This is a genomic window from Streptomyces solitudinis (assembly GCF_036323765.1).
GTDB lineage: Bacteria > Actinomycetota > Actinomycetes > Streptomycetales > Streptomycetaceae > Streptomyces.
In genome coordinates this window covers 1-115,343 of record NZ_JAZDCW010000004.1, presented here as the reverse complement: position 1 = coordinate 115,343, position 115,343 = coordinate 1, and the positions used below count along the sequence as shown (strand labels likewise).

The following is a 115,343-nucleotide window of genomic DNA, read 5'->3' as shown; positions in this document are numbered from 1 at the left end:
GCAAGCTGCTCATCGCCCGTATCAGCCGCCCGGCCACCGAACCGGTGCCCACCGTGACCACGGCCGTCGGACCCTGGGCGCCCACACCCCAGGCGTACCGGTCCAGCTACGACATGCCCGGAAAGCACGTCGTCAACGGCCACAGCTCCGGCACCGCCGTGATCAGCATCGGCGGAGACATCACCGGCGGTACTTTTTCGGTGCGCTACCACGACTACAGCGACGACGGCGTCTACTTCCTCAACGGCACACAGAGCGTCACCGGCAGCGTGACCACCGCGGTGGCGATCGACGACGACCTGACCGCGACCGACGCGCGGGGTGACAAGGCCGGTCATCTCAAGGCCACGCTGCGGTACCGGCAGATCCTGCCCACGCCACGGAACGGAGACCCGGGCGTGGAGAAGAGCGGCACGGTCTCCTCTACGTGGCTCGGCAAACACGCCAGTGGACTGCCCACGGTCGGCGCCTGCCCCGACAGCATGCCACGGCCGTCGCAGCTCGCCCTGACGGCGACAGCGCGCCCGGCCCCGGGCCACCTGACGGTCACCGCCCGGGTGACCGCCGACATCCACGGGGACGAACGGCCCGTCCAGGGAGCCACCGTCCGCATCGGCGCCCACACAGCGCTGACCGGCCCCGACGGCACCGCCACCCTCACCGTCCCCTGCGGCACGACGCCCGACCGGCGAGCGACGGCCGAGGTCACCGCGACCGCCGGAGACACCTTCCTGCCAGCCAGCACGACCATCACACCGCCGGCCGCATGACCGGGCGATGCCGGCCGGGGCGCCGACGTCGCCGAGCGATGCACTTCGGAGCACGACGGACGGCGGTGCCCTCAGGAGCGGGCGGTGAGACGGACTGGCAGTCGGGCGGGGCCGTGCAGGACGCGTGACGGTCGGGGCGTGATGGCCCCTGCAAGTGTCGCTTCGGGGTAGTACTCGAAGAAGCGGCTCAGTACCGTCCGGGCTTCGGCGCGGGCGAGGGACACGCCGAGGCAGTAGTGGATACCGGCTCCGAAGGTGAGGTGTCGGCCTGCCCCCGGTCGGTGGACGTTGAACTCGTCGGGGTGTTCGAAGACGGAGGGGTCCCTGTTGGCGCCGGCGAGGAGGACGACCACCGGCGTTCCCGCGGTCACCCTGTGTCCCTGCACGTCAGTGGTGCGACGCGCTCGGCGTACCACGTACTGCACGGGTGAGGAGTGACGCAGGGTCTCCTCCACGATGGCCGACCAGTCCCCGGCGGAGCGTTCCTTCTGGTGAGGGTCCAGCAGGAGGGCGCACAGGGCGTTGCCGATGAGGTTGACGGTGGTGACGAATCCGGCTAGCAGCATCATGCCGCAGGTGGCGATGACGTCTCGCTCGCTCAGCCGGGTGGGACAATGCGCGGCCAGGCCGGTCATGAGCCCTTCGGCGTTGTCCCGCTCCGCCCAGGCGTGCCGACGGAAGTACCGCGTCATCTCCGTGTAGACCCGGCGAGTGCGGCGGAAGTCCCTGGGACTTCTCGGCCCGTCGAGGGTGGCCGCGACGTCCCTGCCCCATCGGGTGAAAAGAGGCACGTCCTGTCTCGGCACCCCCAGCAGACGGCAGACGGTGGTGATGGGCACGGGCTCGGCGAGTGTGCCGACGAGGTCGACGCCGTCCTGGCCGGCGAGGGGCCGCAAGCAGTCGTCGACATCCTCCTCCATGTGTTCGATGAGTTTCTTCAGCCGGTCCGGTGAGAACCAGGGTGTGACGGCGGCGCGCAGCCGGGTGTGCCGCGGCGGGTCGAGGGAGAAGAACGCCTCGTCGAGCGGGTGGACGAAGTCCTCGTCCATCCGACCGCCCTTCTGGCCGGAGACCATGGTCGGGACGGCTCCGAAGTCGCCGCTGCGCAGGATGGCGTTCGCCGTCGACCACGTGGCCGTGAAGAGCAGACCGCGTCGGCTGCGAACCAGCGGGCCCCGGGAGCGGATGGCCGAGTAGGCCCCGTAGCCGTCGGCACCAGGGCGCAGCCGCAGGATGTGGGCCCCGGGGTCGCCCCGCAGATGATCCTGGAACAGGCGGAGCCGGTCTGTGAGGAGGGCCAGTCGGGTTTCACTCGGCATCGGCCACCGCCTCCGCCTGCGTACGGTGCGCTGTGAGTCGGTAGGGGGACCAGTAGTACTGGCGGTAGAAGTTCTCCGCCATCTCCACCCACGTGCGCAGCTGTTCCGTGTCCTCTAGGAAGCGGTGCATGTTGACCAGCATCCAGCTCCACATCGCCTGGCTGTCCCGGCAGCCGCCGCAGTTGCCCGAGGTGCAGCAGAACTGGACGGTGTGGTCGGCCCGGTAGGTGTTGAAGCCCCGCAGCACCGGATTGCCGTTGGCGAGCCGTTCGGCGTGCGCCTCATGGCTGACGCTGATGCTGGGGCAGGTGTCGTACCCGAAAGCCCCCCAGTGGCTGCGGCCCCGGACCAGGGCGTCGAAGTAGTAAGGGTGGCCGATGACTGTCTCCCGGTATGCCTCCCATACGCGGTTCATTTCGTTGATGAGGAGATCGCCCTCCTGCAAACCCGTGGGGTCGTCGGTTCCATAGTCGCTGTAGAAACCGAACACGACCTGGTTGCCGTTGTCCCGGATGGCACGGACGGTCGGTTCGAGGTGGGGGAGGCCCGGCTCACTCACGGTGTAGACCCAGACCACCCGCGGGTCGTGCTGGTAGGTCCTCAACCCGAGGTCGAACAGGCCGGTGACTCGTCGACCGTTGGGCCGGCGCCCGCGCAGTTCGTCGTCGATCGGGCCGCCGCCCCACAGAGAGACGAAGACCTGGACGTTCTCGAATCCTTTGTACGGCACCGGCCTGGTTCCGTTGCTGACCACCGACACGTACGGGAAGGTCTCGGTGAAGACGGCGATGCGGTCCGGCACCAGTGCCGGTTCTCCGCCGATGAGCAGGACGTTGGTCGTTCCATCGGAGCGCAGCTGCCGGGCGAACCTCCGGAGTTCCTCCGGGTCGCGGACCTCCTCGGCGGCTTTGTCCAGGTCGTGCTCGAAGAACCAGCACCCCTTGCACCGCAGGTTGCAGGCGTTCGTGATGAAGACCTCTGCGCTGCGGACTCGCGCGGAGAAGCTCTTGACCGCCTGGAGACGGTCGCGCAGTCCGTGATCGGAGCGGGTCAGTTCGTCTACGCGTTCCAGCACGCGGTGTCGGCTGGGACGGATATCGATGTCGAGAGCTCGTTCCATGGTGCTCTCCTTTCGGTGATGTGGTCAGGCGGAGGCGAGACGGAGGACGTCCTGGACGTTCCGGCGCAGCAGCTCTGCGAAGGCGGGCAGGTCGGTCACCGCTGCCGGGTCCAGGTGGACGTTGAGAGAGCACATTGCGTTGTGGGACATGAGGGAGGAGATGCAGCCGCTGTTGCCGCGTGGCCCGAAAGCGAGGCAGGAGACGATCTCAGCGCCGGCGACGTAGGCCGGCCGCAGGACACCGGGCATGCTGCTGGGCACGACGTCGATACCGGCGGCAAGCCGACGTACGACCGCGGTGAGTAGAGGTGGCGGGACGAAAGGCAGCAGTTCCGCCAGCGTCGGGAGGACGTGCACCATGCTCGATGAGCGCGACTCCTGCAGGAACCGGTGTGCCTCGCGGATACGGGCGCCGAGGTTGGCAGCAGTCAGAGGAACGGAAAGGAAGGCCGTCCCCACCATGTTGTTGCCGACGTGCCCCCCACTGTGCCTGAGATCGACCGGGACGGCTACCGACAGGGTTTCCTGGCTGATCCCGCGGTGACGGTGGTAGTCGGCGTACGTGGCGAGCAGGACCGCGATGTACGTGGACGTCACTGAGGCGCCGACGCTCTTCCCCGCTGCCTTGAACTGCCCGAGTGGCATCTCGACCGACTCGTAGCGGCGGCCCAGTGAGCGGTCGGCCAGCAGCGGTGACGGGGAGGGCACCTCGATGCGGTGCAGCTCACACAAACCTGCCCGGAGGGCGTCGGGGGCCTGAGAAGGGTGTGCTCCCACACGCCCCAGCGCAGCAGCGACACGTGCCAGGGCCGTGCTCGTCTGGCGGGACAGCGAACGCGAACCGTGCAGGAGAGCCTGAGCTTGCCGCATCCATGTCTCCGCCGGACCGGGCCGCCGCCGCAGCGGTACTACGGGCGCCGGGGCGGCTTCCCGCGGCGCGCTGCGGGATGTGGGAAGCACGGCGAGCATGGCCTCGCGCAGTCCTCCGCCGTCGGTGATGCAGTGGTGCACCTTGACCACCAGAGCCGCCTGATCCTCCTCCAGCTCCTCCACCAGTACGGCCTGCCAGGGCGGACGGGCGGGGTCAAGGGCAGCTGCGCCTACCCGTTCTGCCAGATCGAGTAGCTCCCTGCGCCCGCCAGGTGAAGGCAACCGGAGGCGCTGCAGGTGGTGGTGGACGTCGAACGCCGGGTCCTCCTGCCAGGCGTCCCAACCCCATTTCCAGGGCGCGTCGACTACTCTCGCTCTCAGCCGGGGAAGCATGCGGGTGGCCCGGTCGAAGCAGGCGAGAAGTCTGTCCCAGCGTGGTGTTCGGTCCAGCACCCAGACCAGCATCGCGTTCGATCGCAGAGCCGGGTCTGTGTCGAGACGCCAGAACACGGTTTCCAGTCCGTTCAACGCGGCCGTCGCCTCCCAGCCCGGGAGGTCCTCAGTGTGAGCGTCGGCAGGCATGTCTCCCTTTCCGCGCGGTGGAACCGTTGACTTGTCGATCGACCGTCAGCCGAACGGCGTGATCTCGGCGCTGGTGGCGACCGGTGCGGACGGCGTGCCCGCTTCGGCGCCGGCAGCCTGGATGGCCCAGTGCAGGAGCAGGCGCGGTAGTGCGTGAAAGGTCGCGCCGCCGAGTTCTCGTTCGAATGCTTCGCTCTGCGTCGGTTGCACAGCGGCCCGGATCTCGTCGACGGTCGAGGGCACATCGACCAACTCACCATCACTGAGCGCTCTCAGCGGCGGGTTCACTTGACACCCCGTGGTCCGGTGCACTCCACGGGCGGTTTCAGCCTGTCCGTACCAGTAGTGACGTGGCTGTTGTCGTTCAGGAACGAACGGACGACCCTGACGAAGTCGCCCGCTACATCCAGCTGGGGGCAGTGGCCAGCCGGGAGCAGGTTGCAGTCGCCCCGCGGCAGGAGAGAGGCGGAAGCGGCCTGCCACACGGGTGCGAGACGATCGCCGACTCCCCAGACCACCAGGGTCGGCATATCGAGGTGCGGCAACTCAGGCCTCAGGTCGTAACGCTGACCGAACGGGGTCAGGACGTCCGCGAGCACGGCAAGGGATGTACGCACGAATTGTGGGTCTCTTGCCCGCTGGACCCGGTCCTTGTACCACAGAGGGGGGATCTTCCACGGCTGGTATGTCGTGCTCAGCGCGCTCCCGATCGTGTTGATCAGCGGAGCGCCGGGGAGCTGGCTCATTGCGAGGACGATGCGGCGCATCACAGGAAGGCTCGTCAGGATCTGGAGAGGATTCGCCGCGCGCCCCAGGCCGCCGGAAGACACCAGAACCAGGCGCTCGACGTTCCGGTGCACCGAGCGGGCCACGTGGATGGCTACCATCCCCCCGAAGGAGTTGCCGACGAGGACGTAGTCCTTGAGGCCGATGCTGGCGGTAAAGGACTCGACGAAGGCGGCGTACCGTTGAGGGGAGTAGGCATCAAGAGGCGGTGTCTTGCCGGAACCGGGCATATCGAGGGCGAATACGTGGTGGGTGTCGGCAAGCTGCCGCATCACCGCGATCCAGTCGAAGGAGCTGCCTCCGGCCCCGTGCAGCAAGAGCAGATCTGGGCCGGAGCCGGACTCCAGATAGACAGTGAGGAGTCCGTCGACCACGGTTCGACGCTCGTGGATGCCAAGGGGTGGAGGAACGTGTGTGGACACGGTTCTCTTCTTCCGGCAGAAGGGAAGGGACTGGCTCTCATGGCCCGAGTGCGGAGTGTGGTTGCCTTCGGGGCCATACGGGGGGCCGCGCAGCAGTCGGTGGCCGGGGAGGTACACGCCGATGGCTGGGCGTGTCGTTAACAGCCAGCGGATACGGGGACGGACGCCCGGAGGGGGCGAAGCACGGCAACGGGCGTCAGCGCGCTGCTGCGTCGGCATAGGACGGGTACATCACCGTGGCGGCGGCACTTTCTCAGGGGTCGGCCTGATCGCTTGCCGAGTGGAGGTCGCCGTGAAGGTGCTCATCGTCTGCCTCAGGGCAGGGGAGCCTCGTCTGGTGAAACAAAAGCCGTGTGGGAGGGGGGTTGAAGGCGAGGATGCCCTGAACCAGTGCTCCGACCGTTGGCGCGCTCTCCAGCGAGGGATCTGGAGTCGGCAAACCCAGGTTGTCGGCCGCATTGCACAGAATCTCGACACGGTCGACGGAGTCAGCTTCCAGTTCCTCCCAACTGCTGGACAGGGTGATCTGCGTGGCGTCGGCCGTGGGCAGGACCGCGGTAATGGCTTCGTGGACGGCACGTGTGACTTGCGCCGGAGTGAGTGGCGGCATGGCACTGGATTCCTTCGTACGGCTGGACGAGTCGGCGGTGGCAGTGGCTGTGTCAGGTGGGTGGTGGCAGCAGACGGACCGAGGAGACCGCCATCAGGTGGCCGGTGGCCGCGTCAGTCAAGGAGACGTCCGCGGTCTCCTGCTGACTGGTCTCGTGGCGCCAGAGACGGACGTCGAGCTTGAGACGGTCGCCCGGGTCGGCGTTGGAGAAGTAGCCGATGCGGTGATCGAGTAGATGCCGACGGAGGAAGTCGTGGTCGCTGCGACCGAGCTCATGCCACAACCGCAGCAGGGCGGTGTCGATGATGGCGAAGTAGGACGCGAAGTAGAGCAGGTCGGCACCGTTGAGGTCGCGGGCGGCGTCAACGGTGTAAGAGGTCTGGAAGCCGGTGACGGCCAGGCGGTGATCGGTGATTCCACCGGGGTGGAAGGTGCCGTGATGACGGGCGTGGCCGCAGTCGTTCCTCGGGGAGTGACGGGCTGGCAGGGTGGGCAGGCCGGCGTCCTGGAAACCGGTCGGCACGCGGGAGAGCAGCTTGTGGTTGGTGCCCGTGGCGCTGCGCGAGACCCACCGGTTGAAGGTCTCGATGTAGATGCAGTCTTCGCGGGGCCGCACGTGGAACTCGCCGGGGTGCAGAGCGGACAGGTCGCTGTCGGGCGGGGCTAGACGGTGGAGCGTGACGACGGACTGGCTGCCTGCCTGGTAGACGCGGCTTTCCAGGTCGAACTCATCGCCGAACGCGATGCCGTAGGGGTGGACTAGCGCGCTGGCGCGCACCCGGAAGTAGGAGAAGGCGAGGTAAGAGGGGCGCCCGTCGGGTGTACGCGCTCGAAAGGTGTTCAGGGAGCACGCGGCGCCCACCGCCTGCCATGTCCAGTCCCCGGCCTGCCCGAAGAACAGGGGGCCGGGGCCGCACATGGCAGGGGTGGCGACGACTCGGTGGCTGAGCGCGGGCAAGGATGCAGTACGGGACATGGTGCGGCGAGCCTCCGCGTGTCGAGAGCCGCCCAGGTGTGCAGGCGACCGCTGCTGCGAGCGTTCATGACCGAGTAAGTGGTGTGATCGCACGACGCGCCAGCCGTGTGGTGTGGAGGAGCACGGCGCTGGTGCGCCCGAGCAATGGGCGAGCGGCGGTCAAGCCGCCGGCGAAGGGCCTGTCGGGCGGAGGAGGGTCTTGATGAATGTCTGACCGAATGCACCGGGGCGGTGATCTCCTCCCCGTCACCTACGTGCATTCCCTATAGCCACGTCGCCTACCCGGCGCATGGGAGGAAACCGACCGCGTACCCGGAAGACAGTGAGAACTCGCACGATCCGCGCGCCCTCACTCTGCCCTGCGCCCCACACTCGTACGCCCGGGCACACAGCACGGCGGAGCTCAGAGCGTTGCTGCAGGTCGTGCAGGGACGGCGTGCGGAGGAAAGCCAGTGATACCGATGTGTTCCTTCCGCCCCCGGATGACGTCTTGCTGGCTGGGGGAGAACAGCGGAGGCTTTGCATGGAATTCCTTCTGTCGTAGCCGCGACGGTGGGCACGAGCACACGGGCGTCACGGGCCTGACCGTTGCCCAGGGTTCGGCATCCGGGCGGGCGAGCCCTTTTCCACGCACCTGGGAGAAGCGAAGGAAACTTCGCTGAAGCCCGGGAAGATGCCCGCACCGGATGGCGCCTGGAGTGTCGGAGCGGCCGTTGGCATAGGCCCCCGATCACCCGGATTGCTACTACTTCGATAGGACGACAGTTTGGTGATCTCCTGCGGCCGGGGAACGACCGCCGCACACGCCAGGACAGTAGTCGACCTCTTGCAGGAGCAGGCCGCAAGGCAGCCCGACGAGATCGCTTACGTCTTCCTCCGCAACGGAGAGGACCAAGCCGAGTCGGTCACCTACCGGCAGCTTGAGGCCGCAGCGCGCATCCGCGCGGCCGCCCTGCGCTCCAGCGGGCTGACGGGCGGACGGGTGCTGCTGATGTACCCCGCCGGTCTGGAGTTTGTCCGCGCCCTACTGGGCTGTATGCGCGGCCAGGTCGTCGCAGCCCCCGTACAGGTACCCGCCCGGCGCGAACACCTCCGTAAGATTCGGCGGATCTCCGAGGACGCCGGCACCTCCGTCGTGCTGACCACCACGGGCGTCAAGGCGGATGTGGAGGGGCGTTTCACCGGCGCGCCCGAAATGGCGGGACTGACCCTCGTACCGACCGATGACGCGCAGCCGTCCGGGATCGCGGCCGAACCCGGCACGGCACCGGTAGCGGGTGATATCGCACTGCTGCAGTACACCTCGGGATCGACGGGGGAGCCCAAGGGTGTCATGATCCGCCACGCGAACTTCCTGTCCAACGCTGTGCAGACTGAGCAGCAGCGCCCACTGGGGAGCGGGGGCCGAATGGTCAGCTGGCTGCCGAACTTCCACGATATGGGCATGATGTTCGGAGTCGTGCTGCCACTATACGCAGGCGTACCGTCGTACTTGATGGCTCCAGCGGCGTTCATCCGCCGCCCGGCCCGATGGCTGGAGGCCATCGCCCGCTTCGGTGCCACCCACAGCGTGGCACCCAGTTTCGCCTACGAGATGTGCGCACAGGCCGCACGCCGGGGTGACATGACGGAAGTGGGCGACCTGTCGCGGTGGCGCTTCGCCGGCAACGGTGCCGAACCGGTGCGCCACACGGCGATCGAAGCGTTCTGTGCAGCCTTCGAGCCTCACGGATTCGGCCGGCACGCCATGTGCCCGGGATACGGACTGGCCGAGAACACTCTGACCGCGACCGCTACCCCGGACGGGCACCGGCCCACCATCGCGTGGCTGTCCGCTCAGGCACTGCGCGCCGGCCGCGTCGAACCGGCGGTTCCCCGTTCTCCCGGCGCCAGTGCAGTCGTCAGCTGCGGAACCCCTGTGCCCGGCACGAGCGTGATGATCGCTGACCCGGTCACCCGGCAGCCTGTCGGTGAGGGCCGGGTAGGGGAGATCTGGCTGGCCGGACCGTCGGTGGCCGCCGGCTACTGGCGCCGACCGCACGACAGCGAAAGAGTCTTCCACGCCCGGCCGGCACACGACCAGGACTCCCACGTCCCCCCGCAGACCCACCACCAGCCCTCTGGCTACCTGCGCACCGGTGATCTGGGGTACTTCATGGCGGGAGAGCTCTACGTCACCGGACGCCTCAAAGACGTCATCGTCCGGCAGGGACAGAACCACTACCCGCAGGACATCGAGTTCTCAGCCGAGCGGGCGGTGTCCGGACTGCATCCGAACTGCGCGGCGGCCTTCTCCCTGGACGACGGGTGGCACGAGCGCCTGATCGTGGTGGTCGAGGCCGACGGCCGGGTGCTCCGGGAGACCGGCCCCAGCGGTGTGTGCGACAAGGTCCGCCGCATAGTCCACGCAGCACACCGACTGCCGGTCCACGAGGTGGTCGTCGTACGACGCGGAGCGCTCCCGAAGACCTCCAGCGGCAAGATCCAACGGCAGGCGTGCAGACAGGCCTACCTGGACGGCCACCTGCACTCACTGGTCCCCCGCCCCGATAACATGACTCCGCACTCCTCTCCACAAGAGGCGGAAGGGTGACGCTCCGCACCCGCCGCCCACACGCCGGAGCCAGGATCGCCGCAGTCGGCGCCTACCGGCCCTCCCTCGAGGTGGGCAACGACGAGATCGGCGCGCGCCTCGGTGTCAGCCCGCAGTGGATCCAGCGACGTTCCGGGATCACGACACGGCGTTTCGCGGGAGAGCACGAGTCCGTCATCGCCATGGCGGTCGAAGCGGGCCGCAAGGCACTGGCCCAGTGCGGCACCGACCCCGCCGACCTGAGCCTGGTCATCCTGGCGACCACCTCCTTCACCGAACAGGTTCCGGCGGCGGCTCCGCGCATCGCTCGGAGACTGGGAGCGTCCACCGCGGGCGCCGTCGACCTCAATGCGGCTTGTGCCGGCTTCGGGTACGCGCTGGCTCAGGCCGACGCCCTCGTGCGGTCCGGTGAAGCCCACAGCATCCTGATTATCGGCTCGGAGAGAATGAGCGACCTGGTCGATCCGTGCGATCCGGACACCGCGTTCCTGTTCGCGGACGGCGCCGGGGCCGCTGTGGTCGCTGCCAGCAACGCTCCCGGCATCGGCCCCGTGGTGTGGGGAGCCGAAGGCGACCGGCATCAGCTCGTCACCTGCGGCCCCCAGCCGCCGAACCGCGCACCTGATGCGTCCCGGCCCGCGCTGCGCATGGCCGGACTCGAGCTGTACCGATGGGCGACGACCCACCTGCCGGACATCGCCCGTCAGGCTGTCGAAGCCGCAGGACTGCGCCTCGAGGACATAGCGGCCTTCATCCCGCACCAGGCGAACGCACGCATCATCGACACCCTCGCCTCCGCCCTGGCCCTCCGGCCCGACACCGTCGTCGCCAGGGACATCAGCGAGGCCGGCAACACCTCAGCCGCCTCCGTCCCCCTGGCCATGGACGACCTGCTGACCAGGAACGCCGTCGCCAGTGGTGACCGGGCCCTGCTTCTGGGCTTCGGCGCCGGACTCGCCTACGCAGCACAGGTCGTCACACTGCCGTGAGCCCCAACGACGGCGAGTCCTCCCAGAGCTCCTCGCGCAATCGTGGTGGAGGGCGAGGACGGCTTGGCTGCAGGAACTCCTGGACGAGTGGAATATCGCCCACTGGCAGAACCGGCCGCACGACGGCCTGCGCGACCCCGCCCACCCGGGCCGGCTGTTCACCCCGAACCAGAAGCGCGCGGCGCTAGTCGAGGCCTGCGGTTACGTCCCCGTTGCGCTCACCGGTGAGGACTACGTCGAGCTGCTGCCCTCGGACTGGCGGGCGGTCAACGACTACGGAATCCGGGTCAAGAACCGGATCTACGACAGCCCCGGCCTGACACCGATACGGCGCAGACTCCGGAATCCGTGCCAAGCGCGGGCTCTGGGAAGTCCGCCGCGACCCCTGCGACGTGTCCCCCAAGGAGCACGTGTGGTGCTGGTCACGGAAAACCATCCTGGTCAAGGCGTTTCTAGGGCACAGAAGACACCGATCGGTGCTGAACGTCAGACAGCGGACAAGGGGTCCTTTCCGACGGTGGCTCCGGCCCGTGCGCAGATCCGCGTGCGGGCCGGACGACCGCCGACCCGGCCGCGTATGGCCGGAGAAACCCGAGGACGCGATGACCACCGCACCCGACCCGCACGCCCCGCCGGCCCCGGCGGCCACCGCTGCGACGGCGGGCCCTGCGGCGGGCCCTGCGACAGGCCCCGCTCCCAGCCCCGCAGCTCCCAGCCGCTGTCTGACGGTTGTTGCTGACCAGGTCCCCGATTCGCCTGCCCCGGCCGGTTGCAACTCCTCTACTCCCAGTACTGACGTACCTGGAGAAGCGTCCCGGGCCCGGATGGCCGCGGCGACGAAGGCCGGTGCGGACCTCCGCGGCGAGGTCCTGCTCACCCTCGCCCAGCTGCGCCTGGCCACACCCCGCCAGCTCAAGGCGCTGCTGCTGCCCCACCAGCAGGACACCGACCACGTCCGCCGCGCGCTGCGCAACCTGCTCGCCGAATCCCCGGCCCTGGTCGGCCGGACTCACCGCGCCCCGCAGAGCTACTGGTACTGCACCCCGGCGGGCCTCGCCGAAGCAGCCGCCTCCGGTGAGCTCGCGCCCACAGCCGGCCGGACGACGGGCAAGCGCATCGCGGCCAGCAAGACGGGCCTGCGCGAGCACGGCCTCGCCCTGGTCGACACCGTCATCGCCTCCCACCAGGCGCAGGTCGCCGACCACGCCGACTGGCAGGTCGAAGTCGCCCACCCCACCCCGGCCCGGAACCTCGTGCCCGACGCCGTGGCGCTCCTGGCAGGCGGCTCCCACGTGTTCGTGGAGATCGACCGCACCATGTCCTACGCCCGCCTGCTCGCCAAGCTGGAGCGCTACGACACCTACCGCAACGCACCGCCCACCGGGCGCGGGAACGCCGCCCGCACTCCGCGCTCCCACTGGCAGGAGACCTACGCCGGGCCGTCCCTGGAGCGGCCCTTCCCGCCGCTGCTGTTCGTCTTCACCCCGGCCCCGCGCCGTGCGGCCCCGGAGACGAGGGAGGCCGCCTTCCACGACCGCGTCCGCCGTCTGTCGAACGTGAACTACCGGATGACCGTGGCGACGACGACCCTGCACCAGCTCACCCATGAGGGGGCCGACCGGCCGGTGTGGCAGGTCGTCGGCCACGGTGAGGACCGGCGGGCGCTGACCGCGCCGCCCAAGCCGCGGTGAGCACAGCGGGCCCGGCCTCCACCCAGGCCGGGCCCGCCGGGCCTGGGTGGAGGCCGGGCCCGCTGTTCGTGGTCCGTCATCGGTCCTTCTTCCCGTCCAGGAGCTGTGGGACAACCGGGAGACGGCGCTCGCCGCGCTGGAGCCCGGCGGGAACGGTGCGGCCTCCGTCCTCACCGTGGACAGCGTTGCGTACATGGTGCTCACCCGCGAGCGCCGGGAGCCGATGCGCGAGTGGGTGGGTCCGCTGCACGATGCACTTCACCAGCCGCTCGGGCTGGCGGAGCAGACCGTCCCGCGCCGCGGAACACCATCAACAGACCATGCAGCTTGTCTAACAATCCATCTGGTCTGTTAGATTGTTCGGGTGACCGATTTGAACCTGACGCCGCGGCTTGCCGGCCCCCGCGAATGGGCCGCCCTCGTCGTGCTCGTGCTTGTCGTGATGCTGCTGGCTATCGACGGCACGGTGCTGTATCTCGCCGTTCCGTCGCTGACCGCGGACTTGTCCCCGACGGCCACCGAGGTGCTGTGGATCGGTGACATCTACGCGTTCGTGCTTGCGGGGCTGCTGATCACGATGGGCAATGTCGCTGACCGGATCGGCCGCAAACGCCTTCTGCTGACGGGGAGCGCGGCGTTCGGTGCGGCGTCCGTGCTCGCGGCGTTCGCGCCCAACGCGGAGGCCCTGATCGCGGCCCGGGCCCTGCTCGGTGTGGCCGGGGCCACGCTGATGCCCTCGACCTTGTCGATCGTGCGGTCCATGTTCCTCGACCCCGTGCAACGGACCCGCGCGATCGCGCTCTGGTCGGTCGGTGCCACCGCGGGGGCCGCTCTGGGGCCATTGGTGGGCGGCGTCCTGCTGGAGAACTTCTGGTGGGGCTCGGTGTTCCTGATCAACGTGCCGATCATGATGCTGGCGCTGGTCGGTGGATGGTTCCTGCTGCCGGAGTCCCGCGGCACCGTCGGCCACCGGATCGACCTGACCTCCGCGGCGCTGTCGATCCTGGCCATCGTGCCCCTGGTCTATGCCGTCAAGCGCTGGATCGGCACCGGACCCGACACGCTCATGCTCCTGGCCGCCGCCGTGGGACTGTTGGCCGGCTGGGCCTTCCTGCGCCGACAGTCACGCCTGGCCGTTCCGTTGCTGGACGTCTCGCTGTTCCGGCTCCCCGCCTTCGCCGGCGCCGTCGGTGCGAACGCGCTGGCCATCTTCGCCTTCCTCGGCCTGCTCTTCTTCTTCTCCCAGTACCTGCAGATGGTGCGTGGCTACGGGCCCTTGCAGGCCGGCCTCGCAGAGCTGCCCGGGACCATCGCCTCCATCGCAGTCATCGCCGTCATCGGCTTCCTGGTCCTCCGGATGGGCGCCGGGCGCTCCATCGGCTTCGGCCTCGGCCTGGGGGCGCTCGGTCTCGCCGGGATCGGCGCGACCGCGCCCTGGGAGTCCTACTGGGGACTGGGAGCCTCACTGGCCGTCCTGGGCCTCGGGATCGGGATCGGGATGACGCTGTCGACCGACTCGGTGGTCAGCGCGGTGCCCAAGGAGCGGTCGGGCGCTGCGGCCGCCATCGCGGAGACCGGCTACGAACTCGGCGGTGCCCTCGGCATCGCGGTCCTGGGCTCACTGCAGACGGCGATATACCGCTCCCGGCTGGAGCTGCCGCAGAACCTGGACGCGGCGGAGCGTGCCACCGTCAACGAGTCGCTGGCGTCGACGCTGGCCACGGTCGATGACAGTGCGGTCCTCGCTGCCGCACGGGACGCGTTCGCCTCGGCGATGCAGATGACATCATTCATCGCGGCCGCCCTGCTGCTGGTGGCGGCTGTGATCGCTTGGCGGGTCATCCCGTCGACTCGTGTGGGGAAGGTGCACCATGACGCTGCCTGAACGAGAGCTGGTGCGCGACCGTGAGCGCACACGCCGCGCGGTCCTGGAAGCGGCGGAGCAGGCGTTCGAACAGCGGGGGGCCAAGGCCACCCTCGCGGAGATCGCGGCGCTCGCCGGAGTCACCAAGAGCGGACTGATGCACCACTTCAGGACCCGCGAGGAGCTGATCAGCCAGGTGATCGAGCACACCATCAGCCGGTCCTGGGAAGAGGTCCGTGCCCACATCGATCTCGCCGAGAACCGCCCCGGCAAGTTCACCCGCGGATACGTACGCGCCTTCACCGGCGGGAGCGAATACCTCACCCGCGTCTTCAGCCCCAGCGGCCTGCTCGCCGCACTGGGCACCCTGGAAGTCGCGGAGTCCGCCGAAGCCCTCCAGCAGGCCGACGCCCGCGCCTGGAACGAGGCGTTCGACGCCGACGGCCTGCCACCAGGACGAACACTGGCCATCCGCTACGCCGCGGAAGGACTGATCGCCGCCGTGAACACCCCGTACCTGACCTCCGACCAGCTCGCCCAAGCCCGCGCGGAACTGCTGATGCTCACCGAACCGGGGCAGGCGTGAAGCCCGCGATCTGAGACCTAGGTGGCGAGCCGGGCGAGTCGCTTGTCACAGCAGAGGACGGCGGCGAGTTTGAGAACGGCCAGGCAGGCGCAGTGGTGGTGTCCGTAGCCGTGGTAGGCCGCCGGGGGGACGCCCGCGATCCCGGTCCGCCCGGCGTAGGGCTCCTGGGCCCGGGTCCGTCATCCCTGCCCAGCCCGGCCTCTACGCTGCCGTCATGACGCTGAACGCCGACGAGTATGAGCTCCTCCGCCTGATCGCCCAGTCACCAGAGCCCGTGGCCGCCTCCGACTTCTTTCACACCATCCACCCTGCGGACTTCGAGCGAAGCGCCCCCGAGGAAGACCCTCGGCGTGTGGAATGGCAGGAGAAGCAGTTCGGGCTCTACAAGGCGATGCTCGACCTGCACGACGGCGGTCTCATCCGGATCGTCCACCCGGCGAACGGAGAGCGGCCAGACCTGACGGAGGCCACCGAGGCCGGCCACGCTGCCCTGAGCTGAGGGCCTCGCCCGGCGGGCCCGGTCGGGCCCGCCACGATGTCACGCGAGCCAGCCCTGCGTGGCCGTGATGCGAGTCCCGTCGAAGTGCTGCCAGTGGGCCACTTCAGAGCATGGTGAGCTGTTCGTGCTCGGGCAGGTCGAGGTAGACGATCCGGTCCTGGGGAAGGACGACGGCGAGTTCGCGTGCCTCGTGGGCGCTGCGGACCAAGACCAGCTCCTCCGCGAGATTGGGGCACGCGGCGACCAGGCCGGGGCAAGGCCGCGGGCATCACGGCCGTGGACTACCACCAGGCGGTGCCTGTGGTCGTCACCGAACTCGAGCGGATCACCGCCGACCCGGCAGGGGCCGCCGGGGAGGTGTGGCGCAGGCTCGGACGCGCACGGTGGCAGACCCTGACCGAGGCGCTGGACAACCCGGACGGCGACCGGCTGCACGCCCTCCAGCGGGAGCGGGCCCGCCGCCGTGAGGCGGAGCGTGAGGCCGCCGAGCGGGAGGCACAGCGGCCGGTGTGCACCGGCTGCGGGCAGAGGTTCACCGACACCCGCTGGCAGGAGGTGCTCGGGCGGGGCCGGCCCTGGGGCAGCGGGAGCACCGGTATGTGCGAGCCGTGCGCGAAAGAGCACTTCGACCGCGCGGAGGCTGAGCGCGCCGCCCGGCACCGAGCGGAGGAAGCCGCCCCGGCAGCAGGCGGCCGAAGCGGAGGCGCGGAAGGCGCGCGGCCTGTTCGACCACCGCCGATAGCCGCCCCCTGCCCCCGGCCGAAGACCAGCGCCAGCACCGCACCCGGCGGGTGACGCCCGCGCCCAGCAGGTCGTTGCTCCCTTGAGGAAGGGCGCCCGTGCGACGCCACCACCGTCCTTGGGTCAGCCGAGGATGCCGAGGGCGGTGTCGGGGCGGCAGCAGGGGCACGGCGGAACCTGCGCTACCTGTACGAGCGTATCGAGAGGGAGTTGCAGACGGCCGGTGAGCGGGCGGTCGTCATTGCCGACGTTCCCGGCGGTGGCAGCAAGGGCCACGCGAAAAGGCTGGCGGACTCGCTGGACCTCACCACGGTCGGCACCGACTACATAAGGCCGGGCCGTGTAGTGATGCCCATCGTGACCGCCCCTCCGATCACGTCCCGCACCTGCAGCCCGCCGACCTCGTGACGGCGGCGACCACCGCCGCCGTCACCGGTCTGCCCAGCGGCCTGGAGCCTGTCGAACTGCTCAAGCCGCTCGCCCGGCGCAACGCCTACGGAGGCATCGGAGGGGCTGGTCTCGCGCTTGTGCCGCGCGACCCCCTCATCGGTCTCTGCTTCTGGGCGCCCGGCGAGAACAACCACTACAAGAACGGCGCCGCCTACCGGCTGCAGAACCCCGTCGAGCTGGTACAGGGGGGTTCCGACCAGGTCATCGCCTCCGTCGACCTGTGCCCGGTTCAGGCCGGCAGGCGTTAGGAGCTGCGGCGGGACCGTCCACCGGCCCGGAGCGGGGTCGGCGTCCGGTGTCCACGCCGCCGAAACCGCCCTCGTCCTGCCCGTCATCGGCGCCGCACCACTCGCACGGTCCGCCGCTCGGCAACACCGGAGCCGCACCTTCCTGAGACCTCGGTCCAAGCAGCCCAGCGTGCCCGAGAGCAGGTCTGAGCGGCCTTCACCTCTTCGGGGCCCTCTGCGCGGCGGTGCCCACGGCGGTGCCCAGGGTGATGAGCGCGATACTGATGAGAATCTCGTAGCCGTCGACGTACAGGTGCTTCATGAAGCCCATGAGCGGGATCCACGTGCCGAAGGTCTCGTGGACGACGCCCTGCAGTCCGCCGACGATGAGCGTGAAGCTGATGAAACCGAGTATGCCCCTCATGGCCTCGACCGTAGGAGCCGCAGGCCAGGGCCCGTATCGGTCATGGGTACACGGGGCTGGCGGTCTTGTGGTCCGAAGGTATCGGGCCGTGGCACGCAGGAGCCGGACGGCTGTGCCGCAGGCGTAGGTTCGGCGGTATGCGCAGCCGCCGCGACTGGTTCGCCGACATCGCTCTCTTTCTTTTCGCCGTGGTCTTCGCCGTGGTCACAGCAGACTCGGTGCACCGGGACGAGAGCATGTCGGGCGGCGAGCGGACGGCTGACCAGGTGGTCGGCGGGCTGGCCTGCGCGTTGGTGTTCCTGTGGCGGCGGTGGGCGGTGCAGCTGTCCGTGGCGCTGATGCTGGCCGGGACGTACTTCCACCATCTGACCGGAGTCACGCTGGTGGCGCTGTTCACCGTGGCGGTGCATCGAGAACGGCGGGTCACCGTCCGGGTGGCGGCGGTCGCGCTGGTGCAGTTCCTCGTGTTCCTGGTGCAGGGTCCGGACGCCGGGGCCGAGGCGGCCGGTTCGGCCCTCACCTACTTCGCGCTGGTGGCGGGTGCCATCGGCTGGGGGCTGTACGTGCGCTCCCGGCGGGCGCTGATCGCGTCGCTGGAGGAACGGGCGGCTCGGGCCGCCGAGGAGGCCCGACGGCAGGTACGGGAGGAGATGGCCCGGGAGATGCACGACGTCCTCGCCCACCGGCTGTCGCTGCTGAGCGTGCATGCGGGGGCGCTGCAGTTCAACCCGGGCGCCCCCGCGGCGGACATCCGGCGCGCGGCCGAGGTGATCCGCGACAGCTCGCACCAGGCACTGCAGGACCTGCGTGAAGTGATCAGTGTCCTGCGGGCGCCGACGGCGGGCCCGGACGGGGCCGGGGGACAGCCGCAGCCGACGCTGGCGGACGTGGGGCGGCTGGTCGTGGAGTCCCGCGAGGCCGGGATGCGCGTCGCGTACCACCAGGAGGCCGGGGACGCGGACACGCTCCCCGCCGCCACCGGCCGCACCGCGTACCGCATCGTGCAGGAGGGCCTGACCAACGCCCGCAAGCACGCGCCCGACACCGGGGTCACGGTCACCGTGTCGGGCCAGCCCGGGGAAGGACTGACGGTGGTTGTGGCGAACCCGCTCCCGGGCGGCCCGGGGACAGCGATCCCGGGAGCGGGGCAGGGTCTGATCGGGCTCGGAGAACGCGCCGGGCTGGCCGGCGGGCGGCTGGAGCACGGCCCTAGGGACGGCGCGTTCGTGCTGTGTGCCTGGCTGCCCTGGGGCGGCACCAAGGCAGTGGGCCGCTAACGTGACCGTCATGATCCGAGTCCTTCTGGTCGACGACGACCCGCTCGTCCGCTCCGGGCTGCGCCTGATGCTCGGGGGCGCGCCGGATGTGGAGGTGGTCGCCGAAGCCGCAGACGGGGCTGACGTGGCGGCGCTGGTGGCCGGACACCGTCCCGACATCGTGCTCATGGACATCCGGATGCCTGGTATGGACGGGCTCGCCGCTACCGAGGCGTTGCGCGCCGGCCATGCCCGGAGCTTCCCCGGAAGCTCCGCACAGGACAGGACCCGTCCCCCCGAGGTGCTGGTGCTGACCACGTTCAACACCGACGAGCACGTGCTGCGGGCCTTGCGCGCGGGCGCAGCCGGCTTCCTCCTGAAGGACACACCGCCGCAGGAGATCGTGGCGGCGGTGCGGCGGGTCGTGGCGGGTGAGCCGGTGCTCTCGCCCGCGGTGACGCAGCAGTTGATCGCGCAGGTGTCGGAGGGTACGGGCGAACGCGAGGCCCGGGCCGGGCGGGCCAGGGAGCAACTGGCGCTGCTCGGCGACCGGGAACGGGAAGTGGCGGTCGCGGTGGGACGGGGCAGGACCAACGCGGAGATCGCGGTGGAGCTCTACATGTCGGTACCGACCGTCAAGACGCACGTCTCACGCGTCCTGGCCAAGCTGGGCCTCAACAACCGTGTGCAGATCGCTCTCGCGGTGTATGACGCGGGTGCGGCGGACTGAACGCGGCCCTTCGGGACGCAGCGCGTGCCGACGGGGGACCCGACATCACCGACGACACCGAGCCGAACGGACGGGTCCTGGCGTGCTCGTGCCCGGACCACCTCCAGCGCCGGCGGCGGTTGCTTCGTCATACCGACGGCCCTGGTAGGCCGGGAGGTACCCCGCAGGATCACACGCACCGGCCGCCGCCTGGTCCGGCACGATCCGCGCGCACGGTGCCAGCAGTGATGCGCCCGGTCCACCGCCGACCGCGCCTCTGGATGGTCCGGCGCCTGCAGCACGCACTCGGCGAACAACGCCTCCAGCGCGCCCCGCCGCCGCGCGTACGACCACCCCGCCAGCCCCACATCCCCGCGTCGCAGGAGGTCGAAGGCCGAAGCGCGCGAGTTCGCAGAATCTCTTACGCCTATGGAGCAGAACCCGCGCGCTGGCTCTCACTTGGTAGCGGATCGACGCTGAGTTCCCAGTGGAGTGGCATCGCCACTCGCCACGAGAAGACCGCGACCATCTACCTGACCCGAACTCCGCCTCGCGGGCATCCTCTCTAGGCCGCCCGATGATCCGAACGACGTCATCGTCGGCGAAGAACAGTGTCCGTTGCGGTGAGACTCTCGGCGTTCTCTCACACAACGCTCACGGTGCTGCCAGGCGGCCCGCTTAGCGTGCGGCGCATGTTCTTCACCTATCTGCGCCGTGAGCTGCGCCGCCGGAGAAAGCCGGCGCTCGTCGTCGCTTCCGGACTGGCTCTCGGTATTGCTCTTGTCATCGTGGTCAACGCCGTCTCCACCGGCATGGGGAAGGCCCAGGAACAAGTCCTGGAATCCCTCTACGGGCTCGGTACCGACATGACCGTCACCAAGGCCCCGGAGCCGCCGTCGGAGACCGGTGGCGAGCGGCCACGGTTCCGCTTCGACGCAGGTGGCGAGGGGGAGGATGGTGAGCGGCAGAGCAGTGACCGGGTCATGGTGCAGGGCCTGCAGACTCTGGACGCCGCTACGGTCTCGTCCGTGGCGAAGGCGGACGGTGTGGCGGACGCCGTGGGCGGGCTCAGCCTCAATGTGGTGAAGGTCGACGGTGAGTTCAGTCGCGGCCAGTTCCAGCAGCGGCCGGGCGCTGGGCGGGGCGGCGGCCCGGACGGTGAGGTGACGGGCGGTGGCGCCGACTTCTCCATCGACAGTTTCACCGTGTACGGCACCGACGTCGCGCATCCGGGGATGGGCCCGCTGTCCTCCTCGGAGATCACCGACGGGCGCAGCTTCGAGACGTCGGAGACGTCGGCGAAGGTGGCTGTGGTGGACAACGCCTACGCCAAGGAGAAGAAGCTCACCACCGGTGACACGGTGACGGTGAGCGACACGAAGTTCGAGATCGTCGGCGTGGCCACCGCGACCAGCGGGGACGCTGCCGCCGACGTCTACCTGCCGCTCGCCCAGGCGCAGGCCCTGGCCGATGCCAAGGACAAGATCACCACCGTCTACGTGCAGGCCAATGACACGCAGCAGCTCGGTGCGGTGGAGTCCGCGGTGCTCAAGGCGGTTCCGGACGCCACTGTGACCACGTCCGAGGACCTGGCGGACACCGTCTCCGGGTCCCTGTCCACCGCCTCCGGCCTCGCCGAGACGGTCGGCCGCTGGCTGTCCGTGGTGGTCCTGGCCGCGGCGTTCCTGGTAGCCGGCCTGCTCACCTCGTCCGCCGTCGCCCGGCGCGTGAGGGAGTTCGGCACCCTCAAGGCGCTGGGCTGGCGCTCGCGCCGGGTCACCGGGCAGGTCGTCGGTGAGGCCGTCGTGACGGGCCTGGTCGGTGGCGCCATCGGCATCGGGCTGGGCCTGGCCGGCGCCTGGGCGGTCACCGCCTTCGGGCCCTCGCTCTCCGCAGAGCTGGGCGCTTCCGGCGGCGGCGTGAGCGGCCCCGGAGGGGGTGGCGGCAGGGGCGGTCCTGGGGGCGGCATGGGCGGCGGCCCCGGCGGCGCACGCGAAACCGCCGCACAGACGCTCGACGTAGTCCTCTCCGCACCGGTCAGCCTCTCCGTGATCGTCCTGGCTGTCGGCCTCGCCGTCGCGGGCGGCCTCGTCGCCGGGGCCTTCGGCGGGTGGCGTGCCTCCCGGCTCCGCCCCGCCGACGCCCTCTCCCGCGTCGCCTGACCCGTTCTCGTCCCTCTCCGCAGGAGCAACCACCATGTACGAACTCACCGGCGTCACCCGGCGCTACACCCGCGGCAAGGGCGTCGTCCACGCGCTCGCCGGAGTGGACCTCACCATCACCGCAGGCGACTACCTGGTCATCAAGGGCCCCACCGGCGGCGGCAAGTCGACCCTCCTCCAGATGCTCGGCGGCCTGGACCGGCCGACCTCCGGCAGCGTGCTGCTCGACGGCGTCGACCTGGCGACGCTGCCCGAGGCCCGTCTGACCCGCCTGCGCAGCGAGAAGATCGGCTTCGTCTTCCAGAGCTTCAACCTCATCCCCACACTGACCGCCCAGGAGAACGTCGAAACGGCCCTCGTACCGCTGGGCATCAAGGCGAAGGAGCGGCGCGAGCTGGCCGCCGAGGCCCTCACCTCGGTGGGGCTGGGAGAGCGGCTGGGCCACGTGCCGGGCGAGCTGTCCGGCGGCCAGCAGCAGCGGGTGGCCATCGCCCGGGCGCTGGTCAAGAGGCCGCAGGTACTGCTCGCGGACGAGCCGACGGGCAACCTCGACGAGTCCACCCGTGACGAGATCATGGACGTCCTGCAGACCCGCTGCAAGGAGGACGGACTCACCTTCGTCATGGTCACGCACGACTCCCACCTGGCCAAGCACGCGCCCCGGGCGGTCACGCTCCGCAAGGGCACCCTGTCGTCGTCCTGACACGACCTGCTTTGCTCCCGCACCGGGCCCGGCGCGCCCCTCACGCCAACGGCGCGCCGGACCCGGTGCGGGATAGCCTCCAGGCGGGGACGGAGTGCCGGGAGCGTGGTGAGAGAACGGATCGTAGTGCCGATATGACCGAGCGGACCGAAGAGAAGCGGCAGCATCGGCTTCTCGTCGTCGAGGACGAGCCCAGCATCCGCACGCTGCTCGAATCGACGCTGAGTCTCACCGGCTACCACGTCAGGAGCGCCGACACGGGGGCCGCCGCGCTGGCCGAGGCCGCGCGCCTGCAGCCCGACCTGATCCTGCTGGACATCATGCTGCCCGACCTCGACGGCTACGAGGTGACCCGCCGGCTGCGCGCGGCCGGCAACCTGGTACCCGTTCTGCTCCTCACCGCCCGCACCGGTGTGGACGACCGCATCAAAGGGCTGAGCATCGGCGCCGACGACTACGTCACCAAGCCCTTCAACATCGAAGAAGTGCTGCTCCGTATCCAGGCCATCCTGCGGCGAACCCTGGGTTCAGGGGCTCTGCTGCCGGACACCGTCGTGCGCTACGCCGACCTCGAGCTCGACGAGAGGGCACACGAGGTGCACCGGGCCGGCGAGTACGTACAGCTCTCCCCGACCGAGTTCAAGCTGCTGTCGTACCTCATGGACAACGCCGGCCGGGTCGTGAGCAAAGCCCAGATCCTCGACCATGTGTGGCAGTACGACTTCGCGGGCGACACCCGCGTGGTCGAGACCTACATCAAGTACCTGCGGAAGAAGATCGATCGCTTCGACCCGCCGCTCATCCACACCGTCCGCGGCGTGGGCTACAGCCTGCGGACACCGCGCGCGAGCCACGGGACAGCAGACCGTTGACCGGCCTCCGCGCGCCCCGCTCACTGCGCCGGCGTCTCGTCCTCGGAGTCACCGTGCTGGCCACCCTGGCCGTGCTGGCCGCCGAGCTGATCGGCTTCCTCGTCCTGCGGTCCTGGCTCCTCGACGGCGTCGACCAGCGGCTCGCCGACTTCCGGCCCATGCCCGCCTCCGCCTTCCTCGACACGCGCCGCCCCGGCAAGCCGGAACCCGAGGCGCTGCCCTCGGACTTCCGCGTCTACTTCTACGACGCCCGCGGCAACCGCCTCCCTCAGAAACTCGGCACGGACGACAAGCCCGGCCCCCAGCTCCCCGACAGCATCGACCGCCTGCCGACCGAAGGCAGCCCGACCTCGGTGGCGGCCGACACCGGAGACGGAAACTGGCGCGTCCTGCGCCGGGACGGACCACGGGACCTGACCGTGGTCATCGCGCTGCCGCTCGACACCGTGGACGGGGCGACATCGAGGATCCTCTGGCTGAACGGCCTGCTCCTCATCGTCACCGTGGCAGCCCTGTGGGTGCTGGGCCGTGAGGTGGTCCGGATCAGCCTGCTGCCGCTGACCCGCATGGAGCGCACCGCCGAGGCCATCACCGCCGGGCAGCTCGACCTGCGGCTGCCCGACACCGACCCGCAAACCGAGATCGGACGTCTCGGCACCGTCCTGAACACCATGCTCGACCGGCTGCAGCAGGCACTGCGGGAGCGTGAGGCGTCGGAGGGGCGGCTGCGCCGGTTCGTCGCCGACGCCGGACACGAACTGCGTACCCCGCTGACCGCCATCCAGGGGTTCGCCCAGCTCGCGCTGCGCTCCGACCGCCGCACCGCGCGGGAGCGGCGGGAAGCCGACCGGCACGTCGCGCAGAACGCCGAGCGGATGAGCCTGCTCGTCGACGACCTCCAACTACTCGCCCAACTGGACCGGCACCCCGACTACCAGCAAGAACACGTAGACCTGCTGTCCCTGGCGGCAGACGCGGTGAGCTCAGCAGCCATGCAGCGACCGGGCCACCCCGTGCGCCTGTCCCCCCTGTCCGACAATCCCGCCGACACCGACACCGACACCGACACCGACACCGACACCGACACCGACACCGGGGAAGTGGAGGGGGAACTGGATGTGGTGGAAGTTGTAGGAGACCCCCACCGTCTCCGGCAGATCGTCGAGAACCTTCTCTCCAACGCCCACACCCACACCCCACCCGGCACGAGGATCCAGGTGCGCGTGGGGGCGGGCCGGGCCGGCGCCCGTACCGGTGGCGTCAACGTGCCGGGACGCGTCAGCATGGCACCGCCTTTCCCGGCCGGCACCCGGGTCGCCGTCATCGAGGTCGAGGACGACGGCCCCGGACTGACGGCCGCCGACGCGCAGCGCGTGTTCGAGCGCTTCTACCGGGCGGACCCCGCACGCACCCGGGCACGAGGGGGCTCCGGACTGGGCCTGGCCATCGCCACCGCCATCGCCGAGGGCCACAGCGGCCGACTTGAACTCGACCCGGGCCAGGGCCGCGGCGTCACTTTCCGCCTCGTCCTGCCACTCCCCTCAGCGAACTGACCACGCGGCCCGAGCGATGCGACCGACTGAACGCTCCTTCCCGAACTGAAGCTTCGCTGAGCGGGCTTGGAACGGCTCCCGTACGGCGGCCAGGTCCGTTTGCTCGCCACCGCAAGAAGACCGCGGCCACGTAGCGGCAGGGCTCCCCGCGCAGGCGACTGGTCCACCCCATGATCCGAACGAAACCGCCTAGTGCAGGCGGGTGCGACCAGCAAGGGGAGGAGGCCACCACGCGCCGGACGGCCTGGAGCGCCGGGGACCTGTCGGTGTGCCGGCATCTGCCACGCCGACGTCCCCCGCGAGGAAGCCGCCGCCGAAGCCGCCCGCCTCCAGGCCGCCACGCCACCGGAGCCGGAGCACGACCAGGAGGCGGGCAAGGTCCGCGGGCTCTTCCGCCGCCGCGGCTGACGCCACACGTCGACGCCGTCCCTCCCACCGGACACGGGACAGAGGGGGCATCGACGAGCAGCGGCCCGGAACAGCCCGGGGCGGCCTCCTTAGCCGACGCGGCGAGCGGGAAGCGCCGGCCTTCTCCACCGCCCGCAGCTGCTCCCAGTCGACCTCCGGGTGTGCGGGACGACCGCGTCGACGGAGGTTCGCGCTCCGGTCGGCCAGCAGCTGCGGTCGGCGAACCGCCGGGCCGCGAAGGCCGTCACGTTTCGCCTGTCCGTGATCACTGCGCTCAGTTGCGGCTGTTTCCGCGAAGTTCGTCGTCGGTTCGGGTGGGCTGGGGCATGTCGGTACTGTGTGGGGGCGCTGACTGTCTGGTCGGCGTCTTCCTGGGGGGATGAGCGAGACGAGGGTTATGCCGGAGCAAGCGAGCCCGCCTGCGATAGCACTGCACGATCCTCCGGCCACAGCGGTCGAGGCGGCGCGGATAGCAGCGGTGCGCCGTTACGACATTCTCGACACCCCGCCGGACGGCGCCTACGACCGGGTCGCGGCGCTGGCCGCGCGCCTGTTCGAGGTTTCGGTGGCGACGGTGACCATCGTGGACGAGGACCGGATCTGGTTCAAGGCCACGCACGGGCTGGAAGGCGTCACCGAGATCGGCCGCGATCCGGGCCTGTGCGCCTCGGCGGTGCTCACCGATGACACCACCGTCATCCCCGACACCCTGCTCGACCCGGTCGCCTGCTCCAATCCGCTGGTCGCCGGCCCGATGGGGGTGCGGTTCTACGCCGCCGCTCCGATCATCACGGCCGACGGGTACCGGCTGGGCACGGTCAACGTCCTCGACACCCACCCCCGCGAGATCAGCGAGGCGGATTCGGCCACGCTGGCGGACTTGGCGACAATGGTGCGTGACCAGCTGGAGCTGCGACTGTCGGCGCTGCACGTGGTGCGCGCCGAGCAGGAGCGCCGCCGGGTCGAGCAGGAAAAGCGCCAGGCCGAGGAAGAGGCCCGGCAGCGCGCGGAGCGGGACAAGGCGGCCATCGCCGCGTTCGCCTCCACGCTGCAGCGCACCCTGGTGCCTCCCGTACTGCCCGCGGTGCCCGGGCTGGAGCTCGCCTGCCACTACAAGACCGCCTCCCCGCAGGAAGTGGGCGGCGACTTCTACGACGTCTTCCCCATCGGCGCAGACCGGTGGGCGTTCTTCCTGGGCGATGTGTGCGGCAAGGGCGCCGAAGCCGCCTCGGTCACCTCACTGACCCGCTACACGCTGCGGGCCGCGGCCCTCGTCGACGCGGACTCGACGGCCGCGCTGAATGCCCTGAACACGGCGCTGCTGCTGGACGCGGCGGTCGGAACCCGCTTCTGCACCGCCATCTTCGGCCTGCTCGATCCTGCCCCTGACGGCGGTTTCACAGTCACGCTGGCCACCGGCGGCCACCCGCCCGCCTACCACCTCACCCCTGCCGAGGAAGGCGGTGTACGGGTGGAGGCGGTCCGAGCCAAGGGCGGCATGCTGGTCGGCGCATTCGCCGAAGCCGCCTTCGCCTCACGCACCCTGCACCTGGCACCCGGCCAGGGCTTGCTGCTGTATACCGACGGGCTGACCGAGGCCCGCACCGCCGGTGGCCACATGCTCGCCGACACGGGCCTGACCGACTTCCTCGCCCGGCGGCCAACGCCGGTCAGGGCCGGCCGCCTGATCGACGACACCGTCGCGCTCCTGGACACCCTCCCCGACACCGAACGCGATGACGTGGCCCTGCTGGCCCTGTCCGTCCCCACCCCCGATGCCGCTCCCGCGGGCATCACCACCACCGTTCACAGCGCCGCCGTCCCGACCGCCGACGTCTCCGTCGGGCAGGAGATCCGACGCCCATGACCGCCGCACTCCACATCAACGTCCCGCACACCGACGGCACCCTGGCCGTGATCGCACTGTCCGGCGAATTCGACATCACGACCGCGCCCGCCGTGCGGGCCCGCGCCCTGGACCTCATCGCGGCCGGGCACCCCGACCTGGTCGCCGACCTGGCGGGCGTCACCTTCTGCGACTCCTCAGGGCTGGGCGCCCTCGTCGGCATCTGGCGCTGCGCCAAGGACGCCGACGGCTCCCTGACCCTGGCGGCCATCCCCGACCGGCTGAGCCGCCTGCTCAGCGTCACCGGGATGGACACCTTCCTGCCCGCCCATCCCACCGCCGACGCCGCGCTTGCCGCACGCCAAGGCAACCGCACCACCGCCTGAAACCTCTCGCTCACCAGGGCGGCACCAACAGCTGGCCAGCATCTGGCTAGCACTGCAACGGTTTTTTGCGTGCTGGTGGGGCAGTTTCTGGTGGTGTGTGGCCTCGTCGTCTGTAGTGGCTGGTGCGGGCTCGGTGTTGTCGTCTGCGTCGCCAGTGTGACCAGTGCAGGACGTGGTCGATGGAATGCTGGGCGGCGCGAGGGAGGTGGTGGATCAGACGCCTGAGTTCGGGCAGGGTGAGAGGGATGAGCTGGGAGGATCCGTTTCTGCTTTCCCGGTGTCCAGCTCGCGGGCCCGCAGGACGGTGAGGCAGGCGTGGGCGGCCATGGCCAGGGTGATGTGCCGGTGCCAGCCGTCGTAGCAGCGGACCTGGTAGTCGTCCAGACCGCATTCCTGCTTGGCGGTCTGGACGCACTCCTCGATCGCCCAGCGACTCCCGGCGATGTGGATCAGCTCGTCGAGTGTGGTGCCGGCGGGGCAGATCCTGGAACAGGTCGTGGACGGGGTGGTCGATGGCCCAGCGGGTGACGACGGTGTCGTGCCGGGTGGTGGCCATGACGTGAAAGATGCCGGCCTGCTCGAGTTCGTGCCGCCAGCCCTTGCTGTAGCCGTAGGCGGCGTCCGCGGTCACCCAACACCTGCGTTGCCTGGCGCAATCACCCCGCGCTTCCCGCCGGTCTACGCGACGCGCTGGCCACCGCAGAACCGCTGTAGTCCCGTCGGGTTGAACAGCAGAGGAGCCCGGCGGCGACATGACCGTCGCGGCCCTCTGTGTCGTGCCGCTCCTCGGCGGTCAGGCTGTGGTGCCGGCGGCTTCGTGGAGGGTCTGCCGGAGCTGGTCGAGACCGGGCGCCCCGCCCGAGCCGTCGGGGGGCGCGGTAGATCCGGCAGGCGAGCGAGGGTGTGGTGCTGGGCTCGGCGAACGGGTCGCGGCTGTCGGTCAGGATCGTCGGGGACCCGGTGAAGGCGGACCGCTCGGCTTCGGCTGGTCGGCGACCACCCGGATGGTGAAGCCGGTGGTGTCCAGCCCGGCGTCGTTCAGGGCCTGCCGCAGCTGCTCCTCCGCGAGCTGCTGGTGAGGGCAGTCCGGCACGGCCAGGACCTCGATGTCCATGTCTCCGGGATCACGCATGCCGGGGCCGTACGGGCCGAAGGGCCCGACCTGTCCGGGCAGCGCTCCAAGAAGCGGGGGGTCGCCCTTCATCCGGTGCAGGGAGGGATCACTGGACGGTTCCCGGCATCTGCGGTACCTCGTTCGTACCGCTTGGCCCGGATACCTCCCCGGCCTTCAGGGCGGCGAAGTCGGAGTGGGCCTGTTCGACGGCTTCCGGGTACGCCTCGCGCTCGTCCTGACCGACGAGGACATGCGGGCCCTGACCCCGCCAGCTCTACGGCGAGGTACGGCTGAACATGGGCAGCCGCATGAAGCTCGCCACCCCCGCGGCGGGACTCGGACACCCCGAGCCGGAGCCCGCCGGGAGGTCCGGGTCCATCGGCGCCGGCGGCGGGGTGCCCGGCCGCCACGGCCGCCCCTGGCCCCGGTCGGCCGGGGTCGCGGCATAGGTGAAGTCAGCGACCCACCGCTCGTTCGGACGAGATGCGGTGAAGTCACGTCCCAGCAGGTCACAGGCCCGCTCTCGGCCGTCGTCACGGATGGTGGTGCGGATCTTCTTCCCGCGTCGGGCACCCTCAAGGCCGAGATCACGTATCAGCCGGGCGACCGTGCAGCAGGCCACGGGTATGCCCTCGCGGTGCATCTGCCGCCAGACCTTCCGCACTCCATAGACGCCGAAGTTGTCGGCGTTGACGCGGCTGATCTGCGTCTTCAGCTCCGCGTCGCGGACCGACCGGGCACTGGGAGTGCGGTTCTTGGCGGCGTAGCAGGTGCTCGTGGCGATCTTCAGTCCGTGGCTGGTCAGGACTTTGCAGATCGGCTCGACCCCGAACACCTGCCGGTGGGCTTCGATGAACGCTACGAGCGCTTCGACGGCCGGTCGAGCTCGGCCGCGAAGAAGGCCGAGGCCGCCTTGAGGATCTCGTTCGCCCGGCGCAACTCGGCGTTCTCGGCCCGCAGCCGCATAATCTCCGCGGCCTCCTCCAAGGTCACCCCGCGGGACGCCGGCCTGTGTCGACCTCGGCCTTGCGGACCCACGTCCGCACCGTCTCGGCGGAACCGATGCCCAGCTTCGCGGCGACCGCCTTCATGGCGGCCCACTCAGTTGGGTAATGGGAGCGGACCTCCGTGACCATGCGCACCGCACGCTCACGAAGATCGGCAGGGTAAGGGGACGGACGGGCCATGACTCGATCGACTCAGGGAATCGAGCCTCCACCAGACCCGGAGCGGTTCACTCGCGCATGCGGCGCCGACGACGGTGGCCTGAGCGGGCAGGCTTGCCGCTCGGCCCCACGGGAGCACCGGTCCCGCGGCCCGGTATGTGCCAGCCTGCCCGCGGCCGTCCCCCGGCACTTGCCGACGGTCCGGGACGGTTCACGCCAGGTTGTGGGCGAGCGTACGGCCGGCGACCCGGCCGGAGAAGATGCACCCGCCGAGGAAGGTCCCTTCCAAGGCGTTGTACCCGTGCACTCCTCCGCCGCCGAATCCGGCTGCTTCTCCCGCCGCGTACAGACCGTCGAAAGTCGTCCCGTCCGGCCGCACGACCTGTGAGCCGAGGGTGGTCTGCACTCCGCCCAGTGTCTTTCGGGTGAGCAGACGCAGTCGTACGGCGACCAGTGGACCGTGGGCCGGGTCGAGCAGGCGGTGTGGAGCGGCGATCCGGACCGCTTTCTCCGGCAGGTACGCCCGTGCATTGCGCACGGCCATCAGTTGTATGTCCTTGCCGTAGTCGTTGGCCACCTGACGGTCGCGGGCTACCACCTCCCGCTCCACGCGCGCGTAGTCGAGCAGCGGTCCGGGCGTGAGGGCGTTCATGCCCTCCACCAACTCGGGGAGCGTACGGCTCACCAGGATGTCCTCGCCGTTCTCGATGAACGCGCGTATCGGCGCCATCGTGCTCTTCTTCAGCCGTTGGAGCAGGAGCAGGCAGTTCTTGCCTGTCAGGTCGGGGTTCTGATCGGATCCCGACAGCGCGAATTCCTTGTCCACCATCGAGTGGGTCATGAGGAACCACGAATGGTCGTGACCGGTCGACCTGAGGTGCCGCAGCGTCGCCAGGGACGCGTGGCTGGGGAACAGCGGCGGGGGCAGCCGCTGTCCTGTCGCGTCGAGCCACAGGGGTGACGGGCCGGGCAGGAGGCGCACGCCGTGGCCGGGCCACACGGGAGCCCAGTTCTTTATGCCCTCGTTGTAGAACCACATGCGGTCGAGGTTGACCACCGAGCCGCCGGCGCGCTCAGTGATCTGCAGCATGCGTCCGTCGACGTGCGCCGGCACACCGGTGAGCATCGTCGCCGGCGCCGGGCCGAGACGTTCGGCCGGCCAGTGGGCGCGCACGAGGTCGTGGTTGGCGCCCATGCCGCCGGAGGCGATGAGCACCGCCTGCGCACGTATCTCGAACCTCCCGGTCTCCTTCCGAGAGGAGGGCACGCCGCGCGGCTCCCGCGAGGGCTCCAGCACCGCTCCCCGCACGCCGACCGCGGCCCCGCCCTCGATGACGAGTTCGTCCACCCGGTGCCGATACTTGAAGGTGACCAGCCCGCGCGTGGCGGCGGCGGACACCGGTTTGCGGAACGTCCGTACTACTTCCGGTCCGCTTCCCCAGGTGTAGTGGAGCCGGGGGACGGAGTTGCCGTGACCGGTCGCGGTTCCCTCTCCCCGCTCGATCCATCCGACGAGGGGCAGCAGGCGCAGCCCGAGCCGGTACACGTAGTCGCGCTTTTCCCCGGCGGCGAAGTCCACATAGGCCTCGGCCCACCTGCGGGCCCACCGGTCCTCACTGTCGCGGTCGTGCCCGGCCGAGGCCAGCCAGTCGGACAGGGCCAGTTCACGGGAGTCCTTGATGCCCAGCCGGCGCTGCTCGGGACTGTCGACCAGGAACAGGCTGCCCTCAGCCCAGAAGGCCTGGCCACCGAGGTTGTTCTGGTTCTCCTGGTCGACGATGACCACGCGTCGTCCGGCGCGCGTCAACTCGTATGTCGCGACCAGACCGGCCAGGCCCGATCCCACCACGATCACATCGGCTTCGGTGCTCACCGTCGCAGTCCTCCTTCAGCCGCCACCCCGGAGGAGTGAGCGAGGAAGGGGCGGACGGCTTTCAGCAGTTCACCGGCGGCCTCCGCCGGCACCAGGTGGCCGGCGCAGGGAACCAGCTTCAGACGCCCGTTGCGCAGGCGGCGCCGAGTGGCGATCCCTTGCCAGAAGGGTACGAAGAGGTCCTGGACGCCCCAGACCACCAGGGTCGGCATCGGCAGTTCGGGCAACCGCCCGACGAGAAGGTTCTTCTGTCCCAGCGGCCCCACCGAGGAGCGCTGCGAACGCAGGGTGGTAGGCAGGGCTTCAGATGAGGAAACGGCCTTGGTCTGACTGGACCACCAAGGGCGCGGGATGTTCCAGGGGCGACAGGCCGCCATCACCGCCACCGAGACCACGAGCAGGCGCGGTCCGAAAGGCAAGCGAGGGATCAGCCACTTCGTCAGGTCACCCAGGGGTGTGACGGCCAGCACCACCATGGCCGGGTTGATGGCGCGCCCCATGCCGGCGGAGTCCACCAGGACGAGAGACGGCACGTGGTCCGGTCGTTGCAGGGCCATGTGGACGGCCACGGCGCCTCCGAAGGAGTGCCCCATGACCGCGGGCCGTTCCGCACCGACCACTTGGGCGAACCTCCACAGGAAGGAGGCCATCGCTTCGGGACCGGCGCTCCGGATCGGTTCGCTGTGGCCGTATCCCGGCAGGTCCACGGCGATGATCCGGTGGCTGCCGGCAAGGCCCTGGAGAACGCTGTACCACTGTTCGGAGACGCTGCCTTCGCCGTGTATCAGCAGCACCGGTTCTCCCTGCCCGGCTTCGAGGTACCGGACGGCTGTCCCTCCTACGTTGGTCCAGTACTCCGTCACTGTTCCCCTTGGTGCGGCGGCGGGTTTGTTCATTACGGTGTCCCGTCTCGTGTCGTGCGCGTGGGCGTGGCACGTTCCAGCGTGATCGAATGCCGTACCGCCAGAGGAAACGATGGGCTTTCTTCGAAGCCGGGCCACGGCGGACTGGTTGATGATCGGCGGACTGCGAGTGAAAGGGTGCCGCGCTCGGACCTAAGCGGGCGTTTTCCCGTACGGAAGCGGAATGGAAGTCGTGCGGCGAGACCTGAAACTACATCCCCGCGGCTCACCTTGGCGTCCTTTTCCGACGGGCCGGGCGTGCGGGTACAACGGCACCCTAGTTTCGGATTTCCGGCGCCGGCAGGCGCACGGGGCGGGACCCGAAGCGGTCCCTCCCCGCGGCGTGCACGCCTGCGCGTGCCGCGGCATCCGCGCGCGCACCGCCAGTGCACCGCGGTGGCGGTACCGGGCGCGACCCGGTCGGCGACGCGCACGCCGCACCCGGTTGCGCAGGGCGCGGCCCCGGTGCACAGGCGCCTTCCGCTGCCACGCCACCGCACGGCTCTCCCGGCCCGGGCGTCCAGCGGACCGGTCCTCACAAGGCGTGCACGAGGCGGACGCCGTACTTGCGAGGCGGGGCCGAAGCCCGGCGTATGCCGCACGGCGGGCGGCGCGGCAGTCTGCGCACGTGCGTACGGCTACCCGGTCCCTGTCACCGGTGACTCCTGGAGTGACTCGTGGGACACGTCGCGAGGGGGTACGCGTCCCGAAGTGCATACGGGCGAGTACTACTCACTTAACATGTGCGCCAAAGGATGCCGGTAGCCTTCTGTGCGCCCCTGCAGCAGGGTTGCCCCGAACGCACGTCTATCGTTCACTAGTGCCAATGGCTAATCATGTGTCCCAGCTCGTCACCATTGTCGACCGAGTCGTGGTGGGGCGGGTGGGAACCGTGTTCCGGGCGAGGAGGGGTCGCTGGACCCAAAAAACTGTTCCATCCACCTTTTACGCCACCGGGCAGCGCAAGGAGCATCCTCGTTTCATCGGCTGGCAGGGCAAGCGAGGCATATTGCTTCCTGGGCCTGGCCGGGGCCGGCAGTGGATACCGGTGGCGAGGAAGGCCCGAGCGGTGCGTGTGTACCGCGGCTGCGGGCGGACCGGGAGAGGTGCCGCTCAGTGTGCCGGGATGACGTCGCGGGTTCTTCGCTCCCGAATTCCGGGCCTGCGGCCGCAGGGCCTGTGAACCACAGACGTCGCGGCGGATGAGTCGCCACCTTGCGTCCCGCCCGTCCCGCCGCAGGAAAGGGCATCGCGCCCCGTCGCACCGTTCCGGCGTTGCTGACGGCGGGTGAACCCGGGGACCGTGCGGCGCCTTCGCGGCACGAAGTGTGTCCACTTCCCTGAAGGCCAATGGCCTGGAAAAGAACGGATGGGAATCCAGAACGCGACCGCTGGATGGATGCGGATGCGGGCGGCACGCATCTTCGATGTGAAGTGATATGGCGGTACGTCCATCGATCAAATCGAGTCGGATTACCTCTTGCGCCCTGGACGGCCGACCTGCCGAAGTCCATGTCTGCTTGCCGTTGGATGCGCCCGGAATCGGCCATCCGAAATTGGCCAAAATCCCCCGGGCTGTTGCGGCTCGGCGGCGGGTACCTATCCCGATGCAGGTCCTGAGAAGGAGACGTGAATATGGCCGTAGCACCGCGTGCTGGCCGTGAGGCCAACGAACGGCTGAGGGCCGTGATGGAAGAAGCGGGGTGTTCGAATACGGGACTTGCCCGCCGGGTCAATACCTGCGGTGCCGAGCACGGACTTGATCTGCGCTACGACAAGACGTCGGTGGCGCGGTGGCTTAGGGGCCAGCAACCTCGTGGTCGCGCCCCAGCCATCATCGCCGAGGCGCTGGAGCGCAAGCTGGGCCGTACGGTGACCGTCGACGACATAGGGATGAGCACGGGCCCGGGGCTGGCCCCCAGCGTGGGACTGCGGTTCGAGCCGACGGTGGCGGGCGCCCTCCAACAGGCGTGCGCTCTGTGGCGCAGCGACACCAAGTACAGCGGTCCGGTGACCAGGGAGCGGCTGGGCACCTCCGTGCTCGTCCAGGCCAGCCGCGATTGGCTGATCGCCGAGCCGGATCCCAGTGTCGCGGTCAGCGGCGTCCCCGCGGTCGGTCTGGCGGACATCGAGGTGGTGCGGGCGACCACCGCCGCCCTGACCGACCTCGACCACAGCTTCGGCAGCGGGCACATACGCCCGGTCGCCGTGCGCTACCTGGACAGCGTCGTCTCCGGGCTGCTCGCGGGCCCGTACCGGGAGTCGACCGGGCGGCTCCTGCTCGGCGCCGTCGCGCGGCTGACGGAGCTCACCGCCTACATGACGGTCGACACCGGGCAGCTCGGGCTCGCCCAGCGCTATTACATACAGGCGTTGCGTCTGGCGCAGGCGGCGGACGACCGCGTCTTCGGAGGTTACGTGCTTGCGTCGGGGATGGGGCACGTGGCCCTGCTGCTCGACAACCCCGGTGAAACCGTTCAGCTCGCGAAGGTGGCTCGGGAAGGAACGCAACGCCGGATCACTCCGACTGCTCGGGCGGTCTTCTACGCCGCCGAAGCCCGCGGCCACGCCCTTCTTGGGGACGCGGGTGCCTGCGAGAAGGCCGTCGACCAGGTACTCGAAGTGCTGAACGGTGACGGTCCCGACGCGCACGAACGCCAGGAAGGGATTCCCCACGTCGACCGGGCGTACCTGGCGCAGGAGCTGGCGCACTGCTACCAGGACCTGGGCCGGCCCGAAGCCGCCGTCCGGTGGGCGCAGGAGGCACTGCGGGAAGGCGCGCCGAACGCCCGGCGCCGCGCTCTCAGGTTGCTGCTCCTGGCATCGGTGGAGCTGCAGCTCGGGGAGGTGGAGCGGAGCTACGGCTCCGCGGCACAAGGCGTGGAGGTGCTGGGCGGGGTGCGCTCTGTGCAGTGCGCCAGAGGCCTGGAAGCCTTCCGCGGTCGCCTGGAGGCGTTGGGGCGGCATGAGGAAGCCCACCGGCTCCACCCGGCGGAGGAGCACTGACCCACGGCCGCCTCCCACCCGTGACCACACGGTCACGGCAGCCGAGGGATTGCCGTCACCCGGCCGGCCACCAGGTCGTCATCGACGCCGGCACCCGCCTGGACGTCACGGCCGGCTGGCCGCTGCCGGGCAACCGCGACGGCTGCGGGGCATGGGCGCTGCCCGGTGCGAAGGGCGTCGTCGGCCAGGCCACGGTGATCGCGGACGGCGGTCGTCGGGCACCGGTCCGGTCGCCCCCGCCCTTGCGAACGCGGCCAGGCAGGACCACCGGCCCGGAAGGAGGGATGCCACGCCTCCCTCACGAGGTCCGCACCGCGTCAGGCACGCCTCCGCGCGGATGAGCACCTCGAAGATCATCCGGGGCGGCCGCCTCAGGGGCGACGGGTGCGCTCGGCATTGCCCGCCTGCACGACCTCACCCCGCCACGCGCCGTGGAACCGGCACACCAGCGGCGTATGACGCCGGCTTCGCCCGTACGCGGGTCCACTTCGTGCGCGTCCACGGGTCTCACCGTGTTCCCGAACGGGAACCCTGCGGCAAGACCTGACGGAGCCCTCTTGAGCGGAGCCCCCGTACCGGGGGTACCGCGCTGTGAGCCCATCGAGTGACCGAGGTTCGGCAGTCCTTCCGGTGGAGGGAGCCCCGTCGTCCTGCCGCGTTCCACAGGTGCGGCCGGAGCGGAGGCCGCCCCGGCGGCCAGGCCGGAGGAGGAGCCCGCCCGCAGTCGAGCGGGTTGCGGTGCCCGACCGCGGGCGCGAACCCGTCAGGCGACCCACCGGGCCCTGTCCGGCCTGTTGAGAGCCAGGCGCTTCAGCGCCGGCGGGACGTCGTACCGGCCGGTCGCCGCTTCGATCAGGACGAGGCGGTGGGGGGTGGCCGCGGCCCGGGCGAGCGCGCGGTCCAGCGCGGCCGGGGAGCGGACCTTCAGTACCAGGGGGTGGGAGACGCCGAGGGCGGCCGGTACCTTGCCCCAGCGCCACCGGGCGACGTCGTTGTACTCGGCGCGGAGGCCGTGGGTGATCCGCTCGATGGTGTAGCCATGGTTGTTGACCAGAATCACGATTGGCTTGAGGCGGTAGCGGCTGATGGTGCCCAGTTCCGGGGCGGTGAGCTGAGCCGCACCGTCGCCGATGATCAGCACTCCGCGGCGGGAGGGGTCGGCGAGCTGCGCTCCCAGCAGCGCGGGCAGGCTGTAACCGATGGACGCCCACATCGGTTGTGCGATGAACCGGGCTCCGCGGGGGAAGCGGCGGTCGGCGATGCCGAACAGGGAAGTGCCGTCGTCGGTGACGACCGTGTGGCCGGGACGGATGGCGTTGCCCACCGCCTCCCACAGGGAGGACTGGGTGAGCGGGCGCAGGGAGCGGTACAGCCTCGGCCCGTGGGCGAGGACCCTCCCGGGGGCCGTGGCCGGGAGGGCGGGGACCCGGTGTACCGGCGCGGCCGGCTCGCGGCGTCGGGCGCCGGCGGGGGCCATGGCGAGGTCACTGACCAGGTCCGTCAACACGCCCAGTGCCGCGGCCAGCGGCACGTCCGGGAAAGTGGCGCCCTCCACCGTGGCGGTCGTGGGCCCGAGATCGATGCCCGCAGCGGGATCGAAACGGTGCGTGAACTTACCGGTGGTCATGTCGGCGAGCAGCACCCCGGCACGGATCAGCAGGTCGGCCTTGTCGACGGCGAGACGGACCCGCTTCTCGCTCATCGCTCCCGCGTACAGGCCGAGGAAGCCGGGAGCGCTCTCGTCGACGACGGTCTTCCCGGTGGCCAGGACCGCGTGGGAGAAGGCTCCTGCCCGCAGCAGACCGGCCAGTTCGGAACGGGCCTTGAACCGGTCCACGAGGAAGTCGGCAAGCACCACGACGGTGTCCGCGGCGGCGAGCCGGGCTCGGGCCGCAGCACGGAAGGCTTCGAGACTGCCCGGGTCGGCGGCCCACTCGCGGGGGAGCGGTGGCGGGCGGTGTGACCGGACGGTGGCCAGGGCGACATCACGGGGCACCCGGAGGTAGCCGGGGCGGCTCTCGTTCAGACAGGCCGCCAGCACGCGGTCGATCTCGGCGAGGGCGTTGCCGGGCCGCAGGACGGCATCGGCACAGACCACCTGCCGGTGCGCGCGGGCGAACCGGTCGAAGTCCGCGTCCCCCATGGTGTGGTGGACCACCAGCCCGGCGCGTTCGGAGGCCTGCGTCGGTCCGACGACGATGTGGAGCAGCGGGACACGCTCGGCGTAACTGCCGGCCACCCCGTTGATCGCGCTCAGTTCACCCACGCCGGACGTGGTGAGGAGCGCTCCGAACCCCCGCGTGCGACCGTAGCCGTCGGCCGCGTAGGCGGCGCCGAGCTCGCTCGCGGTGCCGATCCACTTCACTTTCGGGTGAGCGAGCACACGGTCCAGGACAGGGAGGTTGTAGTCACCGGCGACGCCGAACAGGTGGTTCACCCCCAAACCGCTCAAGCGGTACAGGAGGTGGTCGATGACCGTCTCGCCGGTTTTGGACGACCGGGGTTTCATGGGCGCCTTCCTTTCCTCGGGTGGCCGGCCGCGCCGCACGCGCCGACGGTGAGCGGCGCGCCGTGAGCCGGTTCAGGTGCGGTGTTGCGGAGTGATCGAGGTGGACCGTGGCGGTCCCCCCGCCGCCCTGCCGTCATCGCCGGGCGCTGCGCTCGCCGGGCCGTCACCGTGGACGGGGTTCGGCTTTCGCCGGCAGGCGTACGGGGCGGTGGCGGGATGCGCCGGACCACTCGTTCCCCGTGCCCCGGGGGTGGCGCGCGGGCGTGCGAACGGGGGCGGGAAGGACTTCGGGGGCCCTCCGCGGTGACACGTCTCACCCCGCGGAGGGCACGGGGAGTCTGGGGAGATCGGGCCGGGTTCGCGGCAGGACATCGCCGGGAGGGGCCGGTGGAATCGTTGCCGCGGACACCGGGCACCACATGAGACGGCCCTGTCCGGCTGTGCGGTCCCGGCCGAGCACCATGATGTCGGCCATGGGAGAGACGTTGGCACGGCGTTTGGTGTCCGATCGGATGTGGGAGCTGATCGCACCGCTGATCCCCGAGTTCGCCTCGCGGAGCCAGGGAGGCGGCACGGGCCCGCTGGACAGCCGCGACGTCTTCACGGCCGTGGTGTTCGTCCTGACCAGCGAGTGCGCCTGGCGCCGCCTGCCCGCTTCGTTCGAGGTCTCCCCGGCGACGGCGCACCGTCGCTTCGCCTCGTGGTCGAGGGCCGGGCTGTGGGAGCGGCTGCGGCAGGCGGTGCTGGAGTACGAGGGGATCGACTGCGACCGGGAGTGGGTGATGGCGGTCGTGGAAGCCGCGATGTCCCGGTGAGGTCCGTCGCCGCTGCGGAACCCCGTCGCCGCGGGCGGTGAGGAGAGGTCATCACCTCACCTGTCGGCATGCTCCGCCGGCCTGGCGGCGGGCTCGCCACCGGGCCGCCTGCCGAGACTGACGACGTCGAGCCCGCCCTGCTCGTACTGGACCTGGATGCGGCGCTTGTCGTACTTGCCCACCGAGGTCTTCGGTATCTCCCCGACGACCGCCCACCGTTCGGGCATCATCCAGGAGTCGATGCGGCGGGCCAGGAAGTCACGCAGCTCCTCCGGACTGGCGCCGGTGTCCTGACGCAGCGACACGACTGCCAGGGGCCGCTCGCCCCAGCGCTCGTCGGGCACCGCGACCACCGCCGCTTCGGACACCGCAGGGTATTCCATCAGCGTGTTCTGGAGGTGCACGCTGGAGATGAACTCACCACCCGACTTGATGACGTCCTTGACGCGGTCGGTGAGGGTCAGGAACCCGTCCGGGGTTATCCTTCCGACATCGCCGGTCCTCAGCCAGCCGTCCGGGGTGAAGTTCTCCTCCGTCCGTACCGGAGGGGCACCCACGCCGCCGTGGTAGGCCGTGGTGATGTCGGGACCGCACAGTTGCAGCTCGCCCATGGACACGCCGTCGTGCGGCATGAGGGCACCGTCCGAGTCGACGAGCCGGAACCGGACCGATACCGGAAACCGCCCCTGGCTGACGCGGCGGGCCCACTCCTCGTCGGCATCCCCCCCTCCCGGAGGCACGGCCGCGCTCACCACCCCGAGGGTCTCGGTCATTCCCCACCCGTGCAGGAAGTCGATGGAGTGCCGGTCCCGGTAGGCGGCCATCAGGGCGGGAGGGCACGCGGATCCCCCCACGAACACCCGGCGCAGGCTGCCGGTGTCGTACGCGTGAGTGTCCAGCTCCTCCAGCAGGGAGGCCCAGACAGTCGGCACGGCGGCGCTGAAGGTCGGCCGCCCTTGTTCGATCATGCGGGCGAGCGATGCGGTCCGGGAGTACCGGTCCGCCAGCAACAGGTCGGCGCCGGTGAGGAACGCGACGTGGGGGATGCTCCAGCCGTTCACGTGGAACATGGGCGCGATGGGGAAGAGGACGTCACGCTGGCTGACGTTGTAGTGGCTCGGGGCCATCATCTGAAAGCAGTGCAGGTACATCGACCGGTGGCTGTAGACCACCCCTTTGGGACGGCCGGTGGTGCCGGACGTGTAGCACATCGCTGCGGCGGTGTGCTCGTCGAGTCGCTCCTGCCAGGGGTAGTCGAGGGGACGGTCGGCGATCAGCTCCTCGTACCGGTGCACTTCACCGGCGAGCCCGGCGAGCGCCGCGCGTTCGCCGGAACCGGCGACGACGACGTGCCGCACCGCGCGGGGCAGGAGGCGCAGCACGGAGGCGAGCGTCTCGGCCAGGTCGGCATCCACGACGATGATCTCGTCGCCCGCGTCCTTGAGGGTGTGGGCCAACTGCTCGGCCGGCATGCGCGGGTTGAGCGTGTGAAGGACGGCCCCCATCGCCGGAACTGCGAGGAACAGTTCCAGGTGGCGGGCGTTGTTCCACATGAAAGTACCGATGACGCTCTGCTCGCCCGACGGCCCGGTACTGGTGCGCACGCCCAGCTGATCGCGGAGGGCGTGCGCCAGACGAGCGGCACGCTCACCCGTCTCCGCGTAGGTCCTGCGGTCGAACCCGTTTCCGTTCCACGTGGACACGGTGGAAGTGCCGTGGACCGTGGAGCCGTACTGCAGGAGACGGGCGATGGTGAGCGGAGTGTCCGGCATGGTGCTGCGCATGGTGATCCTCCGGAATCGGGTCTCGTACCACATGGAACGGATCGTCGGGCCCTCGTGAATCCGTAACGGCAAGGTATTTCCCCTCCACTTCGCCTGTCGCCCTCCCCGCCGGTCTCGCGTGGTCGCCGAACACCGGACGCAGGACACGACCGCCGCATGCCGTTGTGGTCGGTTTTTCCGCTGTTTCGCGCCCTGGCCGACGGATCTCCCCGGGGCGTCCTCCGCGAGGCCCGGAGGTACGGAAAAGCAGGTATTCACGCCAGCGTTCCGCACGTGGCCGCGATTTCCGCGCAGTGCCCCACATGAGACACACGCCTGTTGTCGCACTGGTGGTGCGGGGGCGGATCGGAACCGGCACGCGCCCTGCTGTGCGCTGACTGCCCCCTTTGGGCGGCGAGCCGTTCCCCGGGCCACGAACACGCCTGCCGGCGGATCCGGTGCGCCTCTACATTCCTTTCCCAGGGGACGGGCGAACCGAATTCCCCGCCCGCCGACCCCCATGAGACCTGCCCGTCACAGGAACAGGCCCGCCCCCCTGGGAAATCGAGTGCCGGTGCGACCGCCGGCCCGGCAAGGAGACACCCTGATGAGTCCGTGCGGCAGCGAACCCTATGCCTACGATGACGTGGGGCCGGCCTCGGGAAGCCGGCGCACGAAAGTGCTCCGGCGTCTGCGCCGGGGGCGGCCGCGTCAGATGTCCCCAGCGGCCCCGTGGAGCTTGGAACCCGATGACCGGCGTTTCAGCGACCCGGCCTGGAGTTCTGACCCGAAGTACCAACGTCTTCTGCAGTACTACCTGACATGGTCCCGATTGACCCTGGCCGCAGCCGAGGCTCCCTACCTGCCGGCGCGGCGCCGGCAGCAGCTGCAGTTCCTCGCCCAAGTCGTCACCGAGGCCCTGGCCCCCGTGAACGTCCTTCCGGGGAACCCTGCCGCACTGCGCCGCGCCGCGGACACCCGGGGCGTGAGCCTGGTCCGCGGTGCGGGCAACCTCCTGCACGACGTGGTGCACCGCCGGGGGCGGCCGGCCAAGATGCCGCCCGGTGCCTACCGGCTGGGAGAGGACTTGGCCGCCACCCCGGGCCGCGTCGTGTACCGCAACGAACTGATGGAGCTGATCCAGTACGAGCCCCAGACCGCAGAGGTGCACCAGGTGCCGCTGCTGTTCGTCCCCGCCTGGGTGAACAAGTTCTACATATACGACCTGGCCCCCGACCGCAGTCTCGTCGAGTGGGCGGTCCGCGAGGGCTTCACGGTGTTCGTCATCAGCCTGCGTGACCCCGAACCCGACCAGGCAGGGCTCGGACTGGACGAATACCTGCCGCAGGCCCCACTGCGCGCCCTGGATGTCGTACGGGAGATCACCGGGTCCCCCCGGGCCCATCTGGTGGGAGTGTGCGCCGGGGGGATGTTCGCGGCATCCGCGGCCGCCTGGCTGGCGGCGGGCGGCGAGGCGGGGGTGGCATCGCTGACCCTGTTGATGTCGGCACTCGACTACGCGGGTCCGGACGGCCGTGAGAAGTCGTCGGAGGCGGAGATAGACACCCTGACCCGCCTCCTCTCCAACAAGCGCGGCCTCGTCGACGGCAAGAAGGTCAGCCTTCTTTTCGACCTGCTCAGGCCCAGGGAAACCATCTGGCAACCGCTCGTGTCCGGCTGGTTGATGGGCGACAGGCCACAACCTTTCGACATCTGGGCGTGGAGCGAGGACGGAATAGACGTGCCCGGCACACTCTTCAAGCAGACCCTGCAGATCGCGGCGGACAACTCCCTGGCCCAGTGTCGATTGCGGATCGATGACAGGACCATCGATCTTTCCGCCGTCACACAGGACGCGTTCGTGGTGGCCGGCTCCCGCGACCACATCATCCCCTGGGAAACGGTGTACCGGAGCGCCCGGCTGCTCGGTGGCGACATCGCCTTCCACCTGGTGCCCTCGGGACACGTGGGAGGCATCATCAACCCGCCACGCCCCAAGGCCGACTACCTCCTCGGCGGGGAGGGGCTTCCCCCGAGGCCCCAGGACTGGCTGGCCCGCGCCGCTTCGCAGCACGAGTCCTGGTGGACGGCCTGGTCGCGGTGGCTCGGCCCCCGGTCGGGCCCGCGCGTCCCGAGCCGCACGACGGGCAGCGCGCGGTATCCGGCCCGCACCCCCGCACCCGGGCGTTACGTGCTGCCCGGTGACCGCGGGACCGCCGGCGGCCCGGCCCGCGCGGTGTCCCCCCGCCGCCGCGTCCGCGGTCGCCGGGCCCGGCCCGCCCCGTCGTTCCCGTCCGCCGCCACCGGCACGACCGCCCGCGGGTGGACGAATGCCCGCTGGAAGAACGCACCCGACCTCGAACGGCCGTCTGCGACGGCTTGACCCGCCCACGGAACCACGCAGGAAGACCCGTCTCTCCGGAGGAGAAGCACCATGCATTCCGTCGACCTCAAGGCACTCCTCACCGCTCTCGGCGCGGACCCCTTCGACCACGAACGAGTCGCCCTGTTCCAGGATCCCGCCTCGGGTCTGAAAGCCATCGTGGCCCTTCACTCCACGGCCCTGGGCCCGGCGCTGGGGGGCACCCGCTTCCACGCGTACGACAGCGATGAGAAGGCTCTCGCCGACGTGCTGAAGCTTTCGCGCGGCATGTCCTACAAGAACGCCATGGCCGGACTCGACTTCGGCGGCGGCAAGGGCGTCATCATCGGGGACCCCGAACAGATCAAGTCCGAGGAACTGCTGATGTCCTACGGCAGGTTCGTGGAGTCCCTCGGCGGCCGGTACGTGACGGCGTGCGACGTCGGTACGGACACGGCGGACATGGACACGATCGCCCGCACGTGCCGGTGGACCGCGACGCGCTCGCTGGAGAGCGGCGGCGGGGGAGACCCGTCGGTCTTCACCGCCCTCAGCGTGCTCCAGGGCATGCGGGCGGCAGTGCTCCACCGCTGGGGTACGCCCTCGCTCCAGGACCGGACGGTCGGAGTCGCAGGGGTGGGCAAAGTCGGCCGTCTCCTGGTGGAACACCTCTTCGACGAGGGCGCCCGCGTGGCCGTCACCGACGTGCGCGAAGAGCCGGTGCGCCGCCTGGCGGAAGAATTCCCCCAGGTCGTCGTCGCGGACGACACCGAAGCGCTGATCCAGCTCAAGGACATGGACATCTATGCTCCCTGCGCGCTGGGCGGGGCACTGAACGAAGCGGCCGTCGCGGTGCTCACGGCCGAGGTGGTGTGCGGCGCGGCCAACAATCAGCTGGCCCATCCCGACGTGGAGCGCCAACTCGCGGACCGGGGGATCCTCTACCTCCCGGACTACGTCGTCAACGCCGGCGGGGTGATCCAGGCCGCTGGGGATCTGCGCGCGGCCACGCCCCAGCAGAGCATGACGAAGGTGGAGCGGATCTTCGACACGACGCTGGCCGTCCTGGAACGCGCCATGGCGGAGGACATCCTGCCCGGTGCCGCCGCCGACCGGATCGCCGAACAGCGCATCATCACCGCCGCGGACGCACGGACTGCGACGGGAGGGCCGCGACCGCGGTGATCACACGGACGGAGGAGTGTGCCGGACCGGGGTGGTTCCCGACCGCCGCGCCGGCGCCGCGCCCCGTTCCTGCCGCAGCCGCAGCCGCAGCCGCAGCCCACAGGAGGAGCTCCCGCACGGCTGGTGTCGCGGCACGCTTCCCGCTCCGAGCACCGGTGGTCCCGGGGCGTGCCCGTTCACGGCGTGACACGGTGCCGCACCGAGGAGTACGGCTCCTCCACCCGGTGCCGTGAGAGCACGGTCCACGACTGACGGCGAAGGGCCGCGCGGTCCCGCCGACCGCGCCCCGCGGTTCCGGAGGGTGCGCGTCGACACGCGGACGCTCCACCGTGCCGGCACCACGGCCCGACCGGTCTTCGCGGTCCCGATCCCCCATCCCCAATTCCCAGAGGAGGACAAGATGAGTGGTCTTCAGCAGCCGCGCCGGACTTTCCCCCCGCAGTACAGGGGGGTGCAGACGTCCAGCGGAATGCCCTTCCGCAAGTACGCGCCGTACACGCCGATCGGCCTGGCCGACCGCACCTGGCCCAGCCGACGGCTGACCGAGGCACCCCTGTGGTGCAGTGTGGACCTCCGGGACGGCAACCAGGCTCTGATCGACCCGATGGACGTGGCCCGCAAACGCGAGATGTTCGATCTTCTGGTGTCCATCGGTTTCAAGGAGATCGAGGTCGGCTATCCTGCCGCGTCGCAGGACGAATACGACTTCGTACGGCATCTGATCGAGACCGACGCCATTCCTGACGACGTCGTCATCCAGGTCCTCACTCCGATCCGCGCCGAAGCCCTCGAACGCAGCGTCGCCGCGGTCCGCAGCGCCCGCAGGGCGATCGTCCAGTACATCATTCCGACGTCCACCGCCCAGCGCCGGGTGGTCTTCCGCGCCAGCCGCGAGGAGATGCTGGCCATGGCTCTCGCAGGCGCCCGGCAGGCAGTGCGCCTGCAGGAGACGACACCGGAAACCGAGATCCTGCTGTCCTTCCTGCCCGAGTCCTTCACCCAGACCGAACCCGACTTCGCCCTGGAGGTCTGCAACGCGGTGCAGGAGTACTGCGCCCCCCGTACCGACCGCACCCTACGGATCACCCTGCCCGCGACTGTCGAGGCGTACCCCCCGCACGAGTTCGCGGACCGTGTCGAGTACATGAGCCGGGAGCTGGCGTACCGCGACCGCACCATCCTCACCCTGCACCCGCACAACGACCGCGGCAGCGCGGTCGGCGCGACGGAGCTGGCACTGCTGGCCGGCGCCGACCGCGTTGAGGGCTGCCTGTTCGGCAACGGTGAGCGTACCGGCAACGTCTGCCTGCCCACCCTTGCGATGAACCTGTTCTCCCAGGGCATCGACCCCATGCTCGACCTGCATGACCTGGACGGCATACGGCGTGTGGCGGAGAAGTGCAGCCAACTCCCGGTATCCAGCCGTCACCCCTGGGTGGGCGAGTTCGTGTTCACCTCCTTCGCCGGCACACACCAGGACGCCATCGCCAAAGGCCTCAGGGCCCGTGAGAAGGAGGACGCCGATGCCTTCTGGGACGTGCCCTACCTCCCTGTCGACCCCCGCGACATCGGCCGCAGCTACCAGGCCCTGATCCGCATCAACACCCAGTCGGGCAAGGGCGGCATTGCCCACCTGCTGCGAAGCACCCAGGGCGTGGTCCTGCCCAGGAGGCTGCAGATCGACTTCGCCCACGTCATGCAGAAGCTCTGCGAGAAGCAAGGCGGTGAGGTCGGCGCGGACGAGCTCTGGCAGACCTTCGTGGACCGATATGTCACGCCGGATACGGAAGCAGGGCGGGGAGACGCGGCAGGCGGTCAGGGAGCGACCTTCGACCTCGACCGGTGCTCCGGTGACTGGCGTGAGCGGGCTCAGCACCTGCTCGCCACCGTGCCCGTACCGGCCACGGTGCGGGACCTCATCGTCGACCGGCGCGAGGGCCGCGCCGGCCACGTCGCCTTCTGCGAGGTCGTCCTGGGTAGGGACACGCGTGCCCTGTGGGGGGTGGGCATCCACACGGACGAGGTGGAAGCCGTCCGGGGCGCTGTGCTGGCGACGGTCCGGCGGGCCCGGTCCGAGGAGCCACGGGCACGGAACGCCCCGGCCGCGTCCCTGAAGGCGCCCGCCACGTGAGCGGCCCGGAGCTCCGTGCGCCCGGTAGCGCGCGTCCCCTTCGCAGGGCAGGTGGGGCCCGCACGCCGCCTCGGTCACCGGGACCCTTCCGCCTGCCACGTGCGGTGGGCCGGAAGGCCCGCCGGGACGGACCACGCGGTGGGGCCGGTGCGCGCGAGGACACTGCCGTACGAGCAGGCGCGCACGCTACGGGGCGAGCCCGCTCCCGGACCCGTCCCGTACGCCTTCCGGCGCAGACAGGCCGCGCGTTACGGTGCTGTCACCCGCCTCACCGGTCGCCGGGAGAGGGCGCCAGCGTGACCGCGGAAAACGTACGGGTTCCACCACACGGTACCCGGATCGCCTCCCGTGCGGGGAAAGCCCTGTTCCGGTCCGGGCACGCCCCCATTCACCCGCGGCCCAACTGTCGTCAGCAGGTGCGGCCCGGCATCGGGAGAACCTCCGTTCGTTTTCCTGGCGGCACCGCACCCCGCCGCACCCGGGCGTGCTGCGGCCCGCCCCGCACCGGACGAGACGGGAGACCACAATGAACAGGACCACCGATGTGCACGGGCAAACCGTCGTGGAACGCTGGATCGACGTGGGCGGGACATCGACCCGCTACCTCGAAGCCGGACGCGGAGACCCCGTACTGCTGATCCCCAGCGAGGGCTGTGCGTCCGAACAGTGGTACGGAGTCCTCAAGGGGCTCGCGGACGGCTACCGGGTCATCGCCGTGGACCTGCCGGGCTACGGCTACAGCGAACCGGCCCCAGGCGCCGATCCGGCGGCCATGGCAGCGTTCGCGTGGAAGTTCGCCCGAGCGGTCCGTGCCGAGCGTCCCGTGGTCGTCGGGCACTCCTTCGGAGGTGCCGTGGCGGTGAACATGGCGTTGCAGCAGCCAGGCAGCGTGCCGTCCCTGGTGCTCGTGAGCCCTGCCGGTATGGGACGCGCCATCAATCCGGCGAAGCTGGTGCTGGCCGTCACACCCCTGGGCGACCTGACGAAGTGGCTCGTCCCCCGTCTGCCCTTCGGGCCGCGGCTGCTCGTGACAGCGGTGGCGGCCGTGGGGTCCTGCCGCCCCTGGCGCATCCCTTCCCCCTGGTGGTCCAGCCAGGTCAAGGCCGTTTCCTCACCCGGCGCCCTGTCCATGACGCTGCGCTCGCAGCGCACCTCGGTGGGACCGCTGGGGCAGAAGAACCTCCTTCTCAGGCAACTGCCGGAACTGCCGATGCCCACGTTGGTGGCCTGGGGCCTTCAGGATGTCCTGGTGCCCTTCTGGCAGGGGATCGTCGCCCGCCGCCGCCTGCGTGACGGACGGCTGAAACTGGTCCCCCGCGCCGGGCACCTGGTACCGATGGAGGCCGCCGACGAGCTGCTCAGGGCCGTCCGTCCGTTCCTCGCTCGCTCCAGGGGCGTCACCAGCGGCGGACAGACCCCCGTGCGCACGGTGTGATGCCCGCGGAGCATGTCGTCACAGGACCCGTCCGTCCGTCGGCCACGGGACCGGGCTCGTCGCCTCGACGGTGCCCCGTTATCTTTTTCGACGGCCCTGCAAGAGGGCCGCTGGCCTCCGGGTCCGGCATGACTGTTGCCCCCGGTCGATGGGATGACCTGGGGGTGGTGTCACCGGGCCCGAGGGGTGCCGTCACAGACGCTGATGAGAGGTCCGACCACCGCCCGGAGGTGGCCGGGCGCAATGCCCGGCCACCTCCGGGCGGCAGGTCTGCATAACGTGGATGCGCGTGAACGGCTCCCGACCTTGAGGCCGGCACGCATCGACGCATGTGGGGGCACGGTGATCGACATCGGCCAGGTGGGCGTCTTCCTGGGCCTGGACGTCGGCAAGCAGACGCCTCACGGCCACGGCCTGGCCCCGGCCGAAAGGAAGGTCTTCGACAAGCAGCTGCCGAACAGCGAACCGAAGCCGCGGGCTGTCGCCGCTGGTCAGAGCCGGGTTCCTGCGTGTACTCGGCTGATGTGCCGTCAGGTTGCGGGTAGCTCGTAACCTCGGGTGCGGCGGTGGTAGAGGCTGCGTCTGGGCAGTGACCTGGTGGCGCCTGCGCCAGTGGGACCAGCTCATCGCGTGGGCGGTGCGCCGGCGGTGTGTCGGCGGGGGCGGCCAACGGCCAGGAGTCGCCGGATTTTCGCCACGGTGAGCGGTGCGAGAGCGGGCCGGAACCGTTGCTGCCGTCCCCTTTCCGGCCGCCGCTGATTCCATGGCGGCGAGAAAGGCGTGAGCGAGCATGGCCAGGGTGATGTGCCGGTACCACCCCGGATACCGGCGGACCTCGTACTGGTCGAGGCCGCGCTCGCTCTTCGCGGCCTCGGAAGGCTTTTTCGATCGCCCAGCGAGTCCTGGCGATGCGCACGAGTTCGGCGACGGCGGTGCCGTTGGGCGCGTAGGCGAGGTGGTAGGCGATCTCATCCGGGTGGGCCAGGCTGCGGCGGGCCAGGATCCAGCGCTGATGGGTGGGCTGATCGGCGTCGAAGCCGTCGATGGCGGGCAGTTGGGCCGCGGCCCAGTCGTAGACGCGCGGGCCTTTCGCGCCGTTGCCGCAGGAGTGGCCCTCCCAGGCGTCGTCGGGGGCCTGGGCGATGGCGGAGTCGATGCGGCCCAGGGCGTGGACATGCTGGGACTTCGGCACGGCCAGGACGTAGCCGACGCCAGTCTCCTCCAGCATGCGGCGCAGCCGCCATTCCTGGCCGTAGGCGGAGTCCGCGGTCACCCGCAACGGGCAGCGGCGAGGCCGGGGCACGCCTCGCCATGGCCTCGGCCAGGTCACCTTTGGTGGCAAACTCCCGCTCCTCAGGGGATCCTCGCCGCCCGGCAGCGGTCCTGGTCCGACATCCAGGACTTGGGCAGATACAGCTCCCGGTCCACCAGGGCCCGGCCCTTGGGTGAGGCATAGGCGGCGAGGACACCGATCTGGCAGTTCTCGATACACCCGGCGGTGCCGGAGTACTGGCGCCGCACGCCGGCCGAGACCGTGCCTTTCCTGAGGAACCCGGTGTCACCGAAGATCAGCACTCCAGCAGGGGCCCCGAGCCGCTCGGCGAGCGGGCTCGGCTCAGCAGATGCTGCAGCCCCGCAGGAGCCGAGTGACCGGCGTGCCCGGTCAGTTGCCAGCTGTTTTCCGCTCCACGGGACCGATCAGGCCGTATACGTAAGCCCGCATCCGCCGCCGCAGAACCACCCGGCTGAACCGGTGGCTGATCCGCACGAGCACTTCTTCCAGCTCTGCAGACCAGACATCGGGCTGCACATCATCTTGCATGGGAGCACAACGGCCCTCCCCGCCCAAGGTCACGGGCTCCCCAACCTGACGGCACTTCAGCCGAGCACACTCGGAAACCCGGCCTGACCAGCGGCGATAGCGAACTGCGAATGGAGTGCTAGACGAGGCCGACCCGACCGCCTGGACCGCCGACGTCCCTGGCGTGCTCGCCGCCCTGGTCCGGATGGAGCTCGCCGCTCTCTACCTCGCTGCCGCGAGCACCGCGCACCGCCCCGGCGCGCTGTCGGCCGGCCCGGCCCCGGCGGCACTGACCGCCCTCACGCTGTGGCCGGCCCCTCGCCCGCCCCCCGGCCGGCCAACCCGTCCCTACTGCCGCCCTGCTGGCCGCCTTTGAACCACCTGCACTGTCTTGTCCAGTCCCTCACCCGTCCCGCCGGCCTGCCGTCTCCGCCCGGCGCGGGCACCACCGCGCCCGTGGCCGATGCCGCGGGCAGACTGTGGTGGATCTCGCCCGCGCTGCCATGCCGCGGGCCGCACCCACGACCTCACCGCGGGCCGCACCCACGAGATCATCCGAATCTTCGAACGCCAGGGCGTTTCCGTCCCTGCCGACCGCGCCTATACCGGAGCCGGCCCCTCGGTGACCACATCGGTCTCAGGCGCCCGTCCCGCCGAGAACTCACACCGACCCAGCGCACGACGAACCGGGCACTGTCCGCAGCATGAGCACCGGTCGAACGGAGGTCCGCCAGGCTGAAGTCCTGGCGGACCTTCCGCAGGGCCCGGGAGCCCGCTGCAGCCCGAACCGTCTGACGACAATCACCGCTGGCCTCCTCGCCCTTGGAGCGACAGCGCTGAAAATTCACAGTGGAAACCGTGCCGCTCGGAGGGCAACCGCACGAACCCGAGAAGGCGCCCTCTCGACTTGACGCGCCGACCCGTGAGGTCCTGGGAAATTCCTTGGCAGTCTAAGGGATCCGGCTTCCCGTTCCCTGAATCCAATCCGGAATTCCTTCGAGAGCCTGTCTGTGCTCGCAGTGACCTTTTGTACCACGCCGCCTCCTCGCTCCGCACGTTACCCTCGAAGATCCGGTGACCACGACGCCCGCCGCTTTCCGGACGCGGCACGGAGAGAGAGGCGCTATTTCGTTCGCGGATTTCGATCGGAGACGGCGGGTGTCCAAGGCGAGGGAGCCGTTCCAGCGAGCATGAGGTGCCATGGGAAAAGAGCTGACGGACACACGAAGCTCCTGGAAGTCATGGGTGGTCCCGCTCGATTCCCTGACTTCCAGGAGCTCCATTCCCCGTGGCCGGGTACGCACCGACATTCCATCCGCGCGGTCGGACGGAAAACAACCTGTGGTCTACAGGGGTTCCGTCCGGCTCTTACCACTGCCGCGATATGGGACAGGGCGTACACCCGAACTGAGGTTTGGTTCCCTGTGGAGGGGGTGCTGCAGGTATCAGCATTGTGTGCTGTCCGGCCGAGCCGACGTAACCCCGCCGCTCCTTCCCCGCCCCCATCGTGCAGCGCCGTGCGCGGGAACTCCCGAGTGTTTACAGAGTCCACTCGGGACGGGTGCTGTGACCGGCGGCCGTCGCCTGGACGCCGGCTTGTGCGACCGCGACCACCTCGACCGGCTGGAACCCGTCGTTGCGCGCCTGGACGGGCGTGCCGGCAGGGAGGGTGTACACGTCCCCGGCTGAGAGGACGACAGTGTGCTGGTCCGTGGTGAGCGTCAGTTCACCGGCCAGGACCATGCAGACCTTCTCCTTGTCGAGGCTGTGGACCACGCCCTCGGCGCCGGCGGTGATCTCTACACGCCACACGGCCAGTTCAGCCGTGCCCGTCGAAGGGGTGGCCAGCTTCTCGTAGGAGAAACCGGTCTGCGTCATCGAAGTGTTCGTGACTGTCATCGGATCTTCCTTACTTCTCGGTTCTTCTGCGTGGAGCATCCGGCCTGTCCCGGATGCTTTACAACTGGGTTCCCCGCGAACCTTGCTCCACACCTTCTCCGGGGGCCGGGCGCGGATTATTTTCCTTTCACGCTGCCTCGTAAGTTGCCTTGGATACACCGCACGTGTCCATCTCTCCGTTGCGAGTCGACGATGAGGCCGTGACGACGGACAATGTCGAAAGTCGTGGAGTGGGCGCTGTCTTCTTCGGAGGTGGCAGCCGCGGACCATCCCCCGTTTCCTCATGCGGCGGGGAATCCCGCTCTGACCTGGCGGACACACAGCCGAGGCGGGCTGCTGCACCACATTTTCGCACCATGCGAAGAAGCCCCCGGTGGACGGGATCCCAGTCAGGGCCACCCGTGTCAGCTAGGGGCGTCACGTGTTTTTCCGCCTGTTGTCGATCGGTTTTCCCGCCGTATCCCGCGCTGTTCGGCAGAACGACTCCGGGCCCGGCGGTGCGAAACCGGAACGAGACCTCAGCCGGTGAGGACGATTTTCCCAGAACGGCCGGACCGGGCGTGATGGGCGTAGGCTCGGTGGACGTCGGCCAGGTCGTAGCGCGCCTCCACCGGGGTGGCCAGGGTGTGGTCGACGAGTTGGCGGGTGACGGTGGAGGTCAGTTCACGCAGAGCCCGGGCGCTGAGCTTCTCCATGTGCCGGGGCAGCCAGAACCCCTCGATGGTGACGCCGTGGAAGAGAGGAGCGTCGGTGGGGACCGGAAACGGGCGGCCGGTCATGGAGCCGTAGACGACGTGGCGGCCGCCGTCGCGCACGCACTTCAGGGCCAGAGCCCCCTGCTGTCCCCCTACGGCGTCCAGGGCGGCGGCCACGCCGGAGGACCCTGCCAGGTTCCTTACCTCGTCCGTGGCGGCGTGGTCCTGGGCGGACACGACGAGTTCGACTCCGAGCTTCTCGAGCCGGGTGGCCTGCTCGCTGTCACGTGCCAGGCATATACAGCGGATGCCCCGGTGGTGGGCCAGGCACATCAGCATCTGCCCCACGGTCGACGTGCCCGCTGTCAGGAGCAGGGTGTCTCCCGCTTCCAGCCGCAGGTCGGCCAGGAGGAGATGCGCGGTGAACGGGTTGACGGTGAACTGGCAGGCGGCGTCTAGGGGCAGGTCGTGGGGGAGGGGAACCACCGCGTCGAGGGGAGCCGTGACGTACTCCTGCCAGGTTCCGGTGACCGCGACGGCGACCCGGCTTCCCGGCTGCAGCGAAACGCCCGGGCCGACTTGGTCGACGTATCCGGCTCCCTCGAAACCGACGGGGCTGACGGGGCCACGGCTCTCGACCGGGACGAAGCGCGCTTCCCGCCCGTACTCGCCCTTGACGAACATCACGTCCGAGGGGTTGACGGGGCGGCTCAGGAGACGCACTCGTGCTGTTCCCGACGGCGTGTCGGGCAGGGGAAGCTCCGTCAGGAACAGGGTACGGGCCGGGTCGCCGTGGTGTTCGAAGACGACAGCGCGCATCTCTCTCCTTAGGTGAAGGGCGAAGCAGCCATGAGCGAACTGCGGATACGCGCGATGGAGAACTTCCCGCTGTGCACCATGGAGTTGACTAGGACGTAGGTGGCCCTGCCTTTCCTCAGGGCCTCCGTGAGGTGTTCCAGGGTGCCGCAGCCCCCGGAGGCGATGACGGGAAGACCGGACGCCTCTGCGACGGCACGAGTCAGTGCCAGGTCGTACCCTTGGCCGACGCCTTCCCGGTCGACGGCGTTGGGGAGGAGGGCACCGACCCGGAGGCGCCCGAGTTCACGGGCCAGTTCCACCGAGTCGACGGACGTCTTCCTCGTGCCGTTGTGGGTGTATGCCGCCCATCCGCCCGTTTCCCGAGGCCGGCTGTTGATGACGATGTTGAAGCGGTCGCCCCCGTAGCGGTTGACGGCCTCTTTCACCACCTCCGGAGCCTCGACCATGCTGGTGCTGGCGGAGACCACGTCGGCCCCTGCCTCCAACAGTCGTCCGATGTGGTCTGCCGAGGGGACGACGCCGTGTCCGACGGAGACCAGGAGGGACAAACCGGTGCCCCTGAGGCGGCGCAGCAACGGGGGGAGATAGTCGTCGACGCGCTCCCACGGATCGATCACGTCGACGAAGAGCTTGTTTGCTCCGTCGTCGGCATAGCTGACGGCCACTGCCACGGCATCGGAGGGGTCGGGCAGTCCTGGGATGCCCGAGGGCGTCTGAGTGCGCCCTCCAGTCACGTCCACACAAGGGATGATCAGGTCGGTGATGTGGGAGTTCCGGTCGTGGAACACCGGGGGTGTCACTTGGGTCATCTCAGGCCTCTTATCAGGATGTGGTGAGCTGGGCCAGGCGTGGGCTCGCCGGGGCGAGTTCACGAGCGACGTCGACGGCCGAGACCACGGCGTCTTCCTGCGAGTCGAGGCTTCTGGTGTAGGCGCCCGCGAAGTGGAGGCCCTCCTCGCGGTGCCGCGCCAGACGGCGCCGTGCCCGATCTGCCGCCGGCGTGGGGAGCAGCGTACGGAAAGAGGCTCGGGCCACCTGGCGCCGGGGAGTGCCGCGGTGGGTGATCTGGCTGACGAAGACCTCGGCGTGGTGGCCGGGGCCGTACCAGGTGGTCGTTTCGCTCCACCCGTCGTGGACGGTCACGTTGGTGGTCGACCAGTGCTTGCGGTCCTCCGGCATGCCGAAGGGGTCCAGGTGCGCGGCGTAGACGAGCTCCTGGTAGGTGAAGGCGTCCAGCGCCGCGCGGAGGCCGGCACAGCCTGCCAGCGACTGGAGCGCCGCTGCCGCGGCGTACGGCGGGACAGCGAGGACGACCGCGTCCACCAGGTGCCTGCGACCGGACGACTCGATCATGGCGAACCGGTCGCCGTCTGTCTCCAACCGGTGCAGCGGAGCGCGCAGGTGCACTTCGGCAGCGTCCAGCTGCCCGGTCAGCGCGCGAGCCAGTTCCTGGGTGCCACCCCGCAGGCTCTGCATCACAGGGGCCTCGGAGGTGGACGGTTGCGGGGCGGCGAAGAATCCGCCGACACCCCGTGCGGACAGACCGGCCACGTCCTCGACACCGCAGCCGAACACGGAAGCCGGCAGGGCATGGACCACGTCGTTCTCCACGTCGGTGATCGGCGTCGTCCAATCGCCCGCCTCCGCCACGGTGACTTTCCCGTCCAGGTCCTCCTCCTCCCAGCGCGAAGCCTCGCGGCCGAGACGGCCCAGGGCCTCCCACGCCGGGCCCAGGACCGCCTCACGGTCCCGGTCAGCGTCCGGGGTGTGCGGGCCGACCAGGTAGGGTCGGCTCTCGTCGGAACGCCGCAGGGTGAGGGAGGCGGGTACCGACACCAGGGGATCCGGCCCCAACCCGGCCGACCGCACCAGGCGCGACCACAGAGAGAACTGGTCGGAGACCTCGCGGACCCCCAGGTCCAGGCAGTGGGTGCTGCCCCCGGCACGGACCTGGACGGTGCGGGCGTTGCCCCCGACGTCGCCGCGCCCTTCCAATACCACCGTCTCGTGGCAGGGATCGAGCAGCCAGGCCGTCGTGAGGCCCGCGGTACCGGCTCCGGCGATTCCGACCCTCACGTCCGTCCTCCAGCGGCGGATCCCGGCTCCGGCTCTCGCACTTCTGCCGCGCTGGCCCAGAAATCGGCGGCGAACTCTTCCAGGAGACGTGCCATGAAAACCGCTTCCCGAGGATCGTCGCCCCGGTCCAACCCGTCCTGCACCACCTCCAGGGCAAGTGGACGGAGCTTCCCGGTCGGATCGCTCTCGAAATAGGAGGTGAACTCCTCAGGCGCGTCCACACCGTGCTCACGGATTTTCGCCATGATCTCCCGGCAAGAGGGGAAATAAACACGCATGTCCGTGTACGCCGCCAAGGCGGTGACGGCCTGGCTGCCCTGGACCGCCAGCCACGACAGAATGCCGTTGAAGGAGTACGTCTTCCGGCCGGGTGGCCACATCCACTTGGCCCTGTCCTCGGGCGGCAGCCCCAGGGATTCCGCGACCGATTTGAGTCTGGGTCCGGCCTCGTATGCTACTTGCGTGAGCCCCAAGTACAGCCCTGCGGCGGGCCGGTGCGGGAAGCGGCTGATCATCAAACCGTACCCCGGCAATTCCGCGTGATGAAGTTGCGCCTCGACACATACCAGCCGACGCATGTGATCTTCGGTGAGACGGCCGGCCCGCGCGATGTCCAGGAACGCGTTCCCCACGGGATGCTGCCGGCGCTTGAGGTCGAGCTCATCGGCCAGTTCCTGTGCAGACGTCATTCGGTTTCCGTTCCTCGTGATGGTATGGCGGCAAAATCGTCGGCTCGCTGCGCTGAACGCACGGACACGATGGGAAGCGACGTTTCCTCCACGGCGCTGTGCGTACGAATCCCGTCGGTGCCGCTTTCCTCGCCGAAGTCGTCGCGTCCCTTGCTCATGCGTGCGACGGCGTACGCCCGAACGCAGGGGCGGCGATGGCCGACGCGGAAGACCGGCACATCGTCGGGACCGGCAGGCGGCCGAGGACCCCAGGTGGCCGGCTAAGCCGCGGCGGCACTCGCCCAGAAATCCCTGAAGGATTCCTCCAGGAGCCGTGCCATCAAGACGGCCTCCCGCGGATCGTCGCCCCGGTCCAGCCCGTCCTGCACCACCTCGATGGCCCGTCGACGTGTTTCCTCGCACGGGTCGCCTTCGTAGTACGAGAGGAACGACTCCGGAGCGTCCACGTCCTGCTCACGGATCAACGCCGCGATTTCCGTGCAGCCGGGGAAGTACACGACCATGTCCGTGTGCACTGCCAGAGCGGTGGCGGCTTGGTTCCCCTGAGCGGTGATCCACGACATGGTGCCGTTGTAGCTGTAGGTCCTCCGGTCGGCAGGCCACATCCACTCGTCCTTCTTCTCGCGCGGCAGCCCCAGCTCCTCCGCGGCCTCCTCGAGCTTGGGTCCGCAGGAGTGCAGGAGGTCGATCAGCTCGATGTAGAAGTCAGCGGCCGGACGGTGCGGGAACCGGCTGAGCATCTTTCCGTAGGAAGGCACTTCGGTGTGGTGGCACTGCAACTCGGTACGCACCAGGCCACGCATGTGGTCCTGGGTGAGGCGGTCGCTCTTTGCCACGTCCAGCAACGCGTTCGGGACAGGGTTTTGTTCCCTTTTGCGCGCGAGCTCGTCCACCAGCTGCTGTGCGGATGACATAGGTGCTCCTTCCTGCGGTGCCGGTGCCCGACGACACCGTAGGTCATTTCGATCACCGAGCAGCGGTGCGCGGCGGGCGCCTGATCGTTTCGGCGGGTGTGGGGAATGAGACAGGGCGGCCGGCCCGGGCGGTATCTTCTCACCCGATGGGGCCGGAGACCGAGACCTTCTCGGAGGCGTCCTCCGGAAAATCATAAGTGGGGGCTTCGACCGCCGCACCTTTTCCAGCATCGGCCCCGCGGACGAATGCTTCCGCCGTCGGCCGCGTTGGTCTTGACCGCAACTCCCGTACGGCCACGTCCAACGCGTATGCGTCACCTCCGCCGTGCCTCTACTGTGAGGGGGGGGCAGCCGTCTGCCCCCGCGGCGACGCTCCCCATATCCGCGGCATTCCGGCCAACGCGTGCCGGGTGGGCTGACCGCCCCTCTCCGAGGGCTCTGCCTGCTCGCAGCCGCCCGCCGGCATCCACGTGCACGAACTTCCGACAGCACGGACGGGGAATACCCATGGTCCCAGCACAGTTGCGGGGTATACCGCACCACTGGAACGACACCACGGTCGACTACCCCCGCGATGCTCTCATTCCGCACCTCTTCGCCGAACAGGCGCGGCGATGCCCGGACGCGCCCGCGGTGGTCTGGGACGGCGACGGCTGGAACTACCGGGAGCTGTACACGCGTGTACGCTGCGGGGCCGCATCCCTGCGCTCACACGGCGTAAGCGACGGCGACCTGGTCGGTGTCCTGCTGGAGCGCTCCCCGGGGGCGGTCGCCGCGGTCCTGGCCGTTCTGGAGGCCGGCGGCGTATTCGTTCCCCTCGACCCGGTCGCACCGGCCTCCCGTCTCGAAACCGTTCTCCGGGCCGCGGGCACGCGCCACGTCGTCACAGCGCCGGGCCGTGCGCCGTCCATGGTGCGGCGGCTCTGCCGGTGTGTCAGCACCGATGAGCTGGCCGCGCATCCGGAGCCCGACAGCCATCAGGCCTGGGCCGTGGGACGGCGGGCGACGGACCCCGCCTACGTGATGTACACCTCCGGATCCACCGGCACCCCCAAGGGCGTCGTCTGTCCCCACCGCGGCCCGGTCCGCCTGGTCAAAAGCGGCGGCGCCTTGCAGGTGCTGCCTGACGACCGGCTGCTGGCCACGACTTGCCTGACGTTCGACGTCTCGTGCCTGGAGATGTTCGGCCCCCTACTCAACGGCGCATGCCTCATCGTGCCCGCCCCCGAGACCCCACTGAGCACCGAGGACCTTCACCGCGTACTTCGTGACCAACGCGCCAGTGTGATGTGGTTGAGCGCTGGACTCTTCGACCAACACGTGCAGCAGCGGCCCGAGATGTTCCGCAGCCTGCGCTGCCTGATCACCGGAGGCGACGTCGTCAGCCCCTCCTCGGCACGGGCGGTCCTCGAACACGGTCGGCCCCGGCTCTTCATCAACGGATACGGACCGACGGAGAACTCGGTGCTCTCCGTGACCCACCGCATCGAGGACGTACCCGCGAACGCGTCCTCCGTCCCGATCGGCCGCCCGATTCCCAACGCCACCGCTCATGTGGTCCGCGAGGACGGCGAACTGGCGGCACCCGGGGAGGTCGGAGAGCTGTGGCTGGGCGGTGACGGCGTCGCCCTGGAGTACCTGGGCGCCCCTGATATCACCTCCCGCAGCTTCGTTCCCGACCGTTTCGGCCCCGACCCGAAAGCGCGGCTGTACCGTTCGGGCGACCTGGCCTACTGGCACCCGGACGGCAACCTGGAGTACTGCGGACGCCGAGACCGTCAAATCAAGATACGGGGGTATCGCATCGAACTCGGCGAGGTCGAAAGCGCGCTGACTTCACACCCGCGGATCCTCGAAGCCGCAGTGGACGTGCAGGATGAAGGGAGTGGTCGCCACCTTGCCGCCGCTGTCGTGCTCACTCCCGGCTCCGCTACCGAAGACATCGGATCGGAAATCCTCGCACACGCACGCGACCGCCTGCCCGGGTACATGATGCCGAGGCGTATTGACACCGTGTGTGAAATCCCTCTCACCTCAAGCGGGAAAGTCGATCGCAAGCGGCTGCTGGAGATGACGATCGAGCGGCGGAAGGTGCAGTCTGACAGGCCCTCCGGCGACGCGCCGCTGAATTCCACGGAGCGTGTCGTAGCAGAAGTATGGGCCGACGTACTCGATGTCGACATGCCCCGTCGCGACGACTACTTCTCCGTGTCAGGAGGAAACTCCCTTCGGGCCGCCCAAGTGGCCTCCGCCACCCAAAAGAAGCTGGGCATGCCAAGCGCCGGTGGCAACGCCCTGATCCACAGCCTGGCGAACGACCCCACTGTAAAGTCCTACGCCCGCCAAGTACAGGAAATCCTGGACGCCGGGCACCCGGAGCACGAAGGGCCCGATCTCGCGAGCGAAGCCGTTCTGGACCCCTCCCTCCACTTCGCCGTCGCACCTGCAAGCCTCCCGGTCCCTCCCTTCAAAGTCCTGCTGACAGGCGGCACCGGATTTCTCGGCGTCCACCTCATCGACAGCCTGACCAGTGCCGGAGCCGAGTCGGTCTTCTGTCTCGTACGCGCCCGGGATTCCCTTGAGGCCCGCGCCCGGATCGCAGCACGGATGCGCCGCTACGGCCTGGATCCGGAACCCTGTGGGAACGTAGTCGTGCCCGTCGTGGGCGACTTGGCGAAGCCCCGCTTCGGGCTTGAACCACACGCCTGGAACCAGCTCTCCGAAAGTGTGGACATCATTGTCCACAACGGAGCCCAGGTAAATTTCTCCTACCCATACGAGACGCTGCAACCGGCGAATGTCGCCGGCACGCGCACGGTGCTGGAGTTGGCAGAGGGGCCGCGACCCAAGCCCGTACACTACGTGTCCACCATCACCGTGCTTTCAAGCGCCGATCCGGTACCCGAAGGAACGGTTCACGAGGGGAGCCCGCTCCAGCACCCGGAAAACCTCATGCTCGGCTACACGGAAAGCAAGTGGGTTGCCGAGCGCCTGGTGGTCCAGGCGTCCCAGCGCGGCCTCCCGGTGTCCGTCTACCGGCCCTACGAAATCACCGGGAACCTTTCCGGCGGAATATGGAACACCGACACGATGATGTGTGCCCTGTTCCGCACTATCACCGAGATCGAGGCGGCCCCCGACATAGAGCTCCCCTTGAATTTCGTACCGGTGGACTACACCGCCGACGCCCTCGCCCACATCCTGGTGCACGAACGACCCGACGGTCGCGCCTACCACCTCGTCAACTCGGTCGAGGCACGCCTCTCCCTACTGGTGGACCGCCTGCGAACCGCCGGGTACCCGGTCGAAATCCAGCCTTACCAGGTGTGGGTGGAGCGCCTCGTCGAACGGGTGGCAGCAGACCGCGGCCACCCCATGGCGCCCTACCTGCCCCTCCTTGCGGAGCCCGCTGCTCCCGACGGACGCTCCGTACTGGAAACGTACTGCGCCGGAACCTTCCCGGAGTTCAACCGAACCAACGCCGAACACGCTCTCAGGACCAGCGGCATCACCTGCCCGCCCGTCGACGTCCGCATGATCGATACGTACGTGAGGTACTTTCGCCGCAGCGGCTTCTTCGCTCCCCCGGGTGCGGTCCCCGGCGCCCGCCGGTAAACCCTCCCCGATCCGGCCGACCCGGTTATCGAGGGCGGGCCGCCTTTGCGGAACGACGAGTCTCTTGATGGGCGGTGCCACGGCCGAGGTCCACCTCGCCACCGACTGCTCGGCGTGGCTGCCCCGCCCGTCATTCCGTCCCCGACCGACCGGTCCAGTCGCACCCTGCGGCGTTCGACGGGCCGACCCGGTCGACGGCGACGGCTTCGACGAACACGCCGCTGCCGTCACGATGACCGCCGCGGTGCTGACCGGGGCCGGGTTCGGCACGCCGCTGTCCTGGCGGACTGAGATCGGCCACAGGCTCCCCTGCGGCTTCACCCAGTACGCCGACCTGACGATGCGCGCCCCCGCCGCCGGGGTGCCCGCGCTGTCCCTGGAGGTCGGCCGCCTCGCCGAGCCCGTCGAGGTCCTGGTGGCCAGGCTGTGCCGGTACAACGAGTGGTTCGACCCGGCGGGTGAAGTGGAGCAGCTCAAGCCGCGACGGTTCATCGGTCACGCCTTTGACTCGACGAACCTGGTGCCGGCCGGAACGGCTTGGAACCGCCGGACCTTGTCTGCAGGCATACGCACGCTCGCGCACCTGCTCCGGCAGTTCCTCCAGGGGCCGAGCGGCGGTACTCGGCGCCGTGGTGCGCCCACCACTTCGAAGTGGGGGTCGGGGAAGAGGAAGTTCGCCAGGACCGTGGTCACGGAGTCGTCCGTGTCGATCAGCTTTACGCACGGCCCTTCCAGCATGACGACCGCCCAGGTCCGCTTCGCGAAGCGGAGTTGCCTTCCGGGCCCCAGGACCGTGCCGCTCACATCTGCCCTCGCACCTGGGGGACCGCCTTCACGATCACCTGCTCGTGAAGGGGCTCCTCCAGCCGGGCCGACAAGTCGCCGTGCCACAGAGCGTGGAAGCCACCGGGAAGACCTGGACCGGGTCGCCGAGTTCTTCGTACTCCCTCGATCAGCGGCCGAAGCCGCCGGAAGGCCTCGGCCGCGCGCCCGGCCAGTTCGCCGCCCCTGCAGCGGGGATGCCGGTACCCGACCGGCCAGCGCAGATTGGCCGCCAGAACCGGATCCACAGGCCGCAGGGCCCTGTACTGCCCCCACCGCTGCGGCAGCGGCCTCCATAACCGACGCCCGACAGGCCAGGCGCGGAGATTGTCCCCGTGCCCGGCACAGTCCGCCAGCAGACCCCCGCCATCCGCGAGCCGGGCCGTCAGATGCGGTGCGTACCGCACCCCCAGCCCCCTCACACTCACGCCCGGCGAGCTCCACCGGGCGGTGCGCGATCGCCACTACCGAAGGATCATGGTCCAGCAGCATCACCGGGGTCCGCATGACACCGGATGCGTAATGCGCCAGATGGCCGTTGGTCGCCGACCACAACCCGGCGCCATCCGCTTGCCGTGCCGTACCGGAAACCTGCGCACCGGGCCGCACTCCTCCAAGCAGACACCCCGCGCGGCGTCCGGCCACGGCATGCGCTGCTCGGTTCCCGCGTGATCGACGAACTGAGCTTCCACTTCGCCGATTCCGGCCGGTACCCCACTGCTCGTCGCCGCATCCCCCAGGTCGTCAGCCAGCCCGGTACGGTGACCGGACGTGCGAACCGGCTCGACTGCCGGTGGCGGCCAGCCCCATCCCTCATCGGCCGGACCAGATGCCGGAGGGCCGCCCTTCGCCCCGGCCTCCGTCACGCGGTGCGCTCCCGCGACTTGCCGTGGCGGCGGAGGTAAGCCGGGGGCTGGCGGGTTGTGCCTGTCGAGCATGTGCCGGTCCGCGGTGACCTGCGTACTCAGCGAGCTGCCAGCCGTTTTTCCGTTCCACCGGAGTCAGCAGACCACGCACGAAGTCCCGCATCCGCCACCGCAGATCCACCGCGAGAACTGGTCCGCCACACGGGCGAACAGCGACTCCAACTCCCAGCCCACTGGTTAGCTTCGTCCCTCTCCACCGTGCCTGGCAGAACGGGGCCGACCAGCTCAGGCAACGATCTCTGACTGGAGTACTAGGAGCGTATGAATCGTGCATTTCTGCCGTACGGACGGCGGGTGGAAAGCGCCCGAAAGCGCGTGCGACGTATTTTCATCTCTTCTGGGGGATTTTCCGTAAGGGCCCGATACGGCAGGCGTCGGCTCAGTACGGTGCCGACCATGACCGAGGGTGCGAAGAGACGGGAGAAGCACATCGAGTGGGCGCTGCTCACGGTGATGCGGATCTACGTCGTCATCGACGTCCCGTGGTGCCTGTTGCCCCTTTATCACACGGGAGACCGCTGTCGTCGGCACCTGCCCGCCGACGACAGTGCGCGTTTCTGGCTGCCGAACGCCTCGTCCCCCTCGCGGTGTTCAGCTTCACCTTGACGTCCTGCCGGTCCTGGTGGCGGAGCACCGAGACCCGCCCTCCACCTCTTGGGCCGCAAGGACTGGCGGTATCTCTTGGCTCTGCTCACCGCCCTGATAACCGATACGGCGGGAACCACGCATCCGCTCTACCGGAAAGCAGATCCTCTCCAGCGCCGCAGGAGGAAACGATGTCCACCCCCGCCGAGGCAGCCATCCCGGACCGTGCCAGCGGGGTCGCGGGTCCGCGCTGCGCCCTGAGCGTGGCGGTACTGGGGTTCTTCATCATCACGCTGGACGCGCTGATCGTCTCGGTGGCGCTGCCGTCGATCGGCGCGGCCTTGGGCGGCGGGATCACCGGTCTGCAGTGGGTGGTGGACGCCTACACGCTGATGCTGGCCGCGCTGTTGCTCTCGGCGGGGTCGGTCTCGGACCGGATCGGCGCGAAGCGGGCCTTCGGGCTCGGGCTCGTCGTGTTTCTGGTGTCATCGGCGGCCTGCGGCTTCGCCCCGAGCCTGCCGTTTTTGGTGCTCGCCCGCTTCGTGCAGGGTGCCGGGGCCGCGGTGATGATGCCGGCGACACTGGGGATGATCCGCGAGGCGTATCCGGACGCCGGGGCCCGCACTCAGGCCTTGGCGATCTGGGCTACGGGCGGTTCAGTGGGCTCGGCGGCCGGGCCGCTGGTAGGCGGGGCGCTGGCGGCGTGGGACTGGCAGTGGATCTTCTTCATGAACGTGCCGGTCGGCGTGGTCGCCTTGGTGCTGCTGGCCCGGGTCACCGCGTCGCCACGTCGTGCGGTCCCCTTCGACCTCGTCGGCCAGGTCAGCACGGTCGTGGCGCTGAGCGCCCTGACCTACGCCCTGATCGAGGGCGGGCAGCACGGCTTCGGCAGTCCGGTGATCCTGGCTTCGCTGGGCGTCGCGGTCGCCGCGCTGGTGGTGTTTCTGGTCGGCCAGGTCCGCAGCCGGGCGCCCATGATGCCGCTGGATCTGTTCCGGTCGCGGCCGGTGGTCGCGGGCCTGGCGACCGGGTTCGCTCTGAACTTCGGCTTCTACGGGGTGACGTTCCTGTTCAGCCTGTACTTCCAGAGCTTTCGCGGCCAGTCGGCCCTGGCCACCGGTCTGCTGTTCCTGCCCATGACGGTGCAGAGCGCGGGCATCTCCCTCCTCTCGGCGGCGGCGACCCGCAGGTTCGGCGCCAGGCGCACCGTGATCGTCGGGCAGCTGGTCATGGGCGCGGGGCTGCTGATGTTGTGTCTGCTGCCGTCCACGATCCCAGTCTGGGCGGTCGCGGTCCTGCTGATGCCGGTGTCCTTCGGCGGCGCGCTGGCCGTTCCTGCCATGACCGGGCTGATGCTGGCCTCTGTTCCAGCCGAGCGCGCCGGCCTGGCCTCGGGCGTGCTGAACACCTTCCGTCAGGTCGGCAGCGCCGTGGCCGTCGCGGTCTACGGGGCGCTGGTGGCCGGCTCGTTCGCCTCCGGGATGCGCGTCGGCCTGATCGCTGGCGCGGTGATGCTCGCGGCCGCCGCCGCCGGGACCACGCGCTCCTGGAAGCTCTGAGAGCGCCGTCCGCCCGGCAGGCACAGGATGCCGCACGGCGCCGAGAATGGGGATCGGATCCGACGACCTCCGCATCACCGACTCGCCCGCCCGCCCTCCCGCCTACGCCAAAGGCCGCACCGACCTGACCGCACCGAATACAGGCATCCACCTCTTCCGGGAAAAAGCCATGGCCGAGAACCTGGCCCAGAACAACGGTGACGGGCGGCCTTCCAGCACTCGATCAACTCGTCCTTCAACGCATTAATCCAGCGTCCGTCACCTATCTCCACCAGCGCACCGCCAGCGGGATCGGAAGCATCACAAGGCTCACCCGCCAAGCTGCCGTTATAACCGTCTGCGACGGCACCGAATGCAATGCCGGAAACCTTTCGATGTAGTCCCGCTCGGCTACCTCGCCAAACCCGCCGTCGCCCCCGCATCAAAGGACGCAGGTAGCCCCACCTGCCAGATATATAGAACCAACTTGACCAATAAGACGCCAGTCGAACCTTCTCGGCCTGGAGATGCCTGCAGCGAACCCAGTCTCACTCGGCACGCAAAGACCAGGTCACGCATCCCAACCTACCCGCTGCAACGTTCACCCGACTTCTGAAAAAGTCCGACACGCCAGGCCGCTCGGCACCCGATCTACCAATAATTCACCCCCGGGAATCAAACCGGTCCGCATCCTCTGCCAGGACCCCTGGGAGGCCCTTTCCGTCGGCCAGAAGGCCGCCGACCGCTCCCACACGAAGATCCGCGCACTTATCGAACAAATTATAGCCCCTCGCAAATTCTGGCGATTCCTTCGCAAGATCCGGTGCTCGACTCCTCGGATCACCGCTCTCGGCCAGGCAGTTTTCGCCCTGCACCTGGCCAGATCAGGACAATAGTGGAAAACCCCCGTTGACCCATGGACGGCGAGAACGGCCCTGTGCTCTACTTCAAATGAGCAGAATTAGCAAATGATCCGGATCACCGCATTCCCGGTCCTCCGGTGTACGTTCTGCTGCCGCGCCCGTACTGCACAAGGAGGTTCCAGTGACGGAAACTCACACGCTCCCCTTCCCGTGGCATTCGTTCGATCTGAGGTCACGTTTTCTTCCCGAGGGGTGGCAGCGGGAAGTTCTCGAAGTGGCGCACGTGAGTGCCAAGGACAAGTACCTGGTGCCCTCCTACGCGACCTCACGGGAAGCGGACAGCGAATCACGAATTCCCGTGCACACTGTGGACGGCGGTAGTATCGCCGAAGAACTGCCGTGGCTGTATTCCCTGTACCGGCAGCAACTTCGCGACATGGCACAGACCCTGACCAAGGAAGAAGTGACAACAGCGACGGATGTCCGCACCGGACTCACCCTGAATGTGCAGCGAGGCACTCAGGAGCGATATGAGTGTCACGTTGACTGGAACCCGCTGAGCGGGCTCCTCTACGTGACAGACCACCCCCGGGGCTCGGGCGGTGAACTCCTGGTCTCGAACAGGGGGGATGTGCGTAGCTGTGAAGAGGTCGACGCCGACTGCACGCGCATCTACCCGGTGGCCGGGCACGCGATCTTCTTCGACGGCCGGTACCACAGCCACTACGTCAATGCCCTCAGGGAGGAGGGAGACGTACGTGTGGTGCTGGCGATGAACTTCTACACGTCCTCTCATCCGGAGAAGAACCGACCGAAATCCCTTGATCGCCATTTGGGTTTGTTGACCTAGGCGACGGTCGAATTTCCCCGTGGAGCAATCCGCAAAGCGTACGAGGAGGGTTAGCGTGATGGCGAACGACGGTGTGGTGCTGGTGACTGGTGCCGGTTTCCGGTCGGCCGAGGGCTTGAACGAAACCGAGAACATCTACACCTCTCGGTCTTGCAAGCCGAACATCGGCGCGTGCGTCGCCCTGGAAGTGGCCATGACGGGACGCTCCGTGGTAATCGCGTCCAGTTCGGAAGCCAAACTCTCCCGGGTGCGGCAGTCCATTCTGGACATGTGCGGATCCGCGAAGGTTTCGATTTCTCCTGTCGATCTGTCTGATCCCTCGTCTGTGCAGAGGATGGTGGATGGCATTCCTGAGGGAAGGCACGTGGATGTCGTCCACTCCGCCGGGTTGGGTGCGGCGAACTACAAGATTCCCGACGATAATCCGTATCTTCCCGTCGAGCGGACACCCATCGGTTTCCCTGCCCAGGAGTTCGATGCCGTAGTGACCACTCTCCTGCTACTGGTGCAGAAGATCATTCCGCGGATTGCAGGACAGGAACGCACGCGGCTGATTGTCATCGGCTCCATGAGTGGTATTCGCGCGTATCCTTTTGGGTATTCGCACGCCAGCGCCAAAGCCGGCCTGCATCACGCTGTACGTACGTTGGCTCTGGAGTTGAACCAGCGCGGCATCCACGTCACCGAGGTGAATCCCGGCGTCGTCGACACGGGACTCTACGACAATCCTGCGGTGGCCCGGGCTTCGGCGGCCGCCAGCAAGGCCTTCGGGTATGCCTTCGAAGGGGACAGGATTCCGCAGATGCCGCCTCGCGAGGTGGGCCGGGCTGTCGCCTATACGCTGAACTCGGCGGCGCACGTACTGACCATCAATCTCGTTCCTTTCGGGCAGGAACCTCACACTGGCAGCTGAACTCTGCCGGTCAAGAGAGGGAACGGGCCTAGCTGTATTGGCCCGGACAGGTTGGTGACGGGCGACACGCCTGATCCAAGACATTGATGTCCCCTTACGAGCACGTGCATGGTAGACGTTGAGCTGTTGACTGTTGATCATGGTCGTGTGGTGGACCGCTCCGGGCAGCGCGGGTGAGGCCCACAGCAATCGTCCGGCCGCGTCGGTGATGACCTGCACGTTGATGCCGTGTTTCTTGTGTTTCCCGGAAGTAGAGGGGCCGGTCGGCGGCGATGCGGTCGATCGGCAGCAGCGTGCCGTCCAGGAGCACGAACGCCTTGGTCGAGGTGGGCCTCATCGTTTCGGCGAGGGTGGGGGCGAGTGCGGCCAGGACCTTGATGGCTTCGTCGATGTAGCGGTACGCGGTGGTGGTGCCTACGCCGAACCCCGCCGCGAGCTGGGCATAGGTGTGGCCGCTCCGCAGGCGCGCGAGCACAAGCAGGGCCTGCCGTCCGGCGGGCAACCGGCGCCATCTTGTCCCCATCTCGCGGTGGCGGGCGCGAAGGCGGGTGGAGAGGTAGCGCAGGGTCGAGGTGGACACATCGACGCCGGACGGGTAGACAAGCACGCGGAAGCTCCTGGCAGGACAGTTGTTCTCGACAATCACTCGTCTACCAGGAGCTTCACGTCCGGACACCGACCCTCCACCCAACTACGCCCCGCCACGTCAGGTTGAAAACACCTCCCTGTGTACGGCGTGGCTTCGGCTTCTCGTCCTCGCTGGCGGGCTCGATCCCGAGGGCCTGCTCGCACATCCACTGCTGCACGGTCGTGAGCTGGTCCCAGCCGAGCCGGACCGACTGCACCCACCGCTCGAGGTCTTCGCCTTGGCGCACGACGTCGCCCGCCTCGGTGGGCAGCGCCTCACCGGCGTCCAGGTGGAGCCGGACGAGGTGGAAGCACCGCTGCCAGGTCACCGGCCAGCTCGGGCACCAGGAGACGTCGATGTCCTCCAGCTGCTCGCGCCGCTCGTCCGACAGAGCCCCGGCCGATGACTCGACCGGCATACCCCCGGCACGCCGCTGCTCGATCTCCTGCGCCTTCCGGGCGGCGGCCCGCGCGTTCTTCAGTCAGATGCCCCCGGTACCCCTGGTTGACCGGATGCAGCGTCGCTCTTATGAGTGGTGCTCCTGCTGTTGGCCGTTGTGGCTTATTGTATTCGAACTAATACCTAGCGTGCTTGTCGGTGTGGATCAGGGGCAGTTCTTGAAGCGTTCCGAAGTCGCATGGAAGGACGTTTGGTTTCATGGCTCACCGGAAGGTGTATCTCGCCGTCGGCAGGACCCACACCCGGATCTACCGCTTCGACCCCATCGATGGTGACACCCGCGTCGTTGAGAACGTGCGGCCCTGCGAGGCCGGCTACACCGCCATGGGGGCGCAGTACCGCGGCGACGACACCGAGCCCTTGCTGCTGGCGGTGAGCCGCAACAAGCTCATCACCATCGACGTGGCGGCCGGCACCCTGAAGGAACAGGTCATCGACGGGCTGCCCGACGGGCCCTGGTTCGACGGCGACATGGATCCCGACGGCAAGACCCTTTTCGCCGTCAGCAACCCCGGCACACCCAGCTACGCCATCGACGTGGCAGCCGGCAAGGCCGCACCCCGCAACGCACCGGGAGGCGGCCGGTGGGACGACTTCGCCTACCACCCCAAGAACGGACGACTGTACTCAGTGGAGGGCGACAACGGCGACCTGCTGCTCATCGACCCGAGCCGCCAGCCCATGAAGACCGTCCTCAAGCAAGGTGTCTTCCCGCCCGCGCAAGCCAGCACCGCGGCAGGCTCCCGCAAGGCGTACTCGGCCACCTTCTTCGACCAGGACGGCAACTTCTACGCCGTCGACTCCGCCGGCAACGTCAACCACCTCGACCTGACCACAGCGACGAGCCCCGACCACTCGCAGCGCATCGGACGGGGCAGGGTGCCCGTCGGCAACCTGGAGATCATGAACGGCGCCGGGCGCATCACTCCTCTGCCCGTCCCGCCCAGTTACGACGAGATCACCGTGACGAAGAAGTTCAACCGGACATGGGAGAACAGCGAGCCCCGGGGCCGGTTCTACAGCTTCGACCTCACGCTCACCGCCATCGGCAAGGACAGCGGCACGGCGGAGGACGTCAGGAAGTTCCGCATCTCCTTCGACCTGCCGACGGTCAAGGGCGCGAAAGCCGAAGCATCCGGCGTGGAGGTCATCGCCCAGGACGGCAAGGCATACCTGGACTCGGTGGGCGACCAGTTCCTCGCCGCGGGTACGTCCCGGCCGATCACCGTGCTGATCACCGTGCCGGGCGACCCGGCTCGCCTGCCCCAGGAGTACCCCCTCGACGGCCTCAGGGCCACCCGCCTGCCCAGCCACTGACACGCCACCAGAGACACCGCCCCTGCAAGGCGCGCACCGACTGCGCAGGGCGGTGCCTCACTCGCGCGCAGCCGTCCCCTCGCAGTGGCGGGCGGCCACCGAAGCGGCGTCAACATCTCCGGATCCGTAAGCGCGGACGGGTCACCGGATCACTCAGGGGCCGTTGAGCGCATCGCATCGCAGCCGGCGCGAGCTGACCCGCCATGTGCCGAGCCGCCATCTGTGCCCGCACCTGCGTCGCACCCGCCCGGACGGAGTGCGCCGCCCCAGTACACCCACGCCGGTACGTCAACCCCGAACACCCGCCTCACCAGTCCAGCCCAGCTCAGCGCGACCTGTATGTGTGCCGCGCCGAGCCGCGGCACACATACACACAAAGGAGTTCCCACTGATGAGCCTGACCACCGCCCAGACACCCGCCGGACAACCGGAATACGGCGATGCACAGTACCCCTTCCACATCACCAAAGAAGAAGAACGGCAGCTGCGCCTCAGGGGTGCCGAGGCCGCCCCGTCCCTCGTGATCGGGCAGGCCACGTCCTTCGACGAGTACGCCCGCCAGCTGATGATCCCCCCGGCCGTCATGGACCTCGCGCGCAAGGCCGAGGACCTGCGCCTGTCGGCGTGGGAGATCGAGGCGATGCGCAACACCTCGCCCCCGCCACCGCACCCGGCGAGAAGGTGGGACTACTGCGCAGATCCTGGTGGAGAAGTACAACCACGACACGACCCACCCGCCGTACATCCGCGTCGCCTGCACCGGCCGGGGCGACTACGACCACCTGGCCGCCGAACACGGCCACCTCCACCCCCACGGCCACACCACCGGCATCGTCTTCTGCCTCGCCGGCCAGCTCGACGTCATGGTCTACGAGCACCTCGACTGGGACGCCCGCAAACTCGGCCTGCTGACCCTCACCCCCGGCCAGTGCGCCTGGCTGTCCAGGGACAACTACGCCGTGCACCGGGTGTACTGCCCGATGGATGGCGGCGGCGGCTCCACCGGCCCCGGCTACATGAACGCCTCCGCCGACTTCGGCGCCAGCTTCCACGTCTACCTCAACCCGGAGCAGACCGGCGTCGAGGACGAGGACGGTGACAGCTACAGCCGTGACTCCTTCAACTACATCGACGAGGAGTCCAAGGAGCAGCGCCCCTTCGCCACCGAGTCCGACCTCTCCTGGGGCATCCTGCGCCGGGTCCTGGCCAACACCCCACTGACCTGCGTCCAGCGAGGACGCCGCCCCCTCTGCCGCGGCTTCGCGTACAGAGAGGATTCAGCGCCAACTAATGTCTGAGCGGCAGCGGCCGGGCAGCGAGGTCTTGCCCGGCCGATGTGGCTGCTCCAGGGCCGAGGTAGTGCGTGCCACAGAGTTCTGAGCCACCCACCGGCCCACCCGAGCACGCCGCCGCCCTGGCCGAGTACCGCGACGCGCTGACGGTACTCCGCAACCGGCCGGACGGCTTCTGGATCGCCGGACCTGACCCGCGAGCGGCTGAACACGCCTCACCGAAGCCCTCGCGCTGGACTCGCTGACCTCCGTGTCGCTGCTAAGCGACGGCGCGACCCGGCTCGTCGACCGCATCCAACTCGCCACCCGAAAGCAGATGTTGGCCATCCTCAGCTCGCCTGGGTCCGCCGAGTTGATCCGCCATATCCGGGAAGTGGAGGCCGACGACCCCGAGGGTCGGCGTTGGCTACGGGGCAAGCCGCACGACGACGCGTGTCATGCGCAGAGTAGATGTCAGCGGGATGCGCAGGGATATGGCAGAGGGCGCGCAGAGTCTGGCGGCTACAACACCGAGCTGATCGCCCACGTCATTGGCCCCGACGGCCGCGTGGTGACCGTGGATATCGACCCGTGGGTTGTGCGCCGTACCCGCGCCTTCCTCACGGAGGCCGGCAGCGGGCGCGTCACCTCTAGGATCCGCGGTTTCGAGCAATTCCGCGTGACCATGAGCAGCAGTGACGTTCAGTAGTCGCCAGTCCCCAAGTTCTTGCGATCCTCCGGAGCGGGTCGTGCCCGGGCTTCCTACGCGGGTCGGTACGACATGGGTTAGTCGCTCCCAGATGGGTCGGGCCGCTCACAGCCTGGGAATGAGAGCGCACGGGACGCTTGGACGGTGCGGGGGGTGGCGGTGAGCGGGAGACTGCGGTTGTGGGTGGCCGGTGCGCTGGTGGGGGTCACCGCTTCGGTGCTGATGTGCGGGCTGGCCGTGGTCGCGGTAGTGCTCCTGCCCGCATGGTGGCCTCACCCGGCGGTGGTGGTTGTCGCGACGCTGTTGGTTCTCGGCATGGGGTTCGCACTGATCGCCGCGTGTTTCATCCACCTTGGTCCGCGGCACTTCGGTGTGGCCGCAGTTGCGGAGTGCCTGCTGGCCTTCGGGTTGCTGACGTTCCTCGACCAGGCCGTGCTCGACGTATGGGGCAAGCCTATAGAGACTGTCGTCACGGACACTGTCAGGCATGAGAGAAACGCACCGACGGGGGAAGTTGCCGGTTACTGGTGGGAGTGCTCGCTGGAGCGGCTCGACGGCACCGAACTGAAACGGACCCTCAGGGAGTCGGACTTCATTGCGCTGGGCGAGGCTTGCCCGGCCGACGCGGAGGCGGGCGACCGGCTCGTGGTGTACGCGGCGCCCGGAGGGTTCGCCCAGCCGCAGACGAACGCCCCGGTCGGGGGTGTGTGGCTGGTTGTCGCGTTCACGGCCGCCGCCACGGTGGTGGCGGCGACGTTCACGTCCGTCGGAATGACTCGCCCGGGCGCGCCAAAGATCCTGCGTCTCCCAGAGGGCCAGGCAGAAGGATCGCCGCTGGCTCGCACCCGAGACGGGCGGCGGTAGCGGCGGCAGGCTCACGCGTCACTGGGCTTCCCGGCGCCTCGGCCGGTCAGTCCCCGTCGTCGACCCACCGCCGGCCGCATCGCCGGCACCGGCCTCCCCACCACTCGTTGTCCCAGGCGTGTTCGGTGACGACCTCGCTGGCTGTCTCGCCGCATCGCCGACAGATCTGTGCGAAGTCGCAGGGGGTGGCACTTCGGTTCGGGGTGACATAGTCCGGGCGCTGCGCCACGGGGAGGGCGTCCACTGCCACGAGGTCGTTCTCGTGCCGGACCCACCCGGCTTCGTGCCCGCAGCGAACGCAGGCCACAACCTTCCGGCACGATGAATCCCTTGATTCCTCGCGCCCGTACTGGTGCATCACACCGGAACGCTGCAGCCGATCGCAGCACGCACACCGCCATTCATGAAGGCACGGTTGGGAAGCGCGACTGCTCTCGTCAGCCAGGACGCGCCGATACGCGTGGACCCCAAGCCGGCACAGCGCACGACGCACGAACGAGACAGGTCGCCGAGGCGTGCTCATTTCCGCAGCCCCCTCCCGACTCGCAACCCCGGCGGCCGGCCTGCCAGCCAACTCCCCACCCGCATCGTAGGCCGCACCGGCCCAACGGTGAATGCCCCCATAGGCGCGAAGCCGGTTTTCACCATCGCGGCGCGAGCACATGAGCCGACTCCCACATGGCCGATGAAGCCTGGTAAGAACTCCTAGCGAAATGATCTTCGAGGTGGTTGGACCGCTCCGGAACTGACGATCCCGGGGTGCAGGGTGGGCGCGGCCGAAGCCATGGGAAGTCGACGACGAACTGTGGGCGGTGATCGAGCCACTGCTGCCCAAGGTCGAGCGTCAGGCCCGGCACCCCGGGCGCAAGCGGTATCCTGACCGGCTGGTGTTCCAGGGCATCCTGTTCGTTCTGCACACCGGGATCGCCTGGGAACACCTGCCGCAGGAACTCGGCTTCGCCTCGGGCATGACCTGCTGGCGCCGGCTGGCCGAGTGGACCGAGGCCGGTGTGTGGCCCCGGCTGCACGAGATCCTGCTCGCCAAGCTCCGCGGTGCGAACGCTCTGGACTTCTCCCTGGCGGCGGTCGACGGCTCCCACATCCGGGCGCTAAAGGGGGCTCCAAGACAGGACGAAGCCCCGTCGACCGGGGCAGGACGGGCAACAAGCATCACCTGATCACCGACGCCACCGGCATCCCACTCGCCGCCTCTTTGACCGGCGGCAACCGCAACGACGTCACCCAGCTGTTCCCACTGCTCCAGGCCGTGCCGCCCGTGCAGGGCAAGCGCGGCCGGCCCCGGCGGCGCCCGGACATGGTGCTCGCCGACCGCGGCTACGATCACGACAAGTACCGCCGCCTGGTCTGGAACCTCGGAGTGAAACCGCTGATCGCCCGCCGCGGCACCGAGCACGGCTCCGGCCTCGGCACCCACGCTGGGTCGTGGAACGCGCGTTCGCTCACCTGCACTGGTTCCGTGGCTGCGGATCCGCTGGGAGATACGCGACGACATCCACGAAGCCTTCCTCAGCCTCGCCTGCAGTCTCGTCTGCTGGCGACGGTTGAAGAAGCTGCCGACGTCCTAGCTCTCGCTGCCCGAGAAACCCCGAAAGCCACGATCTTCAACAACCGGGAAGACCCGCTCGGCTCCCGCAGTCCAGGCGTCGATCTGAGCATGGGACGACCTGATGGCGTTGATCAGCGCCTCAAGCGCCTCAAGCTTCTCCTGTCCGACGTTCAGACTCAGATCCCGCATCGACACCTCGCGGTACGACATGCTCAGCTGCCATCAGAACCGCATGAGGAAGCGACACTCCTGCGGATCGCGGTCGTCTGCCAGGCGATCATGAATGACCGCCTGGACGCGCCGCCTCTGTTCGTCGTCACGGAAGCCGTTGCTGAGGTCAGTCAGGGTCACGCCCGGACACTAGCAACCACACGGACCATCCATGACGGGGCGATCAAGACGCCCGAGCAGGCGTATTCCGTTAGGAGTTCTTAGGCCGTCAGCGAGAGTGCCGATGCGTTCTACGACCGTAGAACGGATGCGGCCGACCCAGCGCCGGAGAAACCGGCTGCCACGGTGCAAGAGCCGCCCGCATACTCGGCGGCGCCACCTCAGCTGGTGGGGCCGCCGAGTATGGGGGCGTCGAGCGGAGACCGGCGCGCCCGGCGCTTGATCAGTCCTGGACCTCGGTGCTCTTCACACCATAGAACGTGGGCTTCGCGGGGCAGACCTCGGACTGCGCCATGGTGCTCCGACTCGGTCACGGCCTCAGTTGCTGCCACGCTGTGTTCCTACTGGTCATCGGGAAGATCAGCCAATCAACCGGCGACCGTGGCCCGCGAGGTGGCCTTCGGCCAGGGGCCGGTTAAGGATGCTGTGGGCCGCGATCCGATGCCACACGATGTGACGTGCCTCGGCGAACACCTCTCGGCCGTATGACCACGTCGCGCGCCCGTCTGGCGCCCAGGTGAGTTCGTAGAGGCCCGGGGCGCACCGGACGCCCTTGATCCGTAGCCCGGGGCGGAACAGGCCGGTGCGCAGGTCGGGGACGAAGGCGTCCAGGACGGCGCGGCGGAAGCGCCAGCGTTGTGTGGGGGTGAGGCGCTGGAAGTCGGCAGTGAAGCGGGGGAGGGTCTCGAAGGTTGGCACGGGGTCCTCCAGGAAGCACGAAGCCCCCGGCGGTTGCCGGGGGCGGAGGGTGGGTGACGTGGTGCAGGGCGGTGCGTCCTTGGCCGGTCGGGTGGGGGCGGTGCGTAGATGTGCGCGTGTTGGACGGTGGAGTCGTCTGCTGGCGGTTTTCGGGGTGTGTGAGGCGTGTGGGGCTGGCCGTTGCACAGCATTTGCATGGCCCCGGTGGTGTCCGCCCGGCGGGATCGGCCGTGAAGTTCTGGTGAACCCTCCCGCCTCACGGAACCGGCCTTTCAACGCAGGTCAGAGCCGGTGTTCGCTGCCGAGATGCTGAGTGTTGAGAAGGTGCAGAGGCGAAATGCGTGGCGCTACTACGTGCGCGGGGTTGCCTTCGGGGACGGCCGTCGCCCGGTCGGCCAGTCCCTGACGGACGCCCTGGAGATGACCGGGCTTCCGCCCGGGGTGTGGCTGGGGCGCGGCCTGACCGCGCTCGGGCTCACCGCCGGGCAGACGGTGACCGAACGACAGATGGAGCTGGTTTTCGGGCAGCTCTGGCACCCGGACGCTGACCGGATCGAGCGTGAGCTCCTGGACGACGGCGCCGACCCGGCCACGGCCCGGCGGGCCACCGTTCTGGGACAGCCGTCGAGGAGATCGAGGCGCGCAAGCAGGTCCCGCTGCTCACGCTCGACCTCACCTTCCGGCCCCAGGCGTCCCTGACCGTGCTGTGGGCCCTGGGAGACGCCAGGACGCGCCAGGTCATCGAGCGGGCACACGACCAGGGCCGTCGCCACCGCTCTGCGCTGGCTGGAGGACGAGGTCGCGTAGACCCGGTGGTCCTCGGGCCGCCAGCGCGCGGAGACGCCGGCCCTGGTCGTCGCGGCCTTCCGGCACATGGACAACCGGGACGGATTCCCGCTCCTGCACGACCACTGCCTGGTCCTGAACCGCGTACAGCGCAGAGGCGGCGACGGCGAGCCGGTGTGGGGCGCTCTGGACACCGTCCGCCTCTACAAGAACATCGTGGCCGCCGGGACGCTCTACACCCTCACCATGACCACCGAGGTCTGCGAGGAGCTCGGCCTGGCGACCGTGCCCCGCGAGGTGACGCCGGGCCAGCGCCCGGTGATGGTAGATCGCCGGCGTCGACCAGGAGCTGATCGACTGGTCTCCCACCCGCTGCCAGCGGATCGAGGACGCCCTGGAGGGCATCACCGACCAGTACGTCCGCGACCACGGGCGGCTGCCCGGCGAGCGCGCCCGCCACGGCCTGGGCTGGTGGGCGGCGCAGGACACCCGACCCGTCAAGAAGACCCCGTGCCCGCTGGAGCAGCTGCGCGCATGGTGGCGCACCTCCGCGGTTCTGCGCTTCGGCAAGGCGATGGTCGACGGGCTGCTGGAGCGGTGCCGGGCGGCCGGGAAGGCGATCCGGGCCCGAGTCAGCCCACTGGTGGACACCGCGCTCGCCACGGTCGACATCGCCGCGGTCGTCTACACCGTCCGCAACAGCTTCGCCCGCCACCACGTCCTGGCCGAAGCCCGCCGCCACCTGCTGGAGACCCTCCGCGGCCGCGCCTTCGTGCCCGGCCTGGACGACTACATCGCCGACCAGGCCCTGGCCCGCCACTCCCGCCAGCTCACCGTGCCCCAGACCGGCCGCCGGGCCCCCGCGCCGGACCAGCTCACCTACACCGCGGACTTCACCCGGCCGCACCGGTGGTGGATCGCCGGCACCGACGGCAAGCCCCCGAGGGCCGCCAGCCGCTACGAGCGGGCCAAGGTTGCCAGCCTCGCCCTGCAGAACGCGATCCGCGCCGCCCTCACCACACCGCCCGCACGGGGCGCAGCTCCGGCCGCGACCGCGCCGGCCGAGCCACCCACCGGTGAGCACGACCAGGTCGCGCCGCACGGAGTCGGCCATCCGGGCCGGGCCGCCGCTCGGACTCCGGCGCGGCGGGCCGCCGCCGTCCACGCCCACCAGCAGGCCGCGATGCCGCAGGAGTACCTGGAGGGCCGCACGACGGACCCCGCGACGTGGATGACCTCGCCGCAGAACCTCGCCCGTATCGCCGCCCTCACCCGCGCAGCCCAGGCCCGCAGCCGCACGGTCGAAGAGCAGGCGGACCGGACCAAGCACGCGTACCAAGCGAAGCAGGATCCGGCCGCCGACGCGGGTAGTCAGCAGCACCACACGGCGCAGCCCGACCAGGGCAGAGGAGTCGGCCCCGACCCGGTGAGCTGTCGCTCACCGCACCGATACGAGGCGCGCCACCGTTCGGGAGTGGACTCCACTCAGTGGGCTCTACCGCGTCCGATGCCAGGACGGTGGACTCCACTCGGTGCACGACATCGGCCGGGAGTGCACGACGCCGCGACGGGGGAGTGCACAGCATCCGAGGTCCACTGCCGGTGATGGGCCGTGCACTGCCCTTGTCCACCTCCGCTATTTGCGACATCCCTACCGGAGACGGGCAGTGCCCGGGGAGGAGAAGTCTCCGTCCCCGGGCGCTACCTCGGCCGCCACGCCTCGCGCTACGCGCGCGGGCGGTCGGGCGCAGGTTCTCCTTGACCGACAGCAGCCCGAGAACGGTGTGCTCCTGGCGGTGGGTTTGCCAGCGTTCCGCCAGGGCCTGGTCGTTGAACAGGGCCCGTCCCCACGCCCTTTCGCTGGTCAGGTCGACGGTACCGAAGCCGCCGACGGCCTGGACGAACTCCATCGCGATGTCGTGGAAGCGCGGGCCGTGGAAGTAGGAGAGGGTACGTCGTCGGGGACCAGGGCCGCTCTCGTCGGACACGAGCGTGTGGGACGCCTGGCGGGACTCGTAGTAGTTGTTGACCTGCGGCTGGATCACGGTGCGTATCACGGCCAGCACACGTTGCCGGTGCGTGGGCGTGTGCCGCGTGGACGTCGCGGGCTGAGCGGCCGGAGAGAGTGGGGCGAAATTTCCGGCGGCGTTCGGAAACTTCGCTGTCACGGACGCTGGAGACAGGGTCGACCACGCGTCGGCACCGTCCTGCAGATCGCTTCGCTCCGGCATCAAGTGTCTTATGACCCGGGCCTCTGGCGGTGAGCTGCGCTGCTTCGCGCGGAGGGAGTGCGAATGTTTCGGTGCTAGTTGCGATACTTGCGCGAGGTATTGACGTCGTTCGCCGGGTCCCTATCATTCAAGTTGCTCGATACTTCGACCTCTGTTCGATATTGCGAACATGTCGAGTCGCTCCATCGCACAGCAGGGCAGCTCCGGGTTGCGCCGCCCCGAAGCCAGAGCCGCAAGGAGCCGTACCGCATGCATATGTCATGGACTCGCCAAATCTGCCGCCCTCCTTCGGGCATGCCGACCCGGTGCTCGGCCGTTCGGTCCGCGTCAGGCGGTCGACGGACGCGACGTTGCTGACGGCGCCTGGGAGAAGGCCGAGGAGGACCGGGGCGACGCAAACGGCCTGCCGTGGTGCCCGCAGGCCACCGCACACCACACCACACCGACAGTCCGGCAGCCTCTGACGAGGCCAACCGGAACCGCCTACTTCAAGGTGAGGAAGTCCCTATGCGCAGAGGAAGTTCCCGTCACAGGCATCCGTCTGTGGTGCTCGCCGCCGTGATCGCGGCCCTGGCCGCGTTGGCGGCGACGCTCGTCGCCGCCCCGGCTCAGGCGGCTTCCAGCGGCGCCTTGCGCGGTGTTGGTTCCGGCCGATGTCTCGACGTGCAGGGCGCCAGCCAGACCAACGGCACGAATCTGCAGATGTACGACTGCTGGGGCGGGGCCAACCAGCAGTGGACGCTGACGGACAGCAACCAGCTCACCGTGTACGGCAACAAGTGTCTGGATGTTCCGAACCACGCCACCACGGCCGGTACCCGGGTGCAAATCTGGACCTGTTCTGGTGGTGCGAACCAGCAGTGGCGGGTCAACTCCGACGGCACGGTCGTCGGAGCCGAGTCCGGGCTGTGCCTGGAGGCGGCGGACGCCGGTACGGCCAACGGCACAGCGGTGCAGATCTGGACGTGCAACGGCGGCAGCAACCAGAAGTGGACCGGCCTGTCCGGGGATCCGACCCCGCCGGACGGCACGTGCTCTCTCCCGTCGACGTACCGGTGGACCTCAACAGGTGTACTGGCGCAGCCGGCGAACGGGTGGGCCGCAGTGAAGGACTTCACCACCGTGACCCTCAACGGCAAGCACTTGGTCTACGCGACCAACTTCTCGGGATCGTCGTACGGCTCGATGATGTTCAGTCCCTTCACGAACTGGTCGGACATGGCGTCGGCCGGCCAGACCGGCATGAGCCAGGCCGCGGTGGCACCCACGCTGTTCTACTTCGCGCCCAAGAACATATGGGTGCTGGCGTACCAATGGGGCTCGTGGCCCTTCATCTACCGCACGTCGAGCGACCCCACTGACCCCAACGGCTGGTCCTCCCCGCAGCCGCTGTTCACCGGGAGCATCTCCGGCTCCGACACCGGCCCGATCGACCAGACGCTGATCGCCGACGGCCAGAACATGTACCTGTTCTTCGCTGGCGACAACGGCAAGATCTACCGGGCGAGCATGCCGATCGGGAACTTCCCGGGCAACTTCGGCTCGTCGTACACGACGATCATGAGCGACACGAAGGAGAACCTTTTCGAGGGCGTACAGGTCTACAAGGTCCAGGGCCAGAACCAGTACCTCATGATCGTCGAAGCGATGGGCGCGAACGGGCGCTACTTCCGCTCCTTCACGGCCTCCAGCCTGAGCGGCTCATGGACCCCGCAGGCCGCCACCGAGAGCAACCCCTTCGCGGGCAAGGCCAACAGCGGTGCCACCTGGACCAACGACATCAGCCACGGTGACCTCGTCCGCAACAACCCCGACCAGACCATGACCATCGACCCCTGCAACCTGCAGTTCCTCTACCAGGGCAAGTCCCCCACCGCAGACGGTGACTACAACCGACTGCCGTGGCGGCCGGGTGTTCTCACCCTGCAGCGCTGACCTTCCCGATGCACGGAGGCCGTGATGTGGTGCGGGCCGCGGGCGTGTGAACGAGCGGTGCACGGCCTGGGCGATTCCACCGGCTGACCAACACGCACCACCTCCAGGAACCCCGGCCGTGCAGCGGCCGGGGTTCCTCTCACATCCGTCTGGCCGCATGGCTGGCGCAGCGATCCGGGGCGGCGGTGGAGCTGGGTCCGGCTGCTACAGCTTGGACCTCAGGTACTCGACCTCGGAAAAGCGGACTTCTTCCAGGCTCCCGGCGCGGCGGCCGCTGCCCCGGAAGTAGCAATGCTTGAGGACTTCTGCGGCGATCTCCTGGAGGCGGCGTCGCTGGCGCCCTGCTCCTGGACGTCGAAAACCACCACGGCCAGGAGGCGGCCGCGCCGCACGCCGCCGACCACCCAGGCCGGGAGGCCGCCTTCGCTCCGGCGCAGCGGGCCGCCGTCGTCCCCCTCAGCAGGCTGCGATGCCCGAGCTGCTGGAGGGCCGTACGACCGATCCCGCGACATTGCTGCGCACTTCGGAGAACCTCGCTCGACTCGCCTCCTTCACCCGCGAGGCCGCTACCCGCCGCCGCACCATCGGGGCCGGCCCACCCGGAGCCCCGGTCGCCGACCTGACCGACCAGCACCGCAACCCTTCTAAGTCTTTGAAGCAGACATGGAAGCCGACCCACACCAGGAAGAAGGAAGTGCTGAAGGCCCTGGGGATCTTCCAGAGGGCTACCGCTGAACACCTGTGGCGGATGCTGCGACCCGGAGACCGGCACGACCGGTGCACGAGGGACACCCTCAACGCCCTCAAGGGTGAGGGGAAAGTCCGGGCGGAGACACGACTGGAGTCGGGACACCAGCTGTGGGTGCTCACCGAGCGAGGACACAAGGAAGCCAAGCAGCTGCTTTCGAAGAGCGTGAGGATGTCCGTGCTGCGCAAGCTCCAGTACGACGACGGAGAGCCGGTCGACGGCGACGGCTTCGACGAACACGCCGCCGCCGTGACGACGACCGCCTCGTCCCTCACCGGGGCCGGGTTCGGTCACCCCGCTGTCGTGGCAGACCGAGATCGCCCACCGCCTGCCGTACGGGTACACCCAGTACGCCGACCTGACGATGCGCGCCCCGGACGCCGGGGTGCCCGCGATGCTCCTGGAGGTCGACCGCGTCAACGAGCCCGTCGACGACCTGACGGCGAAGCTGCGCCGCTACACCGACTGGTTCGAGCTCCTGGCGCCGAAAGCCGACAAGGACAAGGAGAAGGCCGCCCGACGACAGGGCGCGGCGGTGCACGGCTTCCGGCTGTGGTCGCGCATCTACCCGGCGACCGGGCGGGAGGGCTACGTGCCGGTGGCGTTCGTGTTCACGGGGAAGACCGCTGCGCAGCGCGAGAGCCGGATGCGGCGCCTGGAGCAGAGCGCCCGCCGCTACTTCGCCGGCACTCCGTACCCGTGGGCTGTTTCACGGCCGTCGACTACCACCAGGCGGTGCCCGTGGTCGTCACCGAGCTGGAGCGGATCACCGCGACCCGGCCGGGGCCGCGGGCAGGGTGTGGCGGCGGCTCGGGCGCGAGGAGTGGCAGACGCTGAGCGAGGCTCTGGACAACCCGGACGGTGAGCGGCTGTACCGGGTGGAGGAAGAGCAGTCCCGCGGGCGGCAGGCGGAACGCCAAGCCGCGGAGCGTGAGGCGCAGCGGCCGGTAGCACCCGCTGCGGGACGAAGTTCACCGACGAACGCTGGCTCTGGGTCCGGCAGCACCCGACGCCGCCGCACCGCAAGCTGTGCGATCCGTGCCTGGACGAACACCACGAACAGCTGAGGGCAGAGAAGGCCGCGCGGATCCAGGCGGAGGAAGCCGTGGCGCGGGAGGCGGCCGAAGCGGACGCGAAGAAGGGCCGCGGCCTGTTCGGGCCTCGCCGGTAGGCGCAGGACCCGACGCTAACGAACTCGGTCCTCTACGTTCCCGCCCGCCCGGTCCCGCGACCGCGTCTCCAACCGGGAGACCACGTGCGGCCGGGCGGAAAGGACCGTCACCATAACCTTCATCGAGCCCGGCCTGTACGTACGCAACGGCTTCGCCGAAGGGCCGCTCGCCGACGCCGCGCTGTCCCGTGCGGCCCGCGCCGGCAGCTCCTCGACGATCTGCAGGAGCGGGCGTCCACGATGACCGACGGCCAGCTGCGCGACGGCGTCTACCGGGCACTACGCCGCTTCACCCAGGAGCAGCCGCCCACGGGCCAGGTCGACAGCATCACCGCGCTGATCCACCGCGGGGCGCGCATCGACTGGCCCTCCTCCGACCGTCTGCCCTGTGCCTGACGCCCGCCCTGCGGGAGGGCACCCCCGCACCCTCCCGCAGGACGGGAGAGGCCGGACTGTCGGTCGCCGCCGGCCTTCCGCTGTCGGCGGTGGCTGGAAGGCTGGTCGGATGAACGCCGATGACGAGTAGCTGTTGCGCGGCCGGGTGTATGGCCGCGACCACGATGCCCCCAACCCGGGCCCGCTGCCGCACCAGACGTACGCCGCGCTGGTCGGCGGGCCGCTGGACGGGCTGCTGCTCGACATCACGGGCTGGCGGCCGGCGGAGATAGACGACGGTGTCGCCCTGATGACCGAGCTGGGGCGGTGGCCCGGCGGCCGGGCGCTGTACGACCCGCTCCCCGGCGAGCCGCGCCCGGCCGCTGGTCCGGGTGTGGTGTGCCGCTTGCACTACTCCGGCGACACGCCCTGACCGCTGCTCACGACGCCGGGCCCAGTCCTCCAGCGGGAGGACCGGGCCCGGCGTGTGTGCTCGGTCGTCAGCGGGTGCTGCGGTCGATCAGGGGGCCACGGTCCCAGGCGACGCTCTTGGTGGTCTCGTCACGGGTCATCCACACCATGCGGGGGCCGCCGTGGCCGGCTGCTTCGGCGATGCGTTCCACCAGCGTTGTGCAGAGGTCCGCGGCTTCGTCCTCCTCGATGTCGTCGGCGGGGAACCTGGCCCGCACGTCCTGGCGGACTTCCTGCCCACCGCTGACGGCGACGGTCAGGTTCTCGGGCTGCTTCACGTCCCACCACGCCTGCTCGATGGTGTCGGCCCGCACCAGCCGGACACCCAGGGCTTCGCTGTGCAGCTCCACCCATACCTCCGTGATGGCCCGCAGCCCTGTCCTCCCGGGCGCCGGGGCTTCATGCCGATCCCGGAGGCGACGTCCTCGAACAGGCCGTCGTCGTCCCGCTGGCCGCGCTGCCGGACGCTCATCGGCCGCCGTCGGTGGTGGCGGGCGGCGGAGGACCGCTGGTAGGCCCAGATCTCAGCGCCGCTGCCGCCGGAGTCGACCACGACCGATCCGACCAGCAGGTCGAAGGCGTCCTCGATGGCGGCCGCGGCCTTGTCGATGTCGCTCGCCGGGCGGCGGGTGACCAGCTGCACGTGCCCGACCCAGCCGTCCTCGTGCTCCAGCACCTCGAGCACCGTGCCGGGCAGCGGCCCGCCGGGCGAGGCGATCTCGCGGTCCAGATCTCCTGCACATCCCTGCCCCGCTGGTCCAACTGCGCCCGCCTGCGCCGCTGTTCGTGCTCGGTTATCGGTCCCTCTTGCCGTAGATCGGTCCTGCACCTCCTGTTGTACCGACCGCGCCGCACAGGCGGAGGCCTGCGGAATTTCGGGCCGAGAAGTCATCCATGTGACTGAGCGCTTCAGTTGGCCAGTGCGCGGCCGAGTTGGCCAACCGAGCGTTCGGTGTCAGGCGCCTGGCGGGTCCAGAGGGTCAGGTCACTGCTGGTGGCGACGGCGAGGGTCCGTCCGGACGGCGAGAAGCCGGCGACCCGCAGTTCCGAGTAGTTGGAGTCGAAGATGTGCCACCAGCTTTCACCGTGCGGTCCGTTGTGAGGGATGCCTCCGTCTGCGGACAGCAGGACGCGGTCGTGCGGCCACTCCGGGCTGACGACCTCCAGCGTCCAGCCGTCCTCGGTGGTGGCGTGCAGGCCACCACCGAAGAGTCCCGCGATACGTATTCGAGTCGCGGCAAGGGGACCGAGCCCTGGGCAGGAAAGATCTGGCACCGCGTCCGGGGTACTGCTGTCGGGGTCAGGGGCATGGTCCCGGGCGATCTTCTCGCCGGTGACGGCGTCGAAGAGCCCATGGCCGTCCGCGGAGACCACCATGACCAGGTCGCGACCATCGCCGGGAGCGAGAGCGAAACCTATGCCCAGCAGGCCGCTGACGGGGACGCGCCCGTTCAGGACCGGGCGCCACGGGACAGGCGGCGCAACGACAGGGACGGACAGAAACTGCTCGCGCAAACGCCGCTGGTAGTCAGAGATCAAAGTTCCTTCTCGCCTCGGCTGAACGTTGACCGTCTCAAGGCGTTGACGTGAATCGTGCCAGATTCGCACGAAAGTATGCCTCGCGCTCAACCGGCCAATCAAAGCGCTCAGTCACAACTACTTCGCCGGGTCGTTCGTCGGCGGCGTGCTTTGTCCCACCAGATGATGTGGGGCGGATCATGTCGCCCTCTGCACCTTGTGGCTGGCGTGGTCAGTTCCATCCAGCGTGAAGGTGGTGAACCGCACGAGCATCGCTGGCCTGTCCGCGCTCGTCGCCGACTTCGCTCTGGGCGCCCGGGTCCGCGAGCGCCGCTGTGCCGGATGAGGCCACTGGTTGCCGCACATCCTCAAGACATGCATACTTGCGCAAGTGAGCAATAAAGATTTTCCGGTCGGGGATCTGAGCGCGGTGCTGTCGCACCAGCTGTTCCGCGCCCTGGGCGATCCCACCCGTATCCGCCTGGTCGACCTGCTCGCCGAGCGCTGCCGGGCCTGTTCGGTCTCCGAGCTGGCGGACTGCCTGGACGTCGACCTGTCCGTGGTCTCCCGGCACCTCGCCCTCCTGCGCGCCGCCGGCGTGCTGCGCGCGGCGAAGCAGGGACGCACGGTCTTGTACGAGATCCAGTTCGACGCCCTTGCCGAATCGCTGCGGGGCATCGCCGACGCGCTGGAGCGCGCCAGGGACGACTTTGTCTCGTCCGCGCCCTGCACACCGTCCACCGATTCCGAGAAGGGAACGGCACCATGACCAGGACGACCACCACGGCCCACGCTGCGACGGCGGACACTCCGCCATACTCCGCCGAGTCGACGCGGCTCGCCGTCGAATACTGGACCGTCACCATGGACGGGCAGTCCTCCTGCGGCTCCTGCGACGAGACCCGCACCGTGGTCGACGGCGCGATAGAAGCCGTGCGCCCGCTGGCCGCACGGCTCGGAATCCACCTCGACGTGCTGCCGCGCACGGTCGCCACCTGGGCGGAGGCGATCGACCACGGCATCGTCGCCTCGCCGACCATCCGCGCCGCCGGCCACGAGCTGCGCCCCGTCCACCCGGACACCTCCGGAAGCAGGGTGTGGCGGTGGCGGGACCAGCAGACCGACTCGCTGGCCGAAGAGGCCGCGCTCGACCTGCTCCTGCGGGCTCTGGTAGCGCGCAGCACGCAGATCGGCGAGTACCTGGAGCACGGTGGTCCATCCGCCTACGTCCGCAGGTTCCTGTCGGACCAGCCCGCCCCCCAGCCCACTGCGGACACCCCCTGCGGCGCGGCAGCCGGCTGCAGCTGAGCGCGGACGGCGCGGGGCCACCCCCGGTGGGGGTGAGGATGTCGCGCAGACAGCACAGGCTCTCGTGGAGAAGCTCTGCCCTGTGGATGCCGTGACGCGCCGTTCGGATGCTGGCCCGGACGGCGCAGCACCATCAGGCAGAACGAGTACACGTCCGCGAGATTGGGGACGACCAGGGGCAGCGCCTGTTGCGGAACACCCGCAGAGGCACGGGTTTCGATGATGACCAGGCGGCGGACCCAAAAGTTCCTGGACTTCTGCTGCTACCTGCGCATGCTCTACGCAACAACCGTCCGCTTCGCATTGGGACTCGCCTGGTGGGTGATGATGACGCGGTGAGTCTGGATTTGAGCAACTACGAACTCCGCTGGCCTACGTCGCTGTTCGTGTCCGAAGGTGAGCGCGTCCTTCGGTCGTCGAGCACCTCGTGGGTGGAGCAGGCGACATGGCTGCTGACGGAGGCCCTGGCTGGCACCACAGCGGTGGCCGACTTGGAGGACCTGCCCAACCGCCCCGTACCCTCGGACGATTTTTGGACCAGCGCTACCCCCGGCTGGGGGAAGCGGGACGGGATGGACAAGCGGGACTGGCTGACGGAACTGGTCAGACGCGCAGCCGAACTGCGGCACGCAGCCGATCCGCGACCCTACTGGCCACAGCGGCAAGGCCGCGTCCTCTCGCACGACACCCGACGTGTCTTCGCCCGGACCATCAGCGACTTCGCCGACAACGGCTACTTGGGGAGGTCTTCGGCGAGGAATGCGCCGACGACCCCGACGATCTGCCGGACGCCTCACAAGTCATCGAACGGCAGTTGGGCATCCCCGACCTGTGGCCTCTGGCCCCGGAAACATGGGACGAAGACACCTTTTTCGGTCTGATCGAGGTCTTCCACGACCTGGTCAGCCGGCCCCGCACACGGGAGAGCAAGCGGTCGGCGATCGTCACCCTCGCGGGGATCCTCGAGGAACGCCGCGCTCTGCTCAATGACCAGCTCGGCAAAGACGAGGGGGCACTGTTCGAGATCGCCAACCGCTACGACCTGCGCCACCGCAAGGCAGACCAGCGCGGCGACTACGACGAAGCGTTCCTGGACTGGATCTTCTGGTGGTACCTCGGAACAGTGGAGCTGACCAACCGACTCATCGCGTCGCGGACCGCTAGCTGATCCCCTACGCACCATCACCCGATTCCGTGGTCGAAGTCCTTCAGGACCGGGTCAAGCTCGGCAGCTTACCGATGATGGCTGGTGCGAGGACGACGACGGGGCCGCCCGGAGCTTCCGGACGGCCCCGCCTGCGAGTGTTGCTCAGACCGGGACGGCAGCGGTCGCCAGCTCGGTCTCTGCCGCACCGCGGGCGGCGAGGTAGCGCTCGGCGTCCAGGGCCGCGGCCGCACCGGTGCCGACGGCGGTGATGGCCTGGCGGTAGGTGTGGTCGACGACGTCGCCGGTGGCGAACACCCCGGGCAGGCTCGTGCGCGTCGTCGGGGCGACGACGGTGATGTATCGCTCGGCGTCGAGGTCGAGCTGGCCGTGAACAGCAAGTTCTCCACCTCGGTCGTGGTCGTCAGCGAGCCGCCGACGAAGATGGAGCTGCCGAACAGCAGGGGCCTGAGCTGGGCGCGGGCGGTGTAGAGGGCGGCGGTGTAGCCGGCGGGGCCGGAGCCGATGATGACGACCTCGCGTATCTCGCTCACGCCGTCTTCTCCGGCTTCGCCGGGGCGATCTCGGCGATCAGGCCCTCGACCAGGGTCTTCATCTCGTCACGGATCGGGCGCACGGCCTCGAGGCCCTGGCCGACCGGGTCCTCGAGCTTCCAGTCCAGGTAGCGCTTGCCGGGGAAGACGGGGCAGGTGTCGCCGCAGCCCATGGTGATGCAGACGTCCGACTCGCGGACCGTGTCGACGGTGAGGATCTTCGGGGTCTCGGCGGAGATGTCGATGCCGACCTCGGCCATGGCCTCGACGGCGGCCGGGTTGATCTGATCGCCGGGGTTGGAGCCGGCGGAGCGGACCTCGACGCGATCGCCGGCCAGGTGGGTCAGCCACGCGGCGGCCATCTGGGAGCGGCCAGCGTTGTGGACGCAGGCGAACAGGACGGACGGCTTGTCGGCCATGATGATGTTCTCTCTCGTCGCATGGCGGAACCCAGCCGCCAATGACTTCAGTCCCCGCTGGTATCAGCAGGTGATGATGTGAGAGTGTCAGTGCATGCTGACTTCAGTCGATCCTGACGTGATCCGGGTGCTGGGTGATCCGCTCCGCCTCCAGATCGTGACCCTGCTGGCGCGCGAGACGCTGTGTACGACGCACCTGGTCGAGGAGACCGGAGCCAAGCAGACCAACCTGTCCAACCACCTGAAGGTGCTGCGTGAGGCCGGGCTGGTGGAGACCGAGCCGTGCGGCCGCTTCACCTACTACAAGCTCAAGCCCGAGGTCCTGACCGGGCTCTCCGAGCAGTTCGCCGCGCTGGCCGACTCCGCCCGCACCGCTTCCGAGAACAAGAGGCCCTGCCCGTGACCTCCACCGAGCCCACCACCGCCCCCGCTCCGGCCGGCAGTGGAGACGACTCGATCGTCAAGAAGCTCTCCACCCTCGACCGCTACCTCGCGGTGTGGATCCTGCTCGCCATGGCCGTCGGCCTGGGCCTGGGCCGCCTCATCCCCGGCATGAACGACGCGCTCGCGAAGATCGAGATCGGCGGGATCTCCCTGCCGATCGCGCTCGGCCTGCTCGTGATGATGTACCCGGTCCTGGCCAAGGTCCGCTACGACCGGCTCGACAGCGTGACCAGCGACCGCAAGCTGCTGGTCTCCTCGCTGGTCATCAACTGGATCGTCGGACCCGCCGTCATGTTCGCCCTGGCGTGGATCTTCCTGCCTGATCTGCCCGAGTACCGCACCGGCCTGATCATCGTCGGCCTCGCCCGCTGCATCGCCATGGTGATCATCTGGAACGACCTCGCCTGCGGCGACCGCGAGGCCGCCGCGGTGCTCGTCGCGCTGAACTCGGTGTTCCAGGTCATCGCGTTCGGCCTGCTGGGATGGTTCTACCTCGACCTGCTGCCGCGCTGGCTGAACCTCGGCGACGGTCAGGGTCTGGACGTGTCCGTCTGGCACATCGCGCTGAACGTCGTCATCTTCCTCGGCATCCCGCTGCTGGCCGGCTTCCTGACCCGCTGCATCGGCGAGCAGAAGATGGGCCGCGAGAACTACGAGGCGAAGTTCCTGCCCAAGATCGGCCCCTGGGCGCTGTACGGGCTGCTGTTCACGATCGTCATCCTCTTCGCCCTCCAGGGGAAGACCATCACCTCTCAGCCGCTGGACGTCGTGCGGATCGCGCTGCCGCTGCTGGTCTACTTCGTGAGCATGTTCTTCGGCACCTTCCTCCTCGGCAAGGCCCTGGGACTGGCCTACGACCGCGCCACGACCCTGGCCTTCACCGCCGCGGGCAACAACTTCGAGCTCGCCATCGCCGTCGCCATCGCCACCTTCGGCGTCACCTCCGGCCAGGCCCTCTCCGGAGTCGTCGGCCCGCTCATCGAAGTCCCGGTCCTGATCGGCCTGGTCTACGTCGCGCTCGCCTGGCGAAAGAAATTCGCCGCCGACGCGGTGACGACCGCCCCGTGACGCAGCACACGGATGTGGTGGTGGTCGGCGGCGGCCAATCAGGGCTCGCAGCCGGCTACCACCTGCGCCGCCAGGGCCTCGACTTCGTGATCCTGGACGCCGAGGCGGCGCAGGGCGGGTCCTGGCAGCACATGTGGGACTCCCTGCACCTGTTCTCCCCGGCGGAGCACTCCTCGCTGCCGGGTCGGCTCATGCCCGCCCAGGCGGGCGAGACCTACCCGGATGCCGGGCACGTGGTCGACTACCTCACCGACTACGAGAAGCGCTACGACCTGCCCGTCCAGCACGGCACCCGCGTGGACGCCGTACGCCGCAACGGCGAGAGGCTCCTGGTCGAGGCCGACTCCGGCACCTGGCGAGCCCGCGCGGTCATCAGCGCCACCGGCACCTGGACGCGGCCCTTCTTCCCCGCCGTCCCCGGCCGCGGCCTCTTCACCGGACGCCATCTCCACACGGTGAACTACCGCTCCCCGGCCGACTTCGCAGACCAGCACGTGATCGTGGTGGGCGGCGGGAACTCCGGCGCCCAGATCGCCGCCGACCTCGCCCTGGACGGCAACGTCAACGTGACCTGGGTGGCCCAGCGCCCGCCGCGGTTCCTGCCCAACGACATCGACGGCCGCGCCCTCTTCGACGTCGCCACCTCCCGCCGCCGCGCCCTCGACGCTGGCCACACCGACACCGGCGGCGTCGCCTCGCTCGGCGACATCGTCGCTGTGCCGCCCGTCCGCGCCGCGCGCGACGCCGGACACCTGCACGCGAAGCCGATGTTCGCCCAGCTCAGCGCCGACGGCGTGCGGTGGGACGACGGCAGCCAGAGCGATGCGGAAGCGATCGTCTGGTGCACCGGTTTCCGCCCGGCGCTGGCCCACCTCAGCCCGCTGAACCTGCGCCGTGCGCGCGGGCACATCCTCACCGACGGCACGCGCGCGCTCGGTGAGCCGCGGCTGCACCTGCTCGGCTACGGCGACTGGACCGGCCCGGCGTCGGCCACCCTCATAGGCGTCGGCCGCCCGGCCCGCGACGCCGCGCACGAGATCGCCGGATCGCTGTGAAGCGTGCCGACCGGTCGCGAACACACCGAGTTACGACGTCCCTTCACCACCAGGTGTGCGTCTTCTACCACAGCGCGCCCGTACGATGGCGGCCATGACCTTCGGCAGTCGACTGAGCGGCCGCCCCGCCGGGCGGCTGTTCACGCTGCTTGTGCTGGCGGTGCTGGCCGGCGTGCTGGGCATGCACGCCCTGCCCCCGGGCGGGGCGCCGGCGCCGGAGCACGTCATGGCCATGGCCCATGCCCCGGCTGCCGAGCATGCGAGCGGCTCGTGCTCGCACACCGACGGGGGCTCCGGGCACCTCGCACACGCGGACGGTACGTGCGCCGCGGCCGGTGTCGGCTCCGCGTACGTGCCGCCCGCGCTGGCCGGTGCCCGGCCCGACGCCCCGGCTGCTTCCTCGGTCCTGCTGTCGGCCGTCCCGGCGTCAGCCGTGCAGGGACGGGCGCCGCCTGACCTGTCCGAGCTGCAACTCCTGCGGATATAGAGCGGCCCGCACGGCACCCCCGCACGCCCTGAACTGGCGGGTGCCGCGCTTTCGCCTGCCTTCACATCCACCCGAATTCCGTGCGCCGAGACGGGCGCGCGAAGAGGAGTTGCACCCCCATGACCAGCAAGCGTTCCCTCATCCGTCGCTGTGCCGCAGCGGCCGTGGCCGGCACTGCCGCTCTCGTCCTGGCCGCCTGCGGCGGCAGCGGCGACAACTCGGCCGGACACGACGGGCACACCAGTACGTCGGCTTCCGCCGCCGCTTCGGCACCGGCGTCGCAGGGACAGCACAACGCCGCCGACGTCGCCTTCGCGAAGGGGATGATCCCCCACCACCGCCAGGCCGTCGAAATGGCTGACCTGGCCCCCGGCCGGGCACAGTCGGCCGAAGTGAAGACGCTCGCCGCGGACATCAAGAAGGCCCAGGACCCGGAGATCAAGACGCTGTCCGGCTGGCTGACGTCCTGGGGCGAGAAGGTGCCCGCCGAAGGCGCCATGGACCACTCCATGCACGGCGCCGGCGGCATGATGACCGCCGAGGACATGGAGAAGCTGGAGAAGGCGTCGGGCACCGCGTTCGACACCGCCTTCATGGAAATGATGATCAAGCACCACGAGGGCGCCGTGGCCATGGCCAAGACCGAACAGGCCGACGGCTCCTACACCCCGGCCAAGAAGATGGCCGGGCAGATCATCAGCTCCCAGACAGCCGAGATCGACAAGATGAACAAGCTGCTCGGCAAGAGCTGACCGCACCCTCATGGGGGATGCCATCCCCCATGGCGTGGTGTCCCGACAGCCTGGCGTTGGCGCCCCAGTCCGGAGTATCGGGTCCGCGCGGAACATCCCGCACGGAATACCCCTGAGGGGTATATGGTTGTGGCTGTACGCAGGCCCGGCAGCGGGGCACACTGAACGGGAATGGGGATGAGGGTCATGGCCCACAGCACGCACCACACCGGCACCGCGCACGACCACGCCCATCACGAGCAGGCCGGACATCACCACGCGCATGCGCCGGGAGCGTCCTGGTCCACGGCGGCGAAGGCCACGCTGCACTGCCTGACCGGCTGCGCCATCGGTGAGATCCTCGGCATGGTCATCGGCACCGCCCTGATGTGGGGCAACGTCGAAACCATGGTGCTGGCGATCGCGCTCGCCTTCGTGTTCGGCTACTCCTTCACCCTGTTCGCGGTCCGCCGGGCGGGCCTAAACCTCAAGGCCGCCGTCAAGGTCGCCCTCGCCGCCGACACCGTCTCCATCGCCGTCATGGAACTGGTCGACAACGGCATCATCGCCCTGGTCCCCGGAGCCATGGACGCCCACCTGTCCGACGTGCTGTTCTGGTCGGCGCTCCTGGGCGGCTTCGCGGTGGCCTTCCTGATCACCACCCCGGTGAACAAGTGGATGATCGGCCGCGGCAAGGGCCACGCCGTCGTCCACGCCTACCACTGACCCGGCCGCAGCGGCACCGAGCCCGGGACACCCCTGCGAAGGAAGGGACGTCCCGGGCCGTCGGGCTGTTCGACCGCATCCGGCGGCGTCAGGCCGCGGTGGGCAGCGTGAGCAGCTTGCCCATGGCGGCCAGCACGGACGGCTCGACTCGGTAGTACACCCAGGTGCCGCGCCGCTCGGAGGTCAGAAGCCCGGCCTCCTTGAGCTTCTTCAGGTGATGGGACACGGTCGGCTGGGAGACGCCGACATCGGAGATGTCGCACACGCACGCCTCCCCTCCCTCATGCGAGGCCACCGCGGAGAACAGCCGCAGACGCACCGGGTCACCCAGCGCCTTGAACATCCGCGCGGCCCTCTCGGCCTCCTCGGCACTCATCGGCCGCTCGGTCAACGGCGGGCAGCACGACACCACACCCTGACCGTCGGCGGGCTCGAGCAGCGGCAGCACCTTCGCATTCGACATACGTCTATGTTGACGCATGTCGAATCAGTGCGGCGAGCGTCGTCACCGGCGCGCGAGGTAGGCGGCCAGGCGCCGGGCGATCCGCTCCGCGTCCCGGCCCACGCCACGCAGTGAGTCCGACGACAGACTGCGCTGCCATTCCAGCCCGACGAACGCCAGCCCTGGCACGTTGGTGGCGAGGCCCTCGCGGTGCCGCGGCTTCCCCTCGGCGTCCAGGGCACCGTCCAGGCGGGAGAGGTAGGGCAGGTCGGGGCGGTAGCCGGTGGCGAGCACGATCGCGTCGACCTCCTCCCGCTGTCCGTCCGGCCAGATGAGCTTGGTCCCGTCGGAGCCGGTGAACAGCGCTCGCCGGTCAGGTTGTCCGGCGGCCAGGGCGGCCAGGGCGGCCCGGTAGCGGCCGTCGTCGAGGACTGGCAGGGCCGGCGGCCGCGACAGGAGCCGGCCGAGGGGTGCGGTGTCCAGGCCGGTGCGGGCCGTCCAGAAGTGCAGGTCGCGGCCGAGAATGCGCTGTGCTGCGAACTTCACGGGTCCGCGGGTGGCGAGCGTGACGCGGGCGGTGGTGGCGAGTTCGGCGGCGATCTGCACCGCGGAGTTCCCCGCCCCGACCACCACCAGCCGGCCGCCGGTGAAGGGGAACGGGCTGCGGTAGTCGGCGGCGTGCAGCACCTGGCCGGTGAACTCCTGAAGACCCGGCAGCGCCGGCCGGTGCGGTCGGCTGAAGGTGTCGGAGGCCGCGACGACGGCGCGTGCCGCCAGGTGGCCGCCACCGTCGAGGGCCAGCTCGAATTCGGATCCGGCCCGGCGTACGGAGGTGACGCGCTGACCGGTGCGGATGTCGGCGTCCAGGCGGTCGGCGTAGGCGGTGAGATAGGCGACGACCTCGTCGCGGTGCGGATAGCGGTCACGGTCGCTGCCGGGGAACGGCATCCCGGGCAGGGAGCTGTACCGGGCGGGCGAGAACAGCGTGAGGCTGTCGTAGAAACGCGGCCACGAGCCGGCCGCTCGGCCGGATCCCTCCAGCACCACCGGCCGCGGCCCGCGGCGCAGCAGCGTGTGGGCGGTGGCGAGGCCGGACTGGCCGCCGCCGATCACGGCGACGTCGACGTGTTCCATCGGCGAATCCCCTGGTTTCGACGAATGTCTATGTTGACGCTCATCAATACAGATGTCGTGCTGGGCCGCGCAAGCCATCGACAGATGTCGAACCACGCAAGGAGTCGCCGTGAACGCGCCCGCCACCACCGAGCTGCCCATCGTCGTGATCGGAGCCGGACCCGCCGGCCTGGCCGCCGCCGCCCACCTGCTCGACCAAGGCATCGAGCCGCTAGTCCTGGAAACCGGCCAGAGCGCTGGTGCCGCGGTGCGCGAGTGGTCGCACGTGCGCCTGTTGGGCCGACGGCGGCGGCTGCTGCGCGCCCACCCCGCAGCTCGTCCAGCTCGGCGCTCCCGCCGCGGTCGGGACGGCTGCCGAAGAGGCCCCGGCGGGCGGCTGCTGCGGCTCGTGACCGATCTGGGCACCTCCACGCGCGGGGTCTCGACCGGAACAGGGGACCGGTCGCGGCCCCGCGCCGCCCTGCCCGCACTCTGCGCCACGCAGATCGTGAGCTGGGGCATCGTCTACTACGCCTTCTCCGTCCTCAACCCCCAAATCACCGACGTGACCGGCTGGCCGGCCGGGGCGACCACCGCCGCGTTCTCCCTCGCACTGGTCGTCTCCGCACTCGCCGGGATTCGCGTCGGACGCATCCTCGACCACCGCGGCCCACGCGCCGTCATGACCGCCGGTTCCGTGTGCGGCACCGTCAGCCTGCTGATCGTGGCTGGGGCCCCCAACCTGATAGTCTTCTTCGCCGGTTGGGCGCTTGCCAGGCTCGCTATGGCGGCCACCTTCTACCAGTCGGCGTTCGCCGCCCTCACCCGCTGGTGGGCTCCCGACCACGTGCGCGCCCTGACCATCGTCACCCTCGCCGGCGGACTCGCCTCCACCGTCTTCCCACCCCTGACCGCGGCCCTCGCCGACCACCTGTCCTGGCGCCACACCTACCTCGTGCTCGCCGGCATCCTCGCCGCCGTCACAATCCCCGCCCACGCCCTGGCCCTGCGTGCCCCCTGGCCCGACGCCCCAACGAGTTCTTCCTACAAGGCCGCCGACGCTGCCGATGTTGGACGCAGCCGTCCGTTCCCGCTGCTCGCCGCCGCCTTCACCCTGTCCAGCTTTGCGATGTGCGCCGTCGTCGTCGCCCTGGTCCCGCTCCTTCTGGAACGCGGATACACCACCAGCCAGGCCGCCTGGGCTCTCGGCATCGGCGGCGCCGGACAAACCCTCGGCCGCACCGTGTACGCAGCCCTCGCCCGCCGCACCACCGCAACGGCCCGCACCACGATCCTCATCGCGCTCGGTGCTCTGACCACCGCCGCCTTCGCCGCTACTCCCGGCCCGTACGGCCCCTCCTCATCGCCGTGTCGATCGTGGCTAGCATGGTCCGCGGCAACCTCATCCTGCTCCAGGCCACCGCCATCACCGACCGCTGGGGCACCACCCACTACGGCCGCCTTTCCGGGCTCCTGGCCGCTCCCGCCCACACAGCGGCAGCCCTCGCGCCGTTCGCCGGCGCCGCCTTGGCCGTACCTCTCGGCGGGTACGGCCCTCTCTTCTTGCTCCTGGCCGCCGTCTCCGTGGCCGCCGCGCTCATCGCGCCGTGGACATCCACCGATGCCGTACGCCGCCGACCCGGACGACGGCCTCGCAGTCACTGACCACACCTGATCATTGGTGATCTTCCCCTGCGAGAATCGTGCTGGCGTAGTCCGGCAGAAGGTCGTGGAGATACGTGTAGAAGGGTTGGTGGTCTGGATTGCGCCCCTGCAGGTCCGACTCGGGGAGAGTCCAGTTCGCGAAGCGTTTCCGTCGGGCGGCGTAGTGCACAGTCGGCTGGTTGGCGACGTGATCGGTGAGACATTGGAACAGCATGGACAGATCGGCTCGACAACCGTGCAAGCGCTGGGGCCTTGACCCCGGATGTTGAACACACGAGACACTGGATCCTGAGGATCTGAGAACGGACATCTCGTGGTCATGAAGAACTACCCGCCACAGTTCAAGGCGGACGCGGTCGCGCTCTACGAGTCGCGGCCGGAAGCAACGATCAGGTCGGTCGCAGCCGATCTGGGGATCAACCCGGAGACCCTGCGGAACTGGGTGAGGGCAGCCGGGGTGAGCCGTCCCCGAGGACGGCGGACGCAGGAACCAGCCCTGCCGCCGGCACCGCTGGAGGCGGAGAACGCCGCCTTGCGGAAGAAGGTCCGTGAGCTGGAGGAGGAACGCGAGATCCTGCGGAAGGCGGCGAAGTATTTCGCCGGGGAGACGCGCTGGTGAACCGCTTCCAGTGTGTCGCCGACCTCCAGCGCCGTTACGGCGTGAAGCGGCTCTGCAGCATCCTCGGCGTCAGCCGCTCGAGCTTCTACTACTGGCGCCGGACGGCTGCCGACCGGGCCGCCCGGCAGCTGGCCGACGCCCGCCTGGCCGCCCGGATACGGGCGGTGCACCAGGGATCGGACGGCACCTACGGAGCCCCGAGGATCACCGCCGAGCTCCGCGAGGAGAACGGTGAGGCGGTCAACCACAAGCGGGTCGCCAGGATCATGCGAGCGTCGGGGATCGCAGGGGTCCGGTTGCGTCGCCGGCATCGCACCACCGTCTCTGACCCGGCCGCGGACAAGGCGCCGGACCTGATCGGCCGCGACTTCACCGCCACGGCCCCCAACACGAAGTACGTCGGCGACATCACCTACCTGCCCATCGAGGGCGGGAGGTTCTGCTACCTGGCGACCGTCATCAACCTCGCATCACGCCGTCTGGCCGGCTGGGCTATCGCCGGCCACATGCGCGCGGACCTCGTCACCGACGCCCTGGCCGCGGCGATCCGAACCCGCGGCAGTCTCGCCGGATCGATCATGCACACCGACCACGGAGCTCAGTACACGAGCAGGATTTTCGCCGAAGCCTGCAGGTCAGCCTTGGTGCAGAGGAGCATGAGCGCAGTCGGGTCCAGCGCGGACAACGCACTCGCCGAGTCCTTCAACGCGACCGGGCCTTGACCCTTGATCCTGAACACGGGCTATGCAGCTTCGGCCAGCGTAGTTGATGTTGTTTGGAGTGCTCGCTCATAGGCGATCGGGCTGCGGTGGCCGAGGCGGGAGTGGCGTCGGACTGTGTTGTAGCGATGCAGCCAGCGGAAGAGGTCCAGGTGAGCCTCGCGCTCGGTGTCCCAGGCCCGGCGGCCCTGGAGGGTCTCCCGTTTGCAGGTCGCGTTGAACGACTCGGCAAGTGCGTTGTCCGCGCTGGAGCCGATCGCGCTCACGGACTGGGTGACGCCAGCTTCGCGGCAGGTGTCGGCGAAGGCCCGACTGCAGTACTGGGCTCCGTGATCGCTGTGGAAAACGGCGCCGACGAGGCTGCCGCGGGTCCGTTCGGCCGCATGCAGGGCGTCGATGACGAGGTCGGCCCGCATGTGGTCGGCGACCGCCCGCCCCACCAGGCGCCGCGAGGCGAGATCGATCACGGTCGCAAGATAGCGGAACTTCCCGCCTGCCAGAGGCAGGTAGGTGATGTCGCCGACGTACTTGGTGTTCGCCTGGTTCGCGGTGAAGTCGCGGCCGATCAGGTCCGGGGCCTTCGCCGCGGCCGGGTCGGGGACGGTGGTGCGGTGCCTGCGGCGCAGGCGGAGCCCGGCCAGCCCGATCGTCTGCATGATCCGGGCGACGCGCTTGTGATTCACCACCTCGCCGTTCTCCCGGAGCTCGGCGGTGATCCTGAGGACGCCGTAGGTGCCGTCCGAGGCCCGATGAAGCGTGCGTATCCGGGCATCGAGCTTCGCGTCGGCGGCCTGGCGGGCCGCTCTCACGGCCGCTGTCTTGCGCCAGTAGTAGAAGCTCGAGCGGGCGATGCCCAGGATGGTGCAGAGCCGCTTCACGCCGTAGCGGCGCTGGTGGTCGGCGACGAACTGGAAGCGGTTCACCAGCGCGTCTCCCCGGCGAAATACTTCGCGGCCTTCCGCAGGATCTCGCGTTCTTCCTCCAGCTCACGGACCTTCTTGCGCAGCGCGGCGTTCTCCGCCTCCAGTGGCGTGGGCGGCTCGGCGGAGCTCTCCGCACGGCGTCCCCGCGGCCGGCTCGCACCGGCCGCCCGGACCCAGTTCCGCAAAGTTTCCGGGTTGAGGCCCAGGTCGGCAGCGACCTGCCGGATCGTCGCCCCGGGTCGCGACTGGTACAGCGCGGCCGCGTCCGCCTTGCACTGCGTCGGGTAGTGCTTCATGACCACGAGATGTCCGTCTTCAGATCCGCAGGATCCAGTGTCTCGTGTGTCCAAGATCAGGGGTCAGGGCCCGCCCCGCCGTCACCCCTTGCGCAAATCCGGGGCGGGAGCCCCGATGAGGCGTAGGCGGACCGCGTTCCACGCCGCGCCCAGGGCGGCGGCGACGGTGGCGGACGTCGGGCCGAGGAAGCGGACGGTGATTCCGCAGGCACCGGGCAGCTCGCTTGCCCCGGCGAGAACCCCGGGGTGGGCGCCGAGAGCGGAATCGACAGCGGCGCAGAGGACGGAGAGGCACTCCCGCCGGGCGAGTACGTGGAGCGTGGCGTGTACATGGTGCGGCCCGAGGCGGCCGGGCGAGGTGGGGGACGTGGTGGCCGGGACGAGGTTCAGCACGTCGCGGAATAGGGGTTTCCCGCTGGCTTCGCGTACCCGGATCTCGGACCAGTAGAGGTCGTAGTCGTGCGACTCGCCGAAGGCGACTCTCCCCGGCAGGAGGATCTCGCCGAGGACCACTGTGGCGCGGGGGTCGACGGTCAGACAGGTCCGGCTGAAGAAGCGGGAACCCCTGAAGGGGATGAGGGGGTCGGGCAGGTACTCCAGGACCGCGTCGGGACCGGCGTCCAGATGGACGAGCTGGGTAGCCAGGTTGGCGTGCATGCCGTAGATCTTGGTGGCTGTCTGGGTGGTGAGGTGGACAGCGGCCCCGGCCGCCGCCCGGATGTCGATGCGATAGCGGTCTCCCTGCACCAGCCCGTCGCCGGACTGCTGCAGGTAGACGAAGGCCATGTCCGGCCTGTAAGAGTCCAGGTAGATCGGCTGGTAGATGTACAGGGGGGCTTGGTGGTACTGCCCCACGACCCTGGTCGCTCCGGCGACCGGCGCCAGGTCGAGTTCGAGCAGTCCCGTCTTGCCCGTGCGGCCCACCACCGCCTCGGCCAGAGGGGTGTCGAACGTTTTCACCTTTTCAGGCAGGTGAGTCGGGGTGTACCACGCCGGGTCCCGGCGCTCCGGTCTCGCCGTCCCTGCCGGAGAGCTCACCGAAACGGACCCGTGGTCCGCCCCGTCCGGACAGGTCCGCGCTCCGGGGCTGCCTGGCCTGACGGCTCGGGCGAGCCGGAGCCGTGCAGAACGGCCGCGCGGATGTGCCCGACGACCTCGCGCAGACCGGTACCGCTGTAGCAGTCGGTGAACACGATCGGACGGCCTTCGCGGACGGCGCGAGCGTCCCGGTCCATCACCGCGAGGTCCGCCCGCACATGGGGAGCGATGTCGGTCTTGTTGATGACCAGGAGATCGGAGCTGGTGACTCCGGGGCCGCGCTTACGCGGGATCTTGTCCCCCTCGCCGACATCGATGACGAAGACGAAGTAATCGGCCAGCGCCGGGCTGTAGGTCAGCGTCAGGTTGTCGCCGCCGGACTCCAGCAGGACCAGGTCCGCGTCGGGGAATCGCGCGGTGAGCTCCTCGGTGGCATCGAGGTTCATGGTGGGATCGTCGCGCACTGCGGTGTGCGGGCAGGAACCTGTCTCCACTCCCACCACCCGGGCGGGGTCCAAAACGTCAGCCAGCGTCGCGCGGACGTGCTCGGCATCCTCCTGGGTGAAGATGTCGTTGGTGACCACGACGGGGGAATGGCCCTTCGCGAGGAGTATAGGGACGATTGCTTCGATGAGCGCGGTTTTCCCCGATCCGACCGGGCCACCGATGCCGACCCTCGGCACGCTGCCGCCCAGTCGGGGCATGCCCGGTCCGGCAGCGGGAGCGTCGTCGTGGGAGTGGGTGTGGGCCATGGAGTTTCTCCTCGTGGGTCTGTGTGGTAGGCCGGTCAGCTCATGAAGAGGCGCAGGGGCGCGTGTTCATGGCGCATGCTCATGATGTCGATCATCGGGGTGCAGGCGGCGATGTCGTCGACACCGGCCGCGCACGAGTCACGGGCCGTCTCCGCCAGGACGGGCGTGACCGTGTGGAGCAGGGCCTGGACGGTGAGGTGGTCGATGATGGCGAGGCGGACCGCTGCGGTGAGCCAGCCGGAGGCGAAGGAGTACAGCTCCCCGGCTACGGCGTGTTCGCGGTCGATGCCGAGGGATGCGGCGACCAGGCCGAGCACGACCGCGGCATTGCCGGGCCACCGGCCCGCCCGTACCTGCCGGGCGTACGCGGTGACCGTCTCGTCGCCGAAGGCCGCGGTGGCGGTGGCCAGCAGTGCCCGGCCGGTGCGCACCGAGGTCTCCCGTACCTCCCGCGGCAGTTTGACCTCGCTCAGTCTGGTGTCGGCCCGTCCGGCTGACGCTGTCCCGTCCGTATCGCCGGCGGCGCGGTGCGCGCAGGCCAGTGCCGTCCCGTCGGAGGGGCCGACGCCGTGGCGGATCTGGTCGGCAAGCAGGTCCACCAGTGCCCGCGGCGGGGTCGACCGGTCGACCAGGCCGGCCTGGACGAACGCCTCAAGCCCGTGGGACAGGGTGTAGCGGCCGCTGGGGAAGGCGGAGTCGGCCAGCTGGAGACTGCCGAGGAACGCCCGCAGCTTGCCGTCTCCGCCGTCCCGTGCCCGGGCACCGCCTGCGGTGCGCCGGTGGGACGGGGCGGGCTCGGCGTGAACCGGAACCGTTCCGGATGGAGGGGTCTCCACGTCGGTCAGACGATGTAGTAGAGCTGGGACATCGCCACTCGGTCGGCAGCGTCCACCGTGGCCAGTCGTCCGTCGACGTAAACCTGATAGGTCTCGGGATCGACGCGGATCTCTGGGGTCGCGTTGTTGCGGACCATGTGCTGCTTGCTCACAGTGCGGCAGCCGTGCACCGGTTCCACCCACCGGTCCAGGCCGAGCCGGTCGGGGACGCTCGCGTCGACCGACGCCTGGGACATGAACGTCATCGAGGTGCGTCCGACGGCCCGGCCCTCGGTGCCGAACATGGGACGCATCATGACTGGCTCCGGAGTGGGGATGGAGGCGTTCGGGTCGCCCATGGTGGCCCAGGCGACCAGGCCGCCCTTGATGACGTACTTCGGTTTGACCCCGAAGGTGTTGGTCGGCCACAGGACGATGTCGGCGACCTTGCCGGGTTCCAGGGAGCCGATCAGGTGCGCGACGCCATGGGTGAGGGCGGGGTTGATCGTGTACTTGGCCAGGTACCGCAGGATTCGGTTGTTGTCGTGTTCCGCGGGATCGCCTTCGAGTTTGCCGGTCTGGCGCTTCATCTTGTCCGCGGTGCGCCATGCCGTGGTCACGGTGTCCCCGATGCGCCCCATGGCCTGCGAGTCCGAGGAGAACATGGACAGCACTCCCATGTCCTGCAGGACGTCCTCGGCCGCCTGGGTCTCCCCGCGGATGCGGGACTGGGCGAAGGCTACGTCCTCGGGGTTCTGCGGGTTGAGGTGGTGGGTCACCATCGTCATGTAGAAGAGGTTGTCGCTGGTGTCGACGGTGTACGGCCGGGTCGGGTTCGTGGAGGACGGCAGCACATGGGGCAGCGCGGCGATCGCCATGATGTCCGGGGCGTGCCCGCCGCCGGCCCCTTCGGTGTGGTATGTGTGGATCGTCCGTCCGTCTATCGCGTCGATGGTGTCGGCGAGGTAGCCGCACTCGTTGAGGGAGTCGGTGTGGATGGCGACCTGTACGTCGTACTCGTCGGCGACTCTCAGCGCGCAGTCGATGACCGAGGCGGTGGCACCCCAGTCCTCGTGCACCTTCAGCCCGCAGGTACCGGACTGTAGTTGTTCACGCAGCGCCAGCGGCCCGCTGCTGTTGCCCTTGGCGAGCAGGCCGATGTTCACCGGCAGCGTCGCGGTGGCCTCCAGCATCCGGGCGATGTTCCACGGCCCTGGAGTGCAGGTCGTGCCCCGGGACCCGTCCGCCGGCCCGGTGCCTCCTCCGATGAGCGTGGTGACCCCGTTGGACAGCGCGTGCGGGACCTGCGCCGGGGTCAGGAAGTGCACATGCGCGTCGATCGCACCCGCAGTGGCCACCAGCCCCTCACCGGAGATCACCTCGGTGCCTGGGCCGACCACCAGACTGGGGTCCACACCGCTCTGCACACCAGGGTTGCCGGCCTTGCCGATCCCCGCGATCCGGCCGTTCCTGACGCCGATGTCGGCCTTGACGATTCCCAGCACAGGGTCCATGACGACCGCCGCAGTGATCACCATGTCCAGGGCGCCGTCGGCGTTGCGCAGACCTGGGGCCTGGCCCATGCCGTCCCGGACCGTCTTGCCTCCACCGTAGACGACCTCCTCTCCCGGCACCAACAGGCTGCGCTCCACCTGGGCGACGAGGTCGGTATCGGCCAGGCGGAACCGATCGCCGGTGGTCGGGCCGTACAGGGAGGCGTAGGTCCGCCTCGGGATCGAGGTCATCGCCTGTCCTCCGCCGTCTCGCTTGAAGCGGTTCCGGGGTGTCCCGCCCCCGGGCCGTCCTCACCGGTGAACCCGTACTCCGCCGCTCGTGCCCGTGCCCGCTCGGCGGTCCGCCGGGCCGTGACCGCTCCGTCAACCAGCCCGTTGAAGCCGGTCACCCGCCGCGTCCCGCCGAAGTCGACGAGTTCGACGTCCCGCTCGTCTCCCGGTTCGAAGCGGATGGCCTGGCCGGCGGGCACGTTCAGCCGCATACCCAGCGCCTGCGTCCGGTCGAAGTCCAGCGCCTGGTTGACCTCGAAGAAGTGGAAGTGGGAACCGACCTGTACGGGGCGGTCTCCGGTGTTGCGCACCTTCATCCGCGCGGTGCGCCGACCAGTGTTGATCTCCACGGGCTCGTCGGAGAGCAACCATTCGCCAGGGACAGTCACAAGGGCCTCCAAAAAAGGCTTGCCGGACCGGCTGGCGGTCCGGCCTCCGTAGGGGCTGGCGTGCTCGGTGGGCGGGGTGTCGCGGGGCCGGAAGCCACGGGACGGGGTGTCACGGGATGGGACGGGGTACCGAGACCAGCTGGGTGCCCGTCTTGAAGGTGGCCTCGACCTGCACCAGAGTGACCATGTCGGGTACTTCGGGCATGACGTCGTCCCGGGTCAGAACCTGTTTGCCCGACTCGATCGCCTCGGCTACTGTCTTGCCGTCCCTGGCGGCCTCCATCAGCGCCTCGCAGATCAGCGCGATCGCCTCGGGAAAGTTCAACTTGGTGCCCCGGTTCAGCCGTCGCCGGGCCAGCTCGGCGACCTGGTAGACGACCAGCTTTTCGGTCTCGCGCGGGGAGAGCATGAGGGAGGAGAGCCAGGTCTCGGTGCCCGGGGCCGATGCGCTGCGGATCGCCCCTCCCCCTCCCGAAGACTCCGCCGTCTTTCGCTTCCCCCCGCCTGGCGCCGACGAGGACGCTTTCGAGCCCCTCTTCACCGTCATTCACACTTCTCCTCGTCTTCCGCCCGCCGTGGAGGCCGGCCGTCGTCCCGGCCACTCGCCACCGGACAGCACGTCGGGAAGCGATCGCGGCGCCGACGCCCAGACTCCGGCGCTGATGAACACGCGATATGACCCATATGTACGTCTCGGACGGCGTCCAGTCATTTCGGCTTGGGCCATCGGGGGGATGTCCGACCGGCGGCCTGCGGGAGCGGTTGTGGGCCCGCTGTCCGGCCGTGAGTTTCCCCAACGGCCCCAGTAGGGCACCCGGACGTTTCCGCAGGCGCCTCGGTAGCAGGCTGCGCCGGCCTCGGTCAGGGCCTCGAGGATGCCGTGGATGCGGACCGCGCGGAGTTCGTGGACCGCGCCGGGCAGCGCCGGGGAGTCCCAGATCAACTTTCCAGCCGGATCGGCGAGGACCTGGACGTTCGTGCCGTGCCGCTTGTGCTTGCCCGAGTAGTACGGCCGGTCGGCGGCGATGCGGTCGTTTCGGCAGCAGGGTGCCGTCCAGGATCACAAAGGCCTTGGCGGTGGCCGTCCTCACGGCTTGGGCTAACTGATCGTTTCAGAATGAACTTGGCGGAGGGCTTGGCTGTGGGCTGGTCAACGGCAGACTTCTGCGGGTGTCGGATGATCTTGTGCCTGATGACCTGTGGGACCGCGTGGCCCCGTTGCTCCCTCCTCGTCCGCCGCGTCGTCGCCGGTATCCGGGACGGTTGCCGGTGGATGACCGGGCCGCACTGCGCGGCATCGTCTACGTACTGCGCAAGGGCGTGGGCTGGGCCGATGTGCCCACAGAGCGGATCGGCTGCAGCGGTGTGACGGCCTGGCGGCGGCTGCGGGACTGGGCCGAGGCCGGCGTCTGGCCGCGTCTGCACGAGGTCCTGCTGGCCGACTTGCGCAAGGCGGGATGGCTGGAGATGGACGACGCGGCGGTCGACGGCTCACACGTGCGGGCCCTCAAAGGGGGGGCTCACACCGGACCTTCGCCGGTCGACCGAGCCCGTCGGGGAAGCAAGCACCACCTGATCACCGACCGGAACGGGACACCCCTTGCGGTGTCCCTGACCGGCGGAAACCGTCATGACGTCACGCGGTTGATGCCGCTGCTGGACGCGATTCCGCACATCCGCGGGGCCCGTGGCCGCCCCCGTCACCGGCCCAGGCGCCTGTTCGCCGACCGGGGCTACGGCTACGACACGTACCGACGCCTCCTCCGGGCCCGCGGCATCACACCGAAGACCGCCCGCAGAGGCACCGCGCACGGCTCCGGCCTGGGAAAGACCCGCTGGGTGGTGGAGCGCACCTTCGCCTGGCTCCACCAGTTCAAACGGCTACGGACCCGCTACGAGACACGCGCCGACCTCCACCTCGGACTGCTCCAACTCGCCTGCAGCATCATCTGCTCGCGCCGCCTCCAAACGTCACTCTGAAACGATCAGTTAGGGATGGCCAGGACGTACCGACGCCAGCTTCCTCCAGCATCCGCCGCAGCCGCCATTCCTGACCATAGGCCGAGTCCGCAGTCACCCAGGCGATGGGCTGCGGCGAGGCCAGGGCCCGCTGGATCGTGGCTTTAGCCATGCCGCGTTGCGAAGTCACGGTCGTCGGGTATCTTCGCCGCCTCGCAGCGGTTCCGGTCCGCCGTCCAGGACTTCGGCAGATACAACTCCCGGTCCACCAGCGAAGGCCGGCTGTCCGTGATGATCGAGGGCACTGTGCGCTGCGTCCAGAACCGCGCCCGCCTCGTCCGCGCCCTCTACGAACGCCTGGACCGCCTGGAAGCCGCGGTCACTCAGGCCGTGTGAGTCGCCCCCTCCACTACGCCAGGACGGCGGACACGCTCTCCAGTACGGCGCGCTGTCGCGGGTCGATGGGCACGTCGGCCTGGCGCAGGGAGCGCAGCGTCGTGCCGTTGACGCACAGCCTGCACAGGCCGATCACCGGAAGCGGTCCGGCGCCGATGCGCGTGCCGGAAGAGGAGCTCTCGTAGACGGGGCGGTGCCAGCCGGGGCACGGAGTGCTCTCCTCGGGCTCGTCGGCCGGCGGCGCGTCCGGACCCAGGAGCGGGACGACCCGGAGCAGGTTCTCCCCGGCCTCAGCCCACAGCGCCAGGTGGGCACGCGCAGGCTCCGTCCTGCACGTGCCCGAGCCGAATCTACCGGGTCCGGGCGCACTGGCTGTGACCTGCCGTGAGGAGAGAGCAGTGGTAAGCGTCGGCAAGAGACCGGTAAGGCCGGTGGTAAGGATTCACCACGGCGGCGTCTGTGCAGCGCGACCACGTCTGTGCAGGACGGGCTGCGGGGGGGGGGGGTCTTCCCAGTACCAGACGTAGGCGGCCATGCCTTCGCGGGTCCACTTGATCATCAGCTGTGAGGCTTCTTCGGCCCGGCTGAGGTCGTGGCCGCCCGCGGTGGTGAGGAAGTTGGTGGAGGCGGCGGCTGCGGGTTTGTCGGTGTCGCAGACCTTGCACAGCTCCAGCTGGATGCGCCTACCGTAGGCGTCGGTCTTGGGCATGTTGGCGACACTCAGGAGCTGGTCTTGGTGGCAGCGTGAGCACGCGGGCAGGGTCTGGGATCTCACAAGCTGGTTCATAAGACGTCCTCTTGCGTAAAACGAGAGTCTCAACCCAAGACCCGGTCACCGTGCGTCAACCCCCGTGCACCACTTCAGCCTCGGCCGCCACCAGGAGGGGCCGCGGCTGTTCAGGGAAGGAGTCTGGTGATGTTGCGCACGGTGTTGCGTACGAGGTTGCGCCGCCTTGCCACCCCGCCCGGCGCTTGGCGCGATGCCTTCTCGGACTTCGCCTACTTGCCCGGCTGCGCTCGGACCGGTTCGCGGACGTCCTGGAGTGAGCTGCCGGAGCCGGCCTGGGAGCGGCTGAGGACGCTGAAGCGACCGTCGGTCTCCAGAACCACCGCGGTGACGTCCTCGACTGCACCGATTCCCTTGGAGCGAATCGCCTGAAGCACCTCACTCTCGGTGACCCGTTGCCCGGCCATGGCGTCGCCGAGCATGCGTCCGTCACTCAGCAGCAGCGTCGGTTCCGCCTTGATCAGCCGCCGGAAAGCACGGGAGTGAACCGAGGCCTTGGCATTGACCAACTGCAGGACCACCAGCAGCACCAGAGCGAGAGCGCCTTCGGCCAGGGAGACATCGCGGTTGAGGAGGATGGTGGCCAGGGTCGAACCCAAAGCCACGGTGACCACTAGGTCGAAGGCGTTCATTTTCGCCAGGGTGCGCTTGCCCGACAGCCGCACCACCGTGATCAGTGCCGCATAGGCACACATAGCCATGACCGCCACGCGGAGCATGTCGTACCAGGAGTCGAAGAACATCCCCAACAGTTACCCGACAAGGCGAGCTGGACTCATCGGCCGGGCCGATGGCCAGCGTTTACCTGAACCGTTCCGGGTTCCGTGGAGGCTCCGGTCACCGCCGCGGGGATACGGGGCATATGATCTGCTGGAGCGCGAGCGCCGGTCCGAGGTGGTCGATGATGCGGTCGGCCGCGGACTTGGACACCCCGAACAACGGGGCCAGCTGGCGCAAGGTGAGGTTGGTCCGCCAGTAGGCGGCCACCAGCAGGACCCGGTCCTCCAGCGGCAGGCTCCAGGGCCGGCCCTTGCGTACCGGGTCCACGCCCTCGCGCCGCAGTGCGGTGACCAGTTTGCCGAACTGCCGCGGGCTCAGCCCGGTGAACGGGGCTATCCAGGAGGGCTCCGACGCCGTGACCACACCAGACACGGCACGATCATCTCACCCGTGACCAGCAGTTACGGGACAGCCCCTAGGCAGCGCCGCACGAGCAGAAGGAGCCAGCGTGTCCGAGAGCAGCGTCCCCGCACAGCCGGGCGTCATGCCCGGGGCGCCACGCACAGCGGGAACGATGATCGCGGCCCTCTTCGGCACGCTGGCTCCCCACGCATGGCGTGATCCCACCTCACGACTCGACGCCTACTCGTTCTTCTACCACCATTCGATCGCCATGGGCTGGCTCGACGACAGGTCAGCCGACGGCGGCTTCGAGGACCGCATGGTGCGCGCGCCCGGGCTGTGGGCTATGAACGACGCCGGATGGAAGCACCCGCTCGCCCCGGCCGATGCGGGGCTGATCTCCTGGTTCCAGGTCGAAGCCAGCGCGGTCGCCGACGACCGACCTCTGCCAGTGCAGCCCTTCCTGCACTGCGCCCAGGCCGCGCCGGCCCGCGCCGGCACCCTAGATCTGTCCGCGGTCCAACTCCTCCTTCCTACGCGGACTCGACCCCACAGCGCGCCCGCCGTACGCGCCGGTGCCGGCCATGCTGACCCAGGAGTGGTTCGCCGTGCACGCCTCCCGAGCGAGGACTCAGGTACGGGTCAACGTCAACAGCGGCCAGGACCAGGCGGTGGCGACCACCGCACGGCAGCTCGCCGACCACATCCGCAACCTCGACCAAGACGTCTTCGTGTACCGGTCCCACGAGGCCACCGGCCTGGACGCCGTTGTCCACCCGCCCATCGACGACCGCGCCTGGAACGGACCACCCCGCCACGGCGTAGTACTGCGCGGAGAGCTTGCGGAATGGACCCCCGAAGCCATCGGCTGGCTCAGCGAAGTGATCGCTGATACCAGTGCCCAAGCTGGAATCCGCTCCCCCCTGCTGCTCACCATCACCCGTATGTGAACAGCGGGCCTGCCACCCCAGCAGCTCCCGGCACGGCGTGACTCCAACCGGAAGGACCCAGACCTCACGGACCTTCGGTTTGGGTGTCTTGGCGGATGGCGGCTGCGGTGGTGATGCCGTGCCAAGGCCGGCGCGACAGAGGCAGGAGCTTCTCCTGACGCGACTGCCGCGACCTGCTGACCTCCGCCTACCAGCAGCTCGGCGGCCCGACTCGTCTGAACAGCAGCCCGATCCTCGGGTACGAGCGCTGACAAGCCGCTGCCTCCCGCGAAGGTTCCGCGGCGAGGGGGCACCTCGTGCGGCATACCTCCATGGCGTCTGGCCGCGGTCCTTCGCCGAGGTGGTGCCGGGTGTCAGTTGTCTATGAAGCGGTAGGACTTGAAGGCGAAGGTGATCGTGCTGCCGGGCGACACCGGGTTGGCCAGCAGGGCACAGCTGGTGTCGGTGTAGAGCACGACGGTGGCGTCGGTCTGGTTGCTGACGCTGGTGCCGAGGGTGGAGACCAGCTTGCAGCTGTTCAGTTCGGGGTTGACCACCTGCTGGTTACCGCCGAGGAGGTCGGTGTAGTAGAAGGTGCCGTTCGCGCTGTCCGTGGCGGTGGTGGCCATGGCCTGGCCGGTCAGGAGGGCTGTGGCTGCCAGGGTCGCGGCAGCGGTCATCAGGGTGCGGGTTGCGTGGGGCATGTGGTGGTCCTTTCTCGTGTGCCGGCCGCTCGGAGCGGTCTGCCGGGGGCTGTCAGCCTTGTGCGGTCGGGAGCCGGTGAGAGGGCGGGGTGGATGGTGGGGGCCGTCCATGGGGGAAGCCCCGGTGGGCTGAGGCCGGCCGTGCGGAGCTGCCGCGGACTGGACGGCGCCAGCAGATGAGTGCGCATCCCAGGCTCAGGAAGGCTTCGTGGATGTCATCGCGGATCTCCCAGCGGATGCGCAGGCGGCGGAACCAGTGCAGGTGGGCGAAGGCGCGTTCCACGACCCGGCGTTGTGCCGAGCCCGGAACCGTGCTCGGTGCCTCGGCGGGCGATGAGCGGCTTCACACCGAGGCCCCAGACCAGGCGGCGGTACTTGTCGTGGTCGTAGCCGCGATCACCGAGCACGACGTCGGGGCGGCGCCGGGTCCGGGCGCGCCGGGGCGGTTACACCACTTCCAGTGTGGTGATCCCGCTGACGTTGGTCACGCCGGTGGTCAGGCATCCGAGTACGTCGAGACTCGGATAGACGACGACCTCGTGGACGATATGGCCCGCGAAGAGTCCGGAGCCGATGGTGCCTATGCTCGTCACGATGGTGCTGCCCGTGCTGCGGGTGACGACGGTGGTGACAGCCGCGTAGCTGTGCTGACCGTTGCTCCAGAGCAGATCGAGCGTGGGGTGGGTGACGGGCGGAGCGACCAGGCAGTTCGCCTCTGTCGTGTAGTCCAGAGCGGTGCTGGCGGACGTGACCGTCGGGTACTGCGGGTCGAGCTGCACGTCGGAGCACGACGGATAGTCATGGGTGGACGTGATGTGCGTGGTCCGGTTCGTCGTGGTGAGCGGTGGGGAGTAGTTCTGGTCCGCCGTGCCCACGCAGACGACCAGGGCCAGGTCGTCCTGCTCAACGGCCGCGGCGGCCGTCGAGGTCGTGGCGGTCGCGAAGGCGGCGACGCAGGCCGTGATGAACGCGACCGCCATGGCGGTGTAGCGCCTTCTCATATCGGGGTCCCTTTCAAGATGGATCAGGGGGCAGGAAGCTAGGGATCAGAACAAGGATGAGGCCGCATGGTCTGCCAGGGGTTGTGAGTCGTGTGCGGTCGGGAGTCGGCGAGGGGGTGGGATGGATGGTGGGGCCGTCCACGGGCGAAGCCCCGGTGGGTTGAGGCCGGTCGTGCGGAGCTGCTGCGGACTGTCTGACGATGACGAGCGCGGCGGCCGGAACGATCAGTTGGTGGTCCCGGCAGTCGAGCAGACGGTGGAGGCTCAGGCCCATACCCACACCCGCCGGAGTGTCGGTGGTGTTGCGTCCGGCGAAGCGTTCGCTGTGGACGCTGCTCGAGGCGGATGAGGGTGGTCCCTCACGCATCCTTCATCCGTTGACCCCTTCAGTATCCGTACGCGGCGTCGCCGACGGCGGGTTCCTGCAGAATGACACGTCCGCGTGTCGCGGAGCGCGCGAAGAACCGGCCGTGTCTCATGGTGCTTGCGTGACCGGTGGGACAGGAACGCAACGCAGGGCGTCAGCCGCGAGAACGGGGCAGCAGCAAGTTGCGCCGGGGGCTTGTGGGGATGGCCGGATCCGTGAGTCTGACCGAAGCTGGCTTCTGCTGCTATCAGATGCTGCGCACGGGGTGGGAATGGCACGTACCGGGCGTGCAGGCCTGGAGGGGGCGTGCGCCCCCTCCCAACGGGCTATGGCCGGGCCCACGAGACGTGACGACGATGAGAAGCGAGCCCGCCGTACTCCGCACCGGACCGTCTCAACGGCATTCCTTTTCGTCGACCCCGGTGACCCTTGGCAGTACGGCCGGCTTTCAGGCCCTCACCCCTCCCTCGTCGACCACTGGCCCGTCACACATCCGGGAGAGACATCATGAAACGCATACGCTTCGGCGGCTGTCTGCTCACAGCCGTCCTGCTCGCCGGCGCGGCCGCCACGCCCGCCGCCGCGACCCCTGCCCCAGCGCAGTCGTCCTCGGCCCGGGCGGTGATGAACGGACCGGGTGTGCAGGACCCCACCGGTACGTTCCGCTTCTCGGCCGACTCCGCCACAGTGGACAGCGGGACCACTGTGGAGCTGTCGCTCACCTACACCAACAAGTCCGCACAGGCCGCTCTCGCGGCGGAGTTCGGCTACATTGGAACCCCACCCGGCGCCTTCCTCATCAACCCGCTGTGCACGGGACCCGACAACGTGCCGCCCGACCTCTGCTCGGGACTGGGCGTCGAGGCCGGTGCCACGTTCGTGGGCGTCCCCGCAGGAGACGACAGGACGGTGGGCTGGACCGTCACCGTCCCCGCCACCACCCCCGCCGGTACCACCCTCACCTTCACGCCCCTCCTCGCCACGGACCTGCGCCTGCTGGGGCTGACCGCCTACAGCGTCCCCCCGCTCGTCATCACGGTTGTCTGAGGGCGCATGGTGGCGCACTCGGTGGGTTGGTGTGCGCTCCTTCTTTCGGGTCATGGCTTTACGTGTGCAGGGCTGGGACGGTGGTGCGGCGCGGTCGCCTGGCGGCGGTCCGCGCGGTCCGTCTCCTGTGGCGGATGCCGAACTGTGCATGTCCCTGTGACAGAGAGGCTCTGTGATGCAGTTGCTCAAGCGCGGTGGTATACGCAAGTACGGTGCTCTCACCGCGGGTGCGGCCGCTTTCTTCGCTCTCGGGCTGATGCCCACCGCTCAGGCCGCCCCGGCTGCACCGGGTACGAGCTCGAGCCAACAGGCTGCTCTGCTGGAGTGCCCCGGCTACGAGACCACCTCCTACAAGCCCGGCCTGACGCTCACCCCCCGGCAGGTTGCACTGTCCGCCAGCGGGGCCATCGGCCCGTGTCTGGGCCTGCCGCCGGACCACACCAACGGCACGATCCTCTTCACCGGAAACGGAGAACTGTCGTGTATCGGCGGCAACTCCACCGGAAACGGCCGGATCAACTGGGCCAACGACCAGACCAGCTCCAGCACCTTCGACTTCACCGCCGGAGTCGGCCTGCGCCCCGGAGGCGACTCCGTCCTGGTCCTCACCGGCGAGGTCAAGTCCGGTGACTTCCAGGGATCGACGATCATCATCGAGATCATCCTGGCCGCCGCACCCACCCAGACCCTGGAATGCCTCACCACAGATGGCCTGGACACTTCCTCCGGCCTGGTCAATCTGCAGATCCTCTGAGCAGCCGACCCGCTGCTCAAGGGCGACAACCACGGCTGGCATGCACGCTCCGGCCTGCTCGACAGGGCTTCCTCTGTGTCGCGCCACCGCGTTGCAGCCACACACGTACGAGTCCCCCGGGACCATCACGGCCCTGGGGACTTGTACGGGCCGACTCCCCGGCCAGCAACGGCGATCAGGCCCAGTCGACGTCGAGGTTCCGTAGTGCGGCACGCTGCTCCTGGGTGAGTTTGTCGCGCCGTGCGCGGGTGTTGGAGATCCATACGCCCAGCTTGACGGTCACCGGTTCGGTCTCGTCGTCGATCGTGATCTGTTCGCTGTGGCCGCGTGGTACGGGCCGGTCCTTGCCTTCTCGCGCGACCCATTGTGTGAGGGCTGCCAGGCCGCGCTGGAACGCTTGCTGTGCCTTGCTCGGGCCCTTCGCCCCGCGTCTGGCTGCGGGGGCGGGAGAGGGTGCCTGGTCGGGCTGCACACCGAGCTTCGTCAGTCGTTCTTGCTGGTCGGTGGACAGCAGCTTCCAGGTGCCCGGGTTCTTCTGCCGCGTGAGCCATCGTCCGATGTCGTCGCCCTCGAAGAGCACGCCGGGCTGGATGTCGGGCAGCACACCGTCAGCGTCGACCAGGTCCGCGAGCACCTTATAGTGCCGCTGCCAGTCCAGCGGCCAGGGGCAGTCCCAGTCCGGGTCGATCTCCGCCAACTGCGCGGCACGCACCGCTGCTCGCTCCGGGTCTTTGCCCAGGCCGTTCTTCGCGCCTTTGCGCCTGAGATTGGCCAGGTGCTGCCCGATGGGCACCATCGCCTCGCCCTCGCCCCACACCGCGTCTTGCCGGGGTGCGAGGTGCCCGGTGGCTTGCCGGTAGGTCCGGAGTGCGGCGAGTTTGGTCTCCCAGGTTTCGTCGCCGGGTTCCCAGACCATTCCGGCTTCGTTGAGGAGGTTTTTGCGGTGGGGGTCGAGTTCGCCGGCGCGCAGAGCTTTTCGCTGTTGGTGGACCCATCGCCCCAGCGGGAACGTCTTCGTCGTGCCGGCCTCGGTCTCGGCGTCGTAGGGGATGGCGTGCAGGCCGGTGATCTGGTTCTCGGTGCGCCAGCGGGTGAGGGCTTGGTAGCCCTCGAGCCAGACGAGGGATTGGGGACGGATGACGCGGCAGCGGGTGAGGGCGGCGATGTCGGCGGCGTCGCGGGGGGTGGCGAAGTTGACCACGACCGAGGTGACCCGGTCGACCTCCTGCTGCGCCTCGCTGGTCTCCTCAGGGATGTCCTCGTTGTCCGGGCCGGCCGTGGCTGCGGGGGAGGGTTGGACATGCATGCGCCGGCGTTCGGTGCCGCGGGTCTGGGCGCGGGAGGCGAGTTGGTCGACCATGCGTTGTGAGTGGGAGCGCAGGGCTTGGAGGATGTCGACGAGGGGCTGGTAGCTGGCGGAGGCGATCATGTCCTTGGGGTCTTCCCCGGGCTGGAGGAAGACGGGGATGATGATCCGGGCGGTCTTGGCCCGGCCGTCGGGGTTGGGGCGCAGGGCGCGTCCGATGTTCTGGACGATGTCGACCTGGGAGCGGCGGGAGCCGACGATGCACACGGCCTCGACTCCGCGTAGTCCGGTGATGTCGACTCCGACTCCGAGGGCGCGTACGGAGGAGAGGAACGCCCGGTGTACCCGCCGGTTCTGGGCGTTGATGCCGCCTGCGAACCGGTGGATCACCTCGCGCCGGTGGGCGATGGGGTGGTCTCCGCACAGCCAGTCCGCCCAGACCTGGTCCGGAGGCACGTGACGGCCGTCGTCCAGCTCGTACAGCTCTGCGTCGATCGATGCCGCGGGCAGTTCCTCCGCCTCGGCCAGGGCCGCCGCGGAGGCCTCGGCGGTGTACAGCTCGGCGGCGGTGCGCGGCATCTGCTCGGCGAACGCGGCGGCTTCTTCGACCCGCTGGTGGAACACCATGGTGGTGTGCAGATTCTGCTGCGCCGCGTGCTCCAGCAGTGCGGCCTGGAGCAGGGCCATGCGCCGGCCGCGCAGCGCGTCCTCGGACAGGCCGAGGATCGGGTCGGGGTCGCGGATCTCCAGCACGTCGATCTCGAACCCCGCAAGGATCGACCGCTCCACCGCCTCCGCCAGTCCGAGATCGAAGATCCGGGTGCCGTAGGTGTGGGAGTCGTCCTCCATCGACGCGATCACCAGCTCCCGCCCGTCCCGGCCCCGCTGCGGCTTAGGTGCGGCGAGGATCCGCGGGGTGGCGGTCAGGTAGAGCCGGAAGTCGACAGGAATCCGGGACTGGTCGTGGATCGCCGCCCACGGCCGGCCCATGTCCCCCGCGGTCATGTGCCCCTCGTCCAGGATGGCCAGGTCGAACGGAGCCATCCGCTGCCCGTACAGCCGCTTTCCGCCTGCCAGCGCCGATTCCAGCGGGCCGGGGACAGTCCGGCGCCCCGTGACGTCGGCGGGGTCCTCGCGGTCCACGAGGGAGGCGTAGGTGGCGAACACGACCACCGGCCCGGTCCCGGCCCACAGGGCGAGCTGGATCGGATTGGTGGTGGTGCGCACCCCGAGCTGCTCCAGGACCTCGTCCTTGTCCACCGAGCAGACCGCGACCATCGGCGCCCGGTGCCCGACCCGCCGCCAGGACTGGGCACTCTGCACGATCAGGTCCAGCGTGGGCACCATCACCAAAATCCGCCCGTCCGGGAAGTACTCCAGAGCGCACGCAGCGGTGGTGATCGTCTTACCCGACCCGGTCGCAGACACCCCCATGGCACGCGCCCCCTCTGGAGGCACAGACGATCTTGCAGGAAAACCGACCCAGTCACGAAAGCTCAATTTCTGGTCGACCTGGTGTTCCTTGAGCGGAATCACTGACATTTTCTTGCCTCCCCTGAGCCTGAATTCCCGTGGTCTTTCAGATGGCCGCGTGCGGAATGCAGGCCGCACCGAGGTCGTTCCAGATCGACGCGTCCGCCTTGTGCCAGCCGCCCGGCTTCCCGTCCTTGAAGGGCGGCTTGTCGTCCGGGTCGTAGTGCCCGGCATCGAGCGTGCAGACGATGACGTCCCCGTCGCTGTTCCTCGTGCGCGCTGTGCGCAGACCGCCGGCCTCGCCCAGCGCCTCCAGCACCCGGCGCCGCGCCGTGGTGTGCGGGTGGGTGCCCGGCAGCACGGTCTTCCGGACGTACGCCTCCAGGCGCTCCAGGTCGGCCCGTTCACGCTGCCGTGCGTACGCGATATATACGGCCAGTTCAGCGGCCCCGGCCGACCGGCCGCCGCGCCGGGACCACTCCCGGTCCGCGATGCCCACCAGGGCCTCGCTCACCGCCGTCACGCCGTCATCCCAGCCGTCCGCGAACACCGCGCCCCGAGAGGCCGGCGCCATCCCGTCCAGCTCGACGACCTCGCTCTGCGCCCCGGCGACCGCCCCGGCCTCCAGCGCGGCCACCAGGTCGTCCGCCTCGCTCGCGGGCGGCCGTGTGCCTCCAGGAGCGCGAACACCTTCAACCACCTTCAACCGGGCGTTCACGCCCGCGGTCTGATAGTGCGTCACCCGGTGCAGAGAATCGCTGCTCAGCGCGGGATCGGGTCCGGTATATTCGTGGTGACCGGTCATCTGCGGTCGTTCCTCTCGGAATTCCGGGGAGGCTCCCGGATGATTGGGTGGCCCGGGTTTCCGCCAACGGTACATGCTGCATCAATCTGATGCACCCGCTACACTGGAACCCACACGAACAAGCGACCCCCCATCCCCGTAGCCAGCCCGGCCCGCGTCAGCGGGCCCAGGCGGTTCTGGAGGCGCAGCCGGAAGGACCGTTGAGGCGGGGGAGCGCAGCGGACCCGCCGACCCGGGCCGAAGCGAAGCGTAGGCCCGGTAAGTGGGACGAAGTCCCACCGGTCCGGGAGCGCAGCGGACGGACCGTCACCGGCCCTGCAAAGCAGGGCCGGTGGACTGCTCGCGTAGCGAGCAGTCAGCGCGAACGCGGAGCGGCGCGCAAC

Annotated in this window: 96 protein-coding genes, 21 pseudogenes and 1 other annotated feature (1 of these 118 running past the window's edge); of the genes and pseudogenes, 61 read left to right on the top strand and 56 right to left on the bottom strand. The window is 69.3% G+C overall.

The genetic code is table 11. From position 1 onward, the window contains the following. Positions 1-770, top strand: partial view of a TolB-like translocation protein gene (locus tag V1J52_RS11890; RefSeq protein ID WP_330139682.1) — the final stretch only. Its footprint begins 1,252 nt before the window's first position; 770 of the gene's 2,022 nt are visible here — the last part of the coding sequence; its start codon lies beyond the left edge, outside the window; it ends in the stop codon at positions 768-770. 71 nt (positions 771-841) lie between these two features. On the opposite strand, the gene V1J52_RS11885 is transcribed toward V1J52_RS11890, so the two are convergent. The 7 genes from V1J52_RS11885 to V1J52_RS11855 all read right to left on the bottom strand — a co-directional run bounded on the left by V1J52_RS11885 (position 842) and on the right by V1J52_RS11855 (position 7,455). Next, positions 842-2,089: a cytochrome P450 gene (locus V1J52_RS11885; protein WP_330139681.1), complete on the bottom strand. Its 1,248-nt coding sequence runs from the start codon at positions 2,087-2,089 to the stop codon at positions 842-844. After that, positions 2,079-3,209 (bottom strand): radical SAM protein, encoded by a 1,131-nt coding sequence (locus tag V1J52_RS11880; RefSeq protein WP_330139680.1) that lies wholly within the window; start codon positions 3,207-3,209, stop codon positions 2,079-2,081. The genes V1J52_RS11885 and V1J52_RS11880 overlap by 11 nt, the downstream gene beginning before the upstream one ends. Before the next feature lie 24 nt (positions 3,210-3,233). After that, the gene (locus tag V1J52_RS11875; protein WP_330139679.1) at positions 3,234-4,607 is read right to left on the bottom strand and encodes a wax ester/triacylglycerol synthase domain-containing protein; all 1,374 of its coding nucleotides are present in this window, start codon (positions 4,605-4,607) and stop codon (positions 3,234-3,236) included. 99 nt (positions 4,608-4,706) lie between these two features. After that, on the bottom strand, positions 4,707-4,949 hold the full coding sequence (locus V1J52_RS11870) for a hypothetical protein (protein WP_330139678.1): 243 nt from the start codon (positions 4,947-4,949) through the stop codon (positions 4,707-4,709). Further along, the gene (locus tag V1J52_RS11865) at positions 4,946-5,821 is read right to left on the bottom strand and encodes an alpha/beta fold hydrolase (protein WP_330139677.1); all 876 of its coding nucleotides are present in this window, start codon (positions 5,819-5,821) and stop codon (positions 4,946-4,948) included. Before V1J52_RS11865 ends, V1J52_RS11870 begins: the two co-directional genes overlap by 4 nt. A 301-nt stretch (positions 5,822-6,122) precedes the next feature. Then, entirely contained in the window at positions 6,123-6,479 is a 357-nt protein-coding gene (locus V1J52_RS11860) for an acyl carrier protein (protein WP_330139676.1), read from the bottom strand. 52 nt (positions 6,480-6,531) lie between these two features. Next, positions 6,532-7,455, bottom strand: a complete 924-nt coding sequence (locus V1J52_RS11855) for an LnmK family bifunctional acyltransferase/decarboxylase (protein ID WP_330139675.1) — start codon at positions 7,453-7,455, stop codon at positions 6,532-6,534. 826 nt (positions 7,456-8,281) lie between these two features. Here V1J52_RS11855 and V1J52_RS11850 point away from each other — a divergent pair. The 8 genes from V1J52_RS11850 to V1J52_RS11810 all read left to right on the top strand — a co-directional run bounded on the left by V1J52_RS11850 (position 8,282) and on the right by V1J52_RS11810 (position 17,116). After that, positions 8,282-10,048 (top strand): fatty acyl-AMP ligase, encoded by a 1,767-nt coding sequence (locus tag V1J52_RS11850; protein ID WP_330139674.1) that lies wholly within the window; start codon positions 8,282-8,284, stop codon positions 10,046-10,048. Beyond that, positions 10,045-11,037: a beta-ketoacyl-ACP synthase 3 gene (locus V1J52_RS11845; protein ID WP_330139673.1), complete on the top strand. Its 993-nt coding sequence runs from the start codon at positions 10,045-10,047 to the stop codon at positions 11,035-11,037. Before V1J52_RS11850 ends, V1J52_RS11845 begins: the two co-directional genes overlap by 4 nt. Before the next feature lie 824 nt (positions 11,038-11,861). Beyond that, positions 11,862-12,728: a replication-relaxation family protein gene (locus V1J52_RS11835; protein ID WP_330140097.1), complete on the top strand. Its 867-nt coding sequence runs from the start codon at positions 11,862-11,864 to the stop codon at positions 12,726-12,728. 364 nt (positions 12,729-13,092) lie between these two features. Continuing rightward, a complete protein-coding gene (locus V1J52_RS11830; RefSeq protein WP_330139672.1) occupies positions 13,093-14,613 on the top strand; it encodes an MFS transporter in 1,521 nt (506 codons plus the stop codon). Beyond that, on the top strand, positions 14,600-15,178 hold the full coding sequence (locus V1J52_RS11825) for a TetR/AcrR family transcriptional regulator (protein ID WP_330139671.1): 579 nt from the start codon (positions 14,600-14,602) through the stop codon (positions 15,176-15,178). The genes V1J52_RS11830 and V1J52_RS11825 overlap by 14 nt, the downstream gene beginning before the upstream one ends. A 214-nt stretch (positions 15,179-15,392) precedes the next feature. After that, the gene (locus tag V1J52_RS11820; RefSeq protein ID WP_330139670.1) at positions 15,393-15,677 is read left to right on the top strand and encodes a hypothetical protein; all 285 of its coding nucleotides are present in this window, start codon (positions 15,393-15,395) and stop codon (positions 15,675-15,677) included. A 294-nt stretch (positions 15,678-15,971) separates the two neighbouring features. Continuing rightward, the gene (locus V1J52_RS11815) at positions 15,972-16,472 is read left to right on the top strand and encodes a hypothetical protein (RefSeq protein WP_330139669.1); all 501 of its coding nucleotides are present in this window, start codon (positions 15,972-15,974) and stop codon (positions 16,470-16,472) included. 350 nt (positions 16,473-16,822) lie between these two features. Beyond that, positions 16,823-17,116, top strand: a complete 294-nt coding sequence (locus V1J52_RS11810; RefSeq protein WP_330139668.1) for a hypothetical protein — start codon at positions 16,823-16,825, stop codon at positions 17,114-17,116. Positions 17,117-17,312: 196 nt separating this feature from the next. On the opposite strand, the gene V1J52_RS11805 is transcribed toward V1J52_RS11810, so the two are convergent. Then, the gene (locus tag V1J52_RS11805; protein WP_330139667.1) at positions 17,313-17,519 is read right to left on the bottom strand and encodes a hypothetical protein; all 207 of its coding nucleotides are present in this window, start codon (positions 17,517-17,519) and stop codon (positions 17,313-17,315) included. A 137-nt stretch (positions 17,520-17,656) separates the two neighbouring features. On the opposite strand from V1J52_RS11805, the gene V1J52_RS11800 reads away from it, so the two are divergent. The 8 genes from V1J52_RS11800 (at position 17,657) to V1J52_RS11765 (ending at position 27,414) form a co-directional block, all read left to right on the top strand. Beyond that, positions 17,657-18,796 carry a sensor histidine kinase gene (locus V1J52_RS11800; protein WP_330139666.1) on the top strand — a complete coding sequence of 380 codons (1,140 nt, stop codon included), beginning with the start codon at positions 17,657-17,659 and terminating at the stop codon, positions 18,794-18,796. Positions 18,797-18,806: 10 nt separating this feature from the next. Next, positions 18,807-19,505, top strand: coding sequence for a response regulator (locus tag V1J52_RS11795; protein ID WP_330139665.1), 699 nt, complete (start codon positions 18,807-18,809; stop codon positions 19,503-19,505). A 671-nt stretch (positions 19,506-20,176) separates the two neighbouring features. Further along, on the top strand, positions 20,177-21,646 hold the full coding sequence (locus V1J52_RS11790; protein ID WP_330139664.1) for an ABC transporter permease: 1,470 nt from the start codon (positions 20,177-20,179) through the stop codon (positions 21,644-21,646). A gap of 34 nt (positions 21,647-21,680) precedes the next feature. Then, a complete protein-coding gene (locus tag V1J52_RS11785) occupies positions 21,681-22,349 on the top strand; it encodes an ABC transporter ATP-binding protein (protein ID WP_330139663.1) in 669 nt (222 codons plus the stop codon). Between the two features lie 134 nt (positions 22,350-22,483). Next, positions 22,484-23,221 (top strand): response regulator transcription factor, encoded by a 738-nt coding sequence (locus V1J52_RS11780; RefSeq protein ID WP_330139662.1) that lies wholly within the window; start codon positions 22,484-22,486, stop codon positions 23,219-23,221. Continuing rightward, a complete protein-coding gene (locus V1J52_RS11775) occupies positions 23,218-24,774 on the top strand; it encodes a sensor histidine kinase (RefSeq protein WP_330139661.1) in 1,557 nt (518 codons plus the stop codon). Before V1J52_RS11780 ends, V1J52_RS11775 begins: the two co-directional genes overlap by 4 nt. 886 nt (positions 24,775-25,660) lie before the next feature. Next, the gene (locus tag V1J52_RS11770) at positions 25,661-27,049 is read left to right on the top strand and encodes a PP2C family protein-serine/threonine phosphatase (protein WP_330139660.1); all 1,389 of its coding nucleotides are present in this window, start codon (positions 25,661-25,663) and stop codon (positions 27,047-27,049) included. Beyond that, positions 27,046-27,414 carry an STAS domain-containing protein gene (locus V1J52_RS11765; protein ID WP_330139659.1) on the top strand — a complete coding sequence of 123 codons (369 nt, stop codon included), beginning with the start codon at positions 27,046-27,048 and terminating at the stop codon, positions 27,412-27,414. Before V1J52_RS11770 ends, V1J52_RS11765 begins: the two co-directional genes overlap by 4 nt. Positions 27,415-27,627: 213 nt before the next feature. Here V1J52_RS11765 and V1J52_RS26140 read toward each other — a convergent pair. The 6 genes and pseudogenes from V1J52_RS26140 to V1J52_RS11735 form a co-directional block, all read right to left on the bottom strand. Continuing rightward, positions 27,628-28,048: pseudogene (locus V1J52_RS26140) on the bottom strand (transposase); the annotation flags it as partial. Positions 28,049-28,354: 306 nt separating this feature from the next. Continuing rightward, positions 28,355-28,546 (bottom strand): hypothetical protein, encoded by a 192-nt coding sequence (locus V1J52_RS11755; protein WP_330139658.1) that lies wholly within the window; start codon positions 28,544-28,546, stop codon positions 28,355-28,357. A gap of 256 nt (positions 28,547-28,802) precedes the next feature. Then, positions 28,803-29,363 (bottom strand): IS3 family transposase, encoded by a 561-nt coding sequence (locus V1J52_RS11750; protein WP_330139657.1) that lies wholly within the window; start codon positions 29,361-29,363, stop codon positions 28,803-28,805. Next, positions 29,304-29,432, bottom strand: a sequence feature (AL1L pseudoknot). It overlaps the preceding gene by 60 nt. After that, on the bottom strand, positions 29,387-29,521 hold the full coding sequence (locus tag V1J52_RS11745; RefSeq protein WP_330139656.1) for a hypothetical protein: 135 nt from the start codon (positions 29,519-29,521) through the stop codon (positions 29,387-29,389). (Overlaps the previous feature by 46 nt.) A gap of 384 nt (positions 29,522-29,905) precedes the next feature. Continuing rightward, positions 29,906-31,567, bottom strand: a complete 1,662-nt coding sequence (locus tag V1J52_RS11740) for an FAD-binding dehydrogenase (RefSeq protein ID WP_330139655.1) — start codon at positions 31,565-31,567, stop codon at positions 29,906-29,908. After that, complete coding sequence (locus tag V1J52_RS11735) at positions 31,564-32,361, bottom strand: alpha/beta fold hydrolase (protein ID WP_330139654.1); 798 nt, start codon at positions 32,359-32,361, stop codon at positions 31,564-31,566. The genes V1J52_RS11740 and V1J52_RS11735 overlap by 4 nt, the downstream gene beginning before the upstream one ends. A 1,743-nt stretch (positions 32,362-34,104) precedes the next feature. Between V1J52_RS11735 and V1J52_RS11730 the strand changes: the two genes are divergently transcribed. After that, positions 34,105-35,475, top strand: a complete 1,371-nt coding sequence (locus V1J52_RS11730) for an NsdA family TPR-like regulatory protein (protein ID WP_330139653.1) — start codon at positions 34,105-34,107, stop codon at positions 35,473-35,475. Positions 35,476-36,238: 763 nt separating this feature from the next. Here V1J52_RS11730 and V1J52_RS11720 read toward each other — a convergent pair. After that, the gene (locus tag V1J52_RS11720; RefSeq protein WP_330139652.1) at positions 36,239-37,984 is read right to left on the bottom strand and encodes an alpha-keto acid decarboxylase family protein; all 1,746 of its coding nucleotides are present in this window, start codon (positions 37,982-37,984) and stop codon (positions 36,239-36,241) included. Positions 37,985-38,484: 500 nt separating this feature from the next. Between V1J52_RS11720 and V1J52_RS11715 the strand changes: the two genes are divergently transcribed. After that, a complete protein-coding gene (locus V1J52_RS11715; RefSeq protein ID WP_330139651.1) occupies positions 38,485-38,799 on the top strand; it encodes a transposase in 315 nt (104 codons plus the stop codon). Positions 38,800-38,855: 56 nt separating this feature from the next. Here the strand turns inward: V1J52_RS11715 and V1J52_RS11710 are convergent, their stop codons facing one another. Then, positions 38,856-40,583 carry a long-chain-fatty-acid--CoA ligase gene (locus V1J52_RS11710; RefSeq protein WP_330139650.1) on the bottom strand — a complete coding sequence of 576 codons (1,728 nt, stop codon included), beginning with the start codon at positions 40,581-40,583 and terminating at the stop codon, positions 38,856-38,858. A gap of 718 nt (positions 40,584-41,301) precedes the next feature. Between V1J52_RS11710 and V1J52_RS11705 the strand changes: the two genes are divergently transcribed. The 5 genes and pseudogenes from V1J52_RS11705 to V1J52_RS11685 all read left to right on the top strand — a co-directional run. Beyond that, the gene (locus V1J52_RS11705) at positions 41,302-42,945 is read left to right on the top strand and encodes a PHA/PHB synthase family protein (protein WP_330139649.1); all 1,644 of its coding nucleotides are present in this window, start codon (positions 41,302-41,304) and stop codon (positions 42,943-42,945) included. Positions 42,946-42,996: 51 nt separating this feature from the next. Continuing rightward, complete coding sequence (locus tag V1J52_RS11700; RefSeq protein WP_330139648.1) at positions 42,997-44,109, top strand: Leu/Phe/Val dehydrogenase; 1,113 nt, start codon at positions 42,997-42,999, stop codon at positions 44,107-44,109. A gap of 400 nt (positions 44,110-44,509) precedes the next feature. Beyond that, on the top strand, positions 44,510-46,240 hold the full coding sequence (locus tag V1J52_RS11695) for a 2-isopropylmalate synthase (RefSeq protein ID WP_330139647.1): 1,731 nt from the start codon (positions 44,510-44,512) through the stop codon (positions 46,238-46,240). Between the two features lie 526 nt (positions 46,241-46,766). Next, a complete protein-coding gene (locus tag V1J52_RS11690) occupies positions 46,767-47,675 on the top strand; it encodes an alpha/beta fold hydrolase (RefSeq protein ID WP_330139646.1) in 909 nt (302 codons plus the stop codon). Positions 47,676-48,017: 342 nt separating this feature from the next. Further along, positions 48,018-48,158 (top strand): annotated as a pseudogene (locus V1J52_RS11685) (IS110 family transposase); the annotation flags it as partial. A gap of 267 nt (positions 48,159-48,425) precedes the next feature. Here V1J52_RS11685 and V1J52_RS11680 read toward each other — a convergent pair. Further along, positions 48,426-49,497, bottom strand: a pseudogene (locus V1J52_RS11680) (IS701 family transposase); the annotation flags it as partial. Positions 49,498-49,947: 450 nt separating this feature from the next. Between V1J52_RS11680 and V1J52_RS11675 the strand changes: the two are divergent. Next, positions 49,948-50,300: pseudogene (locus V1J52_RS11675) on the top strand (transposase family protein); the annotation flags it as partial. 715 nt (positions 50,301-51,015) lie between these two features. Here V1J52_RS11675 and V1J52_RS11670 read toward each other — a convergent pair. From V1J52_RS11670 to V1J52_RS11640, 7 genes are all read right to left on the bottom strand, one after another. After that, the gene (locus V1J52_RS11670) at positions 51,016-51,375 is read right to left on the bottom strand and encodes a cupin domain-containing protein (RefSeq protein WP_330139645.1); all 360 of its coding nucleotides are present in this window, start codon (positions 51,373-51,375) and stop codon (positions 51,016-51,018) included. A gap of 518 nt (positions 51,376-51,893) precedes the next feature. Further along, the gene (locus V1J52_RS11665; RefSeq protein WP_330139644.1) at positions 51,894-52,889 is read right to left on the bottom strand and encodes a zinc-dependent alcohol dehydrogenase family protein; all 996 of its coding nucleotides are present in this window, start codon (positions 52,887-52,889) and stop codon (positions 51,894-51,896) included. Positions 52,890-52,897: 8 nt separating this feature from the next. After that, complete coding sequence (locus V1J52_RS11660) at positions 52,898-53,698, bottom strand: HisA/HisF-related TIM barrel protein (RefSeq protein WP_330139643.1); 801 nt, start codon at positions 53,696-53,698, stop codon at positions 52,898-52,900. 13 nt (positions 53,699-53,711) lie between these two features. After that, positions 53,712-54,965: an FAD-dependent oxidoreductase gene (locus tag V1J52_RS11655; RefSeq protein ID WP_330139642.1), complete on the bottom strand. Its 1,254-nt coding sequence runs from the start codon at positions 54,963-54,965 to the stop codon at positions 53,712-53,714. Beyond that, positions 54,962-55,654, bottom strand: coding sequence for a hypothetical protein (locus V1J52_RS11650; protein WP_330139641.1), 693 nt, complete (start codon positions 55,652-55,654; stop codon positions 54,962-54,964). The genes V1J52_RS11655 and V1J52_RS11650 overlap by 4 nt, the downstream gene beginning before the upstream one ends. After that, on the bottom strand, positions 55,651-55,812 hold the full coding sequence (locus tag V1J52_RS11645; protein ID WP_330139640.1) for a hypothetical protein: 162 nt from the start codon (positions 55,810-55,812) through the stop codon (positions 55,651-55,653). The genes V1J52_RS11650 and V1J52_RS11645 overlap by 4 nt, the downstream gene beginning before the upstream one ends. A 102-nt stretch (positions 55,813-55,914) precedes the next feature. After that, entirely contained in the window at positions 55,915-56,568 is a 654-nt protein-coding gene (locus tag V1J52_RS11640; protein ID WP_330139639.1) for a hypothetical protein, read from the bottom strand. Between the two features lie 507 nt (positions 56,569-57,075). Here V1J52_RS11640 and V1J52_RS11635 point away from each other — a divergent pair. Beyond that, positions 57,076-60,183, top strand: a complete 3,108-nt coding sequence (locus tag V1J52_RS11635) for an amino acid adenylation domain-containing protein (RefSeq protein ID WP_330139638.1) — start codon at positions 57,076-57,078, stop codon at positions 60,181-60,183. Positions 60,184-60,313: 130 nt separating this feature from the next. Here the strand turns inward: V1J52_RS11635 and V1J52_RS11630 are convergent, their stop codons facing one another. Then, on the bottom strand, positions 60,314-60,682 hold the full coding sequence (locus V1J52_RS11630) for a hypothetical protein (protein WP_330139637.1): 369 nt from the start codon (positions 60,680-60,682) through the stop codon (positions 60,314-60,316). Positions 60,683-61,947: 1,265 nt separating this feature from the next. Then, positions 61,948-62,105, bottom strand: a pseudogene (locus V1J52_RS26135) (IS701 family transposase); the annotation flags it as partial. A gap of 222 nt (positions 62,106-62,327) precedes the next feature. On the opposite strand from V1J52_RS26135, the gene V1J52_RS11625 reads away from it, so the two are divergent. The 5 genes and pseudogenes from V1J52_RS11625 to V1J52_RS11605 all read left to right on the top strand — a co-directional run bounded on the left by V1J52_RS11625 (position 62,328) and on the right by V1J52_RS11605 (position 66,680). Continuing rightward, positions 62,328-62,537 carry a hypothetical protein gene (locus V1J52_RS11625; protein WP_330139636.1) on the top strand — a complete coding sequence of 70 codons (210 nt, stop codon included), beginning with the start codon at positions 62,328-62,330 and terminating at the stop codon, positions 62,535-62,537. 170 nt (positions 62,538-62,707) lie between these two features. Continuing rightward, entirely contained in the window at positions 62,708-64,075 is a 1,368-nt protein-coding gene (locus V1J52_RS11620; protein ID WP_330139635.1) for an MFS transporter, read from the top strand. 686 nt (positions 64,076-64,761) lie between these two features. Then, positions 64,762-64,950, top strand: a pseudogene (locus tag V1J52_RS11615) (IS5/IS1182 family transposase); the annotation flags it as partial. A gap of 148 nt (positions 64,951-65,098) precedes the next feature. Then, positions 65,099-65,767, top strand: coding sequence for a 2OG-Fe(II) oxygenase (locus tag V1J52_RS11610; RefSeq protein ID WP_330139634.1), 669 nt, complete (start codon positions 65,099-65,101; stop codon positions 65,765-65,767). 58 nt (positions 65,768-65,825) lie between these two features. Further along, the gene (locus V1J52_RS11605) at positions 65,826-66,680 is read left to right on the top strand and encodes an SDR family oxidoreductase (protein WP_330140096.1); all 855 of its coding nucleotides are present in this window, start codon (positions 65,826-65,828) and stop codon (positions 66,678-66,680) included. A 150-nt stretch (positions 66,681-66,830) separates the two neighbouring features. Here the strand turns inward: V1J52_RS11605 and V1J52_RS11600 are convergent. After that, positions 66,831-67,287: pseudogene (locus tag V1J52_RS11600) on the bottom strand (transposase family protein); the annotation flags it as partial. A 55-nt stretch (positions 67,288-67,342) separates the two neighbouring features. Continuing rightward, a complete protein-coding gene (locus V1J52_RS11595) occupies positions 67,343-67,726 on the bottom strand; it encodes a hypothetical protein (RefSeq protein ID WP_443075801.1) in 384 nt (127 codons plus the stop codon). A gap of 239 nt (positions 67,727-67,965) precedes the next feature. On the opposite strand from V1J52_RS11595, the gene V1J52_RS11590 reads away from it, so the two are divergent. From V1J52_RS11590 to V1J52_RS11565, 6 genes and pseudogenes are all read left to right on the top strand, one after another. Continuing rightward, complete coding sequence (locus V1J52_RS11590) at positions 67,966-69,084, top strand: YncE family protein (RefSeq protein WP_330139633.1); 1,119 nt, start codon at positions 67,966-67,968, stop codon at positions 69,082-69,084. Positions 69,085-69,788: 704 nt separating this feature from the next. After that, on the top strand, positions 69,789-70,382 hold the full coding sequence (locus V1J52_RS11585) for a cupin domain-containing protein (protein ID WP_330139632.1): 594 nt from the start codon (positions 69,789-69,791) through the stop codon (positions 70,380-70,382). An 86-nt stretch (positions 70,383-70,468) separates the two neighbouring features. After that, positions 70,469-70,809 (top strand): annotated as a pseudogene (locus V1J52_RS11580) (integrase); the annotation flags it as partial. A 54-nt stretch (positions 70,810-70,863) separates the two neighbouring features. After that, positions 70,864-71,007 (top strand): annotated as a pseudogene (locus V1J52_RS11575) (SAM-dependent methyltransferase); the annotation flags it as partial. A gap of 240 nt (positions 71,008-71,247) precedes the next feature. Next, the gene (locus V1J52_RS11570) at positions 71,248-71,928 is read left to right on the top strand and encodes a hypothetical protein (protein WP_330139631.1); all 681 of its coding nucleotides are present in this window, start codon (positions 71,248-71,250) and stop codon (positions 71,926-71,928) included. 803 nt (positions 71,929-72,731) lie between these two features. After that, positions 72,732-73,514, top strand: a pseudogene (locus V1J52_RS11565) (IS5 family transposase). On the opposite strand, the gene V1J52_RS11560 reads toward V1J52_RS11565, so the two are convergent. The 3 genes from V1J52_RS11560 to V1J52_RS11550 form a co-directional block, all read right to left on the bottom strand. Beyond that, positions 73,511-73,705 (bottom strand): hypothetical protein, encoded by a 195-nt coding sequence (locus V1J52_RS11560; protein ID WP_330139630.1) that lies wholly within the window; start codon positions 73,703-73,705, stop codon positions 73,511-73,513. The pseudogene V1J52_RS11565 and the gene V1J52_RS11560 sit on opposite strands and share 4 nt — an antisense overlap. A 12-nt stretch (positions 73,706-73,717) precedes the next feature. Further along, a complete protein-coding gene (locus tag V1J52_RS11555) occupies positions 73,718-73,846 on the bottom strand; it encodes a hypothetical protein (protein ID WP_330139629.1) in 129 nt (42 codons plus the stop codon). Positions 73,847-74,245: 399 nt separating this feature from the next. Then, the gene (locus V1J52_RS11550; protein WP_330139628.1) at positions 74,246-74,584 is read right to left on the bottom strand and encodes a hypothetical protein; all 339 of its coding nucleotides are present in this window, start codon (positions 74,582-74,584) and stop codon (positions 74,246-74,248) included. A gap of 306 nt (positions 74,585-74,890) precedes the next feature. Here V1J52_RS11550 and V1J52_RS11545 point away from each other — a divergent pair, with 306 nt between their 5' ends. From V1J52_RS11545 to V1J52_RS11515, 8 genes and pseudogenes are all read left to right on the top strand, one after another. After that, complete coding sequence (locus V1J52_RS11545) at positions 74,891-75,283, top strand: relaxase domain-containing protein (protein ID WP_330139627.1); 393 nt, start codon at positions 74,891-74,893, stop codon at positions 75,281-75,283. A gap of 174 nt (positions 75,284-75,457) precedes the next feature. Further along, positions 75,458-75,604: pseudogene (locus V1J52_RS11540) on the top strand (relaxase domain-containing protein); the annotation flags it as partial. Between the two features lie 94 nt (positions 75,605-75,698). Further along, a pseudogene (locus V1J52_RS26130) lies at positions 75,699-75,863 on the top strand (MobF family relaxase); the annotation flags it as partial. Between the two features lie 81 nt (positions 75,864-75,944). Further along, positions 75,945-76,976 carry a hypothetical protein gene (locus V1J52_RS11535; RefSeq protein WP_330139626.1) on the top strand — a complete coding sequence of 344 codons (1,032 nt, stop codon included), beginning with the start codon at positions 75,945-75,947 and terminating at the stop codon, positions 76,974-76,976. A 1,132-nt stretch (positions 76,977-78,108) separates the two neighbouring features. After that, positions 78,109-79,536, top strand: a complete 1,428-nt coding sequence (locus V1J52_RS11530; RefSeq protein WP_330139625.1) for a non-reducing end alpha-L-arabinofuranosidase family hydrolase — start codon at positions 78,109-78,111, stop codon at positions 79,534-79,536. A gap of 1,142 nt (positions 79,537-80,678) precedes the next feature. Beyond that, on the top strand, positions 80,679-81,149 hold the full coding sequence (locus V1J52_RS11525) for a hypothetical protein (protein WP_330139624.1): 471 nt from the start codon (positions 80,679-80,681) through the stop codon (positions 81,147-81,149). Positions 81,150-81,695: 546 nt separating this feature from the next. Next, positions 81,696-81,851, top strand: coding sequence for a hypothetical protein (locus tag V1J52_RS11520; RefSeq protein ID WP_330139623.1), 156 nt, complete (start codon positions 81,696-81,698; stop codon positions 81,849-81,851). Positions 81,852-81,981: 130 nt separating this feature from the next. Beyond that, a complete protein-coding gene (locus V1J52_RS11515) occupies positions 81,982-82,263 on the top strand; it encodes a hypothetical protein (protein ID WP_330140095.1) in 282 nt (93 codons plus the stop codon). 67 nt (positions 82,264-82,330) lie between these two features. On the opposite strand, the gene V1J52_RS11510 is transcribed toward V1J52_RS11515, so the two are convergent. The 3 genes from V1J52_RS11510 to V1J52_RS11500 all read right to left on the bottom strand — a co-directional run bounded on the left by V1J52_RS11510 (position 82,331) and on the right by V1J52_RS11500 (position 83,840). Then, positions 82,331-82,615, bottom strand: coding sequence for a hypothetical protein (locus V1J52_RS11510; protein WP_330139622.1), 285 nt, complete (start codon positions 82,613-82,615; stop codon positions 82,331-82,333). Beyond that, positions 82,576-82,977: a hypothetical protein gene (locus V1J52_RS11505; protein ID WP_330139621.1), complete on the bottom strand. Its 402-nt coding sequence runs from the start codon at positions 82,975-82,977 to the stop codon at positions 82,576-82,578. Before V1J52_RS11505 ends, V1J52_RS11510 begins: the two co-directional genes overlap by 40 nt. A 233-nt stretch (positions 82,978-83,210) precedes the next feature. Further along, a complete protein-coding gene (locus V1J52_RS11500; RefSeq protein ID WP_330139620.1) occupies positions 83,211-83,840 on the bottom strand; it encodes a hypothetical protein in 630 nt (209 codons plus the stop codon). 370 nt (positions 83,841-84,210) lie between these two features. Between V1J52_RS11500 and V1J52_RS11495 the strand changes: the two genes are divergently transcribed. From V1J52_RS11495 to V1J52_RS11485, 3 genes and pseudogenes are all read left to right on the top strand, one after another. Then, positions 84,211-84,588 (top strand): ArsR/SmtB family transcription factor, encoded by a 378-nt coding sequence (locus tag V1J52_RS11495; RefSeq protein ID WP_330139619.1) that lies wholly within the window; start codon positions 84,211-84,213, stop codon positions 84,586-84,588. Next, positions 84,585-85,127, top strand: a complete 543-nt coding sequence (locus V1J52_RS11490; RefSeq protein ID WP_330139618.1) for a hypothetical protein — start codon at positions 84,585-84,587, stop codon at positions 85,125-85,127. The genes V1J52_RS11495 and V1J52_RS11490 overlap by 4 nt, the downstream gene beginning before the upstream one ends. Positions 85,128-85,462: 335 nt before the next feature. Beyond that, positions 85,463-86,295: pseudogene (locus tag V1J52_RS11485) on the top strand (hypothetical protein). Between the two features lie 141 nt (positions 86,296-86,436). Here the strand turns inward: V1J52_RS11485 and V1J52_RS11480 are convergent. After that, positions 86,437-86,703, bottom strand: a pseudogene (locus V1J52_RS11480) (thioredoxin-disulfide reductase); the annotation flags it as partial. 118 nt (positions 86,704-86,821) lie between these two features. Beyond that, positions 86,822-87,244, bottom strand: coding sequence for an arsenate reductase ArsC (locus V1J52_RS11475; RefSeq protein ID WP_330139617.1), 423 nt, complete (start codon positions 87,242-87,244; stop codon positions 86,822-86,824). A 94-nt stretch (positions 87,245-87,338) separates the two neighbouring features. Here V1J52_RS11475 and V1J52_RS11470 point away from each other — a divergent pair, with 94 nt between their 5' ends. The 6 genes from V1J52_RS11470 (at position 87,339) to V1J52_RS11445 (ending at position 91,755) form a co-directional block, all read left to right on the top strand. Next, entirely contained in the window at positions 87,339-87,647 is a 309-nt protein-coding gene (locus V1J52_RS11470; protein ID WP_330139616.1) for an ArsR/SmtB family transcription factor, read from the top strand. After that, positions 87,644-88,756 carry an ACR3 family arsenite efflux transporter gene (arsB, locus tag V1J52_RS11465; protein WP_330139615.1) on the top strand — a complete coding sequence of 371 codons (1,113 nt, stop codon included), beginning with the start codon at positions 87,644-87,646 and terminating at the stop codon, positions 88,754-88,756. Before V1J52_RS11470 ends, arsB begins: the two co-directional genes overlap by 4 nt. After that, complete coding sequence (locus V1J52_RS11460) at positions 88,753-89,811, top strand: ArsO family NAD(P)H-dependent flavin-containing monooxygenase (protein ID WP_330139614.1); 1,059 nt, start codon at positions 88,753-88,755, stop codon at positions 89,809-89,811. Before arsB ends, V1J52_RS11460 begins: the two co-directional genes overlap by 4 nt. Before the next feature lie 94 nt (positions 89,812-89,905). After that, positions 89,906-90,298 (top strand): DUF6153 family protein, encoded by a 393-nt coding sequence (locus V1J52_RS11455; protein WP_330139613.1) that lies wholly within the window; start codon positions 89,906-89,908, stop codon positions 90,296-90,298. Positions 90,299-90,417: 119 nt separating this feature from the next. Further along, on the top strand, positions 90,418-91,050 hold the full coding sequence (locus V1J52_RS11450; protein ID WP_330139612.1) for a DUF305 domain-containing protein: 633 nt from the start codon (positions 90,418-90,420) through the stop codon (positions 91,048-91,050). Between the two features lie 186 nt (positions 91,051-91,236). Beyond that, positions 91,237-91,755, top strand: a complete 519-nt coding sequence (locus tag V1J52_RS11445) for a DUF4396 domain-containing protein (RefSeq protein ID WP_330139611.1) — start codon at positions 91,237-91,239, stop codon at positions 91,753-91,755. 88 nt (positions 91,756-91,843) lie between these two features. On the opposite strand, the gene V1J52_RS11440 is transcribed toward V1J52_RS11445, so the two are convergent. Together V1J52_RS11440 and V1J52_RS11435 are read right to left on the bottom strand one after the other, a co-directional pair. Next, positions 91,844-92,218, bottom strand: coding sequence for an ArsR/SmtB family transcription factor (locus tag V1J52_RS11440; RefSeq protein ID WP_330139610.1), 375 nt, complete (start codon positions 92,216-92,218; stop codon positions 91,844-91,846). Between the two features lie 42 nt (positions 92,219-92,260). Then, positions 92,261-93,331, bottom strand: coding sequence for a flavin-containing monooxygenase (locus V1J52_RS11435; RefSeq protein WP_330139609.1), 1,071 nt, complete (start codon positions 93,329-93,331; stop codon positions 92,261-92,263). Positions 93,332-93,440: 109 nt separating this feature from the next. On the opposite strand from V1J52_RS11435, the pseudogene V1J52_RS11430 reads away from it, so the two are divergent. Continuing rightward, positions 93,441-94,598 (top strand): annotated as a pseudogene (locus V1J52_RS11430) (MFS transporter); the annotation flags it as partial. 690 nt (positions 94,599-95,288) lie between these two features. Then, a pseudogene (locus tag V1J52_RS11425) lies at positions 95,289-96,307 on the top strand (IS3 family transposase); the annotation flags it as partial. A gap of 29 nt (positions 96,308-96,336) precedes the next feature. Here the strand turns inward: V1J52_RS11425 and V1J52_RS11420 are convergent. The 8 genes and pseudogenes from V1J52_RS11420 to V1J52_RS11385 all read right to left on the bottom strand — a co-directional run. Then, positions 96,337-97,538, bottom strand: a protein-coding gene (locus V1J52_RS11420) for an IS3 family transposase (RefSeq protein WP_443075800.1) whose coding sequence is annotated in 2 segments (ribosomal slippage) — positions 96,337-97,247 and positions 97,247-97,538 — 1,203 coding nt in all. Because the reading frame shifts where the segments join, the coding sequence is not laid out codon by codon here. A gap of 75 nt (positions 97,539-97,613) precedes the next feature. After that, the gene (locus V1J52_RS11415) at positions 97,614-98,492 is read right to left on the bottom strand and encodes an urease accessory protein UreD (protein ID WP_330139607.1); all 879 of its coding nucleotides are present in this window, start codon (positions 98,490-98,492) and stop codon (positions 97,614-97,616) included. A gap of 74 nt (positions 98,493-98,566) precedes the next feature. Further along, positions 98,567-99,265 (bottom strand): urease accessory protein UreG, encoded by a 699-nt coding sequence (ureG, locus tag V1J52_RS11410; RefSeq protein WP_330140094.1) that lies wholly within the window; start codon positions 99,263-99,265, stop codon positions 98,567-98,569. A 92-nt stretch (positions 99,266-99,357) separates the two neighbouring features. Further along, positions 99,358-100,158 (bottom strand): urease accessory protein UreF, encoded by an 801-nt coding sequence (locus tag V1J52_RS11405; RefSeq protein ID WP_330139606.1) that lies wholly within the window; start codon positions 100,156-100,158, stop codon positions 99,358-99,360. A gap of 5 nt (positions 100,159-100,163) precedes the next feature. Beyond that, positions 100,164-101,882: an urease subunit alpha gene (gene ureC, locus V1J52_RS11400; protein ID WP_330139605.1), complete on the bottom strand. Its 1,719-nt coding sequence runs from the start codon at positions 101,880-101,882 to the stop codon at positions 100,164-100,166. Beyond that, the gene (locus V1J52_RS11395) at positions 101,879-102,310 is read right to left on the bottom strand and encodes an urease subunit beta (protein WP_330139604.1); all 432 of its coding nucleotides are present in this window, start codon (positions 102,308-102,310) and stop codon (positions 101,879-101,881) included. Before V1J52_RS11395 ends, ureC begins: the two co-directional genes overlap by 4 nt. A 109-nt stretch (positions 102,311-102,419) precedes the next feature. Next, complete coding sequence (locus V1J52_RS11390) at positions 102,420-102,719, bottom strand: urease subunit gamma (RefSeq protein ID WP_330140093.1); 300 nt, start codon at positions 102,717-102,719, stop codon at positions 102,420-102,422. A 346-nt stretch (positions 102,720-103,065) separates the two neighbouring features. Then, positions 103,066-103,413: pseudogene (locus V1J52_RS11385) on the bottom strand (transposase family protein); the annotation flags it as partial. Between the two features lie 67 nt (positions 103,414-103,480). Between V1J52_RS11385 and V1J52_RS11380 the strand changes: the two are divergent. Then, positions 103,481-104,290 carry an IS5 family transposase gene (locus V1J52_RS11380; protein WP_330139603.1) on the top strand — a complete coding sequence of 270 codons (810 nt, stop codon included), beginning with the start codon at positions 103,481-103,483 and terminating at the stop codon, positions 104,288-104,290. Between the two features lie 28 nt (positions 104,291-104,318). Here the strand turns inward: V1J52_RS11380 and V1J52_RS26125 are convergent. Next, a pseudogene (locus tag V1J52_RS26125) lies at positions 104,319-104,544 on the bottom strand (transposase); the annotation flags it as partial. Between V1J52_RS26125 and V1J52_RS11375 the strand changes: the two are divergent. Continuing rightward, a pseudogene (locus V1J52_RS11375) lies at positions 104,540-104,665 on the top strand (restriction endonuclease); the annotation flags it as partial. The pseudogenes V1J52_RS26125 and V1J52_RS11375 overlap by 5 nt on opposite strands. A 13-nt stretch (positions 104,666-104,678) precedes the next feature. On the opposite strand, the gene V1J52_RS11370 reads toward V1J52_RS11375, so the two are convergent. The 4 genes and pseudogenes from V1J52_RS11370 to V1J52_RS11355 all read right to left on the bottom strand — a co-directional run. Next, a complete protein-coding gene (locus V1J52_RS11370; RefSeq protein ID WP_330139602.1) occupies positions 104,679-104,801 on the bottom strand; it encodes a hypothetical protein in 123 nt (40 codons plus the stop codon). Positions 104,802-105,107: 306 nt separating this feature from the next. Further along, on the bottom strand, positions 105,108-105,440 hold the full coding sequence (locus tag V1J52_RS11365; RefSeq protein ID WP_330139601.1) for a DUF6300 family protein: 333 nt from the start codon (positions 105,438-105,440) through the stop codon (positions 105,108-105,110). Between the two features lie 224 nt (positions 105,441-105,664). Continuing rightward, entirely contained in the window at positions 105,665-106,195 is a 531-nt protein-coding gene (locus tag V1J52_RS11360) for a DUF421 domain-containing protein (protein ID WP_330139600.1), read from the bottom strand. A gap of 127 nt (positions 106,196-106,322) precedes the next feature. After that, a pseudogene (locus V1J52_RS11355) lies at positions 106,323-106,604 on the bottom strand (helix-turn-helix domain-containing protein); the annotation flags it as partial. Positions 106,605-107,182: 578 nt separating this feature from the next. Between V1J52_RS11355 and V1J52_RS11350 the strand changes: the two are divergent. Then, complete coding sequence (locus V1J52_RS11350) at positions 107,183-107,524, top strand: hypothetical protein (RefSeq protein ID WP_330139599.1); 342 nt, start codon at positions 107,183-107,185, stop codon at positions 107,522-107,524. Between the two features lie 353 nt (positions 107,525-107,877). Here the strand turns inward: V1J52_RS11350 and V1J52_RS11345 are convergent, their stop codons facing one another. The 3 genes and pseudogenes from V1J52_RS11345 to V1J52_RS11335 all read right to left on the bottom strand — a co-directional run bounded on the left by V1J52_RS11345 (position 107,878) and on the right by V1J52_RS11335 (position 109,208). After that, positions 107,878-108,207, bottom strand: a complete 330-nt coding sequence (locus V1J52_RS11345; protein WP_330139598.1) for a hypothetical protein — start codon at positions 108,205-108,207, stop codon at positions 107,878-107,880. Positions 108,208-108,376: 169 nt separating this feature from the next. Beyond that, positions 108,377-108,644, bottom strand: a pseudogene (locus tag V1J52_RS11340) (transposase); the annotation flags it as partial. 9 nt (positions 108,645-108,653) lie between these two features. Then, positions 108,654-109,208, bottom strand: a complete 555-nt coding sequence (locus V1J52_RS11335; RefSeq protein WP_330139597.1) for a hypothetical protein — start codon at positions 109,206-109,208, stop codon at positions 108,654-108,656. A gap of 874 nt (positions 109,209-110,082) precedes the next feature. Here V1J52_RS11335 and V1J52_RS11330 point away from each other — a divergent pair. Then, on the top strand, positions 110,083-110,622 hold the full coding sequence (locus tag V1J52_RS11330) for a hypothetical protein (protein WP_330139596.1): 540 nt from the start codon (positions 110,083-110,085) through the stop codon (positions 110,620-110,622). A gap of 256 nt (positions 110,623-110,878) precedes the next feature. Beyond that, a complete protein-coding gene (locus V1J52_RS11325) occupies positions 110,879-111,376 on the top strand; it encodes a hypothetical protein (RefSeq protein WP_330139595.1) in 498 nt (165 codons plus the stop codon). 175 nt (positions 111,377-111,551) lie between these two features. Here V1J52_RS11325 and V1J52_RS11320 read toward each other — a convergent pair whose 3' ends face one another. Beyond that, positions 111,552-114,224, bottom strand: coding sequence for a DEAD/DEAH box helicase (locus tag V1J52_RS11320; RefSeq protein ID WP_330139594.1), 2,673 nt, complete (start codon positions 114,222-114,224; stop codon positions 111,552-111,554). Positions 114,225-114,261: 37 nt separating this feature from the next. Beyond that, entirely contained in the window at positions 114,262-114,897 is a 636-nt protein-coding gene (locus V1J52_RS11315) for a hypothetical protein (protein ID WP_330139593.1), read from the bottom strand. Positions 114,898-115,343: the final 446 nt, after the last annotated feature.

What these genes read in the sequence shown, in the direction of transcription:
- V1J52_RS11730 (WP_330139653.1), top strand. Translation starts at nt 34,105, where the DNA reads ATGGCCGTAGCACCGCGTGCTGGCCGTGAGGCCAACGAACGGCTGAGG.
- V1J52_RS11855 (WP_330139675.1), bottom strand. Translation starts at nt 7,455, where the DNA reads ATGTCCCGTACTGCATCCTTGCCCGCGCTCAGCCACCGAGTCGTCGCC.
- V1J52_RS11490 (WP_330139618.1), top strand. Translation starts at nt 84,585, where the DNA reads ATGACCAGGACGACCACCACGGCCCACGCTGCGACGGCGGACACTCCG.
- V1J52_RS11590 (WP_330139633.1), top strand. Translation starts at nt 67,966, where the DNA reads ATGGCTCACCGGAAGGTGTATCTCGCCGTCGGCAGGACCCACACCCGG.
- V1J52_RS11880 (WP_330139680.1), bottom strand. Translation starts at nt 3,209, where the DNA reads ATGGAACGAGCTCTCGACATCGATATCCGTCCCAGCCGACACCGCGTG.
- V1J52_RS11520 (WP_330139623.1), top strand. Translation starts at nt 81,696, where the DNA reads ATGACCGACGGCCAGCTGCGCGACGGCGTCTACCGGGCACTACGCCGC.
- V1J52_RS11650 (WP_330139641.1), bottom strand. Translation starts at nt 55,654, where the DNA reads ATGACGTCTGCACAGGAACTGGCCGATGAGCTCGACCTCAAGCGCCGG.
- V1J52_RS11835 (WP_330140097.1), top strand. Translation starts at nt 11,862, where the DNA reads ATGGCCGCGGCGACGAAGGCCGGTGCGGACCTCCGCGGCGAGGTCCTG.
- V1J52_RS11780 (WP_330139662.1), top strand. Translation starts at nt 22,484, where the DNA reads ATGACCGAGCGGACCGAAGAGAAGCGGCAGCATCGGCTTCTCGTCGTC.
- V1J52_RS11720 (WP_330139652.1), bottom strand. Translation starts at nt 37,984, where the DNA reads ATGAAACCCCGGTCGTCCAAAACCGGCGAGACGGTCATCGACCACCTC.
- V1J52_RS11860 (WP_330139676.1), bottom strand. Translation starts at nt 6,479, where the DNA reads ATGCCGCCACTCACTCCGGCGCAAGTCACACGTGCCGTCCACGAAGCC.
- V1J52_RS11825 (WP_330139671.1), top strand. Translation starts at nt 14,600, where the DNA reads ATGACGCTGCCTGAACGAGAGCTGGTGCGCGACCGTGAGCGCACACGC.
- V1J52_RS11755 (WP_330139658.1), bottom strand. Translation starts at nt 28,546, where the DNA reads ATGCGTGATCCCGGAGACATGGACATCGAGGTCCTGGCCGTGCCGGAC.
- V1J52_RS11670 (WP_330139645.1), bottom strand. Translation starts at nt 51,375, where the DNA reads ATGACAGTCACGAACACTTCGATGACGCAGACCGGTTTCTCCTACGAG.
- V1J52_RS11595 (WP_443075801.1), bottom strand. Translation starts at nt 67,726, where the DNA reads ATGCCGGTCGAGTCATCGGCCGGGGCTCTGTCGGACGAGCGGCGCGAG.
- V1J52_RS11320 (WP_330139594.1), bottom strand. Translation starts at nt 114,224, where the DNA reads ATGTCAGTGATTCCGCTCAAGGAACACCAGGTCGACCAGAAATTGAGC.
- ureC (WP_330139605.1), bottom strand. Translation starts at nt 101,882, where the DNA reads ATGACCTCGATCCCGAGGCGGACCTACGCCTCCCTGTACGGCCCGACC.
- V1J52_RS11535 (WP_330139626.1), top strand. Translation starts at nt 75,945, where the DNA reads ATGGTCGACGGGCTGCTGGAGCGGTGCCGGGCGGCCGGGAAGGCGATC.
- V1J52_RS11530 (WP_330139625.1), top strand. Translation starts at nt 78,109, where the DNA reads ATGCGCAGAGGAAGTTCCCGTCACAGGCATCCGTCTGTGGTGCTCGCC.
- V1J52_RS11345 (WP_330139598.1), bottom strand. Translation starts at nt 108,207, where the DNA reads ATGCCCCACGCAACCCGCACCCTGATGACCGCTGCCGCGACCCTGGCA.
- V1J52_RS11700 (WP_330139648.1), top strand. Translation starts at nt 42,997, where the DNA reads ATGCATTCCGTCGACCTCAAGGCACTCCTCACCGCTCTCGGCGCGGAC.
- V1J52_RS11335 (WP_330139597.1), bottom strand. Translation starts at nt 109,208, where the DNA reads ATGAGAAGGCGCTACACCGCCATGGCGGTCGCGTTCATCACGGCCTGC.
- V1J52_RS11710 (WP_330139650.1), bottom strand. Translation starts at nt 40,583, where the DNA reads ATGCGCAGCACCATGCCGGACACTCCGCTCACCATCGCCCGTCTCCTG.
- V1J52_RS11470 (WP_330139616.1), top strand. Translation starts at nt 87,339, where the DNA reads ATGCTGACTTCAGTCGATCCTGACGTGATCCGGGTGCTGGGTGATCCG.
- V1J52_RS11665 (WP_330139644.1), bottom strand. Translation starts at nt 52,889, where the DNA reads ATGCGCGCTGTCGTCTTCGAACACCACGGCGACCCGGCCCGTACCCTG.
- V1J52_RS11820 (WP_330139670.1), top strand. Translation starts at nt 15,393, where the DNA reads ATGACGCTGAACGCCGACGAGTATGAGCTCCTCCGCCTGATCGCCCAG.
- V1J52_RS11330 (WP_330139596.1), top strand. Translation starts at nt 110,083, where the DNA reads ATGAAACGCATACGCTTCGGCGGCTGTCTGCTCACAGCCGTCCTGCTC.
- V1J52_RS11660 (WP_330139643.1), bottom strand. Translation starts at nt 53,698, where the DNA reads ATGACCCAAGTGACACCCCCGGTGTTCCACGACCGGAACTCCCACATC.
- V1J52_RS11795 (WP_330139665.1), top strand. Translation starts at nt 18,807, where the DNA reads ATGATCCGAGTCCTTCTGGTCGACGACGACCCGCTCGTCCGCTCCGGG.
- V1J52_RS11640 (WP_330139639.1), bottom strand. Translation starts at nt 56,568, where the DNA reads ATGTCATCCGCACAGCAGCTGGTGGACGAGCTCGCGCGCAAAAGGGAA.
- V1J52_RS11545 (WP_330139627.1), top strand. Translation starts at nt 74,891, where the DNA reads ATGCTGAGTGTTGAGAAGGTGCAGAGGCGAAATGCGTGGCGCTACTAC.
- V1J52_RS11445 (WP_330139611.1), top strand. Translation starts at nt 91,237, where the DNA reads ATGGCCCACAGCACGCACCACACCGGCACCGCGCACGACCACGCCCAT.
- V1J52_RS11800 (WP_330139666.1), top strand. Translation starts at nt 17,657, where the DNA reads ATGCGCAGCCGCCGCGACTGGTTCGCCGACATCGCTCTCTTTCTTTTC.
- V1J52_RS11885 (WP_330139681.1), bottom strand. Translation starts at nt 2,089, where the DNA reads ATGCCGAGTGAAACCCGACTGGCCCTCCTCACAGACCGGCTCCGCCTG.
- V1J52_RS11475 (WP_330139617.1), bottom strand. Translation starts at nt 87,244, where the DNA reads ATGGCCGACAAGCCGTCCGTCCTGTTCGCCTGCGTCCACAACGCTGGC.
- V1J52_RS11390 (WP_330140093.1), bottom strand. Translation starts at nt 102,719, where the DNA reads ATGCTCTCCCCGCGCGAGACCGAAAAGCTGGTCGTCTACCAGGTCGCC.
- V1J52_RS11805 (WP_330139667.1), bottom strand. Translation starts at nt 17,519, where the DNA reads ATGAGGGGCATACTCGGTTTCATCAGCTTCACGCTCATCGTCGGCGGA.
- V1J52_RS11765 (WP_330139659.1), top strand. Translation starts at nt 27,046, where the DNA reads ATGACCGCCGCACTCCACATCAACGTCCCGCACACCGACGGCACCCTG.
- V1J52_RS11625 (WP_330139636.1), top strand. Translation starts at nt 62,328, where the DNA reads ATGACCGAGGGTGCGAAGAGACGGGAGAAGCACATCGAGTGGGCGCTG.
- V1J52_RS11325 (WP_330139595.1), top strand. Translation starts at nt 110,879, where the DNA reads ATGCCCACCGCTCAGGCCGCCCCGGCTGCACCGGGTACGAGCTCGAGC.
- V1J52_RS11645 (WP_330139640.1), bottom strand. Translation starts at nt 55,812, where the DNA reads ATGAGCAAGGGACGCGACGACTTCGGCGAGGAAAGCGGCACCGACGGG.
- V1J52_RS11435 (WP_330139609.1), bottom strand. Translation starts at nt 93,331, where the DNA reads ATGGAACACGTCGACGTCGCCGTGATCGGCGGCGGCCAGTCCGGCCTC.
- V1J52_RS11695 (WP_330139647.1), top strand. Translation starts at nt 44,510, where the DNA reads ATGAGTGGTCTTCAGCAGCCGCGCCGGACTTTCCCCCCGCAGTACAGG.
- V1J52_RS11690 (WP_330139646.1), top strand. Translation starts at nt 46,767, where the DNA reads ATGAACAGGACCACCGATGTGCACGGGCAAACCGTCGTGGAACGCTGG.
- V1J52_RS11360 (WP_330139600.1), bottom strand. Translation starts at nt 106,195, where the DNA reads ATGTTCTTCGACTCCTGGTACGACATGCTCCGCGTGGCGGTCATGGCT.
- V1J52_RS11525 (WP_330139624.1), top strand. Translation starts at nt 80,679, where the DNA reads ATGCTCCTGGAGGTCGACCGCGTCAACGAGCCCGTCGACGACCTGACG.
- V1J52_RS11790 (WP_330139664.1), top strand. Translation starts at nt 20,177, where the DNA reads ATGTTCTTCACCTATCTGCGCCGTGAGCTGCGCCGCCGGAGAAAGCCG.
- V1J52_RS11620 (WP_330139635.1), top strand. Translation starts at nt 62,708, where the DNA reads ATGTCCACCCCCGCCGAGGCAGCCATCCCGGACCGTGCCAGCGGGGTC.
- V1J52_RS11455 (WP_330139613.1), top strand. Translation starts at nt 89,906, where the DNA reads ATGACCTTCGGCAGTCGACTGAGCGGCCGCCCCGCCGGGCGGCTGTTC.
- V1J52_RS11785 (WP_330139663.1), top strand. Translation starts at nt 21,681, where the DNA reads ATGTACGAACTCACCGGCGTCACCCGGCGCTACACCCGCGGCAAGGGC.
- V1J52_RS11635 (WP_330139638.1), top strand. Translation starts at nt 57,076, where the DNA reads ATGGTCCCAGCACAGTTGCGGGGTATACCGCACCACTGGAACGACACC.
- V1J52_RS11450 (WP_330139612.1), top strand. Translation starts at nt 90,418, where the DNA reads ATGACCAGCAAGCGTTCCCTCATCCGTCGCTGTGCCGCAGCGGCCGTG.
- V1J52_RS11560 (WP_330139630.1), bottom strand. Translation starts at nt 73,705, where the DNA reads ATGTCGTACCGCGAGGTGTCGATGCGGGATCTGAGTCTGAACGTCGGA.
- V1J52_RS11605 (WP_330140096.1), top strand. Translation starts at nt 65,826, where the DNA reads ATGGCGAACGACGGTGTGGTGCTGGTGACTGGTGCCGGTTTCCGGTCG.
- V1J52_RS11440 (WP_330139610.1), bottom strand. Translation starts at nt 92,218, where the DNA reads ATGTCGAATGCGAAGGTGCTGCCGCTGCTCGAGCCCGCCGACGGTCAG.